General features: G+C 72.2%; 79 protein-coding genes. 32 read left to right on the forward strand and 47 right to left on the reverse strand.

Annotated elements, in window-relative coordinates:
• The 9 genes from VMF51_RS10685 to VMF51_RS10725 all read right to left on the reverse strand — a co-directional run.
• A partial coding sequence (locus tag VMF51_RS10685) for an aconitase family protein (RefSeq protein WP_325474409.1) occupies positions 1-832 on the reverse strand: 832 nt, incomplete at its 3' end.
• Positions 833-1,037: 205 nt separating this feature from the next.
• Positions 1,038-1,598 (reverse strand): hypothetical protein, encoded by a 561-nt coding sequence (locus VMF51_RS10690; RefSeq protein WP_325474410.1) that lies wholly within the window; start codon positions 1,596-1,598, stop codon positions 1,038-1,040.
• A 232-nt stretch (positions 1,599-1,830) separates the two neighbouring features.
• Entirely contained in the window at positions 1,831-3,555 is a 1,725-nt protein-coding gene (locus VMF51_RS10695) for a CocE/NonD family hydrolase (protein ID WP_325474411.1), read from the reverse strand.
• Complete coding sequence (locus tag VMF51_RS10700; RefSeq protein ID WP_325474412.1) at positions 3,548-4,486, reverse strand: MBL fold metallo-hydrolase; 939 nt, start codon at positions 4,484-4,486, stop codon at positions 3,548-3,550. The genes VMF51_RS10695 and VMF51_RS10700 overlap by 8 nt, the downstream gene beginning before the upstream one ends.
• Complete coding sequence (locus tag VMF51_RS10705; RefSeq protein WP_325474413.1) at positions 4,486-5,379, reverse strand: alpha/beta hydrolase; 894 nt, start codon at positions 5,377-5,379, stop codon at positions 4,486-4,488. The genes VMF51_RS10700 and VMF51_RS10705 overlap by 1 nt, the downstream gene beginning before the upstream one ends.
• Before the next feature lie 4 nt (positions 5,380-5,383).
• Positions 5,384-6,499 carry an FAD-dependent monooxygenase gene (locus VMF51_RS10710; protein WP_325474414.1) on the reverse strand — a complete coding sequence of 372 codons (1,116 nt, stop codon included), beginning with the start codon at positions 6,497-6,499 and terminating at the stop codon, positions 5,384-5,386.
• A 12-nt stretch (positions 6,500-6,511) separates the two neighbouring features.
• The gene (locus VMF51_RS10715) at positions 6,512-7,489 is read right to left on the reverse strand and encodes a phosphotriesterase (protein WP_325474415.1); all 978 of its coding nucleotides are present in this window, start codon (positions 7,487-7,489) and stop codon (positions 6,512-6,514) included.
• A gap of 2 nt (positions 7,490-7,491) precedes the next feature.
• Entirely contained in the window at positions 7,492-8,379 is an 888-nt protein-coding gene (locus VMF51_RS10720) for a hypothetical protein (protein ID WP_325474416.1), read from the reverse strand.
• 151 nt (positions 8,380-8,530) lie between these two features.
• On the reverse strand, positions 8,531-10,243 hold the full coding sequence (locus tag VMF51_RS10725) for an MFS transporter (RefSeq protein ID WP_325474417.1): 1,713 nt from the start codon (positions 10,241-10,243) through the stop codon (positions 8,531-8,533).
• 204 nt (positions 10,244-10,447) lie between these two features.
• On the opposite strand from VMF51_RS10725, the gene VMF51_RS10730 reads away from it, so the two are divergent.
• Entirely contained in the window at positions 10,448-11,056 is a 609-nt protein-coding gene (locus VMF51_RS10730) for a TetR/AcrR family transcriptional regulator (RefSeq protein ID WP_325474418.1), read from the forward strand.
• 6 nt (positions 11,057-11,062) lie between these two features.
• Here the strand turns inward: VMF51_RS10730 and VMF51_RS10735 are convergent, their stop codons facing one another.
• The 5 genes from VMF51_RS10735 to VMF51_RS10755 form a co-directional block, all read right to left on the reverse strand.
• The gene (locus VMF51_RS10735; RefSeq protein WP_325474419.1) at positions 11,063-11,989 is read right to left on the reverse strand and encodes a LysR family transcriptional regulator; all 927 of its coding nucleotides are present in this window, start codon (positions 11,987-11,989) and stop codon (positions 11,063-11,065) included.
• A 10-nt stretch (positions 11,990-11,999) separates the two neighbouring features.
• Positions 12,000-13,115 carry an FAD/NAD(P)-binding oxidoreductase gene (locus VMF51_RS10740; RefSeq protein WP_325474420.1) on the reverse strand — a complete coding sequence of 372 codons (1,116 nt, stop codon included), beginning with the start codon at positions 13,113-13,115 and terminating at the stop codon, positions 12,000-12,002.
• A complete protein-coding gene (locus tag VMF51_RS10745) occupies positions 13,112-13,300 on the reverse strand; it encodes a ferredoxin (RefSeq protein ID WP_325474421.1) in 189 nt (62 codons plus the stop codon). Before VMF51_RS10745 ends, VMF51_RS10740 begins: the two co-directional genes overlap by 4 nt.
• Positions 13,297-14,472 carry a cytochrome P450 gene (locus tag VMF51_RS10750; protein ID WP_325474422.1) on the reverse strand — a complete coding sequence of 392 codons (1,176 nt, stop codon included), beginning with the start codon at positions 14,470-14,472 and terminating at the stop codon, positions 13,297-13,299. The genes VMF51_RS10745 and VMF51_RS10750 overlap by 4 nt, the downstream gene beginning before the upstream one ends.
• Positions 14,473-14,572: 100 nt before the next feature.
• Positions 14,573-15,361: an IclR family transcriptional regulator gene (locus VMF51_RS10755; RefSeq protein ID WP_325474423.1), complete on the reverse strand. Its 789-nt coding sequence runs from the start codon at positions 15,359-15,361 to the stop codon at positions 14,573-14,575.
• A 68-nt stretch (positions 15,362-15,429) separates the two neighbouring features.
• Between VMF51_RS10755 and VMF51_RS10760 the strand changes: the two genes are divergently transcribed.
• The 5 genes from VMF51_RS10760 (at position 15,430) to VMF51_RS10780 (ending at position 21,014) form a co-directional block, all read left to right on the forward strand.
• A complete protein-coding gene (locus tag VMF51_RS10760; protein WP_325474424.1) occupies positions 15,430-16,602 on the forward strand; it encodes a cupin domain-containing protein in 1,173 nt (390 codons plus the stop codon).
• Positions 16,602-17,432, forward strand: a complete 831-nt coding sequence (locus tag VMF51_RS10765; RefSeq protein ID WP_325474425.1) for a fumarylacetoacetate hydrolase family protein — start codon at positions 16,602-16,604, stop codon at positions 17,430-17,432. Before VMF51_RS10760 ends, VMF51_RS10765 begins: the two co-directional genes overlap by 1 nt.
• Positions 17,432-18,061, forward strand: a complete 630-nt coding sequence (locus VMF51_RS10770) for a maleylpyruvate isomerase family mycothiol-dependent enzyme (RefSeq protein WP_325474426.1) — start codon at positions 17,432-17,434, stop codon at positions 18,059-18,061. Before VMF51_RS10765 ends, VMF51_RS10770 begins: the two co-directional genes overlap by 1 nt.
• Positions 18,058-19,344, forward strand: a complete 1,287-nt coding sequence (locus VMF51_RS10775; RefSeq protein ID WP_325474427.1) for an FAD-dependent monooxygenase — start codon at positions 18,058-18,060, stop codon at positions 19,342-19,344. Before VMF51_RS10770 ends, VMF51_RS10775 begins: the two co-directional genes overlap by 4 nt.
• A gap of 284 nt (positions 19,345-19,628) precedes the next feature.
• Positions 19,629-21,014 (forward strand): NAD-dependent succinate-semialdehyde dehydrogenase, encoded by a 1,386-nt coding sequence (locus tag VMF51_RS10780; protein ID WP_325474428.1) that lies wholly within the window; start codon positions 19,629-19,631, stop codon positions 21,012-21,014.
• A 90-nt stretch (positions 21,015-21,104) separates the two neighbouring features.
• Here VMF51_RS10780 and VMF51_RS10785 read toward each other — a convergent pair whose 3' ends face one another.
• The 7 genes from VMF51_RS10785 to VMF51_RS10815 are packed head-to-tail and all read right to left on the reverse strand — an operon-like array spanning position 21,105 to position 27,175.
• Positions 21,105-21,668 (reverse strand): NAD(P)H-dependent oxidoreductase, encoded by a 564-nt coding sequence (locus VMF51_RS10785; protein ID WP_325474429.1) that lies wholly within the window; start codon positions 21,666-21,668, stop codon positions 21,105-21,107.
• Positions 21,668-22,648, reverse strand: a complete 981-nt coding sequence (locus VMF51_RS10790) for a LysR family transcriptional regulator (RefSeq protein ID WP_325474430.1) — start codon at positions 22,646-22,648, stop codon at positions 21,668-21,670. The genes VMF51_RS10785 and VMF51_RS10790 overlap by 1 nt, the downstream gene beginning before the upstream one ends.
• A gap of 1 nt (position 22,649) precedes the next feature.
• Positions 22,650-23,477 carry a siderophore-interacting protein gene (locus VMF51_RS10795; protein ID WP_325474431.1) on the reverse strand — a complete coding sequence of 276 codons (828 nt, stop codon included), beginning with the start codon at positions 23,475-23,477 and terminating at the stop codon, positions 22,650-22,652.
• Positions 23,478-23,489: 12 nt separating this feature from the next.
• On the reverse strand, positions 23,490-24,266 hold the full coding sequence (locus tag VMF51_RS10800; protein ID WP_325474432.1) for an aldolase/citrate lyase family protein: 777 nt from the start codon (positions 24,264-24,266) through the stop codon (positions 23,490-23,492).
• 8 nt (positions 24,267-24,274) lie between these two features.
• On the reverse strand, positions 24,275-25,060 hold the full coding sequence (hpaH, locus tag VMF51_RS10805; RefSeq protein ID WP_325474433.1) for a 2-oxo-hept-4-ene-1,7-dioate hydratase: 786 nt from the start codon (positions 25,058-25,060) through the stop codon (positions 24,275-24,277).
• 1 nt (position 25,061) lies between these two features.
• Complete coding sequence (locus tag VMF51_RS10810) at positions 25,062-25,757, reverse strand: GntR family transcriptional regulator (RefSeq protein ID WP_325474434.1); 696 nt, start codon at positions 25,755-25,757, stop codon at positions 25,062-25,064.
• The gene (locus tag VMF51_RS10815) at positions 25,754-27,175 is read right to left on the reverse strand and encodes a fumarylacetoacetate hydrolase family protein (RefSeq protein ID WP_325474435.1); all 1,422 of its coding nucleotides are present in this window, start codon (positions 27,173-27,175) and stop codon (positions 25,754-25,756) included. The genes VMF51_RS10810 and VMF51_RS10815 overlap by 4 nt, the downstream gene beginning before the upstream one ends.
• 29 nt (positions 27,176-27,204) lie before the next feature.
• Between VMF51_RS10815 and VMF51_RS10820 the strand changes: the two genes are divergently transcribed.
• Positions 27,205-27,870 carry a GntR family transcriptional regulator gene (locus VMF51_RS10820; RefSeq protein ID WP_325474436.1) on the forward strand — a complete coding sequence of 222 codons (666 nt, stop codon included), beginning with the start codon at positions 27,205-27,207 and terminating at the stop codon, positions 27,868-27,870.
• On the opposite strand, the gene VMF51_RS10825 is transcribed toward VMF51_RS10820, so the two are convergent.
• Both VMF51_RS10825 and VMF51_RS10830 read right to left on the reverse strand, forming a co-directional pair.
• The gene (locus tag VMF51_RS10825) at positions 27,871-29,199 is read right to left on the reverse strand and encodes a DUF3500 domain-containing protein (RefSeq protein WP_325474437.1); all 1,329 of its coding nucleotides are present in this window, start codon (positions 29,197-29,199) and stop codon (positions 27,871-27,873) included.
• Between the two features lies 1 nt (position 29,200).
• Positions 29,201-30,250, reverse strand: coding sequence for an amidohydrolase family protein (locus VMF51_RS10830; RefSeq protein ID WP_325474438.1), 1,050 nt, complete (start codon positions 30,248-30,250; stop codon positions 29,201-29,203).
• Positions 30,251-30,466: 216 nt separating this feature from the next.
• On the opposite strand from VMF51_RS10830, the gene VMF51_RS10835 reads away from it, so the two are divergent.
• From VMF51_RS10835 to VMF51_RS10870, 8 genes are read left to right on the forward strand one after another with little or no spacing between them, the layout of a single operon-like run.
• Positions 30,467-31,198 carry a dienelactone hydrolase family protein gene (locus VMF51_RS10835; RefSeq protein ID WP_325474439.1) on the forward strand — a complete coding sequence of 244 codons (732 nt, stop codon included), beginning with the start codon at positions 30,467-30,469 and terminating at the stop codon, positions 31,196-31,198.
• Positions 31,199-31,255: 57 nt separating this feature from the next.
• Entirely contained in the window at positions 31,256-32,560 is a 1,305-nt protein-coding gene (locus VMF51_RS10840) for an FAD-dependent monooxygenase (protein ID WP_325474440.1), read from the forward strand.
• A gap of 9 nt (positions 32,561-32,569) precedes the next feature.
• Entirely contained in the window at positions 32,570-33,352 is a 783-nt protein-coding gene (locus VMF51_RS10845) for an SDR family oxidoreductase (RefSeq protein WP_325474441.1), read from the forward strand.
• Positions 33,349-33,861: a nuclear transport factor 2 family protein gene (locus tag VMF51_RS10850; protein WP_325474442.1), complete on the forward strand. Its 513-nt coding sequence runs from the start codon at positions 33,349-33,351 to the stop codon at positions 33,859-33,861. The genes VMF51_RS10845 and VMF51_RS10850 overlap by 4 nt, the downstream gene beginning before the upstream one ends.
• Positions 33,858-34,706, forward strand: a complete 849-nt coding sequence (locus tag VMF51_RS10855) for a fumarylacetoacetate hydrolase family protein (RefSeq protein WP_325474443.1) — start codon at positions 33,858-33,860, stop codon at positions 34,704-34,706. Before VMF51_RS10850 ends, VMF51_RS10855 begins: the two co-directional genes overlap by 4 nt.
• A gap of 3 nt (positions 34,707-34,709) precedes the next feature.
• On the forward strand, positions 34,710-35,111 hold the full coding sequence (locus tag VMF51_RS10860; protein ID WP_325474444.1) for a RidA family protein: 402 nt from the start codon (positions 34,710-34,712) through the stop codon (positions 35,109-35,111).
• A gap of 27 nt (positions 35,112-35,138) precedes the next feature.
• Positions 35,139-36,323 (forward strand): DUF3500 domain-containing protein, encoded by a 1,185-nt coding sequence (locus VMF51_RS10865; RefSeq protein ID WP_325474445.1) that lies wholly within the window; start codon positions 35,139-35,141, stop codon positions 36,321-36,323.
• A gap of 51 nt (positions 36,324-36,374) precedes the next feature.
• Complete coding sequence (locus VMF51_RS10870; protein WP_325474446.1) at positions 36,375-37,070, forward strand: GntR family transcriptional regulator; 696 nt, start codon at positions 36,375-36,377, stop codon at positions 37,068-37,070.
• A 158-nt stretch (positions 37,071-37,228) separates the two neighbouring features.
• On the opposite strand, the gene VMF51_RS10875 is transcribed toward VMF51_RS10870, so the two are convergent.
• From VMF51_RS10875 to VMF51_RS10905, 7 genes are all read right to left on the reverse strand, one after another.
• Positions 37,229-37,600 (reverse strand): hypothetical protein, encoded by a 372-nt coding sequence (locus tag VMF51_RS10875; RefSeq protein ID WP_325474447.1) that lies wholly within the window; start codon positions 37,598-37,600, stop codon positions 37,229-37,231.
• 65 nt (positions 37,601-37,665) lie between these two features.
• Positions 37,666-38,529 carry an ATP-binding cassette domain-containing protein gene (locus tag VMF51_RS10880; RefSeq protein ID WP_325474448.1) on the reverse strand — a complete coding sequence of 288 codons (864 nt, stop codon included), beginning with the start codon at positions 38,527-38,529 and terminating at the stop codon, positions 37,666-37,668.
• On the reverse strand, positions 38,526-40,340 hold the full coding sequence (locus tag VMF51_RS10885; protein WP_325474449.1) for a dipeptide/oligopeptide/nickel ABC transporter permease/ATP-binding protein: 1,815 nt from the start codon (positions 40,338-40,340) through the stop codon (positions 38,526-38,528). Before VMF51_RS10885 ends, VMF51_RS10880 begins: the two co-directional genes overlap by 4 nt.
• On the reverse strand, positions 40,337-41,281 hold the full coding sequence (locus VMF51_RS10890; protein WP_325474450.1) for an ABC transporter permease: 945 nt from the start codon (positions 41,279-41,281) through the stop codon (positions 40,337-40,339). Before VMF51_RS10890 ends, VMF51_RS10885 begins: the two co-directional genes overlap by 4 nt.
• Positions 41,282-41,343: 62 nt before the next feature.
• Complete coding sequence (locus VMF51_RS10895; protein ID WP_325474451.1) at positions 41,344-42,858, reverse strand: ABC transporter substrate-binding protein; 1,515 nt, start codon at positions 42,856-42,858, stop codon at positions 41,344-41,346.
• 422 nt (positions 42,859-43,280) lie between these two features.
• Positions 43,281-44,390 carry a class I SAM-dependent RNA methyltransferase gene (locus VMF51_RS10900; protein WP_325474452.1) on the reverse strand — a complete coding sequence of 370 codons (1,110 nt, stop codon included), beginning with the start codon at positions 44,388-44,390 and terminating at the stop codon, positions 43,281-43,283.
• Between the two features lie 55 nt (positions 44,391-44,445).
• Positions 44,446-46,500: an APC family permease gene (locus tag VMF51_RS10905; protein ID WP_325474453.1), complete on the reverse strand. Its 2,055-nt coding sequence runs from the start codon at positions 46,498-46,500 to the stop codon at positions 44,446-44,448.
• Between the two features lie 58 nt (positions 46,501-46,558).
• Between VMF51_RS10905 and VMF51_RS10910 the strand changes: the two genes are divergently transcribed.
• Both VMF51_RS10910 and VMF51_RS10915 read left to right on the forward strand, forming a co-directional pair.
• Entirely contained in the window at positions 46,559-47,221 is a 663-nt protein-coding gene (locus VMF51_RS10910; protein WP_325474454.1) for a TrkA family potassium uptake protein, read from the forward strand.
• Between the two features lie 10 nt (positions 47,222-47,231).
• Complete coding sequence (locus tag VMF51_RS10915; RefSeq protein ID WP_325474455.1) at positions 47,232-47,903, forward strand: TrkA family potassium uptake protein; 672 nt, start codon at positions 47,232-47,234, stop codon at positions 47,901-47,903.
• 98 nt (positions 47,904-48,001) lie between these two features.
• Here VMF51_RS10915 and VMF51_RS10920 read toward each other — a convergent pair whose 3' ends face one another.
• From VMF51_RS10920 to dut, 4 genes are read right to left on the reverse strand one after another with little or no spacing between them, the layout of a single operon-like run.
• Positions 48,002-48,745, reverse strand: coding sequence for a DUF3159 domain-containing protein (locus VMF51_RS10920; protein WP_325474456.1), 744 nt, complete (start codon positions 48,743-48,745; stop codon positions 48,002-48,004).
• Positions 48,742-49,104: an OB-fold nucleic acid binding domain-containing protein gene (locus VMF51_RS10925; RefSeq protein WP_325474457.1), complete on the reverse strand. Its 363-nt coding sequence runs from the start codon at positions 49,102-49,104 to the stop codon at positions 48,742-48,744. The genes VMF51_RS10920 and VMF51_RS10925 overlap by 4 nt, the downstream gene beginning before the upstream one ends.
• A 7-nt stretch (positions 49,105-49,111) precedes the next feature.
• Positions 49,112-49,768: a DUF3710 domain-containing protein gene (locus tag VMF51_RS10930; RefSeq protein ID WP_325474458.1), complete on the reverse strand. Its 657-nt coding sequence runs from the start codon at positions 49,766-49,768 to the stop codon at positions 49,112-49,114.
• A gap of 49 nt (positions 49,769-49,817) precedes the next feature.
• Positions 49,818-50,276, reverse strand: coding sequence for a dUTP diphosphatase (gene dut / locus VMF51_RS10935; protein ID WP_325474459.1), 459 nt, complete (start codon positions 50,274-50,276; stop codon positions 49,818-49,820).
• A gap of 38 nt (positions 50,277-50,314) precedes the next feature.
• Between dut and VMF51_RS10940 the strand changes: the two genes are divergently transcribed.
• Positions 50,315-50,791 (forward strand): DUF3093 domain-containing protein, encoded by a 477-nt coding sequence (locus tag VMF51_RS10940; protein ID WP_325474460.1) that lies wholly within the window; start codon positions 50,315-50,317, stop codon positions 50,789-50,791.
• 9 nt (positions 50,792-50,800) lie between these two features.
• Positions 50,801-51,097 carry a DUF4235 domain-containing protein gene (locus VMF51_RS10945; protein ID WP_325474461.1) on the forward strand — a complete coding sequence of 99 codons (297 nt, stop codon included), beginning with the start codon at positions 50,801-50,803 and terminating at the stop codon, positions 51,095-51,097.
• Positions 51,098-51,171: 74 nt separating this feature from the next.
• Here the strand turns inward: VMF51_RS10945 and VMF51_RS10950 are convergent, their stop codons facing one another.
• The 3 genes from VMF51_RS10950 to VMF51_RS10960 all read right to left on the reverse strand — a co-directional run bounded on the left by VMF51_RS10950 (position 51,172) and on the right by VMF51_RS10960 (position 53,548).
• Positions 51,172-51,462: a DUF4193 domain-containing protein gene (locus VMF51_RS10950; RefSeq protein WP_325474462.1), complete on the reverse strand. Its 291-nt coding sequence runs from the start codon at positions 51,460-51,462 to the stop codon at positions 51,172-51,174.
• Between the two features lie 152 nt (positions 51,463-51,614).
• Positions 51,615-52,460 carry an inositol monophosphatase family protein gene (locus VMF51_RS10955; RefSeq protein ID WP_325474463.1) on the reverse strand — a complete coding sequence of 282 codons (846 nt, stop codon included), beginning with the start codon at positions 52,458-52,460 and terminating at the stop codon, positions 51,615-51,617.
• A complete protein-coding gene (locus tag VMF51_RS10960; protein ID WP_325474464.1) occupies positions 52,457-53,548 on the reverse strand; it encodes a ferrochelatase in 1,092 nt (363 codons plus the stop codon). The genes VMF51_RS10955 and VMF51_RS10960 overlap by 4 nt, the downstream gene beginning before the upstream one ends.
• A 68-nt stretch (positions 53,549-53,616) precedes the next feature.
• On the opposite strand from VMF51_RS10960, the gene VMF51_RS10965 reads away from it, so the two are divergent.
• Genes VMF51_RS10965 through VMF51_RS10975 form a run of 3 tightly spaced genes read left to right on the forward strand, consistent with a single transcriptional unit; the run spans position 53,617 to position 56,576 of the window.
• A complete protein-coding gene (locus VMF51_RS10965) occupies positions 53,617-54,846 on the forward strand; it encodes an MFS transporter (RefSeq protein WP_325474465.1) in 1,230 nt (409 codons plus the stop codon).
• A gap of 40 nt (positions 54,847-54,886) precedes the next feature.
• Entirely contained in the window at positions 54,887-56,188 is a 1,302-nt protein-coding gene (locus tag VMF51_RS10970) for a D-arabinono-1,4-lactone oxidase (protein WP_325474466.1), read from the forward strand.
• A 7-nt stretch (positions 56,189-56,195) separates the two neighbouring features.
• Positions 56,196-56,576 carry a hypothetical protein gene (locus VMF51_RS10975; RefSeq protein WP_325474467.1) on the forward strand — a complete coding sequence of 127 codons (381 nt, stop codon included), beginning with the start codon at positions 56,196-56,198 and terminating at the stop codon, positions 56,574-56,576.
• Positions 56,577-56,598: 22 nt separating this feature from the next.
• On the opposite strand, the gene VMF51_RS10980 is transcribed toward VMF51_RS10975, so the two are convergent.
• Complete coding sequence (locus VMF51_RS10980) at positions 56,599-57,441, reverse strand: ABC transporter permease (protein WP_325474468.1); 843 nt, start codon at positions 57,439-57,441, stop codon at positions 56,599-56,601.
• Complete coding sequence (locus tag VMF51_RS10985) at positions 57,438-58,409, reverse strand: ATP-binding cassette domain-containing protein (RefSeq protein ID WP_325474469.1); 972 nt, start codon at positions 58,407-58,409, stop codon at positions 57,438-57,440. The genes VMF51_RS10980 and VMF51_RS10985 overlap by 4 nt, the downstream gene beginning before the upstream one ends.
• A 325-nt stretch (positions 58,410-58,734) precedes the next feature.
• Here VMF51_RS10985 and VMF51_RS10990 point away from each other — a divergent pair, with 325 nt between their 5' ends.
• Positions 58,735-59,265 (forward strand): SigE family RNA polymerase sigma factor, encoded by a 531-nt coding sequence (locus VMF51_RS10990; RefSeq protein ID WP_325474470.1) that lies wholly within the window; start codon positions 58,735-58,737, stop codon positions 59,263-59,265.
• Positions 59,266-59,270: 5 nt separating this feature from the next.
• Positions 59,271-60,374: a hypothetical protein gene (locus VMF51_RS10995; RefSeq protein WP_325474471.1), complete on the forward strand. Its 1,104-nt coding sequence runs from the start codon at positions 59,271-59,273 to the stop codon at positions 60,372-60,374.
• 4 nt (positions 60,375-60,378) lie between these two features.
• On the opposite strand, the gene VMF51_RS11000 is transcribed toward VMF51_RS10995, so the two are convergent.
• Entirely contained in the window at positions 60,379-60,996 is a 618-nt protein-coding gene (locus VMF51_RS11000) for a trimeric intracellular cation channel family protein (RefSeq protein ID WP_325474472.1), read from the reverse strand.
• Between the two features lie 87 nt (positions 60,997-61,083).
• Between VMF51_RS11000 and sepH the strand changes: the two genes are divergently transcribed.
• Genes sepH through VMF51_RS11015 form a run of 3 tightly spaced genes read left to right on the forward strand, consistent with a single transcriptional unit; the run spans position 61,084 to position 63,156 of the window.
• The gene (gene sepH / locus VMF51_RS11005) at positions 61,084-62,064 is read left to right on the forward strand and encodes a septation protein SepH (protein WP_325474473.1); all 981 of its coding nucleotides are present in this window, start codon (positions 61,084-61,086) and stop codon (positions 62,062-62,064) included.
• A gap of 23 nt (positions 62,065-62,087) precedes the next feature.
• Entirely contained in the window at positions 62,088-62,489 is a 402-nt protein-coding gene (locus VMF51_RS11010; protein WP_325474474.1) for a VOC family protein, read from the forward strand.
• Between the two features lie 13 nt (positions 62,490-62,502).
• Positions 62,503-63,156 carry a thymidine kinase gene (locus tag VMF51_RS11015; protein ID WP_325474475.1) on the forward strand — a complete coding sequence of 218 codons (654 nt, stop codon included), beginning with the start codon at positions 62,503-62,505 and terminating at the stop codon, positions 63,154-63,156.
• A 397-nt stretch (positions 63,157-63,553) separates the two neighbouring features.
• Here VMF51_RS11015 and VMF51_RS11020 read toward each other — a convergent pair whose 3' ends face one another.
• The 4 genes from VMF51_RS11020 to VMF51_RS11035 are packed head-to-tail and all read right to left on the reverse strand — an operon-like array spanning position 63,554 to position 70,234.
• Positions 63,554-64,672, reverse strand: coding sequence for an alkaline phosphatase family protein (locus tag VMF51_RS11020; protein WP_325474476.1), 1,119 nt, complete (start codon positions 64,670-64,672; stop codon positions 63,554-63,556).
• A gap of 8 nt (positions 64,673-64,680) precedes the next feature.
• Positions 64,681-65,265 (reverse strand): DUF5998 family protein, encoded by a 585-nt coding sequence (locus VMF51_RS11025; protein ID WP_325474477.1) that lies wholly within the window; start codon positions 65,263-65,265, stop codon positions 64,681-64,683.
• 25 nt (positions 65,266-65,290) lie between these two features.
• On the reverse strand, positions 65,291-67,987 hold the full coding sequence (locus VMF51_RS11030) for a GNAT family N-acetyltransferase (RefSeq protein ID WP_325474478.1): 2,697 nt from the start codon (positions 67,985-67,987) through the stop codon (positions 65,291-65,293).
• A gap of 36 nt (positions 67,988-68,023) precedes the next feature.
• Positions 68,024-70,234 (reverse strand): hypothetical protein, encoded by a 2,211-nt coding sequence (locus VMF51_RS11035; protein WP_325474479.1) that lies wholly within the window; start codon positions 70,232-70,234, stop codon positions 68,024-68,026.
• A 202-nt stretch (positions 70,235-70,436) separates the two neighbouring features.
• On the opposite strand from VMF51_RS11035, the gene VMF51_RS11040 reads away from it, so the two are divergent.
• The 4 genes from VMF51_RS11040 to VMF51_RS11055 are packed head-to-tail and all read left to right on the forward strand — an operon-like array spanning position 70,437 to position 75,899.
• Positions 70,437-72,911: a DNA topoisomerase IV subunit A gene (locus VMF51_RS11040; protein ID WP_325474480.1), complete on the forward strand. Its 2,475-nt coding sequence runs from the start codon at positions 70,437-70,439 to the stop codon at positions 72,909-72,911.
• A 5-nt stretch (positions 72,912-72,916) separates the two neighbouring features.
• Complete coding sequence (locus tag VMF51_RS11045; protein ID WP_325474481.1) at positions 72,917-73,615, forward strand: LppX_LprAFG lipoprotein; 699 nt, start codon at positions 72,917-72,919, stop codon at positions 73,613-73,615.
• Positions 73,612-75,387 (forward strand): MFS transporter, encoded by a 1,776-nt coding sequence (locus tag VMF51_RS11050; protein ID WP_325474482.1) that lies wholly within the window; start codon positions 73,612-73,614, stop codon positions 75,385-75,387. Before VMF51_RS11045 ends, VMF51_RS11050 begins: the two co-directional genes overlap by 4 nt.
• Before the next feature lie 20 nt (positions 75,388-75,407).
• The gene (locus VMF51_RS11055; RefSeq protein WP_325474483.1) at positions 75,408-75,899 is read left to right on the forward strand and encodes a carbonic anhydrase; all 492 of its coding nucleotides are present in this window, start codon (positions 75,408-75,410) and stop codon (positions 75,897-75,899) included.
• Here the strand turns inward: VMF51_RS11055 and VMF51_RS11060 are convergent, their stop codons facing one another.
• A complete protein-coding gene (locus VMF51_RS11060) occupies positions 75,900-77,888 on the reverse strand; it encodes a DNA topoisomerase IV subunit B (protein WP_325474486.1) in 1,989 nt (662 codons plus the stop codon).
• Positions 77,889-78,401: 513 nt separating this feature from the next.
• On the opposite strand from VMF51_RS11060, the gene VMF51_RS11065 reads away from it, so the two are divergent.
• The gene (locus VMF51_RS11065) at positions 78,402-78,653 is read left to right on the forward strand and encodes a DUF7455 domain-containing protein (protein WP_325474484.1); all 252 of its coding nucleotides are present in this window, start codon (positions 78,402-78,404) and stop codon (positions 78,651-78,653) included.
• Positions 78,654-78,723: 70 nt separating this feature from the next.
• Here the strand turns inward: VMF51_RS11065 and VMF51_RS11070 are convergent, their stop codons facing one another.
• Both VMF51_RS11070 and VMF51_RS11075 read right to left on the reverse strand, forming a co-directional pair.
• Positions 78,724-79,278 (reverse strand): hypothetical protein, encoded by a 555-nt coding sequence (locus tag VMF51_RS11070; RefSeq protein WP_325474485.1) that lies wholly within the window; start codon positions 79,276-79,278, stop codon positions 78,724-78,726.
• 113 nt (positions 79,279-79,391) lie between these two features.
• Entirely contained in the window at positions 79,392-80,864 is a 1,473-nt protein-coding gene (locus tag VMF51_RS11075) for an RNA polymerase sigma factor (RefSeq protein ID WP_414689459.1), read from the reverse strand.
• Positions 80,865-80,879: the final 15 nt, after the last annotated feature.

An 80,879-nucleotide genomic window follows, 5' to 3' on the forward strand; every position in this document is an offset into this window, starting at 1 on the left:
GCAGCTCGGTGATCATCAGCACCAGGTCGGTCGCGGTGGCCCCGTCGGGCATCTCACCGGTGAGTTTCATGCCGACCACCCGCGGGATCAGCATGCTGACCGGCTGGCCGAGCATGGCTGCCTCCGCCTCGATCCCGCCGACGCCCCAGCCGACGACGCCGATGCCGTTGACCATGGTGGTGTGCGAGTCGGTGCCCACGCAGGTGTCGGGGTAGGCCTGGAGCTCGCCGTCCACCTCACGGGTGAAGACGGTGCGCGCGAGGTGCTCGATGTTGACCTGGTGGACGATGCCGGTGCCCGGCGGGACGACCTTGAAGTCGTCGAAGGCGCCCTGGCCCCAGCGCAGGAACTGGTAGCGCTCGCGGTTGCGCTCGTACTCGATCTCGACGTTGCGCTCGAACGCCTCGGGCGTGCCGAACACGTCGGCCATCACCGAGTGGTCGATGACCATCTCGGCCGGCGCGAGCGGGTTGATCTTGGAGGGGTCGCCGCCCAGGTCGGCCATCGCCTCGCGCATGGTGGCGAGGTCGACGACGCAGGGGACGCCCGTGAAGTCCTGCATGATCACGCGCGCAGGCGTGAACTGGATCTCCTTGCTGGGGTCGGCGTCGGCGTCCCACCCGGCGATCGCCCGGATGTCGTCGGCCGTGATGTCCGCGCCGTCCTCGGTCCGCAGGAGGTTCTCCAGCAGCACCTTCAGCGAGAACGGCAGCGAGGCGACGTCGAGACCCTCCCCGGTGACCGCGTCGAGCCGGAAGATCTCGTAGGACTTGCCGTCCACGTCCAAGGTGCTCTTCGCACCGAAGCTGTCCTTGCTGGCCAAGGCCTTCATCTCCTCATCGGATCTGCTACATCGAATCTCAACGTCTGCGGGTCTCTCCCGCCATCTTGCCGTCGCCGGTCGTCGCGGAAAAAGGAAGGCAAACCTAACTCCGCGGGCCGACGGCCTCGGCAATATCTCTTGACATCAAGATACACGACGTCGAGCAGAAATGCCGACAGCCCCGGCGCGTGCCGGGGCTGTCGGGACGGTCCGGTCAGCAGACGGCCAGCACGGTGAACGAGCGATCGGTCAGGGCGCCGGCGCTGGAGAGGGTGATGACGTGCACGGCGTTGTCGTTGCCCGCACGGCCGGTCGCCTGGATCTCGCCGGTGAACAGGCCCCCGGCCCCCGGCGAGGAGAGCGACGGCGCGATCGCGCAGCCCCGGACGTTGCGGTTGAACGAGACCTCGTACTGACCGGCGGAGAGCCGGACCGAGGACGTGGCGCCCGTCGACTGCCCCGGCACCAGGGTGCCGGCGCTCTGGACGGTCGCCGCGAGGAGGTTGGCCGCCCGGTCGGCCGACGGGACCCGGCCCAACGTGGACTCACGGATGTCGGCGCCGGTGAGCGCGTTGGGGCCGACCTTGGCGGACGTGACGGCGTTCCGGCCGATGTCGACCGTCTTCACCGCCCCGGTCTTGAGCTGCGGCGAGCCGACGGAGTTGCGGGCGACGCCCGCGGCGACGGCGGTGCCGCCGCCCCCGACGACCATGACGATCGCGAGGGTCGAGGCGACGTTGGCGTAGGTGATCCGGGACTTCAGGGAGGTCTTCATGGCAATGCTCTTCTCGGGTGTCGGGGAGGGATCTCTCCCGGCAACGTAGGAAGACCACCCCGGCCCCGGCATGACCCCGACGGGCCATTGCCACCCCTCGCCACCCGCCGAGTCGGCAGTAGTTGCGCGTCGAGTCGGCAGTAGTTGCGGTCAGAGCTGACCGCAACTATTGCCGACTCGGCGGTTCTACGGGCCAGCCCCTGCCCCGTCGAGAGGCAGGGGCTGCGTCGTCTTAGCGGGCTGTCGTGAACGGCAGCACCAGCCGCGAGCGGTGCACCGTGTCGCGGTAGACCTTGTGGGTCACCGGGCGTCCCACCGGGAGGTGGAAGGCGTCCGGGGGCAGCAGGGCGTTGTGCTCGTCGGCCAGCGGCTCGGCGTTGGAGAGCTCGACGACGAGGCGGTGGCCCGGCAGGAAGGTGTTCGCGAACGGGTAGATCCGCAGCACGTACTCCTCGACGGTGCCCGGCTCGACCGGCACGGCCCGGGTGTGCGGGTGGACCGGGCTGCCGTACGTCGAGCGCTCCTCGTCGAGCTCGCGGTGCGAGGCCTTCAGGTACGCCGACGTGATGAGCTGCCGGCGGCCGCCTGGCGCCTCGTCCCAGAACCGCATGATGAGGTTCGTGTCGGGCTGGTCGATCTCGACGAACAGGTGCGCCTCGCCGGTGCCGATCATCTCGGTCGGCTCGGTGAACGCCTCGGTGCTCCAGGAGAGGATCTCGACCTCGTCGGTCACGGTGAGCGGCGCCTGGTAGAAGCCGTCGGGGGCGGCGTGCTCGGGGCCCATCGGCTCCGGCTCGGGAGACAGCTTCCGCCGCGGCCGCAGGTAGAGGTCGCGGTACTCGATCTCCTTCGGCGGCCAGGTGTCGGCGGTGACATAGGTCTTCGAGCCCTCGACGTGGACCTCGACGGCCGGCTCGTCCAGGACCCCGTTGTCGACGCCCTTGAGCCAGTACTCGTACCAGCGGAGCATCTTGTCGTGCTCCTCGATGAAGGGGCGCGACTGCATGGGCGGGTAGGGGCCGATCGAGAGCCGTTTGTGCTCGCCGCCGATGGCATGGAAGAGCTCGATGGTGCCGTCGAGGGTCCAGCCGCGGCCCTGGTCGATCTGGAGCCAGACCGGGATGTCGATCGCGGTGGCGAGGTTGACCGGGTTGCGCTCCTCGTACCAGTCGCCGTCGACCTCGTTCATCACGATGTCGAACCAGGCCTCGTGGTTCTTCGGGTAGTGCAGGACGTGGACCAGGTTGGGCCACGCGGCGATGTCCGGGTCGGCCAGCCGGGCGGCGACCCTGGCCCGGATCTCCTCGGGCGAGTACGTCTCCAGCATCCGCGACTTCACGCCGTCGGTGAACGCCCAGCCGGAGTCGCCGCCCCGTCCCTCGCGAGCCGCGCGCGGCATGAACCACATGACGCCGCCGTGGTAGGTCGTCTCGTAGAAGTCGTAGTGCCCGCCGGAGACGAAGATCGCCTTCAGGCTCGGAGGCCGCTCGGCGGCGGCAAGGATCTGCATGGAGCCGAAGTACGAGATGCCGATCATGCCGACGTTGCCGTCGCACCAGGGCTGCGCGGCGACCCACTCGATCAAGTCGTAGGCGTCCTGGCCCAGCGAGACGCCGCCGGCGTTGTAGTTGCCGATGTGCTCGCCCTCGGAGGCCCCGGAGCCGCGCAGGTCGCCGATCACGTGGACGTAGTCCTCGGCCACGACGCGGGCGATGTCGCCGGCCTCGATGCAGCCGTCCCACATGGGCGAGGGTCGGCGCTGCGGCGGGGTGGTGAGCGCGAGGGCCTGGAGCTCCTTGCCGTACGGGCTGAGCGCGACCAGGGCCGGGCGCGGTTTGGACTCGGTGCCCTCGTAGGCGTCGGCGGCCAGGGTGACGCCGTCGCGCATCGGGACCTGGAGGTCCTTGCGGACCGCGATCTTCTGCAGGCCGGCCTCGATCAGCTGGACGTCATCCATGGCGGTGCTCCTTGTCGGTGCGGGTGTAGCCGTGCAGCGTCGTGAAGAACGGCGACGGCTCGAGCGTGGGGTCGCCGGTGTAGCCGAGCTCCTCGGCGACGGCGGCGAAGGGCGAGTGCGGCGAGCCGCCGGCATCCGGTCCGGTGTGCCGCCACAGCCGGGCGGCTTCGGCGACCCGGGCCTCGATGTCGAGGCTCTCGGCGAGCGCCCGCTGCGCCTGGTCGCCGTCGAGGACCACACCGTCGGTCGCGCCGTCCGCGTGCCGGTAGGGATGGCCGAGGAACAGCCGGCGGGGTCGGACCTCGTCGCGCAGGTGGACCAGGCCGGCGCGGTAGCCGGCGGGGTCGGCGTACCCCGGGAACCCGTTGGCCGCCCCGTGGATCTGGCAGGCGTCGCCGACGAAGACGTCGTCCTGCCCGTCGAGCACGTAGGCGACCGATCCCGGGGTATGTCCCGGGATCGCGTGCACCGAGACGGTGACGTCGCCGCCGAGGGACAGCGTCTCCCCGCCGGTCAACGACACGGTCGGCTCCAGCTCGCCGGAGATCACGGCCTCGGTCGCCGCCGCGACCTTCGCGGCGCCGTCGGGGTCGCCGAGGTGGCAGCCGCGGCCGGCGACGTACTCGTCGACGTGCGCCTGCCGCGAGCGCAGCATCGGGGCGTCGGCCTCGTGGATCGCGATCTCGGCCCGGCGCCCGGTCAGCTCCCACAGCGCGTGCGCGCCGCCGACGTGGTCGATGTGGCCGTGGGTGAGCAGGATCCAGCGGACGTCCTCGATCCGCCGGCCCAGCCGGGCCAGGGCGGGGGCCATCCCCTCGGCGGGCGAGGTCGCGATCCCGGTGTCGACGATCGCCGGCTCCGGGGCGTCGACGAAGAAGCTGTAGAGGCCGAAGCGGCCCCACGGGGAGTAGAGCGGGTGGACCTCGACCATCAGGCCTCCCCCCGCAGGAACGCCGCGATCTCCTCGTAGACCCGGTGGTACTCCGGCAGCCAGCCGAAGTGCTGGACGAACCCGTGCCCCGCGCCGTCGTACCGGCTCACGGTGGTGGGTACGCCGGCCTCCGCGAGCCGTCGGCCGTACAGCTCACCCTCGTCGCGCAGCGGGTCCAGCTCGCCGGTGATCACCAGCGCCGCGGGCAGCCCGGTCAGGTCGGCGCGCCGGATCGGGGAGACCCGCGGGTCGGCCGGGTCGGCGCCGCTGCCGAGGTAGAAGGCGTTGAACGGCTTCAGGCCCGCCGTCTCGAGTCCGTAGCCCACCGCGTTCTCGCGCAGCGAGGGATACCGGTCCTCGTCGAAGTCCAGGTCGAGCGACGGGTAGAGCAGCACCTGGTGGGTGATGGCGTCGAGCCCGTCGTCGTGGGCCGTCGCGGCGACGGCGGCGGCGAACGTGCCGCCCGAGCTGTCGCCGACCAGGGCCAGCGGCTCGCCCTCGACCGCCACACGGCGTACGACGTCGTAGCAGTCCTCCAGGCCGGCGGGGAACGCGTGCTCCGGGGCCAGCCGGTAGCCGACCGAGACGACCCGGCGGCCGGTCTCGCTCGCCAGCGCTCGTGCCACGTGGTCGTGGGTGTCCAGGCTGCCGAGGAAGAAGGCGCCGCCGTGGAGGTAGATGATCACGCCCGGCTCCGGGTCGGCGCTGGGGAGGTAGACGCGCACGGGGACGTCGCCCACGGTGGCGTCCCCGACGGAGTGCAGCGGCAGGCGCTCGGCCGCGGGCGCGACCTGCGCCTGCTCCGCGGCACGCATGGCAGCGGGGTCGAGGGAGCCGGACGGCGGTGCCGGGAGGGTGCTGAGGATCCTCGCGATCTCGGGGTGCAGCGGCATGCGATCAGGCCTGCGTCGTCGCGGCGATGCCGCCGGGCTTCTGGCCCGGGAAGACGTCGTCGAGCTCGTCGTCGGTCCAGCCCTGGCGGGAGATCCGTTGCAGCTCGTCGGTCACCGGCTTGCGCGCGGCCTGGTAGGCGGCGAGCGCCTCGGCGACCGAGCCCGCCTCCACCAGCGCGTCGACGAGCGCAGCGGCGTCGAGGATCGCCGAGTTGGCGCCCTGCCCCTGGTGGTGGCACATCGCGTGGGCGGCGTCGCCGACGAGGACGACGGCTCCGGTGTGCCACTGCTCGACGGGGTCGATGTCGTACACCGCGCGCACGTTGACCTTCGCCAGGTCGAGGTTCTCGGTCATCCGCACGATCCGCTCGTCGAAGCCCTCGACGGTGCGCAGGATGTCCGCCTTGGTGACCTCCGGCGCCCAGGTGCCGTCGGTGCTCAGCGCGGTGATGTCGAAGGAGACCTGCCCGCGGTGGAGCAGCGGCAGCAGGTAGACCTTGGTGCCGCGGCCGATGTACATCCGCAGGTTGCCGTCGTCGACCATGCCGGCGGTCTCGGCGATGTCGATGACCACGCGGTAGGCGTGCTCGCCGGCGAAGACCGGGCCGGCCTGGCTGAACAGCTGCTCGCGCACGATCGACTTGATGCCGTCGGCGCCGATCACCAGGTCGGCCGTGGCGGTCTCGCCGTTGGCGAAGACCAGGGTCGCGGCGTCGCCCTCGTCGACGATCTTGTCGAGCTTGTGGCCCAGCTTGACCATCCCGTCGGGCAGCACACCGGTCAGTGCCTCGATGAAGTCGCCGCGGTGGATCAGGTGCGTCGTCTCGCCGTACGCCGCCTTCTCCGGCCACTCCTCCTGCGCGATCCGGTGGTCGTCGGCGGTCAGGATCTCGAAGGCGTCGCTGGCCGAGCTCACGGCCTTGATCTCCGCACCGATCCCCCAGCGCTCGAACTGCGCCATCGAGGACGGGCGCAGCCCGATGCCGGCGCCGACCTCGCGGATCTCGCTCGCCTGCTCGTAGACGGTCACCTCGGCGCCGTGGCTGCTCAGCGCCTTGGCCACGGCCGCGCCGGCGTAGCCCGCGCCGACGATCGCGATGGAGAGGTCCTTGATGTCCATGGGTCTCTGCTCTCAGTTCTGGATGGTCAGGAAGTCGGCGGGGAGCTCGACGAAGATCCGGGTGATGGTGGCCTGGTCGACCCCGGCCTCACGCAGGGCGGGGAGCAGGACCTCGAAGAGGTAGTTGACGGTGTGGCCCTTGACCCCGGGCCACCCCAGGGGGCTGCAGTTCGCGTCGGCCGAGGCGAGGACGCTGTCGACGAGCCCGTCGCGCAGGTAGCCGAGGAAGTGGTCGAGGCGCTCCTGGCGGGGCCGGCCCCAGAACGGCGGGTCGGGCAGCTCCAGGTCGTAGCCGAAGGTGTCGAACCCGATCCGGCCGCCCTGCTCGGCGATCCACCGGTCGCGGACCTTGCCCTGGCTGACGCCGTCGTCGGCGTGGCCGAACAGGACCCGGTCCAGCGGGAGGCCCTCCTCGCGGAAGATCTCGATCGCCGGCTCCACGTCCACCGCGAGGTGGGTGAAGATCGGGACGCCGGTGGCCAGCGCGGCCCGCGCGGCGGCGCGGTAGATGCGCAGGTCGAGCTCCTTCATCCGGAACCCGCGGCTGACCCCGACCTTGATGATCCCGGCCCGGGCGCCGGTGCGGCCGATGCCGACGGTGATCTCGTGGATGAACTGCTCGGTGAGGTAGTCGACGTCCGCGCGCTCGAAGAAGGCCAGCGCGGTGTCGCCGCCCACGAAGCCGGTCGAGGCGACGATGTTGACCCCGGTCTTCTCGGCGAGCGAATGGTAGTAGCTCACGTCGCGGCCGTTGCAGATGCCGGTGGCGTCCACGTACGTCGCCGCCCCGTATGGCCGGCAGTTCTCGTGGAAGCGCCGCAGCTTCGGGACGGTCTCCTCGTAGCGCTGCTCGGGGGTCTTCCACCACCGGGTGTCGAGCTCGGAGCCGGGCATGCCGTAGCCGATGTGCTCGTGGATCGCCACGAAGCCGGCCTCCTCGGGCGCGATCGGACCGAGGACGGTGTTGATGCGGGGGCTGGTCTGGGACATGCTCAGGCCTCCTTCACGGCGAGCAGGGTCGCGGGGTTGGCGACGAGCAGCTGGTCGCGCAGCGGCGCGGGGACCGCCTCGACGAGCTCGTCGTACGCCGCCGCGGGGACGTCGTGCCCGAAGGCGATGCCCGCACCGCCGGTGGCGACGAGCGTCCGCTCGGCGTGACCCGCCTCGGCGAGGGCGACCGCCACCGCGACGTCGGTGAGCACGACGAAGGCGCCGGCCGCGGCGACGTCGGCGGCCCTCTCCCCCGCGTTGGCGACCGCGACGCGGTCAGCGGGAAGACCCTCGTCGAGGGTCACCGCAAGCTCGGCCAGCGGGTCGCTGCCGGCCCGGAACGTCAGGGCGACCCCGGTCTGCCGGGCCGCGCGGGCGCACCCGCGCAACTGGCTCTCGTCGGTCGGGGTCATCGTCTCGGTGGTGACGGCGGTCGAGACCACGCCGGCGGCGCCGCGACGCTCGACGCGCGGGACGACCATGCCCTCGGTGACCTCGGCGGCGTACAGCTCGGCGAACTTCTCGGCCGGCCACGGCGTCGGCGGGTTGGTCTGCGGGGTGAGGAAGTAGCCGCCGAGCATGCTCTCCTCCATCTGGCCCGACGAGGCGACGATGTGCACGCCGGTGGCCCGGGACAGCGCCTCGTAGAGCGGGACGTCGCGGCCGGCGTACATGCCGCCGGCGTCCACGACGGTGCCGCCCCCGGCGGCCTTGAAGGCGATCAGCTTGTCGGCGACGGCGCGGAAGATCGCGGCCCGGTCGAGGTCGATGTCGTAGGCGTACTGCGCGCCCGGGAGCACCGAGAGGAGCGCCTCGTGGACGGCGACGATGCCGAGCTCGGCCGATGGAACTGGACCCAGCACGGTGTTGACGCTGGAGGTGGCGGTCATGGAATGCCTCGCGGTTCGGTGGGGTGGTGCGGCGCACCCTGTGGCGCCTGTCACGCTAGCCGTTTGATTTACACGGTGTCAAGTGTATTAACGCCGTGAAAATCGATGGAGCCGCACCCGCGTCGGCGGGTGCGGCTCCATCAGGGAATCGTCAGACCGGCTGGACGTCCTCCGCCACGCCGGCCACCTGGTGCACCCCGTCGGTGCCGAGGTCGGCGGCCTGCGCGGAGGCGCTCTTGGCGCCCGCCAGGCCGACCGCGGTGAGCACCGCCGACGCCAGGGCACAGATGCCCGCGACCGCGAAGCCGACGTTGAAGGCGTGCGAGAGCGAGTTGAACGCCAGGTCGTGCAGGGCGGCGGGCATGTCGACGAACGGCGCACCCGATCCCGGGTCGGTCAGCACCGGCACGGAGTTCACCGTGACCGCTCCGCCGTCCTGGGCGATGCCGTGCAGCGCACCCATCACCGCCTCGGTCGGCACCTGCGGATCGAGGGGCTGCCCGAGGACGGTGAAGCCCTCCTGCGCGGCCTCGCCGAGCGCGGCGTCCAGCCCGTCGTTCAGCCGGCCGTTCGCGATCGAGTTGTAGATCGCACCACCGAGGACCGGACCCATCGCGAAGCCGAAGTCGCGCAGCAGGTTGGTGGTCGCCGACGCCATGCCGGCGAGCCGCAGCGGGACGGAGTTGATCGCCACCGCCGTGATCGAGCCGACGGTCAGCGCGAAGCCGACGCCGTTGAGCACCATCGGAGGGATGAACTTGACGAACGCCCCGTCGTCCGGCGCCCCCTGCGCGTCGAGGAAGGAGTGCGCGTCGAAGCTCGACGCCCAGAGCGCGGCGGCACCGATGCAGACGAACCCGAGCGTCAGCACCCACTGCGGGCTGACCGAGTGGATCAGCCGGGCCACGAGCGGCACCAGGAGCAGTGCCGGGATCTGGATGACCAGGAACAGGATGCCGATGTAGACCGCACCGATGTGGATCACGGCGCCGAGGAACATCGTCATCGAGAAGCAGACGGCCAGGTAGGCGAACATGCCCAGGATCGCGACGATGCCGGTGATCGCGAACGCGCGGTTGGCGAACAGGTCGAGATGCACCAGCGGCGACGGGGTCTTCAGCTCGATCGCCACGAACGCGACCAGGAAGACCGCGGCGACGACGAAGCCGGTGACGATGCCGGTGCGGCCGAACCCGTCCTCGGAGCCCTGCGTGAGCGACCAGACGAGCGCGAGCAGGCCGATGATCAGGGTGAGCTGACCGGGGATGTCGAGCCGGCGGCCCTCGGGAGCGGAGGAGTTCCTGGCCCCCAGGGAGACCACCAGCGCCACGGCGGCCAGCGCGATCGGGATCCAGAAGGACGCCTTCCAGTGGCCGTTCTCGGCGAGCGTGCCGGCCGCGATCGGCGAGACCGCCGCGCCGATCGAGAGGAAGCCCGCCCACAGCGCGATCGAGCGCGCCCGCGCCTCCGCGCTCGGGGCGAGCGCGGCGATCATCGTCAGCGAGATCGGGTACAGCGCGCCGGCTCCGATGCCGGCGATCGCCTGGCCGACCCAGAGTGCGTGGACGTCGCCCGCGCCGAGGACGGTGATGAACTCGCCGAGCATCAGCACGCCGAGGCCGCCGAGCAGCAGCTGCTTGCGTCCGAAGATGTCGCCGAAGACGCCGAAGGTGAGCTCGAAGATCACCATCGCGGTGGCGAACGAGGCGCTCACCCAGGTGAGCTGGGCACCAGAGATGCCGAGATCCTGCTGGATCGTTCCCAAGACGGACGCGGGCAGCGAGTACGCCACCTGCGCCACGAAGACGCCGAGACATCCGGCGATCAGCGTCGGGACGTAGCCCCGGACCTGAGTGTCACTCATCGAGTGCTCCTTGCTTGTGAGTCCGGCCGTCGCGCCTGCCCCGAGAGCGGGTACAGCGATGGCATGCCGGTGGCGTGACGGTGGTCACGCGAACTGGCGTGAACCGTGTCACGTCGCTTTACGCTATGTCAAGGAATAATTCGGCATGTATTGCGATGAGCCGCGCTGCCTGCTCTCCGTACGCACCTGGACTAGGGTGCGCCCATGGCATCCCTGCGCGAGGCCCAGAAGCAGATGACCCGTCGGCTCCTGCTGGAGTCGGGTCTCGACCTGTTCCGCAGCAAGGGGTACGCCGCCACCACGGTCGACGACATCGCGAAGGCGGCAGGCACCACCCGGGTCACGTTCTACGCGTACTTCCCCTCGCGCGGCGACCTGATGCGGGCGCTCATCGACGAGCGTCTCAACGAGGTGCTGGACCGGGTCCGCTCCCCCGAGAACCGGTCCACCGCCGACGACCTGGTGGCGACGGTCGCGGACGGCAGCCGGGAGGCGATCGAGGCCTGGCTGCGTCGCGCGGCCGACACCTGGCCGGTGATCCATCCGATCATCCGCATCGCCCGCGATGCCGCGGCGGTCGAGCCGGAGCTGGCCAACCTGGTCGAGCGCTGGCTCGAGGAGCCGATCAGCGACATCGAGGACGGCCTCGAGAAGGCGGGGCGCTTCGAGCCGCACCAGCGCCACTTCCGCGGCGTGCTGGCGATGGCGCAGCTCGACTACGTCGCCCAGAACTGGGAGTCGTCGGACTGGAAGCTGGACCGGGAGCAGATGCTCGACGAGCTCGCCGGCGCGTGGACCCGGCTGCTCGGCTGAGCGCCCTCAGAGACTGGCCGCGGCCTCGAACAGCAGGCCGCGCAGCCACTCGATGAAGACCTGGTCGGACAGGTGCGGGTTCCACACCAGGTCGATCCCGACGCCCGGCAGCGGGAACGGGAACTCCTCGATCCGCAGGTCGGACGCCGGGCGCATCCCCGAGGCCACCCGGAGTCGCTGGAAGCCGACCACCCCGCTGGAGCGGGCCACGAGGTGGGCGACCATCAGGTTGTCCGAGACGAGCTGGCCGATCCGGTAGTCGACCCGGTGCTCGTCGAGAACCGAGTAGGGCACCACCCGGCGCTCGGCGTCGAAGACCACGTGCGGCAGGCCGGTGATCAGCTCCAGGGCGTCGGCCGAGCGGGGCGCGTCGGGCGAGGCGATCACCGCCCACCGGTCGTCGTACAGCCGCTCGCGCGGGTACGGCGAGGCGAACGCGTCCGAGAGCAGCACCACGTCGACGCCCTCGTCGGTGAAGGCGGCGTCGGTGGGCATCGTGATCGTCCGGATCCGCAAGGTGGCGTGCGGCGCCCGCTGCGCGACCAGGCGGGCGAGCGCCGGTCCGATCACGAACGCGGTCGGCGTCATCATCGCCACCGTGACGACCCGCTTGTCCCGGGCCGGGTCGAAGCCGGGGAAGTTCACCACCCGCGCGGTCTGCTGGAGCACGGCACGCAGCGGTCCGATCAGCTCGAGCGCGCGAGGCGTGAGCCGGACCCGCGACCCGTCGCGGACCACGATGTCGTCGCCGAGCAGTCGGCGCATCCGACCCAGGGCGTGGCTCATGGCCGGCTGGGTGAGGCCCACCCGCTCCGCGGCGCGGGTGACCGACCGCTCCTCCAGCAGCGCGAGAAGGGGCACCAGCAGGTTCAGGTTGACCGAGGCGAGCCGGTCCAGGCCCGAGCCGTCGGCGCCCTGCTCCTCGTCGCTCATCGCTGGCACCCTACGCCGCGAGCACCTTGCGCAGCCGCGGGATCGGGATCCGGTAGTTCAGCGCGACCGCCGCCTCCGGCCAGCGCAGCAGCGCGGCTCCCCCGGGCTCGCCGTCGACGTACTCCGGCTCCCCCGACGGCGGCAGCACGCCGATCGCCTTCAGGCTGATCCCGAACTGCTCGGTCCAGAAGTAGGACTGGAAGCTCAGCGTCGGCGCCTCTGCACCGCGGAGCAGCGCGGCCGCCGCCACCTTGCTCTGCGCGACGGCGCTGCTCCACAGCGGTACCCGGCGGCGACCGTACGGCGTCGGGAACGACGCGAGGTCACCCACCGCGGCGATCTCGGGTCGCACCAGCCCGCGGCCGTCGACGGGCACCACGCCGGCCCCGGTCAGGCCGGTGCCGGCCAGCCACTCGGTGTTCGGCACGTCGCCGACGGCCGAGACGACGAGCTCGGCCTCCAGCACGCTGCCGTCGTGCAGCACCACGCAGGTCGCGCCGTCCGCACGCTCCACGGTCGCACCCGGAGTCTCGACCACCGTCAGCCCGCGCTCGAGCGCCGCCTCGGTGAGGACGTCGGCGAGGCGGTCGCCGAGCTGGAGCACCAGCGGGCGTCCCTGCGCGACCATGGTGACCCGGCAGCCGGCGGCCAGGCAGCCCGAGGCGATCTCCATGCCGAGCGGACCGCCGCCGACCACCACCACCGACGGCCGCGACGCCAGCCGGTCGCGCAGCGCCAGCGCGTCGTCGAGACCGCGCAGCGTGTGCTCGTCGGGCAGGTCGGAGAGCCGTCGCGCCCGGGAGCCGGTCGCCACCACCAGCCGGTCGTAGGGCAGCTCCTCGCCGTCGTCCAGCCGGATCCGGGCGCGCTCCAGGTCGAGCCCGGTGGCGCGTACGCCGAGCAGCTCGATCGCGCCGTGGGTCGGCGCCGGCAGGTGGTGGGAGGAGAGATCGGCGTCGTCGAGCAGCAGCGCCTTGGACAGCGCCGGACGGCTGTACGCCGGGTGCCGCTCGTCGCCCACGATGGTCAGCTCGCCCTCGAACCCGGCGTCGCGGAGCGTGTGCGCCGCGGTCAGGCCGGCGATGCCGTTGCCCGCGATCACGATGCGCTGGAGCTGCGCGCTCATGCGATCCGCAACGCCGCGACCGGGCACACCCGGACCGCGGCGCCGGCCTCGGCGGCGTCGGCCTCGGTGACCTCTTCGCGGTCGAGCACCAGCTCGCCCTCGTCGTCGAGGTGCATCAGGGACGGCGCGGCCTCCCCGCACAGGCCGTGGCCCTCGCAACGGGGTCGGTCGAGGACGATCTTCATGCGGGGACCACTTCCAGGACGGGGAGCGAGTCGATGCTCCGGGTGACGTTGTGCGGGACGCGCGTCTCGGGGCCGACGACGAACCGCTCGACGCGGCGGGCCAGCGAGTCGATGACCGCGTGCGCCTCGAGCCGGGCGAGGCCCTGGCCGGCGCAGCCGTGGACGCCGTACCCGAGGGCGAGGTGGTCGACCGGGTTGCGCTCGACGGTGAACTCGTCGGGGTCGGCGTAGTGCCGCGGGTCGCGGTTGCCGGAGCCGAGGAGGACCGCGACGCGAGACTCCGCCGGGATCACCACGCCCTCGATCTCGGCGTCCCTCGTGGTCTCGCGTCCCCAGACGTTGAGCGGGGACCAGAACCGCAGGACCTCGTTGAACGCCGCGGGGACGAGCGAGAGGTCCTTGCGGACCAGCGCGAGCTGGTCGGGGTGGGCGGCGAAGAGGGCGATGATGTTGCCGATCGCGCTCACGGTGTTCTCCACCCCGGCGGCCAGGTACTGGTGGATGATCGGGCCGGCGGAGCCGGGTGGGATCGCGCCGCGCTCCTCGGCCTCGAAGATGCCGCGGCCGATCGAGCCCTCGGCGAGGTCGTCCTTGGCGACAGCCGCGCACCAGGCGTAGAGCTCGCCGGCGATCGGGAAGCTGTCGCTGGTGCGCTGGTTGAGCGGGCCGATGACCTGGTTGGCGGCCTTGCCCCAGGTGAGCATGTGGCCCCGGACCTTCCCGGTGAAGCCCACCAGGTCGGCGACGATCTCCAGCGGGAGCGCGCGGGCGAGCCCGTCGATCGCCTCGAAGGAGCCGGACTCGACCAGCTCGGCGACGAGGGCGTCCGCCTTCGCGTCGATCTGCGCCTTGAGCCCGCGCAGCGCGCGGGGCGAGAGGTTCTCGGTCAGCGCGGCGCGCAGTGCGGTGTGCGCGGGCGGGTCCGAGGCCAGCGAGGTGCCGGCCAGGGCCTCGTTCACCATTGGGTTGAACCCGATGCCGTGGGCGGAGGAGAAGGTCTCCCAGTCACCCAGCGCGCTGCGGACCGTGTCGTAGCGGGTGAGCGCGTAGACGCCGTTGGTCGGCAGGTGGACGACGGGCCCGAACTCGCGCAGCCGCGCGTAGGTCGGGTACGGGTCGAGGAGGACGTCGTCGGCGAAGAGATCGACGTCGGAGATCGGCGCAGTGGTCACGGCATCCAGTGAAGGTGACGGCCTTCACATGTGTCCAACAGATGTTCTGCATGGTCTGCATGCACCTGATGCATGGGGTGGGTCGCCCTGGCCGAGGCCGTCATCGCCCGCCTGGAGGACTGATGCCGGCCAGGTCGCGCTCCAACGCGGCGGCCGTCAGCTGCAAGGTGGCGAACAGCGCGGGCAGGCGCTCCCGGTCATAGCGCACCGACGGCATCGAGACCGAGACGCAGGCCATCGCCGTCCCGTCGCCGGAACGGACGGGGACGCCGACCGCGACCACGCCCTTCTCGGAGCGGCCCTGGTTGACCGCGAAGCCCTGCTTGCGGATCCGGGCCAGCTCGCTGCGCAGCCGGGGCAGGTCCGGCCGGTCCGCCTCCGCATCGCCCCCGGCACGATCGTCCGACGCGGCGTACAGGGCGGCGAGCTCGGACGGCGGAAGCTCGGCGAGGAGCAGCAGACCGCCGCTGGTGCGATGAGCGGGGAAGACCATCCCCTCGCGCGACGTCACCCGCAGCGCCTGCCCGGACTCGACGGAGGCGATGAAGCGGGCCTCGGCTCCGGTCCGGATCGTCACGTTGGCCGACTCCCCCACCGCCTCGACCAGGCGGCGCAGGTGCGGCAGCGCGGCGCTGCGCAGCCGAGCCGTGCGCGAGCGCGAGTGCTCGGCGAGCTGCAGCACCGGTCCGGCGTGGTAGCCGCGGCGATCGTCCTGGACGGCGAAATCGCGGTAGACGAGCATCTGCAGCAGCCGGTGGGCGGTCGAGCGCGCCACCCCGAGCCGCTCGGCGGCGTCCGCGACGGTCAGCGAGCCCTCGAGCTGCAGCATCGTCGCGAGCCGTAGCGCGTGGTCCACGCTGGCGATCGCATAGGTGGGCGCGGTCTTCATCCGAGCATCCTATTCTGCATTGCAGAATCTGATGTTCTGCCACGCGAAGTCCGCCCACGCTTGCGGGCATGACCTCGCTCGACACCAGCCCGATCGGGAGCCCGGTGCGCCTCACGGCCGTCGCCGCGCCCGACCAGCCCGACGTGACCCCCGCCCTCGAGGAGCTCTACCGCGGGTTCGAGGAGGAGCTCCTGGTCCCGCTGTGGACCGAGATCGGCGACCTGATGCCCGCGCACCCGCGCTCGCGCGCCGTCCCGCACCTGTGGAGGTGGGACAACCTCGTCGCGCTGGCTGATCGGGCCGGCCACATCGTGCCGGTGGGCCGCGGCGGCGAGCGCCGCGCGATCGCGTTGGCCAACCCGACCCTCGGTGGTCGTCCGTTCGCGACACCGACGCTGTGGGCCGCGATCCAGTACCTGATGCCCGGCGAGGACGCCCCGGAGCACCGGCACACCCAGCACGCCTTCCGCTTCGTCGTCGAGGGCTCCGGGGTGTGGACGGTCGTCGGCGGCAGCGGCGACACCCCGGTCGGCGACGCCGTGCCGATGCGCCGCGGCGACTTCCTGCCCCAGGCGGGCTGGAACTGGCACGCCCACCACAACGCGACCGCGGAGCCGATGGCCTGGATCGACGGTCTCGACATCCCGTTCCAGTACGCCGCCGAGGCGCAGTTCTTCGAGTTCGGCCGCGACGAGATCAGCCCGGCCGAGCGGACCAGTCCCGAGCGGTCCCGCTCGGAGCGGCTCTGGGGCCACCCCGGCCTGCGCCCGCTCTCGGTCGGCACCGTCGCCCCCGGCTCCCCGCTGCTCGCCTACAAGTGGGAGCACACCGACGCCGCCCTCGCCGACCAGCTCCAGCTGGAGAAGGAGGGGTACGGCGGCACGGTCGAGCCCGGTCACGCCGCGGTGCGGTTCAGCAGCCCGCACGACGGGAGCGACGTGCTGCCCACGATCCGCGCGGAGTTCCACCGGGTGGCCCGAGGCTCGGAGACCGCCCCGGTCCGCGAGACCGGCTCCAGCGTCTACCAGGTCTTCGACGGCTCCGGCACCGTCACCGTCGGCGACGCGTCGTGGTCGGTGAGCCGGGGCGACCTGTTCGTCGTCCCGTCCTGGCAGCCGTTCTCGGCCCGTTCCGAGGCCGGCGCCAGCGACTCCGACTCCGGTGCCCTCGACCTCTTCCGCTTCTCCGACGCGCCGATCTTCGAGGCGCTCCAGCTGCACCGACACCAGAAGGACTCCTGATGAGACTCGCCACCATCCGCACCCCCGACGGCACCCGTGCCGTCCGCCTCGAAGGCGAGACCCTCGTCGACCTCGGCGTGAGCGACCTGGGCGCGCTGCTCGCCACCCCCGGGTGGACGGCGACCGCGGCCGCGGCGACCGGGACGTCGTACCCGGTCGAGGGCGCGGACTTCGCCCCCGTGGTGCCGCAGCCGTCGAAGGTGGTCTGCGTCGGGCACAACTACTCCAACCACATCAAGGAGATGGGCCGGGACCTGCCGTCGTACCCGACGCTGTTCCCGAAGTTCGCCGACACCCTGATCGGCGCCCACGACGACATCGTCAAGCCCGCGGAGACCGACGCCCTCGACTGGGAGGTGGAGCTGGTCGTCGTCATCGGCGAGGAGGTCCGCCGCGCCGACGAGGAGCAGGCCGCGGCCGCGATCGCCGGCTTCACCGTGATGAACGACGTGTCCGTGCGCGACTGGCAGTTCCGCACCATCGAGTGGACCCAGGGCAAGATCTGGGACTCCTCCACGCCGGTCGGCCCGTACCTGGTCACCCCCGACGAGGTCGGCGGAGTCCGCCCGGCCCTCCGGGTCAGCACCACCGTCGACGGGACGGTCATGCAGTCCGACGACACCGGCACGCTGCTGTTCGACCCCGTCTTCCTCGTGCAGTACGTCTCCACCGTCATCACCCTGCGCCCCGGCGACCTGATCGCCACCGGAACGCCGGCCGGCGTGGGCCACGCACGCGACCCGAAGATCTACCTCGTCGGCGGCGAGCAGGTCGTCACCGAGGTCGAGGGCCTGGGCGCCTGCGTCAACCGCGTCGTCAAGGACGCGTGATGGCGCGGACCCTGAACGACGCCCGCCGCTGGGCCGAGGAGGGCACCAAGCTCTTCGGCGACGCGGTCGACCGCCTCACGCCTGCGGAGTACGACACCCCGAGCGCCCTGCCGGGCTGGTCGCGCAAGCACCTCGTCGCCCACGTCGCCGCCAACGCCGACGCCCTGGGCAACCTCGTGCACTGGGCCGCGACCGGCGAGGTCACGCCGATGTACGCCTCCCTGGCCGAGCGCTCCGCCGGCATCGAGCGCGGCGTCGCGATGCCGGCCGCCGAGCTGTCCGCGTGGTCGGCCCACGCGGCCGAGACCCTCGCGACCCAGCTGGGCTACCTCACCCGGGCCCAGTGGCAGGCCGAGGTGGTCACCGTACAGGGCCGGACCATCCCGGCGGCCGAGATCCCGTGGCTCCGCTCGAGGGAGGTGCTCGTGCACGCGGTCGACCTGGACCGAGGACTCGGCTTCGCCGACCTGCCCGAGGACTTCCTCCGGGCGCTGGTCGAGGACATCTGCCTCAAGCGCGGACTCGCGGCGGACGACCTGCCCACCGGACCGCTGCCCGAGGTGACCGCCTGGCTCGCGGGCCGGCCGCACGCCCTCGCGGACGCCCCCGAGATCGGGGCCTGGCTGTGAGCGCGGGGACGACCGCCGCGACGCCCGACGTGATCGTCGTCGGCGGCGGCATCGGCGGACTGGGGGCGGCGTACTCGCTGCGCCGCCAGGGGCTCGCCGTCCGGGTGCTGGAGCAGGCGCCGGCGTTCGGCGAGGTCGGCGCCGGCATCCAGCTGGCCCCGAACTGCACCCGGATCCTGGATGACTACGGCCTCCTGGGCGAGGCCAAGCGGCTCGGGGTGGTACCGGACGCGATGGTCATGCGCGACGCGGTCGACGGGGCCGAGCTGACCCGGCTGGACCTGCGCGACCTGGAGGAGCGCTACGGCTTCCCCTACCTCGTCATCCACCGCAGTGATCTGCACGGCCTGCTGCTGCGGGCCTGCGAGCGGGCGGGCGTCGAGCTGGTCACCTCCCAGCGGACGGTGGCCTACGCGAACACCCCCACCGGTGCCCGCGTCGAGCTGGCCGACGGCCACCTCGAGGAGGCGCGGGTCGTGATCGCGGCCGACGGCCTGCACTCGGTCGCCCGCACCCTGCTCGTCGACGACGACCCGGTGTCCTCGGCGTACGTCGCCTACCGCGGCACGGTGCCCGCCGACCAACCGGGCCGCGACGTGGACCTCAGCGAGGTCGCCGTCTACGTCGGCCCCGGCTGCCACTTCGTGCACTACGGCCTGCGCGGCGGCGAGCTGCTCAACCAGGTCGCGGTCTTCGAGTCGCCCAAGGCGCTGGCAGGCGAGGAGGACTGGGGCACCCCCGACGAGCTGGACGCGGCCTTCGCCGGCACGTGCGACTTCGTGCGCGAGGGTCTGCCCCACATGTGGCGCGACAAGTGGTGGCGGATGTACGACCGGGAACCGCTGGCCACCTGGACCCACGGCCGCATCGCGCTGCTCGGCGACTCCGCGCACCCACCACTGCAGTACATCGCCCAGGGCGCGATCATGGCGATCGAGGACGGCTGGGTGCTCGGCGAGCACGTCGCGCGCCAGCTGCGCGCGGGCACCGCTCCGGCGGAGGTCGACTGGCCGCTCGCGCTGGCGGCGTACGACGCCGTCCGGCCCGAGCACTGCCGGCGAGTCCTGACCACCTCCCGGGCGTGGGGCGAGCTGTGGCACCTCGACGGCCTGGCCCGGCAGCAGCGGAACGTGCTGCTGCGCGAGCGGGAGACCACCGACTACTCCTTCGTCGACTGGCTCTACGGGCCGACCGCGCTGGTGCCGTCCGAGGAGCCGGCGATGTTCAGTACGATCCCGCTCGCCTCGGCGCAGCTCAAGGAACTGGCTCCCGTCGCGGACTGACCCGGGCTCACGAACCCGGTACTCCAGTGGATTCGGACCTCGCACACCAGGCTCAGGCGACGAGGTCCGCGACGAGCACGATCGCGAGCGTCACGACGGACGGGGCGACGATGCCTCTCGATCGTCCACGACGAGATCGCGATCGCGCTCGACCTGTCAGTCGGACGTTGCCCGCTCCGACGCATGCCTGAGGGGCATGACACCCGGTCGCACCAGGCATTGGGCAGCGCGCCCGCGGACGGCCAGGATCGTGGGGTCACCGCTGCCGAACCTGGAAGGTTCCCATGACCGCCACCTTCGCCGTCGAGGACCCCGCGACCCTGGAGATCATCGACCACGTGCCCGACCTGGGCCCGGCCGACGCCCGGGCCGCGGTGGACCGGGCACATGCGGCCTTCGCCGACTGGTCGCGTACGGCGCCGCGGCACCGCTCCGACGTCCTGCGTCGCGCCAACGAGCTGATGCTCCGCGACCGCGACGAGCTCGCCGCGCTGATCGCCCGCGAGAACGGCAAGTCGCTCGCCGACGCCGCGGGCGAGGTGACGTACGCCGCCGAGTTCTTCCGCTGGTTCTCCGAGGAGGCCGTCCGGCCCGGCGGGGAGTACGGCGAGTCGCCGGCCGGCGGCACCCGCACGATCGTCACGCACCGGCCGGTCGGCGTCGCAGCCCTGGTGACGCCGTGGAACTTCCCCGCCGCGATGGCGACCCGCAAGATCGCTCCGGCCCTCGCCGCCGGCTGCACGGTCGTGCTGAAGCCGGCCGCCGAGACCCCGCTGACGGCCCTCGCCATCGCGCGGCTGCTCGCCGAGGCCGGCGTACCGGACGGTGCGGTCGAGCTCGTGACCACCACCGACGCGGCCGGCGTCGTCACCGCCTGGCTCGACGACCCGCGCGTCCGCAAGGTCTCGTTCACCGGCTCCACCGGCGTCGGGCGGCACCTGCTGCGCCAGGCGGCCGACCGGGTGGTCAACGCCTCGATGGAGCTCGGCGGCAACGCACCCGTCGTGATCACCGAGGACGCCGACCTCGACGCCGCGGTCACCGGCACGCTGACCGCGAAGTTCCGCAACGGCGGCCAGGCCTGCACCGCCGCGAACCGCATCTACGTGCATGCGGCGATCGCGGACGACTTCGTGGAACGGTTCGGCGCCGCGGTCGAGAAGCTCGTGGTGGGCCGGTCGGTCGACGGCGCCGAGATCGGCCCGCTGATCAGCTCCCGCGCGGTCGACCGCGTGACGGCCCTCGTCGACGAGGCGACGGACGCCGGCGCCCGCGTCACCCACCGGGCCCCGCTCCCGGACGCCCCCGGCCACTTCTTCCCCCCGACGGTCCTCGTCGACGTCGACCCGGCCTCCCCGATCCTGCAGGAGGAGGTCTTCGGCCCGGTCGCACCCGTGGTCGTCTGGGACGACGAGGAGGAGGTGCTCCGGCAGGTCAACGGGACGGAGTACGGCCTGGCGGCGTACGTCTTCGCCGGCGACCTGGGCCGCGCGCTGCGCCTGGGCGAGCGCGTCGACGCCGGCATGGTCGGCATCAACCGGGGCCTGGTCTCGGACCCGTCGGCGCCCTTCGGGGGCGTCAAGCAGTCGGGCCTCGGCCGCGAGGGCGCGCGCGCGGGCCTGCGCGAGTACCAGGAGACCCAGTACCTCAGCGTGGACTGGCCGGCCTGACCGCGTCCGTCACCGCCGAGCGCAGCCAGCGCTGGGCCGGATCGGCGTCGAGCCGGGCGTGCCAGGTCATCCGGATGACGGGGTCTGGCACTACTGCAACGGCAGAAGCCGCTGGCCCACCGTCTCCAGCTCGTCGAGCATCCTCTGAGCACCGACAACCTGGACGTCGCTCGGCACGAAGACTCCGTCCACCACCTGCCGCCCCACGACCGGCGCGACCAGGCCGTCGTGCACCGGGATCATCCGGAGCGCGAGCACCACCTGCTTCAGCTGCTGCACCGCGCGCAGGCCGCCCGAGACCCCGCCGTACGACGCGAAGCCGACCGGCTTGGACGCCCACTCGTTCAGCACGGCGTCGAGGGCGCTCTTCAGCGGGGCCGGGTAGCCGTGGTTGTACTCGGGCGTGACCAGGACGAAGGCCTGGCAGGCGGCGACGCGACGACTCCAGGATCGCGTGTGCTCGTGGACGTAGTCGCCGGTGCGGGGGTGGTGGGGCTCATCGGGGAACGGGGCGAGGTCGGCCAGGTCGATCAGGTCCACGTCGAACCCGCCCTGCGTGCGCGCCTGCTCGGCGACCCAGTGACCGACCTTGTCCCCGACGCGGGTCGGGCGGACGCTGGCGATGACCACGCCGAGCCGGAGCTTCTCGGACATCAGGTGCCTCCTTCGGCGAGGGCGTGGGGGTTCGGCCGGGCGTACTGGCGTCGGACGAAGTCCGAGAGTCGCCCGGCGAGCGATTGGAGCGCCGGCGCGGCGGCGCTGCGGGCGTGCCAGGCCACGTGCAGGTTCACCGCGAGCGTCGTGCCCCGGGTGTCGATCGCGAGCGGAACCAGGTCGAAGCGGGGGTCGTCGGAGACCACGCACACGCCACGGCCTGCGGCCGCCAGGGCCTGGGCGATGGTGCCGGTGGCCACCTCCTGCACCTCGCCGAGCGCCACGGCCTCGCGCTCGGCCGCGGCGGCGAGCGCCTGGCGCGAGGTGAAGGAGGAAGGCAGGCAGACCAGAGAGCGGCCCGCCAGCTCCGCCACCGTCACGGCCCGACGCGAGCTCCACGGGTCGTCGGCGCGGACGAAGGCCCAGACGGGGAGCTCGACCAGCGCGCGGACGGCGTACGGCGCCCGCGGCCGCTGCAGGCCGATGGCCAGATCGGCGCCGTTGTCGAGCATCTCCGTCGTCGTCAGCCCGTCCGCGGCCTGGACGTCCACCACCGGGTCGTCCGCGGAGGTCGTTGCCACGAACGGGGCCACCACGTCGGTCAGCGTGACGGTCGGGGCCGCGATGGTGACCTGCGCGAGCCGGCCGCCGGCGAGGAACCGTGCGGACTCGCGCAGCCCGTCGGCCGCGCGCAGCAGCCGACGGGCGACGGGCAGCAGCTCCCGACCGCTGCGGCTCAGGAGCAGCCTTCCCGCGCGCCGGTCGAAGAGCTCGACCCCCAGGTCGACCTCCAGCTGGCGCAGCTGGCGGGACAGGGCGGGTTGGGTGACGTGGACGGCCGCGGCCGCCGCGCTCACGGTGCCGGCGTCGGCGGTCGCGACGAAGTACTGCACCTGGCGCAGCTGGACGCTGCTGCCGGGGTGCAGGGTGACGAGAGGCTGCGCGGTCATGCCGGCCGGCACGAACGGCTTGGCCTCCATCTCAGTCCTCGCCGTGGTCGTGGTCGGAGTGGTTGGACTCGCCGAGGCGCCAGTAGCCGCGCGTCGTCACGCGCTCCCGCGGGTGGCCGACGTCGGCGAGCAGGTGCGTCCGGATCCGTCGTACGGCGACGGCCTCGCAGGCGACCCAGACGTGGGTGTCCGGCCAGAGCGTCTCGGCATGTAGCGCCTCGAGCAGGTGGGATCCCCACCGCGGCTGCTCCCCCGCGGGCGTACGCCGGTCGTGCCAGACGACCTCGACCCCGAGCGGCAGGTCGAGGTCGAGGTGCTCGCTCTCGTCCTCGACCTCCAGGTGCACCTGCGCTGACGCGGTCGCCGGTAGGGCGTCGACGAGGCAGCCGACCGCGGGGATCGCGCTGGCGTCACCGCCGATCCACCACCGGTTCGCCTGGGACGCCACGTCGAGTCCTTGGCTCGGCCCGCCGATCGCCACCCGGTCGCCGGGCACGACGCGCTCGGCCCACCGCGAGGCGGCACCGTCGCCGTGGAGGACCACCTGGACCTCGAGGGTCTGGGCCTCGGCGTCGTAGCGGCGCGGCGTGTAGGTGCGCATCGTCGGCCGCCCGTTCGGCCAGTCGACCATCCCGTCGGCGCCCACGATCGGCGTGGGCAGGTGTCCGTTGTCGTCGGGCAGGAACAGCTTGATGTGGGCCGTCGGCTGTGGCTCGCGGAATCCGGTGAGCGCCTCCCCGCCGAGGGTCACGGAGACGAGGCGCGGGGTCAGCCGGGCGACGTCACGCACCTCGAGCACGCGCGGCGGCGGGCGGCGGCGGCCCCCGCCGCGTCGGTCGGTGGACTGGTCGATCGTCATGCGGGGTCCTTCTCAGTAGCTGGGGCGGGAGGTGTCGCCGGGCCGGACGAAGCGGGCGGCCAGGGCCTCGGAGGAGCGGGCCAGGACGGCGACGTCGGCGCCGACCAGGAGGTACGACGCCCCGGCCTCGGCGTACGCGTCGGCTGCGTCGGGGTCGAAGGCGTTGACCCCGACAGGCTTGCCCGCGGCGAGCACGGCGTCGAAGGCCCGGCGTACGGCGGCGATGACCTCGGGGTGCGTCTGCTGGCCGATCAGGCCCATCGACGCGGCCAGGTCGGAAGGGCCGACGAAGACGCCGTCGACGCCGTCGACGGCCGCGATCTCGCCGGCGGCCGCGACGGCCTCGGCACTCTCGACCTGCACGAGGACGGAGACGTGCGCGACGGCGTCGCTGAGGTAGTCGTCGATCCGGTTCCAGCGGGCCGAGCGGGCCAGCGCGGACCCGACCCCACGTCGCCCGCGCGGCGGGTAGTGGGCGGCCTCGACGACGGCCCGCGCCTCGGCGGCGGAGGAGACCATCGGCACGAGGATCGTCCGCGCGCCCAGGTCGAGCACCTGCTTGACGACCACCGGGTCGCCGACCGGGACCCGCACGACGGGGTTCACGGGGTACGCCGCAACCGCCTGTAGCTGGCCGAGCACGGACTCCAGCCCGTTGGGGGCGTGCTCCATGTCGATGAGCAGCCAGTCCAGCCCGGCCCCGGCGCAGATCTCGGCGACCAGCGGACTCCCGCTGCACACCCACATCCCGGCGAGCGGGCGGTTCGTAGCGGCCAACGCGTCGCGCATGGTCGGCGTCATTCGAATCGGCATGTGATCGTCCCCATCGGTCCGTAGTCGCACAGCACGGTGTCGCCGCGCGAGACCCACATGGGCCGGGTGAACGACCCGGCCAGGATCAGCTCGCCGGCCTCGAGCCGGCCGCCGTGCTGGTGGAGCTTGTTCGCGAGCCAGGCCACCCCGCTCGCCGGGTGGTTGAGGACGGCGGCGGCGACGCCGCTCTCCTCGATCGTCTCGTTGCGGTAGAGCAGGGCGGAGATCCAGCGCAGGTCGACGTCCTCGGGGCGGGTCGGGTTGCCCCCGACGACGATCCCGCCGTACGCCGCGTTGTCGGCGATGGTGTCGACGATGGTGCGGCCCTCAAGCTCGAGGTGGGAGTTGAGGATCTCGAGCGCGGGCACGACGTACCGGGTCGCGGCGAGGACGTCGAAGAGGGTGCAGTGCGGGCCTTCGAGGGGCGCCTCGAGGAGGAACGCGAGCTCGACCTCGATGCGCACGTTGGAGAAGTGGTCGAACGGGATGACCGACCCGTTCTCCCAGACGGTGTCGTCGAGCATCACGCCGTAGTCGGGCTCGGTGATGCCCGTGGCGGCCTGCATGACCTTCGAGGTCAGCCCGATCTTGCGGCCCACCACTCGTCGGCCCGAGGCGACGGCCCGGTCGCGCCACAGCCCCTGGATGGCGTAGGAGTCCTCGACGGTGGCGTCGGGGAACCGTTGGGTGATGCGGGGTACGACGGCCCGCTGTCGGTGGGCCTCCAGCAGTTCCGCGGCGAGGTCGGCGATGGTCTGGTCGTCGAGCACGTCAGGCTCCTTCGGGCAGGGGTAGGTCGCACGGCCCGGCCTCGGGGTGGCGGACGGCGAGGTCGGCGGTCAGCGAGCCGCTGCGGTGGCGGCGGGCGGCCGCCTCGATCAGCTCGGGGGCGGCCCCCTCGGCGATCAGGTCGATGAGGGCGTCGTGCTCGGCCACGACCGCGGTCGCCCGGCCGGGCACGATGCCGGCGACGCTGTCGCGCTGATTCCCGAGGCGGAGCCACTCAGCCCGGACGATGTCCAGCAGCCGGGGGTTCGGGCACGGCGCGCACAGGACCCGGTGCAGCTCCTGGTTGACCGCCCGGAAGACCCGGGGGTCGAGGTCCGGCAGGCCACGTCGTACGACGTCGTTGAGCTCGCGGGCCCGCGCGATGTCCTCGGGCGTCAGGAAGGGCGCGGCCAGGGCCGTGGCCGCGCTCTCGACGATGCCGATCGTCTGCATCGTCGAGCGGTAGTGCGACCCGTCGACCTCGGCGACCCGGGCTCCGACGTGGCGCTCGAAGGTGACGAGTCCCTCCGCGGTGAGTGCCCGGACCGCCTCGCGGACGGGGACGACGCTCATGGCGAGCTCGGTCGCGATCGAGCTGAGCACCAGCCGGTAGCCGGGGCCGAAGGTGCCGTCCGCGATCCGCTCGCGGATCGAGCGGTAGGCGATCTGCGACTTGCTGGCCTCGGGTTCGGGACTCATCGGGCGGCCCGCCACTCGTCGTAGCGGGCGCGCCACGCGGCGTTCATCGGGAACAGCCCGTCCACCGGATGGCCGGCATGGACCTGCTCGGCGATCCAGGCGTCCTCGTCCTCCTGGGCGAGGGCGGCATCGGCCACCTCCTCGACCAGGCCAGGCGGGATGACGACCACGCCGTCGGCGTCCCCGACGATGACGTCGCCCGGCTGCACGGTCGCCCCTCCGCACGCGATCGTCAGGTCGTGGTCCCAGGGGACGTGCTTGCGACCGAGCACGGCCGGGTGGTGGCCCGCGCAGTGGACGGGGATGCCGACGGCCGCGACGGCCTCGGCGTCGCGCACCCCGCCGTCGGTGACGATGCCGGCGGCACCGCGCACGTGGGCGCGGATGGCCAGCACGTCGCCGAGCGTCGCCGACCCTGTCTCGCCCCGTGCCTCGATGACGATGACCTCGCCCTCGCCCACCGCGTCGAAGGTGCGCTTCTGCGCGTTGTAGCCGCCGCCGTGGCTCGCGAAGAGGTCCTCGCGGTTCGGTACGAAGCGCAGGGTGCGCGCCGTGCCGACGATCTTGGTGCTGCCGGCCAGGGGGCGCAGGCCGTCGATGGCGACGTTGTCGAGGCCGCGCTTGCGCAGCTGCGCCGACAGGCCGGCGGCCGGTGCCCGCATCAGCTTCTCCCGGAGCTCGGGACCCAGCGTCGGGCGCGCCGTCGGCTCGGGCACGGGGACCGCGCCGAGGGCCGGGTCCGCCGGGACCGTCCCGGCGACCACCGTGGTGTGGAGCCGTCCCGACGTCGGGGCACCCGGCACGGACGGAGCGTCGACCTCGACCTCGACGACATCTCCGGGCGCCAGGGTGGTCGAGCCCGCGGGCGTCCCCGTCAGGATCACGTCGCCGGGCTCGAGGGTGACGTGCTGGGACAGGTCGGCGACGATCTGATCGAGACCGAAGAGCAGACCGGCCGTGGTGTCGTCCTGGACCGCCGTGCCGTTGACCCAGGTGCGCACGCGCAAGGCGCTCGGATCGAGCGCGGTCGCGTCGAGGAGGCCGGGACCGAGCGGGGTGAAGCCGTCGCGGCCCTTCGACCGCAGCAGGGAGCCTCGGTCGGGGTCACGCCACTCGCGCACGCCCAGGTCGTTGGCCGCCGTGACCCACCGGACGTGCCGCCAGGCGTCCTCGCGAGCCACGCCGGAGGCCGTCGTACCGATGACCAGGGCGACCTCGCCCTCGCATCGCAGCTGCTCGGTCCCCGCCGGCCGCTCCACCGTGCCCCCGCTCGCCGCGAGGGAGCTCGCCGGCTTCAGGAAGTACGACGGGTGCCGCGGACGGGTGCCGCTCTCCTCCGCCCGGGAGGCGTAGCCGGCGTGGACCGCGATGATCTTTCCGGGACGGGACAGCCCGTCCGGCAGTTCGGACCCGGTCACCGGGCCCTCCTTTCCGTAGGATCCGGGACATGTCCACCAAGGCCGAGCAGTCGTTCCAGATCCTGAAGGAACGGATCATGAACGGCACCTACGGCCCCGGTCACCGTCTCGTGATCGACCAGCTGGTCCGGGAGACCGAGATCAGCTCGGTCCCGTGGCGGGAGTCCCTGCGCCGCCTCGAGGCGGAGGGATGGGTCGAGATCGTGCCCAACGTCGGCGCCCTCGTGCGCACCTTCGACACCAACGCCTGGCAGCAGGGCCTCAGCCTGCTGGCGCGCATCGGCGGCTACGCGACCGCTCTGTCGGCGCCCCACCTGACCGCCGAGGACCTCGAGACCGCCCGCGGCCTGAACCGCCGGATGGGCGAGTCGCTGAGCGCCTTCGACCCGGGTGGCTTCGGCCGCCTCAACCGTGAGTTCCACGAGCTTCTCGCCTCGCGCGCCGACGACGAGCGACTGGTCGCCATGGTGCGCAGCGAGTGGGCCCGCCTGGAGGTCATCCGCAAGTCGGCCTTCTGGTACGCCCCCGGCCGCGCCGAGGCCTCGCTCGCGGAGCACGACGACCTGCTCGACCTCATCGAGTCGGGCGCCGACGCCGCCGTGATCGAGGCCGCGGCCTGCCAGCACGAGCTCCGGACGGTCGACGCGGTGACGAGCTACGAGGCCGGGCTCCAGCCGGAGAACGGTCACGCCTGATCAGTCCTCGCGCTGCTGCCAGCGGGCGATGAGCGCCCGCCCGTAGTCGTTGCCGTTCGGGTGCCGCAGCGTGGTGTGCACGTGGAAGGGGGCCGGCAGCGTGTTGCTCAGCCAGACCCCCGCATGGTGGTCGAGCTCCGCGATCAGGACCGGCGAGTGCACCCGGAAGTAGCACGGCTGGGTGCCGTCGGTGGCGCCGTACCAGGAGAACCAGGTGTCGGCCAGGTGGGCGTCGTACTCCGCGAGCGCCAGGGCGCGCTGGTCCTCGACGAGCAGCAGCAGGGTGTCGGCGACGATCTCGCGCAGCAGCGCCTGCTGGGCCTCGTCGAGCTCCGTGGCCCGGATGCCCTCGTAGGGCACGACCCGGTTGTCGCGGAACGCGCCGGCGACGTGCCGCTCGTCGGCGGGGTGCAGGCGCCCTTCGGGCATCGCCGGGTCGAGGACCGACGCGTAGACCACTGCCTGCTCCCGCTGGCCCGGGGTCAGCGAGCTCGCGAGCTCGATGCCCAGCCGCTCGCGCTCGGCGAACAGCGGCGGGCGCGCGCCGTCCGAGAGCGCCGGCTCGCCGCCGACGAAGACCGGCGCGATCACGTGCCGGCCGCCGACCGAGACGAAGTTGACGACCACGTGGTGTCCGAACAGCTGCCAGCCCCACGGCTCGAGGGCGTCGGGCTCGCCGTACAGGGCGAACCAGTAGGAGCGGTCGTTCATGACCGTCGGCAGGTCGACGAGCTCGCCGAGGTAGCCGTTGAGGGCCATCGCCTCGACGACGCGCTCGTATCCCTCGGGGCTGAGTGACGCAGCCATCAACGCGTGCACCGCGTCCACCGTGGCGTCGGAGCACACCTCGAGCCGGAGGCCGACCCGGTAGACGACGAACTCCGGGTTGCTCCACGCCCGCCAGTGGGGCGAGTCGATCGGATGGCGCACGGCGTCGACCTCACCGGAGGTCAGCGTGGCGAGGACCTGCTGCGCCGCCGTCGCCGCCGACGCATCCGCGGACGGACGGTCCGGCAGGGCGTAGAGGTCCCCGACCACGGTGCCGTCGGTCGTGATCCCGACGTACGGCTCGCGGTAGAGCCCGTCCCAGTACTCCAGGAGCTCGCGCAGGAACGGCGCCTGGTAGCGGTCCCGCGCGAACTCCTCGTAGGTCATCCCCCGGACCTCGGCGAGCTTGGGGTCGTCCCGCTCGGGGACGAACTCCCGGAAGCTGGCGTCGGTCAGCTCGACCGCCTCGTCCCGCCCGGAGACCCGGGCGGTGGTGAAGAACCCATCGATGTCCTGGTCGTCCGACTCGTCGGCTCGCTGGCCGCTCTGCTGCTCGGTCATGTCAGATCGGCAGGTTGAACATGCGCTTGGCGTTGCCGGCGAAGATCAGCTCGCGCTCCTCGGCGGTGATGTCGAGGTCGTTCTTGATGAACTCGACGCCCTGGCTCATCCAGCTGCGGAAGACCGGGAACGAGGAGCCGAACATGTAGTGGTCGGCACCGTTGATCTTGATGGCCGCCTCCACCTGGTGCTTGCCCCACGAGTGCGGGTGGGTCATGTCGAAGAAGATGTTGTTCTCGAGGTAGCTCTTGATCTTCTCGCCGCCGGTCGGGTCCAGCCGGGCCAGCGACTCCTTCTTGTGGGGAGCGTGCGGGGTGAGCAGCGCGGTGTTGGCGAACCAGTTGCCGCCGAACATGGTGTGGATGAAGCGCAGGTTCGGGAACTCGTCGAACATGCCGCTGAACAGCTCGCGGCCGACCGCGATGCCCTGGTCGATGATCCGGCCGTACTCGCGGCGCAGGTTGGTGTAGTCGATGACCGACTTCCACTCCACCGGCAGTGGGGTGTGGTGGACGATGACCGGCACGTCGAGCTCGTTGAGCACCTTCAGGTACGGCTTGAAGACGTCGTCGTCGAGGTAGAGCTGGCCGTAGTGGCAGGCGATCTGGACGCCGACGGCACCGAGCTCCTCGATGCACCGCTTCAGCTCGTCGACGTTCTCCTGGCCTCCCCACGGCGGAACGCACGCGGTCGAGAAGAGGCGCCCGCCGGACCGCTTGACGATGTCGGCCGCGTTGTCGTTGACGGCCTTGCAGGTCTCCAGGTCCAGCCACTCCTGCCAGACCGGCACCCGCATCACGCCGTAGTCGACGCCGGCGTCGTCCATGGCCGCGAGCTTCGCCTCGGCGGAGTAGTCGCCATCGACGTAGTTCAGGTTCTGGAAGCCGGCGGGCTTCTCCAGGATCAGCTGCTTCTTGCCGTCGTCGGCGGTGCCGACCCGGGCGATCTCGCCGAACCCGCGTGGGGCGCTGTTGAGGAAGCCGTTGAGGATCTTCTGGTTGGTGAAGAGGTCCTCGGGCAGGTGGTGGATGTTGATGTCGACCACGGTCATGGGTGGGTCCTTGTCATCGGGGGCGCACGGGACTCTCGGTTCCGGCGACGGCGCGCGTCGCTCCGAGGGTGCAGCCTGGCACGGATCGTGTACGAAATGCGATATCGACCCTAGTGTGGGCCTCGGGCAACCACAAGCGATTTCTTGTTTGAAATCGTACACGATTTCCACTACGGTCATGCTCCCCGACCTCACCCCTGGCGCGAGGAGCCCCGCATGCCCGGACCGTCCACCACCGACGTCGAGTACGACGACGGCCGCACCCGCATGATCGGGTCGCTGACGGTGCCGTCCGCCGTCTCCTGTGCGACGGTGCTGCTTCTCCCCGACGCGTACGGCGTGGGCGAGCACGCCATCGGACTCGCCGGCCGGCTCGCCGAGCACGGTCACCCCGTGCTGGTCGCCGACCTCTGGGGCGAGCGGCGCCAGCCGGCCGACCAGGCGGAGTTCGGACCGATGATCGGCGCCATGGCGGCCGACCGCACCCAGTGGATCGGCCAGGTGGACGCCGCACACCGGGCGCTCCGCGCGCAGCCCGGCCTGGGGACCGCGCCGGTCGTCCTGCTCGGCTACTGCTTCGGCGGCTCGTCGGCCCTGGAGTACGTCCGCACCGGCGGCGACGTCGCGGGCGCGGTCAGCGTGCACGGCGGTCTCGACATCCTCGACCACGACTGGTCCGCCGCCTCGTCCTCGCCCGTGCTGCTGTGCACGGGCGAGGACGACCCCATGGCCACGCCGGAGATGCGCCACGACCTGACCTCCGCCATGGACGCGGCAGGCAACGACTGGCAGCTGCACGTCTACAGCGACACCGTGCACGCCTTCACCAGCCCGATGGCGAAGGACTCCCCTCGCCCCGACGTGGTCGCCTACAGCGCCCGCAGCACCACCCGCGCCTGGGCGTCGACCCTCGCCTTCCTGCGCGAGGTCGGCTCCCCGACCTCCTGACCCGCCCCCTCCGACCGCGACATCCGCGGCTCCCACCACGACACCCTTCGAGGATCCATGACCGACACCTCTCTCGACATCGCCGTCATCGGCGCCGGCCCGGCCGGCCTGCTGACGGCGCTCCGTCTCCACCAGCAGGGCTTCCGCCCGACCGTCTACGAGGTCGTCCCCGAGCTCAAGCCGCTCGGCGTGGGTGTCGACATCAAGACGGTCGGCACGGCCGAGATCGACGACCTCGGGCTGCTGGAGGAGTTCCGGGCGATCTCCGTCGACGCCGAGGACTCGATCTTCTACAACCACTTCGGGCAGGAGATCTACGCCGAGAAGTGCGGCGTGCACATGGGCTACCTGCACGAGCAGCGGTTCGTGCACCGCGGCACGCTGCAGATGCTCTTCTACCGCGTCGCCCTCGAGCGTCTCGGCGCGGCCGCGATCGTGCTGGGCGCCGGAGTGACGGCGTACTCCCAGGACGCCGACGGCGTCACGCTCGACCTCCGGCACACCGACGGCCGCACCGAGCAGGTGCGCCACGACGCCGTGATCGCCTGCGACGGCATCAAGTCCGTGATCCGCCGGCAGATGTTTCCCGAGATGGCCGAGCCACACTTCTCCGGCATCACGATGTGGCGCGGGACGACGCTGATGGAGCCCTACCGTGGCGGCCACACCATCCTGCACATCGGCGACCCGAACATCTCGACGATGATCGTCTACCCCATCGCCGACGACTTCGAGGGCACCGGCAGGACCCTGGTCAACTGGGTCGTCGAGACCCAGGGCGAGGAGACCATCGAGGACTGGAACCAGGTCGGCGACATCACCGAGGTGATCCCGCTCTTCGATACCGTGAAGCTGCCCTTCCTCGACGTGCAGCAGATGATGCGCGACGCGCGCGAGGTCTACCTCTTCCCCCTCATCCGGCACGAGCCGCTCGACGGCTGGGTCGACGGCCGCGTGGTCCTGCTCGGGGACGCCGCGCACGCCATGTTCCCCCGCGGCGGCAACGGCATCACCCAGGCCATGCTCGACGCCCGCGTCGTCGTCCAGAAGCTGCTCGAGCACCCGACGGACCCGCACGCCGGCTTCGTCGCCTACGACGAGGCGCGCCGCGAGGGCGTGAACCGGATCGTCATGAACATGCGCGGCGAGGGCTACGAGGTCATCCGTCGGATGGTCGCGGAGCGCACCGACGGCAAGCCGTTCACCGACATCGAGGACGTGCTGCCGCTCGCCGAGGCCGACGAGATCTTCAGCAAGTACCACGCTCTCGTGGGCTCGCCGCGGCCCGGCTTCGAGGCCGGCGAGGCGACGGGCTACCGGACCACCGACGCCCAGGTGTACGCCGTGCCGGCGGATCGGTAGCCCGGCGACATGGACCTCGGCATCCGCGGCCGTCGCGCCTTCGTCGCGGCGTCCTCCCAGGGGCTCGGCCTCGCGTGCGCGAGGTCGCTGGCCCGGGAGGGCGTCGCGGTGGTGATCAACGGCCGCGACGAGGCCAAGCTGGCGGCGACGGCCTCCGCCCTGCGCGCGGAGCTCCCCGACGCCTCGGTCGAGTACGTCGCCGCCGACCTGACGACGTCCGAGGGGCGCACGGCCATCACCGCCGCGGCGCCGGAGGTCGACATCCTCGTCACCAACAACGCGGGCCCCCGGCCGGGTGGCATCGAGGACTGGGACGAGGAGGCACTGGTCGGCGCGCTGCGCGCCAACATGGTCCCCGCGGTCCAGCTCGTCCGCGCCTATCTCCCCGGCATGCGGACCCGCGGGTTCGGCCGGATCGTCAACATCACCTCGGCGATGGTCAAGAGCCCGGCGTACGACATGGGCCTCTCGACCTCCGCACGTGCCGCACTGACCGCCATCAGCAAGGCGATCAGCAAGGACGTGGCCGCCCGCAACGTGACGATCAACAACCTGCTGCCGGAACGCATCGACACCCCGCGCCAGGAGTTCATGGTGCAGCGCCGCATGGCGCAGGAGGGGGTCGACCGCGACGAGGCACGCGCGCGGATCGCCTCGACGATCGCGGCCCGCCGGATGGGTCGACCCGAGGAGCTCGGCGACGCCTGCGCGTTCCTCTGCTCGGCCCAGGCCGGCTACATCTCCGGACAGAACCTCCAGCTCGACGGCGGATCCTACGAAGGACTGACATGACCACCCACTCCCCCGCGCCGCTCGTGGTGGCGGACGCCCCGACGCGGGCAGAGATCCTCGCCGTCGAGGAGCGCCGCTGCCGCGCCCTCGTCGACGTGGACCTCGCGACCCTTGAGGACCTGTACGACGAGTCGCTGGTGCACACCCACGCACCGGGCCTGACCCACGACAGGTCCCAGCTGCTGCACCACGTCGCCACCCGGCAGGCCTACCTCGGCATCGCCCGGGGCGAGCTCACCATCCGCGTGATCGGCGACGTCGCGATCATGACCGGCCGCATCCGCAACCGGCTGGACAGTCCCGACGGCACCGAACGGGTCCTCGGGGGCCAGGTGATCCAGGTGCTCCGCCGGTGCGACGACGGCGCCTGGCGCTTCGTCAGCTTCCAGATGACCCCCGACGGCACCCAGGCGTTCACCATGACCGACTCCGAGCGCGCGAGCGCCGAACGGGCCGAGCGCGCCGCCACCACCATCGACGTCTCCACCACGAAGGAAGTCCAGCCATGAAGCTCGCCCGTTTTCGCGTCGGCTCCGGCCCCGTCCGCCTCGGACGGGTCGACGGCGACCACGTCACCGACGTCTCCGCCGAGGTCGGCACCTCGCTGCGCGCGATCCTGCCGGACCTGCCCGCACTGCGAGAGCGCATCGAGGCGGCCGCCGGCGAGACGCTGCCACTCGCGGCCGTCACCCTGGAGGCCCCTGTCGACGAGCCACAGAAGTACCTCGGCATCGGCATGAACTACCGCGAGCACGCCGAAGAGGCGCGCCAGGCCGGGATCCCGATCCCCACCAGCCAGCTGTGGTTCAACAAGCAGGTCTCCTGCCTCAACGGCCCGTACGGCGACCTCGTCAAGCCCGACCTCTCCGACGCGCTCGACTACGAGATCGAGCTCGGGGTCGTGATCGGGCGACGGTGCAAGCACGTCTCCGTGGAGGACGCCCGCTCGGTGATCGCCGGCTACCTCGTCACCAACGACGTGTCCGTGCGCGACTGGCTGCAGAAGCGCTCCCCCACGTTCACCCTCGGGAAGTCGTTCGACACCCACGGCCCGATCGGCCCGTGGCTCACGACCGACGACGAGATCGCCGACCCGCTGGACCTGCAGATGACGCTCACGGTCAACGGGGAGGTCCGCCAGGACTGGCGGACCAACGACATGATCTACGACGTCTACGAGCAGATCGCCTACCTCTCCCAGGTCTTCACCCTGATGCCCGGCGACATCCTGGCCACCGGCACGCCCTCGGGCATCGGGGCGCCGACCGGCCGGTTCCTGAAGATCGGCGACGTGGTCCGCGCCGAGATCTCCGGCCTGGGCGCGATCGAGAACACCGTCGTCGCGGAGTCCTGAGCCGTGACCGAGCACTGGCGCCGGACCAGCATCGAGCTACCGGGGTTCGCCCACGCCAACCCCATCCCGGCGGCCAGCCGGATCGGGCCGTTCCTCGCCTCGGGGGCACTCACCGGGCGTGACCCGGTGACCCGGGAGATGCCGGCGACCCTGGAGGCGCAGCTGGCCAGCGTCTTCGGGCACGTGCGTGCGCTCCTCGAAACGGCCGGCGGTGGCGTCTCCGACATCCTGAAGCTGACCTTCCACCTGGTCGACCCGGCTGACCGCGAGGCACTCAACCGCGAGTGGCTGGCCATGTTCCCCGACCCGGCCGACCGCCCGGCCCGCCAGGTCGTCGCCGCCCGCCTCGACGGGACCGCCCTCGTGCACTGCGACCTGATCGCCGTGCTCCCCGCCCACGCCTGACCCGACGAACGAGCCCGAGGAAGACGCATGTCCGAGCTGCCCACGATGAGCTACGAAGCCCCCGCGACGATCAAGCGCATGATGTTCTCGACGTGGACGCTCCTGGACTCGCTGAGTCCCGACCTGCGGGCACAGATGCACCTGCCCGACATGGCCGACCCACGCCGCGTCGACTGGGACTTCATCCCGAAGCCGGACCGCACCGGCGTCCCGCTCACCAAGCTCGACCACCACCAGAAGGTGCTGGCCCACAGCCTGATCAAGGCCGGGCTGAGCATGCGCGGCTACAGCCAGGTGCTGGCGGTGATGGCCACGGAGAACATGCTGCGCGAGCTGGAGGTCATCGAGCGCGAGTTCGGCGTCCTGGCCGGCGACTTCCGGAGCCCCGACGCCTACTGGATCACGGTCTTCGGTCGCCCGGGCTTCGAGGACACCTGGGGCTGGCGGATCCTCGGCCACCACCTGTCGCTCAATTTCACCATCGTCGCCCAGCGCTACCTGACCGTCACGCCCTTCGCGATGGGCGCCATGCCCATCCCCGCCGGCGTCCTGGACCCGCTCGGCCAGCACGGCCGGATGGCGCTCGACCTCCTGCACTCCTTCTCCCCCGACCTGCGGGCCCAGGCCGTGGTCCACGACGTGGCCCCTGCCGACTTCGTGACCCGGCAGGTGCCGCGAGTGGGTGCCGAGGAGTGGTCGGACCCGGTCGACCTCGGCATCGTCGGCTACGAGATCACCGACGAGGACCGCCGGGCGGTCCGCTTCGTCAAGGACGCCCCGTCCGGGGTGACCGGCGCGGATCTCGACGGCGCCCAACTGGATGCCGTACGGGCTCTGCTGCTGCGGTACGTCGAGACCGGACCCGAGGAGATCACGGCGCAGTACCGCGAGGAGATCCTCCGCGAGGACCCGGCGCGGCTGCACTTCGCCTGGGCAGGCGGCACGGCGGCGGACACGGCGCACTACTACCGCATCTCGACGGCCAACCTGCTCGTCGAGGCGGACAATGCCGTCGCTGCCGGCCAGCACGTCCACACGGTCTGGCGCGACCTGAACAACGACCTGGGCCACGACCTGCTCCTCGACCACTACGAGAAGCACGGTCACCACGGCGAGCACCTCCGCCGCCGCCTGGTCTCCCACCGGCCCACCACCGACAGCCCGCTCCAGACCGCCGCCTGGTACCCGCGGCAGGCCTACCAACGGCCCTGAGTCCCATAGGCGCCCTAGATCCCACATGATCTGCGATAGGATCGGTCGCAAATGAGCACCAGCAAAGCCGACCGCGCCTACGAGATCCTCAAACAGCGGATCATGGACGGGACGTTCGGTCCCGGACACCGTCTCGTGATCGACCAGCTGGCTCGCGAGTTCGACATCAGCTCGGTGCCGTGGCGCGAGTCGCTGCGCCGGCTCGAGGCCGAGGGCTGGGTCACGATCACGCGCAACGTCGGGGCGCTCGTGACGACCTTCGACACCGACGCGTGGCAGCGCACGATCCGACTGCTCGCCGCCCTGGAGGGATTGGCCACGTCGCTGTCGGCGCCGCACCTCACCCCCGACGACATCGCCCAGGCCCGCGAGTTCAACGCGCGCGCCCGGCAGGCGCTCGCCGACTTCGACATGCAGAGCTTCGGCCAGGCCAACCGGCAGTTCCACCAGCTGGTGTGCTCGCGCTGCGGCGACGACCGGCTCATCGACCTGGTGCGCACCGAGTGGACCCGGCTGGACCTGATCCGGCGCTCGGCCTTCTACTACGCCCCCGGGCGAGCGCTGGCCTCGGTGACCGAGCACGATCACATCCTCGACCTGATCGAGCAGCGCGCCGACCCGGAGGAGATCGACGCCGCCGCCCGGCGCCACGAGCTCAACACGCTCGCGGCCGTGGTCGAGCACGACCGCCAGCAGGCGGCGTCGCTGCCGGGCGGCCGGCCGGCTAGTGGCGTGCGTGTGAAATAATTGGTTGGTTGGCGTCGCCAGGGTGCGTAGATCGCGAGGCGGCGGCACGACGGCATACCGGGCGTCTTCCGAGTGCTGCCAACGCAGCGAGGTGCGCGCCATGGCGGCGTCCAACCATCCAAGGATTTCGGGCGCGCGACACTAGCTGCCCGTCAGCGTCAGCCGCGAATCGTCGCAGCCTCGGCAGCTCGCGTTGCCGCGCCCGACGGTCGCCCAGCGGTCGCGGCGAGCCGTACGCCGGTCACGCCCGCCAGGGCGATGCCCGCGAGCGGGAACGCGGCTGCGAACACACACCACCAGGGCAAGGCGGCTCGCACGAACAGTGGGACCCATGGTGCCCAGAATGCGGCGGCGACCAGAACGGTCGCGAGGATGGCCAGCGGTTCAGGTAGCGGCCACCGGAATCCGGCGTCGTCGATGGCGCCGAGCACGGCGCCGGCCAGCCAGGTCCATGCGACGCCGCCGAGCGATCCTGCCAGCCCACCAAGGGCGACGAACCAGAACGGGCGCGGATCCTGCCGGGTGGACACAGCGTTCAGCGTAGTGACCGAGCGACCCCGACGCAGCGGCTTGCCCGAGCTTGCGACACCCGAACTCAGGCGGCGCCGACGCCGGCTCGGCGCCGGGCCTGGCGCGCGGCGCGGCGCTCGTCGCGACCCTGAGGATGGGACGCCGGACTGGCAGCGATCAGCGACCGCGTGTACTCGTGCAATGGCGCCTCGAAGAGCGCCTTGGTCTCGCCCTGCTCGACCAGCTCCCCCGCCCGGAGGACACCGACGCGGTGGGAGACGTGACGGACCACGCCGAGGTCGTGGGTGATGAACAGGTAGCTGACGCCCGTCTGCTCCTGGACGTCCATGAGCAGGTTGATGATCTGGCTCTGGGTCGAGAGGTCGAGCGCGCTGACCGCCTCGTCGCAGACGATGAGCCGCGGGTTCAGCACCAGCGCCCGGGCGATGGCCACGCGCTGCAGCTGGCCGCCCGACATCTCGCTCGGGTAGCGGGTCAGGTGGTCGGCGGTCAGGCCGACCTGCACGAACACCTCCTCCGCACGGGCGCGGCGCTCCGCGGCCGAGCCCAGGCCGTGGCGGCGCAGCGCGTCAGTGACGGCGCGACCCACGTGGTGCCGGGGGTTCAGCGAGGCACCCGGGTCCTGGTAGACGGCCTGGACGTCGCGCCGGTACGCCAGCGGCGTACGACGCCCCATGGTGGCCACGTCCTGGCCGTCGAACGTGATGGCCCCGCCGCCGATGTCGGCGAGCCGGAGGATGGCCCGGCCCGTCGTGCTCTTGCCCGAGCCCGACTCGCCGACGAGCCCGTAGGTCTCCCCCGCCCCGATGCGGAACGTCACGTCCCGGAGCACGGTCGTCAGGTGGCGCCGCCAGCTCGACGCGCCGCTGGTCTCGTAGCGAACGCAGAGGTCGCGGACGTCGAGGAGAGGGGTGGCCGTGTCGTTCACTTGCGGATCCAATCGCCGTCGACCGTGAGCTTGTCAGCGATCGTGGGGAGCCGGTCCAGCTCGGTCTCGGCCGTGGGGTGAGCGGCGAGCAGGGCCTCGGTGTAGGGGTGGGACGGGTCGTCGAACAGGGCGTTCACCTCGCTGACCTCGAGGAGCTCGCCGTGGTAGAGCACGGCGACCGTGTCGCACGTCTCCGCGGCCACCCCGAGGTCGTGGGTGATGTTGATGATCGCCATGTCGAAGCGCTCGCGCAGGTCCAGGACCAGGTCGAGCACCTGACTCTGGGTCGTCACGTCGAGGGCGGAGGTGGCCTCGTCGAGGATCAGCACCTCCGGCTCCCCGGCCAACGCGATCGCGATCGCCACCCGCTGGGCCATGCCACCGCTGAACTGGTGGGGGTACTGCCCCAGGCGCCGCGACGCGTCGTCGACGCCGACGAGCTCGAGCAGCTCCGCGGCGCGGGCCCGCGCCTGCTTCCTGGACAGCTCGTTGTTCGCGCGCAGGGCCTCGCACAACTGCTGCCCGATGGTGTGCACCGGCGACAGGTTGCCCTGGGGGTTCTGGAAGACCACACCGAGCTTGCGGCCGCGCAGCTTGGCGAACTCCCGCTCGGGCAGGCCGCGGAGCTGCTGCCCGTCGAGCCGGATGCTGCCCTCCTCGGCGTACACGTTGGGCGGCAGCATGCCGAGGATCGACTTGGCCAGCATCGACTTGCCCGACCCGGACTCGCCCAGCAGGCCGAGGACCTCGCCGCGCCGCACCTGCAGCGAGACGCGGTCGAGCAGCCGGGCCGTGCTCCCGTCGGGACGATCGGCGACGACGACGAGGTCGTCGACGGTGAGGACCGCCGCCCGGGCGTCGTCGGCCACCGCGGCCGGTGCCGGGGGCGGCACCGGAGCCGCCGAGCGGGCGCGCTTTCGCACCGGGCGGCGCCCCGAGAGCGCGTCGTTCAGGCCGTCGCCGAGCAGGTTGAGCACCAGCACGGTGATCAGGATCGCCAGGCCCGGCGGGAGCGCCATCCAGGGCCGGTCGGCCTGGTGCTCGGCGGCCACGCGCAGCATCCCGCCCCACGAGGGCTGGGACTCGGGCAGGCCGAGGCCGAGGAAGGACAGCGCCGCCTCCACCTTGATGGCGTTGCCGAGGAACACCGCGCCCTGCACGGCCAGCGGGCCGACCATGTTCGGCAGGATCTGGCGGAACAGGATGTCGCGCGTCGGCAGGCCGGTCACGTGGGCGGAGTCGACGTACAGCTTCTTGCGCTCGGTGAGCGTGACCGCGCGCACCATGCGCGCGAAGTTCATGCTGAAGATGATGCCGATGGCCAGGATCAGCACGAGCATCCCGCGGCCGAGGATGGCGATGACGACGAAGCCGATCATCAGGCCGGGCAGCGCGTCGGCGATGTCCATGCCGCGCGAGCCGATCCGGTCGTACCAGCCGCCCTTGTAGCCCAGGACGAGCCCGAGGGGTACGCCGATGAGCATCGCCACCAGGACCGAGCCGCCGGCGACCAGCAGCGCGGTGCGCGCGGCGTAGATGAGCTGGCTGAGCACGTCGCGACCGAGCTCGTCACTGCCGAGCGGGTGGTCCGCGGTCGGCCCCGACAGCGGGTGGTCGAAGTCGGTGGCCTCCGGCGCGTACGGCGCCAGCAACGGGGCCAGCACCGCGACGGCGACGATGCCGAGCAGCACCAGCGTGGAGACGAGGGTGACCGGCTGGCTGCGCAGGCGGCGCCAGAGCTGGCGCAGGCCGGCTGCCTGCCGGGTCGAGGAGGTATCCGCCGCGTTCGGGCCGATGGTGGACGTGGTCACGCGGGCCTCGCTTGGGGGTTGATCAGACCGTAGGAGATGTCGAGCACGAAGTTGATGGCGACGACGAGGGCGGCCGTGACCAGCACGACCCCCTGCACGACCGGGAAGTCCTGCCCGATGGTGCTGGTGAGCATCAGGTCCCCGAGCCCGGGGAAGGAGAAGACCTTCTCGGCGACGAAGCTGACGCCGATGAGGATGGCGAAGACGACGCCCGCCGAGGCGAGCACCGGCACCAGGGCGTTCTTGACGCCGTACCGGTAGAGGATGGTGCGGCGGCTCACCCCGGCGGCCGCCAGCGTGTCGATGAACGGCGAGGCCAGGGAGCGCACCATCGCGGCCCGGGTCTGCCGGGCGATGATCGCGCCGCCGGTCAGGCCGAGCGTGATCGACGGCAGGACCAGGCCGTGCAGCCAGCCCAGGAAGTCGGTGGACGGCGGCACCCAGCCCACGATCGGGAACCACCCCAGGTGGGCGGCGAAGACCGTCGTCAGGAGCAGGCCGAGCCAGAACTCCGGGATGGCGATCCCGAGCACGGTGCCGCCGGTCAGCAGCCGGTCGACCTTGGTCCCGGGGCGGGTGCCGGCGAGCACGCCGACACCCACCCCGAGCAGCAGGGCGACGAGCATGCCGCCGACGACCATCGACAGCGTCGCGGGCAGCCGCTGGCTGATCAGGTCGGTCACCGGCATGCCGCTGCGGTAGGCGGTGCCCAGGTCACCCTGGAGCAGCGCCGTGAACCACTCGCCCATCCGCTGCAGCGGCGGGGCGTCGAGCCCCAGCTGGGCCTCGACCTGCGCGATCGCCTCGGGCGTCGCGGAGGGACCGAGGACCGCGCCGGCGGGACTCCCGGGGACCAGGTAGGTCATCGAGAAGACCAGCACGGACACGACCAGCATCTGGGGCAACACGAAGGCCAGGCGGTAGAGCACCAGCTTCGCCATGTTCTATCCCTGTCTCTCTGCAACGAAGGGCGAGTGGGTGACGCGACGGATCACGCGGTGGATCAGGAGCCGGCCGGCGCCAGGTCCCGGTAGTTGATGTTCATCGGCTCGTACGGCTGGCTCGGCTCGGACGCGCCGGAGACCTCCGCGGTGTTCACGGCGACCAGCTCGTCACCCACGGTGTGTGCGCAGGTGAGCGCCTCGTCCGCGATCACCTTCACGACGTCCTGCCACAGCGCCTCGGCCTCGTCGGTCGCGCCGGCCGCGATCGCGGCGTCGGCGGCCGCCTTCAGCTCGTCGCTCTCCACGCCCGACGGGTTGCCCGGAGCGTCGGCCGCGAACCAGGCGGAGTACCAGTCGTACGGCGTCAGCTCGTCGTTGCTGCCGACGCCCAGGCCGTAGCGCGGGGAGAGCCACTCGGCGAAGAACTGCGGCGGCGGGGCGGTCTGGAGCTTGACCTCGATGCCCGCCTCGCTCATCTGCTCGGCGTACACGGAGAGCTGACGCTCGTTGAAGGTGGCCGCCATCATCTGCACCGAGACGTCCGGGTTGCCGGCCTCGGCGAGCAGCCGCTCCGCCTCCGCCAGATCGTGCTCGTAGCCGGTGACCTCCGGGTTGTGGCCGGGCTCGCCCTCGGCGAAGTGCTGGGTGGCGGAGCGTACGTCGCCCTCGAGCTTGGTCACGACCTCGGTGTCCATCGCGTGGCAGGCGGCGCGTCGGACGTTGACGTCCTCGAAGGCGCCGCCGGGGCCGCGGTCGAAGAACAGCGGGTTCAGGCGGATGGCGGGGTAGCGGATGATCTCGACCGACCCGATGCCCTCGAGGGTGCTCTCCTGGTCGAGCTCGGTGTCGGTGATGTCGATCTCGCCGTTGCTCATCGCCGCCGACGCCGCATTGTCCTCCTCGATGGCGAACAGCTGCACCTGGTCGTACGCCGGGACCTCGTCCCAGTAGTCCTCGAAGGCGGTGAAGTCCATCCGGGTGCCGGAGATCGAGGTCGCGGCGTCGTACTTCCAGGGGCCGGTGCCGACCGGAGTCGTGGCGATGCTGCCGTCCGCGATCGCCGCGGGGCTGGCCATGGCGCCGGCCCGGGTCGACAGCGTCGTCAGCAGCGACGGCGCCGGCGCCTTCAGGTTGATCTTCACGGTCCGCGCGTCGACCACCTCGACCGACTCGACGACCTGGAACGGACCGGCGTAGGGGCCGGGGGTGTCCTTGACCAGCTCAATGTTGGCCTTCACCGCCTCGGCGTCGAAGGGCGTGCCGTCATGAAAGGTGACGCCCTCCTGCAGGGTCAGCGTGATGTCGGAATCCGTCTGCTCCCAGGACTCGGCCAGCATCGGCTGGACCTCGTTGCCGGGGCCGAGCTGCGTGAGGTACTCGTACGGCACGCGCTGGTAGCCGGCCTCGATGTCCGCACCCGGTGCCCAGCTCTCCGGGAAGCCTCCCCAGCTGACGCGCAGGACCGAGGTGCCCTCCGCACCGTCTTCGTCGGACCCGCCGCCGCAGGCGGCGAGGGCCAGGGCGAGCGCCGTCGCAGGGACGGCGACCCGAGCCAGTCGAGCGAACTGCTTCATGTGATGACACTCCTTAGACGTCGCGTCGAGGCGACTGGATCGTGCTGCATCGGCACCGGCTCCCGCTGGCCTCTCGGTTGGCCTCGGATTCGCACGACCGGACGTCCTGTGATGCCCGGCACACGGTGGCGTGTGCGAAATCATATGCGATCCCAAGCAGGATGCAAGACCTTCGGCCAACTTGCGCAAGCACAGCCTTCGCTTCACGCAATTGTCGGGATCCTCCGGATCACACACGCGTTCCGCTCGCAGCGATCGACGCGGCCCCGCGACCCCTACGACCCGAGCCAGTCGCGCAGGCCAGCACACCGGCACGGCGACGGTCTCCTCGCCACCCGCCGAGTCGGCAGAAGTTGCGCGCCGAGTCGGCAGTAGTTGCTGCCGACTCGACGCGCAACTACTGCCGACTCGGCGTGATGGGATCAGTCGTCGGACCGAACCAGGTGCGCGACGCACTCGACGTGGTGCGTCATCGGAAAGAGGTCGAAGGCCCGCAGCGAGGCCAGCCGGTAGCCGTGCTCGGCGAAGACGGCCACGTCGCGGGCCATGGCGGCGGGGTCGCAGGCGACGTACGCCACGGCTCGGGGCCGGCGGGCCACGACCTGCTCGACGACCGGCCGGCGCGCGCCCTCGCGGGGCGGGTCGAGCACGACCAGGTCGAACGGCTCGTCGTACGCCGTCGCGAGGACCTCGCCGACGTCGCCGGCGCGCACCTCGGCGGTGGGGACGTTGCGCGTCGACAGCGCGGAGGCGCGCGGGTCGCCCTCGACCGCGACCACCCGGCCCGCGGGTCCGACGGCCTCGGCGAGGAAGCGGGCGAAGAGCCCGACGCCGGCGTACAGGTCGAGGCAGCGCTCCCCCGGCTGCGGGGCGAGTACGTCGAGCACCGCGGTGACGAGCGCGTCGGGAGCGCCCGGGTGCACCTGCCAGAAGCCGTCCTCGGCGACCTGGAAGGTGTGCCCATGGGCGGTGTGGTCGGACCCGGTCGGCGCCGCGATCAGGCAGTCGTCGACGGGCACCAGGCGGTGCGACCGGTGCTGGCGCATGGCCCGGCGACCGTCGGGGGTGGTGGCGTAGCGCTGGCGGGTGCGCCAGCGCAGGCCGTGGTCGTCGCCCGGCACCGCCTCGACCTCGACGTCGACCTCGAGGCGCGCGAGCCGGGAGAGCTGCTCGCGGACCACGTCAGCCTTCAGCGCCCGCTGGCGGGCCAGGTCGACGTGCTGGAAGTCGCAGCCACCGCAGCGGCCCGGGCCGGCGTACGGGCAGGGCGGCTCGACGCGGTCCGGCGACGCGCTCAGCACCTCGACCGCGTCGGCGCGCCAGAACCGGTCGCCGTCGGTGCCCTCGGTGATCTCCAGGACCACCCGCTCCCCCGGGATCGAGTGCCGGACGAACACCACCCGGGACTCGGGCTCCGGGAGGCGGACCACGCAGTGGCCGCCGTGCGCGACGGGGCCGACCTCGGCCTCGAAGCGCTCACCGACCCGGGACCGGCCACGGGGCTTGCGGGTGCGGTGCTGGCGCGGGCTCACCGGACCAGCCTGACAGGCGCCCGCGCCCCCGCCGAATCAGGCGAGGCCCCCCGCGTCAGCGTGGGACCTGGCCGCCGCCCCGGGAGTCGCGCTTGTCGACCCGGCCGCGGCGCAGGTCGCCGGGACGGACCCGGAAGTCGTCGCGCAGCTCGCGCTCCTGCGCGATCCGCGAGGACTGCAGCTGGTACGGCACCGAGATGACCATCACCCCGGGGGTGAACAGCAGCCGGCCCTTGAGCCGCAGCGCGGTCTGGTTGTGCAGGAGCTGCTCCCACCAGCGGCCGACGACGTACTCGGGGATGTAGACGGCGACCACCCCGCGCGGGTTGGCCCGGCGAATCTCGGTGGCGTACTCGACGATCGGCCGGACCAGCTCGCGGTACGGCGAGTGCAGGACCTTCAGCGGTACGCCGAGGTTCCGCTCGTCCCACTCCTCCAGCAGCTGGTTGGTCGCCTCCGGGTCGTCGGCGACGTAGACGCCCTCGAGGATGTTGGGGCGGGTGGCCTTGGCGAAGGCCAGCGCCCGCAGCGTCGGCTTGTGCAGCTTGGAGACGAGGACGATGGCGTGCACCCGCGTGGGCAGCACCTTGTCCTCCTCGTCGGCCGCGAGCTCGTCGCTCACCTGGTCGTAGTGCCTGCGGATGCCGCGCATCAGCACGAAGAAGCCGGCCATCGCGAGGATCGTGATCCAGGCACCCGCCAGGAACTTGGTGATCAGGATGATGACGAGCACCACGGCCGTCATGGCGAGGCCGACGGCGTTGATCATCCGCGAGCGGGTCATCCGGCGGCGTACGGCGGGGTCCTTCTCGGTGGCGAGGTGCCGCGTCCAGTGCCGGATCATGCCGAGCTGGCTGAGGTTGAAGGACACGAAGACGCCGACGATGTAGAGCTGGATCAGCTTCGTGGTCTCGGCGTCGAAGGCGATGATCAGCGCGATGGCCATCAGGGCCAGGAAGACGATGCCGTTGCTGTACGCCAGCCGGTCGCCGCGCGAGCCCAGCGCCCGGGGCGCGTAGCCGTCCTTGGCCAGGATCGAGCCCAGCACCGGGAAGCCGTTGAAGGCGGTGTTCGCGGCGAGGACCAGGATGACGCCGGTGACGGTGACGACCAGGTAGAAGCCGGGCGAGAAGTCGCTGAACACCGCCCGGGCGATCTGGGCGATCACCGCGTGCTGCTCGTAGTCGTCCCCGACCGGGGTGCCGTCGGCGTACGTCAGCCGGTCCAGGTCGTGCGGGTCGACGAACCTGATGCCCATCTGGCGGGCCAGCACGATGACGCTCATCATCATCGTGATCGCGATCATCGCGAGCAGGAGCAGCGTGGTCGCGGCGTTCTGGCTCTTCGGCCGCCGGAAGGCCGGCACCCCGTTGGAGATGGCCTCGACGCCGGTCAGCGCGGCGCAGCCCGACGAGAAGGCACGCGCGAGCAGCAGCATCAGTCCGAGCGTCGTCAGCGGCTGCTCGAGTCCCGGCTCGGGCGTGATCAGCAGGTCGGCGCTCTCGACGTCGGGCAGGTCGCCCAGCAGCATCCGCAGGAAGCCGTAGGCGCACATGCCGAGGATGGCGACCATGAACGCGTAGACCGGGACCGCGAAGAAGCTCCCCGACTCGCGGATCCCGCGGAGGTTCATCGCCATCAGGCCCAGCACCGCCACCGAGGCGGCGGTCGCCTCGTGGCCCTGGAGTGCGGGGATGGCGGAGGCGGCGTACTGCGCGCCCGAGGAGATCGAGACCGCCACGGTCAGCACGTAGTCGACCAGCAGCGCGCTCGCGACCGTGGTGCCGGCTGTCCGGCCGAGGTTGACCGTCGCGACCTCGTAGTCGCCGCCGCCGCTCGGGTAGGCGTGCACGGTCTGGCGGTACGACGCGATGACCACCGCCATCACGAGCGCGACGGCCAGTCCGATCTTCCAGGAGAAGGAGTACGCCGAGACCCCCGCGAGCGAGAGCATGATGAAGACCTCGTCGGGGGCGTACGCCACCGAGGAGAGCGCGTCGCTGGCGAAGACCGGCAGCGCGATGCGCTTCGGGAGCAGCGTCTCGCCCAGCTGGGAGCTGCGCAGCTTGCGCCCCAACAGGATCCGCTTGGAGACATCGCCGGCACCCACGAGCGCACACGCTACGGGACCGGAGGTGCTGAGGGTGCCGAAGGGATACGGTTCCTTCGTGCATGTCGTGATCATGGGTTGTGGCCGCGTCGGCTCGACGCTCGCGCGCAGCCTCGAGGACCGCAACCACACCGTGTCGGTCATCGACAGCGAGCCGGACGCGTTCCGGCGTCTCGGACCCGGTTTCAACGGCGACAAGGTCACCGGGATCGGGTTCGACCAGGAGGTCCTGGAGAAGGCCGGCATCAAGCGTGCCGACGCGTTCGCCGCGGTCTCCTCGGGCGACAACTCCAACATCATCGCGGCCCGCGTCGCCCGCGAGACCTTCGGGATCCAGCAGGTCGTGGCCCGCATCTACGACCCCGGTCGCGCCGAGGTCTACCAGCGGCTCGGCATCACGACCGTCGCGACCGTGAAGTGGACGGCCGACCAGGTGCTGCGCCGGCTGCTGCCGGTCGGTGCCGAGCCGGACTTCCGCGACCCGTCGGGCACCATCCGGCTCGACCAGGTCCCTGCGCCCACGACGTGGGTGGGCCAGCGGACCGTCATCTTCCAGGAGCAGTCCCAGAGCCGGATCGCCTGGATCGACCGGCTCGGGGAGGGCATGCTGCCCTCCCGCGATAGCGTCATCCAGGAGGGCGACCTCCTGCACCTGGTGATCCGCGAGGAGGGCGCCGCGCACGCCTACCGGGTGATCGAGCGCGGACCCGAGGAAAGCTGAGGCTGCTGCCATGCGAGTCGCCATCGCCGGAGCCGGCGCCGTCGGGCGTTCGATCGCCCGCGAGCTGATCCAGAACGGCCACCAGGTCCTGCTGATCGACAAGAACCCCGAGTCGATCAAGCCCGAGCGGGTCCCCGACGCGGAGTGGCTGCTCGCCGACTCCTGCGAGCTCTCCTCGCTGGAGGAGGCCCGCCTCGACAAGTGCGACGTCGTCATCGCCGCCACCGGCGACGACAAGGTCAACCTCGTCACCTCGCTGCTCGCCAAGACCGAGTTCGGGGTCCCCCGCACGGTCGGCCGGGTCAACCACCCGAACAACGAGTGGCTCTTCAGCGAGGCGTGGGGCGTCGACGTCAACGTCTCCACTCCGCGGATCATGTCGGCGCTCGTCGAGGAGGCGGTGACGGTCGGCGACCTGGTCCGGCTCTTCACCTTCCGCCAGGGCAACGCCAACCTCGTCGAGATGACCCTGCCCGCGGACTCGCCGTACGTCGGCAAGCCGGCCGGCCTGATCCCCCTGCCCGAGAACTGCGCCCTGGTCACGATCCTGCGCGACGGCCAGGTCTATGTCCCCGACCCGGAGCAGCCGGTCGAGTCCGGGGACGAGCTGCTGTTCGTCGTACCGGACGAGGGCGAGGACGCGCTCGAGCGGCTGCTCGCCCCGGGGACGCACGGGGGGTAGTCGCCGTACGGCCGCAATTGCGGCCGTTGGACACCCGTACGCCGCCCCGGCCTGTCCCACCACTGCAATTGCGGCCATTGGGCAGGCCGGGCGGGCCGTCAGTCCGCGGTCAGGCCGTGGTGCGGGTGGTCGTTCTCGATCGGGGTGGCGTCGCGGGCCAGCAGCCAGATCATCGCGCCCCAGGCGCCGATGCGGAGCGGCCAGCCGAGGCCGAGGCGCAGGATGCCGAGCAGCAGTACGGCCAGGTCGACGTCGATCACGTCGGTCCAGCCCAGCAGCCACACCGGCCCCTGCAGGAGTACGCCGATCGCGCCGGGCAGCAGGAACAGCCAGGTCAGCCGGGTGCACAGGTGCACGACCTGCCGGTCGGCGTGCCACGCCGTCGGGTCGCCGGTGACGCTGCCGAGCATGAACCCGACGAACGGCCAGCCGATCAGGCACGACGTCGCCATCACGATGGTGTAGCCGAGGCTGACCAGGATGCCGGGCAGGAAGAACGCCAGCGCCTGGTCGGACTCCGAGCCGCCCGCGCTGGCCGCGATCCGGACGAAGACCCAGCCGATGGCGATCGCGAAGAACGCGTTGAAGACGTACTGGACCGTGGTGCGCTGGGCCAGCCGCACGACCAGCGCCAGGGCGGCCGCGGCCACGCTGACGACGAGCGCGACCTGCAGGTCCTTGGTGACCAGCCACAGGATCGTGAACAGGATGCCGGGGATCCCGGCCTCGATCATCCCGCGCCGCCCGCCCAGGGCGGTCGCCATCTGGGCGCGCACGAGCGCCTCGACGGTCTCGACCGAGACCGCCGCGGGGCGCGTGGGGGCCGGCTGGTCGGCGCTCACGGCATCAGCTCGTAACGCGGGTTGTAGAGGATCCGTACGCCGTCGTGCTGGCCGATCCGGCCCTGGACCTGGATGGAGCGGCCGGGCGAGATGCCCGCGATCCGGCGGCGGCCCAGCCAGACCAGGGTGAGCACGCCCGAGCCGTCGAAGAGCTCCGCCTCCAGGGCGGGTACGCCGCCGCGCGGGCGCAGCGTGACCGTGCGCAGCGTGCCGCGCAGCACGACCCGCTCGCGGTCGGGAGCGTTCGCGATCGAGTCGTGGCCGGGGTCGGCGTACGTCTCGCGCAGGTCCCGGGCGTGCTGGTCGCTGGAGTTCGCCCACCGGCTGATGCTGCGACGCAGCCTGCTCTTCTCGGTCATGCGCGGATCACCCCGACGGCGGCTGGGTGCCGGGCTGGTCGACCTTGCGCGCGTTGGCGGGCAGGACGACGGGCAGTGGCTCGCCGACCGGCATGGCGCCGATCCCGCGCTGCACGGCGACCGAGCGGATCGTCTCGGCCCAGTCGGCGGGCAGCGCCTCCTCCATGGCCGGGCGACCCATCAGCGTCGCGCGGAGCAGCCAGCGCTCGCCGTTGACACCGATGATCCGCGACGGCTGGGCCGCCATCGTGCCGTCGGGGCGCTGCACCTGGAGCTCGCAGAGCAGCTCGGTGCCGAAGTCGCCCTCCCGCTCGGTGGCGATGCCGCCGCGACGGGCCATGTCGGCCGCGAGCTGCGGGCGCACCTCGGACCACAGGTCGCCGTTGCGCGGGGCGGCGAAGGCCCGCAGCTCGACCATGCCGTCGGTCCCGGCGAGCAGCACGGCCTGGACGGTGCCGGAGGACTCCTCGACCTGGAGCCGGAGCTCGCGGCCCTCCTGGGGGGCGACGAGCAGCGACCCGAGGTCGATCCGCTCGATCCCGTCGTCGGGCAGGTCGGCGGCGTCGTACGGACCGACGCGGGCCGGGTCGGCGGTGTCGCTGACCTCGGTGACGTCGGTCGACGCGTCGGCCGGGGTGGTGTCGGACTTGCGTCGGAACTTCACGTCGAGCTGCTCCTCGTGGCGGGACCCTGCGGGGGGACGTTCGGGCGGCTCATCGGGTGCCGAACCCCCCGGTAGAACCGTAGCCCCCGTCTCCACGGACCGACGCGGGGAGTTCGGCCACCTCGACGAAGCGGGCGCGCTCGAAGCGCTGGACCACGAGCTGGGCGATCCGGTCACCACGGCGCAGCTCGATCGACTCGGCCGGGTCCTGGTTGATCAGCAGCACCTTGATCTCGCCCCGGTAGCCCGCGTCGACGGTGCCGGGGGCGTTGACGATCGACAGGCCGTGCCGCGCCGCCAGGCCGGAGCGGGGGTGCACGAGCGCGACGTACCCCTCCGGGAGCGCGAGCGCGACCCCGGTCGGGACCAGCGCACGCTCCCCCGGAGCCAGCGTCACGTCGACCGTCGTCAGCAGGTCGGCACCCGCGTCACCGGGGTGGGCGTACGACGGCAGCGGGAGGTCGGGATCGAGTCGCTGGACCTGGACATCGAGATCTGGGTGGGCCACTCGCGGAGCGTACCGACCGAGATGGGAAACTCTTCCTCGTGCACGACTCCACTGCTCCCCGCTACGACGAGCGCCTCGGTGTCCCGCTGCGCTGGTGGGTGCAGGGCTTCATGTTCACCGCCAGCGTGTGGCTCGCCGTGCTGGCCGCGCTCCCCGGCCCCGCGGCCTGGACGGTCACCGCCGTCACCGGTCTCGTGGTGGCCGCGCTCTTCACCTTCTACGGCTCGGTGCGCGTCAGCGTCCACGACGGCGTGCTGCGGGCCGGACGCGCCAGGATCGAGGCCCACCACCTCGGTGCGGTCGACGTCCTCGACCCCGAGCAGGCACGCCGGGCCGCCGGCGTGGAGGCCGACGCCCGCGCCTACCTCCTGCTGCGGCCCTACCTCAAGCGCGCGGTCAGGGTCGCGATCACGGATCCGGCCGACCCGGCGCCGTACTGGCTGATCAGCACCCGGCGCCCCGACGAGCTGGCCCGGGCGCTGGCGGCCCTGCGTGAGGCGCCGACCGCTGGGTAATGTCCTCCTATGGCCAAGGACAAGGACAGCTCCAAGATCTGGTCGGTCTTCTCCCTCGTCTCGGCCGTCGCCGCCGCCGCGCTGGCGAAGAAGGCGGCCGACGCCACCTGGAAGGTGACGACCGGGAAGCAGCCCCCGGAGAACCCCGCCGACCCCGACGTCGACATCTGGGAGGCGGTCAGCTGGGCCGTCGTGAGCGGCATGCTGGTCGGTCTCGCCCGGATGCTCGCCCAGCGGCGGGCCGCGTCGTACTACACCCGCTCGACCGGCCACCTGCCCCCCGAGCTGCAGCGCGACGGCCAGTAGGGCCGCCGGGACGCCCCGGAGACGCCGAAGGCCGCGCCCCCGAGCGGGGGCGCGGCCTTCGTTCGCGTCGGCGCTCAGACGCAGTCGCGGCAGATCATCTTCTTCGGGTCGGCCAGCTGCGAGCGGTGGTGCACCAGGAAGCAGCTCATGCAGGTGAACTCGTCCTCCTGCTTCGGCTTCACCTCGACGGCGAGCTCCTCGTGGGACAGGTCGGCCCCGGGCAGCTCGAAGGACTCGGCGGCCTCGGTCTCGTCCTCGTCGACCTTGCCGGAGTTCTTGTCGTGACGTCGCGCCTTGAGCTCTTCGATGCTCTCCTCGGACTGGTCTTCCTCGTTCTTGCGCGGTGCGTCGTAGTCGGTCGCCATGCGTCACTCACTCCCCTCGTCCGTGCTGCCCCGTGGCCGGTCCCGCGAGCCGGGCGGCTCACCTCGTTCGGCGCCAGGATTGTGCACCATCGAACTCGTCGAGCGCACTCCGGGTCGGGCACTGCGCCGCTTCAACAACGTCCGCTCAGCGGCTATTCCACGCCTGCAGATGCGAATCCTGCGGACACTACGGCCGTGCGCAGCGCGTCGTACGACGCCGCCGGGGCGCAGACCAGGAGGTGCAGCCCGCCGGCGCCGACGAGCACCTCCCACCGTGCGCCGGCCGCCTCGGCGACCAGGGAACCGGCGGCGTGGTCCCACAGGTTGACGCCCTCCTCGACGTAGGCGTCGACCGTCCCCTCCGCCACCCCGCACAGGTCGAGCGCGCACGAGCCGAGCCGCCGGATGTCCCGGATCCGCGGGAGCAGGTCGAGCCACGCGGCGACCTGGCCCTTGCGGATCTCGCGGTCGTAGGAGAAGCCGGTGGCGACCAGCGTCTTGTCCAGGGGTACGGCGGAGCGCGCGCCGATCGGCTCGCCGTCCCGGCGGCCGACCGGGCGGCCGTCCTCGTCCACGTGCGCGACGTACTCGCTGCCGGTGGCGACGTTGAGCACCACCCCGGCGACGCTGCGCCAGCCGGTCGGCCCGTCGACCTGGGCGGCGATGGAGACGGCGTACTGCGGGATGCCGTAGAGGAAGTTGACGGTGCCGTCGATGGGGTCGATCACCCAGCGCACCCCGGACGTGCCGGCGACGTCGTCGCCCTCCTCGCCGAGGAAGGCGTCGTCGGGGCGGCGCTCGCGCAGGGTACGGCGGATCAGCTGCTCGCTGGCCCGGTCGGCCTCGGTGACGACGTCGACGTCGCTCGACTTCGTGGCGGCCACCGCGACCCCGCCGCGGGCGCGCTCGCGGACCAGGTCGGCCGCGAGCCGGGCCGCGTCCAGGGCCAGCGCGGCGAGCTCGGTGGGCTGCGGAGTGGTCGGGGACGGGGCGCTCATGCGCCGCACAGCGTCGGGCGGTCCTCGCGCGCGTTGGCGCAGCAGCCCACCGGGCACGCGTCCCACAGCGGCCCGGTCCGGCCGACGCTGGCGCGGGCCACCTCTTCGCCCCGTTCGACGGCGGCGCGCTCCAGGAGCAGGTCGCGGACCCCGGCGACGAAGCGCGGGTCGGTGCCGGCCGTCGCGGAGCGGCGGGCCGGGAGGCCGAGCCGCTCGGCGGTCGCGAGGGCCTCGGTGTCGAGGTCGTAGATGACCTCCATGTGGTCGGAGACGAAGCCGACGGGCACCATCACCACCGCGGGCGCACCCGCCGCGTGCAGCGCCTCGAGGTGGTCGTTGACGTCGGGTTCCAGCCACGGGACGTGCGGCGCGCCGGAGCGCGAGCAGTAGACGAGCTCATGCGGGTGCTCGCGCCCGGTCTCCTCCGCGACCCGGGCGACCACCGCCGCGGCGACGTCGAGGTGCTGGACGACGTACGCCCCGCCGCCCGCCTCCGGCGGGCCGGACGCGTCGTTCATCGACAGCGGGATCGAGTGGGTGACGAAGGCCAGGTGGGCGCCGTGCCGGACCTCCTCGGGCAGGTCGGCGAGCGCGGCGAGCACGCCGTCGACGACCGGCTCCACGAAGCCGGGGTGGTTGAAGTAGTGGCGCAGCTTGTCCAGCCGCGGGGCGCCCTGGACGCCCTGGACCGCGTCGTACAGGTTCTCGCGGTACTGCCGGCAGCTGGAGTACGACGAGTACGCGCTGGTCACGAAGCAGGCCGCGCGGGTGACCCCGTCCGCGGCCATCTGCGCGAGGGTGTCGGCCAGGTAGGGGTCCCAGTTGCGGTTGCCCCAGTAGACCGGCAGGTCGATGCCGGCCGCCGCGAGGTCGGTGCGCAGCCCGTCGAGGAACGCGCGGTTCTGGTCGTTGATCGGCGACTTCCCGCCGAACAGGAAGTAGTGCTCGCCGACCTGCTCGAGCCGCTCGCGCGGGATCCCCCGCCCCCGCGTGACGTTCTCCAGGAACGGTACGACGTCCTCCGGCGCCTCGGGGCCGCCGAAGGAGACGAGGAGCAGGGCGTCGTACGGCGAGGCGTCGGGAGGCATGTCGTCCATCGTAGGGAGCGGCCGTGAGTTGGCCGGTTGCGGATCCTCGCCCTACGTTGCGAGGTGCCATGGCCGTTCTCTCCTCCTACCGCCGGGTGCTCGCGAAGCCCGGGACCGCGCGGTTCAGCCTCGCCGCCCTCGTGGGCCGGCTCCCGATCTCGATGGTCGGGCTCGGCATCGTGCTGCTCGTCGAGGACGTCACCGGCTCCTACGGGATCGCCGGGACCGTGACCGCGGCGTACACCGTCGCCAACGCGGTGCTCGCCATCGGCCAGGGCCGGCTGCTGGACCGGCTCGGACAGGGCCGGGTGCTGGCCGTCGCGAGCGCGCTGTTCGCGGTCGCGATGGTGCTGCTGATCGTGGCGGTGCGCGCCGACTGGCCCGCGGCGGCGACGTACGTCTGCGCGGCCCTGGCCGGCGGGTCGCTCCCCCAGGTCGGCTCGTGCGTGCGCGCCCGCTGGTCCTACGTGCTGGACGACCCGCGGGACGTGCAGACCGCGTTCGCGCTCGAGAGCGTCGCCGACGAGACGGTCTTCATCCTCGGCCCGATCCTGGTCACGGTGCTGGCCACGGCCATCGACCCGGTGCTCGGGCTCGGCGTCGCCGTGGTCGCCTGCGTGGTCGGCAGTCTCGGACTCGCGAGCCAGCGCGAGACCGAGCCGCCCCGGCACGTGCACGACGCCGAGACCGGTCCCCGGCCACGGATGCCGTGGCGCACGGTGGTGCCGCTCGCCGTCGTCAGCCTCGGCCTGGGCGTGCTCTTCGGCGCCGCCGAGGTCACGACCGTCGCGTTCGCCGACGACCACGACGCCCCGTCCCTCGCCGGGCCGCTGCTCGCTCTCTGGGCGCTCGGCAGCCTCGTGGCCGGCGTCGTCACGGGCGCCGTGAACTGGCGCCGCGGACCGTCCTTCCGGGTCCGGGTCGGCGCGCTCGCCATGGCGGCCGCGATGGTGCCGCTGTTCCTCGTCGACTCCGTGCCCCTGCTCGGCGCACTCCTCCTGGTCGGCGGCCTCGCGATCGCCCCGACGCTGATCGCGACCATGTCGATGACCCAGCAGGTGGTGCCGCGCGCCCGGATGACCGAGGGGCTGGCGATCATGCAGACCGGCCTGGTGGCCGGTGTGGCCCCCGGCGCGGTGATGAGCGGGTTCGTGGTCGACCACGCCGGCGCGTCGCCGGCGTACCTGGTGAGCGCCGGGGCGGGGCTGCTCGCCGCACTCGCCGCCCTCACGCTGCCGCGCGAGGGTTCGGGCGGGTCGATCGAGCCGGTGCCGACGTCGACCGGACTCGCGTCGTAGAACGGACCCGGCCTCGTGGCGAGGGACTAGTCTCCGGCTCGTGGAGTGGAGCAACTGGTCCGGCCTCGAGACCGCACGTGCTGCCCGGACGGTGACGCCGGCGTCGACGGCCGAGGTCGTCGCGGAGGTCGAGCGAGCCCGCGAGGCGGGGACGACGGTCAAGATGGTCGGCACCGGCCACAGCTTCACCGCCATCTCGGCCCCCGAGCACACCATGCTGCGACCGGCCGGGATGGCCGGCATCGTCGAGGTCGACCGCGAGGCGATGACGGTGACGGCGCTCGCCGGCACCCAGCTGAAGGTCCTCAACGCGTCGCTGGAGCGGCTCGGGCTGAGCCTGCACAACATGGGCGACATCGCCGAGCAGACCCTCGCCGGGGCGACGTCGACCGGCACCCACGGCACCGGCGGCGTCGCGGCCGGCCTCGCCGCGCAGCTCGACGCCCTGGAGCTGGTCACGGGCACCGGTGAGGTGCTGCGGGCCAGCGAGACCGAGAACCCCGACGTGTTCGCCGCCGCGCGCGTCGGTCTCGGCGCGCTCGGCGTGCTCACCACCCTCACCTTCCGGGTCGAGCCGCTCTTCGTGCTCGAGGCCACCGAGCAGCCGATGTCGTGGGACGAGGCGCTCGGCTCCTTCGACCAGATGACGGCCGAGAGCCACCACGTCGACATGTACTGGTTCCCCCACACCGACCGGATGTCGGTCAAGCGCAACGAGCGGCTCGACGTAGGCGTCGACGAGGCGGAGCCGCTGTCGCCCGCCCGGGCGTGGTTCGACGACGACTTCCTGCAGAACCACGCCTTCGGGGCGCTGTGCCGGGTGCTCAACCGGGTGCCGGCCGCCATCCCGCGGGTGAACCGGGTCAACGCCCGGCTGATGGGTGCGCGCACCTACAGCGACGCCGCGCACCGGGTCTTCACCGCCCGCCGCGACGTCGTCTTCCGCGAGATGGAGTACGCCGTCCCGCGCGAGGCCGGTCTCGCGGCGCTCCGGGAGGCCCGCGCCGCGGTCGAGTCGAGCGGGCTGCGGATCAGCTTCCCGGTCGAGATCCGCACCGCGCCGGCCGACGACATCGCCCTGTCCACGGCGTCCGGCCGCGACTCGTTCTACCTGGCCTTCCACACGCACCGCGACGCCGACCACCGCGCCTACTTCGAGCTCCTCGAGCCGATCCTGCGCGCCCACGACGGCCGCCCGCACTGGGGCAAGGTGCACACCCGCACCGCGGCGGACCTGGCGCCGGCGTACCCCCGCTTCGAGGAGTTCCTGGCCCTCCGGGACCGTCTGGACCCGGACCGGGTCTTCGCCAACGACTACCTGCGCCGGGTCCTGGGCGCGTAGTGCGCTGATGTGGCGGGTCGCCGAGTGCGGGTGCGTCGCGGTCGTCGCGGCGGTGGCCGTGCTCGGGTTCACGACCGACAGCACCGGCCTGATCCTGCTCGCGGCGGTCCTGACGCTGCCGGCCGCCGGGATCGCCGTCCCGGCGTACTACGTCGCGTACGGCGTGCTCGCGCAGATCCCCGGAGCGAACCAGTCGCGCAGCTCCGGAACGGCGACGTGCGAGCCCGACGGGACCTGTGAGACCTCGTCGGGCGACGGTCTCGCGTCCTGGTTCGCGATCACGACCGACGTCGTGGGGATCCTGGCCCTGACGGGCGCCGCCGTGCTGAACGTCGTCCTGCTCCGGAAGCTGGTGGCCGCACGCACCTCCCGCCCGCCCGCCGGCTGACACCGGCGGGCGGGAACGGGGGTCAGCTCTTGGTGTTGTAGAGCCGCAGCGCGATCGGCGCGAACACCGCGGTGATGGCGGCGGAGAGCACCAGCACGATCAGGATGTCGCCGCTGTCCGGCGCGTCGTTCATCAGGCCGCGTGCCGCCTCGCAGAGCAGGGTGACGGGGTTGACGTCGACGAACGCCTGCAGCCAGTCCGGCATCGTCTCCGGCGGGGCGAAGACGGAGCTGATGAACGTCAGCGGGAACAGCACCATCATCGAGGTGCCCATCACGGCGTTCGGGCTGCGCACCTTGAGGCCGACGATCAGCCACAGCCAGCTCAGCGAGAAGCAGAACACCAGCAGCAGGAGCACGGCGAGCAGCACCCCGACGAAGCCGCCGGGCGCGCGGTAGCCGATCAGCACGCCGACGACCAGCACCATGAACGACGCCAGGCAGTAGCGCAGGGTGTCGCCCAGGAGGGCGCCGACGAGCAGCGAGGCGCGCCACACGGGGAGCGACCGGAACCGGTCGAAGACGCCCTTGTCGATGTCGGTGTTGATGGTCAGGCCGGTGTACATCGTGATGAAGACGACCGTCTGGGTGAGGATCCCGGGCAGGGCGTACTGCAGGTAGTCCCCGGTCGAGCCGGAGATCGCCCCGCCGAACACGTAGGTGAACATCAGCGTGAACAGGATCGGGAACATCGTCACGTCGAAGAGCTGCTCGGGGACGTGCTTGATCTTCAGCAGCGCCCGCCACCCGAAGGTGAACGAGGAGCTGAGGGCACCGGCGCTCGGCGGTCGATCGGCGGCGCCGAGCGCGGCGATGACGTTCGCGTCGAGGGCCCGGGTCGGCTCTCGGGTGGCCTCGGTGGTCATGCGGGGACCTCCTGGTCCTGGGTCTCGGTCTCGTCGGCCGGTCGGCCCGTCAGGGCCAGGAACACCTCGTCGAGGCTGGGCTGGCCGAGGCTGTACTCGCTGATGCTCAGGCCCCGCTCCCCCACGCGGTGCAGCGCACCCGCGACGGCCGTCGGGTCGTCGACGCGGAGGCTCACGGCGGCGGGGTCGGACTCCAGCACCGGCTCGGTGGCCAGCGACTCGCCCAGCAGCCGGGCCACCTCCTCGCGGTCGGCCGGGTCGGCGACCCGGACGTGGACCGCACCGGAGCCCACGGACGCCTTCAGCTCGCCGCTGGTGCCCTCGGCGATGACGCGGCCGTGGTCGATCACGGCGATCCGGTCGGCGAGCTGGTCGGCCTCCTCGAGGTACTGCGTGGTCAGCAGGATCGTCGTCCCCGCACCCACGAGGCCGCGCACGATCTCCCACACCTGGTTGCGGCTGCGCGGGTCCAGGCCGGTGGTCGGCTCGTCGAGGAACATCAGGTCGGGGCGCACGACGATCGACCCGGCGATGTCGATGCGCCGGCGCATGCCGCCGGAGTAGGCCTTGACCTGCTTCTTCGCCGACTCGGCCAGGTCGAAGGCCTCCAGCAGCTGCATCGCCCGGTCGCGGGCGGCGTTCCGGGCGTAGCCGTAGAGCCGGGCCAGCAGCGTGAGGTTCTCCAGGCCGGTCAGGTCCTCGTCGAGCGAGGCGAACTGGCCGGTCATCGCGACCCGCGCGCGCACCTCGGCCGCCTCGCGGACCACGTCGTACCCCAGCACCGTCGCCGTGCCTCCGTCGGGCTCGAGCAGGGTGGCCAGCATCTTGATGGTCGTCGTCTTGCCGGCGCCGTTGGGGCCGAGCACGCCGTAGACCCCGCCGGCCCGGATGGCCAGGTCGACGCCGTCCACCGCCCGGTTGTCGCCGAAGGTCTTGACCAGGCCGTGGGTTTCGATCGCTAGGTCCATGCCGCTCATGCTGGCACCACCCACCGACAGTTCGCACTGCAGTTCTTGCTCATGTCCATGGCGGGCAGACCCGGGGAGCCGGCCGGAATCATCGGCGCCGCCGGATCTCCTCCGTGCGCCGCGTCGTCTGGGTGCATGTTCTCCTCCTCGCATCCGGGGCCCGGTCACGGACCTCTCACCCAGACGTCGAACGGGAAGCGCCGGAATCGACACCGCGACGAGGAGAATCTCGTCCACCGGGATCATCGACCCACCGAACCTTCTCCGCGCCCCGCCTCGTCTGGATGGCGACGGGGCAGGGAGTCCCGCGACGAGGGGAGACACGATGCCGGCACGGGACCGGGACGCCTTCGCGGAGTTCGTGGCGGCGCGCAGCAGCGCGCTGCACCGCGCGGCGTACCTCATGGTCGGCGACGCCGGCCTCGCCCAGGACCTGGTCCAGGAGGCGCTGACGAAGACGTACGTCGCGTGGCCACGGCTGCGCGATCCCGCCAACGCGGAGGCCTACACCCGCAGGGCGATCACGACGACGGCGATCAGCTGGTTCCGCCGGCGCAGCTGGTCGGAGCGGCCGACCGACCGGCTGCCGGAGACCGCGAGTGCTGCTCCCGCGGATGCCGTCGACGAGCGTGCCTGGCTCTGGCAGGCGCTCCTCGAGCTGCCGGTCCGGCAGCGGGCGGCCGTGGTCCTGCGCTACTACGAGGACCTCACCGAGGCCCAGACCGCCGCGGCGATGGGCTGCGCGGTCGGGACCGTCAAGAGCCAGGTCTCCGCCGCGCTCCGCAAGCTCCGCGAGCGGCTCGGCGACGACGCGGCCCTGCTGCCCCTCGACGACCTCCTCACGACCGGACGGTGACGACGATGACCGAGAAGCTGAAGAACCTGTTGCACGACCAGGCCACGACGGTCGACTTCGCCGTCCCGGACCTCGATGCGATCACTACCACCGGCGACCGGCGGATCCGGCGCCGGCGGGGTGCCGGCCTCGTCGGCGGCCTCGCCGCCCTCGCGGTGGTCGGTGGGGTGGCGGTCGTCGCCCTCGGCGGCGGCGAGGGCACGCCCCGGGTCGCGGACGAGCCGTTTCCGACGACGACACTCAGCTGGGCCGACGGGAGCACCCTCCACGCGGGTGGGCTGACGCGCGACGTCGGCCACGAGGTGGCGGCGTACGTCGTCACCCGCCACGGCTACGTGTTCGCGGACGACGACGGCACGGTCCGCTCCCTCGTCGCCGGTCGCGTGGCTGAGGTGGGCGCGGTGACGAGCAGGGGGCCGCGCCTCGTCGGCGACACGGACGGCGCACTGGTGGGCTGGGTCGACCCGTCGGGCGAGGCACCCGCCTTCGTCGTCCTCGACACCTCCACCGGCCGCGTCACCACGCTCGAGACCGAGACCACGGCCGGCATGGGCTCGCTGGCGGACGAGGAGGACCCGGCGTACTTCTACGCGATCGACGGGTCGACGGCGTACCTGCGCGACCACCGCGGGGCGGTGGGCGTCGACGTCGCCAGCGGTGAGGTCGTCTGGCGCGACCGCACGGCCCGCAACGGGTTCGACGTCCTCGCCGCCGAGGACGGCCTCGTCGCCCTGAACGCGGGCGACGGCGGGACGAGGATCGAGGGCGGCGCCGAGCCGGTGACGCTGCCCCAGGTGTACGGGTCGGTCGGCACGTTCTCGGCCTCCGGGCGGTGGCTCAGCCTGGACGCCGACGAGCCCGAGGTGTACGACGCCCACACGGGCCAGCGGGTCCGGATCGACATCGGCTCGCGCGTCTTCGGCACCGGGTACGCCTGGGTCGACGACACGACCCTCGTCGTCCTCGCCGCGCAGACCGAGGCCGGCCCGGTCGAGCTGCTGAGCTGCACGGTCCCGGAGGGCTCGTGCACGCAGGCGGCCCGGTTCGGGGACTTCGACGAGTTCGCCAAGACCGTCGTGATCGCCTTCGGCGAGGGCTTCGGGTACTGAGCGCTCACACGCTGGCGGGTCCCCGGGGCACCGGGGCCTGCCAGTGCCGCCAGATCGCGAGCAGCCGCCAGACCAGGCAGACGGCCGCACCGGCCACGGTCACCAGCAGCTCCGGGAGGTCGGCTCGGGTGCCCAGCACGGCCACCACCGCGCCCGCGAGCGCCGGGATCGCGTAGAGCTCACCCCGGAAGATCACCGGCACCCGGCCCGCCAGCACGTCGCGGAGCATGCCGCCGCCGATGCCGGTCACCATCCCCATCAGCGCGGCCGGCACCGGCCCGAGCCCGTAGTCGAGCGCCTTGACGGCGCCCGCCACGCAGAACAGCGCCAGCCCGAACGCGTCGAAGACGTTCACGGTGCGCTCCAGGCGACCGACGGCGGGGTGGAAGCGGAAGGTGAACAGGCCCGCCACGACCGGCATCAGCAGGTAGCGCCAGTCCGCGAGCGCCGCCGGCGGGGCGGCGTCGATGAGCACGTCGCGCAGGAAGCCGCCGCCGAGACCCGTCGTACCGGCCAGGACGAGGACGCCGAAGACGTCGAGATCCTTGCGGACCGCCACCAGCGCCCCGGAGATCGCGAACACGAAGATGCCGACGAGGTCGAGCACGACGAGGGTCGGCACGCTGCGAGGTTACCGGCTCCGCGCGCCCCGCTGGCGTAGGCTCGGGCAAACCGAAGACAGCGTCGACAGGCAGGAGCGGGCCACCCCATGGCGCACCTCACCCTCGCGGGCGTCAGCGAGGACGGGAGACGCCTGCTGCTCATCAGCGACACCGGCGACGAGTACACCCTCGACGTCGACGCCCACCTCCGGTCCGCCCTACGGGGCGGCCCCGGCAGCACCGCACGATCCGGCCAGTTGGAGACACACATGGACAGCACGATCCGCCCCCGGGACATCCAGGCCCGGATCCGGGCCGGCGAGTCCCCCGAGGCCGTCGCCGAGGCGGCCCAGACCACGGTCGAGAAGATCATGCCCTTCGCCGGGCCGGTGCTCGCCGAGCGCCAGCACGTCGCCGAGCGCGCCCAGCGCTCCTCGGTACGCCGCTCGGGCGAGTCCTCGGGCTCGGCCCGCACCCTCGGCGACGCCGTCGCCGCCCAGCTCCGGCCGCTCAACGTCCGCTCCGAGGCCCTCGAGTGGGACGCCTGGCGACGCGAGGACGGCCGGTGGACCCTGGCGGCCGAGTACGACACGAGCGCCCGCTCCGGCACCGCCCACTTCACCTTCGACGCGCCGGGCAACTACGTCCTGCTCGACGACGAGGACGCCCGCTGGCTGGTCGGCGACCTGATCGCCACCGTCACCACCGAGGTCCCGGCGCCGCGCGACGACCTGGAGCGCGCCCGCCAGCGTCGCCAGGCCGCGCCCGCTCCCGAGGAGCTGCCGCTGGGCGACGACGCCATCGGCCTCGTCCGCGACGAGCCGCCGCTGGAGCAGCCGCTCGAGGCGTTCCTCGACGAGCAGCCCGGCCTCGACGAGTCCGAGGTGGCGGCCGAGGCGGCCGACGCCGCCGCCCAGGACCCGGACCCCGAGCCGGAGCCTGCCGCGACGCCCGAGCCCGTGACGGAGCCCGAGCCGGCCGCCGAGCAGGAGGAGCCGCCGGCGCGCCGTCCCGTGCGCAAGAGCCGCGGCCGGGCGTCGGTCCCGAGCTGGGACGAGATCATGTTCGGCGGCGGCAAGCAGGACTGACGCGTCGGGCAGACTGCGTGTCCATGAGGACCGACCGCGCCACCGTCGCCCTGCCCACCGAGGACCGCCGACGCGCCCACGTGTTCTTCACCGCCCTCGGCTTCGAGACGCCCGGCGACCTCGCCGACGACGGCGTACCCGAGCCGCTCCAGGTCGCCGTGAACGACGGCCTGCGCGTGATGCTGATCCCCACCGGCGGCTTCGGCTGGGTCACGGCCGGTCGTACGACGGCTGACCGCGGCACCGCCGAGTGCCTGATCTCCCTGACCGCCGACACGCCCGCCGAGGTCGACGACCTGCTGTCGCGGGTCGCGGCCGCCGGCGGCGAGGTGGCGAGCCCGCCGCAGCAGCAGCCGTGGGGTTATACCGGCACGTTCGCCGACGCCGACGGCCACCTGTGGGAGGTCTGCGTCCCTCCGGCGTGAAAGGATCCCCCGCGTGGCGGAACTGCACTTCTTCACGGGCACCATGGACTCGGGCAAGAGCACCCTGGCGCTCCAGACCAACCACAACCACGCCGCCCGCGGCCGGGCGGGCCGGATCTTCTCCACCCACGATCGCGGCGGCGTCGCCACGCTCTCCAGCCGCCTCGGGCTGACCCACGAGGCCATCGAGGTCACGTCCGACTTCGACTTCTGGACCTACGTCGTGAAGACCCTGACCCAGGGCGGCCGGATCGACTACCTGATCTGCGACGAGGCCCAGTTCTACTCCCGCGACCAGGTCGACCAGCTCGCCAAGGTCGTCGACGAGCTGCAGATCGACGTCTTCGCCTTCGGCATCCTCACCGACTTCCGCACCGCCCTGTTCGAGGGCAGCCAGCGCCTCGTCGAGCTCGCCGACCGGATGAACGTCCTCCAGGTCGAGGCCCTGTGCTGGTGCGGCAAGCGCGCCACCCACAACGCCCGCACCGAGGACGGCATCATGGTGGTCGAGGGCGAGGTCATCGTCGTCGGCGACGTCGACGACCAGGCCGGCCCACCCGCCGAGGTCGCCTACGAGGTGCTCTGCCGCCAGCACCACCGCCGCCGCCTCACCGCCGCCCGCGCCAAGGCCGTCTCCCTGGCTCCCGAGCCACTGCCGTTCGGCTGAGGCCGGCGGCTGCAGGCTCATCACGGGATGCAGACCAGTTGTCACTTCCCACGGTGGGTACGCCGTGGGAAGCGCAGGCTCGTCTGCATCCCATGATGAAGCCGCAAACTCCCGGTGCGTCCCACCCCTCACCAACCCCTGCCCGGCGGATTCGCGCGGCGGGGTCCGACGGCGACGCCGGAGGCGGAGCCGGGAGGCCCCCGGTGGTCGGTGGCTGGGACTGGCCCCCCTGGAGCGAGGAACGAGCGGAAGGGGTGGTTCCCGGCCACCGGGGGCCTCCCGGCGCAGCCGGAGGAGCGTCGGCGGCGGACCCCGCCCCCGTGCGGCGGACAGCCCTCCGCGGGAGCGGAACCCGCGGAGCGGAACCCCGCGGAGCGGAACCCCGCGGAGCGGATCCCTACCCCACCAGGATCGGGATCAGCATCTCCTCGCGCGTGAGCGACCCGTGTAGCCCGACCAACGTGGTCTCGTAGCCGAAGTCGGTGGAGGAGAAGATCGCGTGGTCGCCGCGCGAGGCCACCATCACGTCGCCGAGCCGCGGCAGCACCGACGGCTGCACCGCACCGAACCAGCCGCGCGCGATCGCCTCGTCGCGCGTCAGCACCTCGGCCCGGTCCCCGAGCACATCGGTCCAGGTCGCGACGACGTCGGCGACGGCGCCGCGGTGGCAGTAGAGGTGGCGGAACCTCGCCTCGCCCCCGAACAGCAGCAGCCCGTCGCGCAGCTCCAGCTGCTCGTCGACGTCGACGCGGTGCTCGGGCGGGCAGTCGACCATGCCGTGGTCGGCGATGACGACCAGCCGGGTCGAGGCGGGCAGCGCCTCGCGCAGCTGCTCGACCTCGGAGTCGATGCTGGAGAGCTGCTGCAGCCACTGGCTGGAGGCGACGCCGTACCGGTGGCCGGTCCAGTCGAGGTCGCCGTCGTACAGGTAGGTCAGCGAGGGGCGGTACGCCGACGCGGCCACGGCCGCCGCGATCCGCTCCCCCACCTTGTCGGCGCCGACGTAGTCGACACCCCGGGCGGAGGCCACGGTCAGGCCGCTGCTCTCGAACTCGCGCTTGTTGACGACGCTCACCGACACCCCGGCCTGGCGCAGCGTCGCGAACGCGGTCGGGTGCGGCTGCCACTCGAGCGGGTCGACGTCCTTGCTCCAGAAGAGCGCGTTGAGCAGCTTCTCCGTGCCGGGGACCCGCGAGGTGAAGCCGACGAGCCCGTGCGCCCCGGGCACCAGCCCGGTGCCGAGGGACGTCAGACTGGTCGCGGTCGTCGACGGCACCCCGGCGGTGCCGGTCTCGGCGCCCTCGGCCAGCGCGGAGAGGTACGGCGCGGCATGCGCGTGTCGCTGCAGCAGGGTCGCGCCGAGCCCGTCGACGAGGAAGACGACGTACGACGGCGCGTCGGGCAGCACCAGCCCGCGCGGGCCGTCCGGCATCGGGACCCCGAGAGCGGCGCCCACGGCGGGCACCACGTCACCGAGTGAGCGCTCGCCGTAGACGGGCTGCAGGAACTCGGTCACGCCGGGTCTCAGCCGCCGTGCGTGCGCGCGGAGAGCGACTCGGCGAAGGCCAGCAGCCCGGCGACCGCGTCGGCCCCGTCCGCGGCGGCGGAGACCCGCAGCGAGAAGTCGTCGGACGCGAGCACCCCGGTGTAGCCGTGGTCGGCGTCGCACTCGGGGTCGCTGCAGCCGGCGGGCTCCAGGTCGACCCGGCTGACCCCGCCCCACCCGATCGTCATCACGGCCTCGGCGGGGAACGACGGGCCGGAGGCGGGGTTGGCGATCATCCGGGTCACGACCACCGACTTCACGGTGTCGAGGCGGATGGCCTCGGTCGAGGTCGAGGTGTACGGCTCGGGCAGCAGGTCGTCGCCGGCGTGCTCGTCGGTGTGGGCGAGCACCAGCCGGGTCGGGGTCAGCACCACGACGCTGAGGTGCCGGCGGACCTCGTCGCGCTCGAAGGTCGGCTCGTGGTGGACGTAGAACGAGACGACCGCCTCCCCCGCGACCGCCGCCCCCACACCGTCGGCCACCACCTCGGGGTAGTACCCGGTGCGGTGGATGGCCTCGCGGAGCTCGAGGGCGTGATCACGATCGTCGGTCCTGCTGCGCATGGTGGAAGTGTGTCACCACGGTGTCTCAGCTGGGGAGCGTGTCCCCAGGCAGGGACGGCAACCGGCGTACGAACCAGTCCGAACGGGGGTCGGTGACCGGCTCGACGCGGGCCGATGCGGTGAGCACCGTGGCGCCGGCGGCGCCGGCCAGGACCAGGGACAGCTCGAGCGAGCGCACCTGCGGGAGGTCGTTCTGCAGCTGCGCCACGCGGCGGATCAGCCGCTCGATCTCGGCGACGTCGACGACCTCGCTGCCGCGGTAGCCGAACAGCATCGGCGAGGACTTGATCTCGCGCACCATCGCCGCCGCGTCGCGGCGGGTCAGCGGCGGGATCCGGTAGGCGCGGTCGCTGAGCAGCTCGGTCAGCGGACCGGAGATCCCGAACGACACGACCGGCCCGAAGAGGGGGTCCTCGATGCTGCGGATGGAGATCGGGACGCCCGGCCGGGCGTTCTTCTGCACGACGAAGCCGGCCTTCTCGGGATCGCCCACGATCTCGTTCAGTGCGTTCCAGGCGCTGCGCATCTCGGCGGGACCCTCGATGTTGCGCCACACGTGCGCCAGGTCGGGGCGCTCGCGCAGGTGGTCGGCAGTGGCCTTCAGGACCACGTCCCAGCCGTCCGCCTCCCCGGCCGCCACGGCCTCGTCGTACGACGCGACCGGGCGCGCCGGCCTCAGGTCGACGCCGTACGCCGCCAGGAGCGCGGCGAGGGTGGTCGGGTCGAGCTCGGTCCCCTCGGGGTTGGCGGAGAGGGCCTCGTTGATCAGCTTCTTGGCGGCCCGCTGGTCGACGTCGTCCGGTCCGTCGGCGTCACCGTCCGGTGTGCGCAGCCAGACCGCGTAGTCGACGACGTGGGCCAGCGCGCGGACCGCCGCCTCGACGGCGGGGTACGACGGCACCGAGCCGCGACCGGCCGTGGAGCCGGCGACGTCCGGGACCCGGAGCAGCTCGGGCACGCCCTCGGCGCCGAGGAACGAGGAGACCAGCGGCTTGTCGGACTGCTCGCCGACGGCCGCGAGCACGTTGGCGATGTCCTCGCCGGAGACGTTGAGCGGCGGGATGTAGACCGCGACCACGGCGTCGACCTCGGGGTCGTCGATCGCGGAGTCGAGGGCGTCCTCGAAGTCCTCCGCGGACGGCTCGGTGTGCAGCGCGATCGACTTGTTGACGACCAGGCCCACGCTCGCCGCGGCGTCGGCGGCCAGCAGCCCGAGCGCGTCGGAGTTGCCGACGATCGCGACCCGGCGCCCCCGCGGCAGCGGCTGGTGCGCGAGCAGCTGGGCGACGTCGAACATCTCCTCCAGCGACTCGGTCTGGATCACGCCGGCCTGGCGGAACATCGCGTCGACGGCCTGCGGCGGGGCGCCGATGCGGCGTACGGCGTGGCCCATCGGCACGCCCTGCGTGGTGCGACCGGACCGGACCGCGATGACCGGCTTGCGCTGGGAGACCCGGCGGGCGATGCGGGAGAACTTGCGGGGGTTACCGATCGACTCCAGGTAGAGCAGCACGACCTCGGTGGAGTCGTCCTCCTCCCAGTACTGCAGCAGGTCGTTGCCGGAGACGTCGGCGCGGTTCCCGGCGCTGACGAAGGTGGACAGGCCCAGACCCCGGTTGTTGACCTTCTCCAGGATCGCCGAGCCGAGCGCACCGGACTGGCAGAAGAACCCGGCCCGGCCCCGCGGCGGCATCAGCGGGGCGAGCGAGGCGTTGATCTTGACACCGGGGTCGGTGTTGATGACGCCGAGCGCGTTGGGGCCGATCAGCCGCAGCCCGTACGAGCGGGACAGGCCCACGAGCCGGCGCTGGCGCTGCCGGCCCTCCTCGCCGGTCTCGGCGAAGCCGGAGGAGATGACGACCAGGCCGTGCACGCCCTTGGCGGCGCAGTCGAGGACGACGTCCTGGACGGCGTCCGCGGGGACCGCGACGATCGCCACGTCGACGTCGTCGGGGATCTCGTTGACCGACTTGAACGCCGGCAGCCCCGACACGGCGGCGGCCGACGGGTTGACGGCGTACACCCGTCCGGTGAAGTCGCCGGTGACGAGGTTGCGCACCAGCGCCTGGCCGATGGTGTCCTGGCGCCGGCTGGCGCCGATGACCGCGACGGAACGCGGGTTGAAGAACCGGTGGATCGACGCGGCCTCGGCGCGGTGCTCGCGGTTGAACATCAACCCGATCGCCGTGTCGGTGGAGTCGATGGGGAACTCCAGGATGAGGACGCCGTCCTCGTACTCGCTCGCGACCCGGTAGCCGGCGTCGCGGAAGGTCTGGATCATCCGGGTGTTGTCGGGCAGCACCTCGGCGACGAACCGCTCGAGGCCCCGCTCACGGGCGGCCTGGGCGAGGTGCTCGAGGAGGAGCTGGGCGATCCCGCGGCCCTGGTGCTGGTCCTCGACGAGGAACGCCACCTCCGCGTCGCCCGGCCGGATCACGTCGTACCGCCCGACCGCGATCATCCGGCCCTGCAGGGTCAGCACGAACGCGACCCGGTCGACGTGGTCGACCTGGGTGAAGCGGGCGACGTCGCGGTCGGAGAGCCGCGGCATCGGCGAGAAGAACCGGTAGTACTTCGACTCGTCGGAGACCCGGGCGTAGAACTCGACCAGGAGCTCGGCGTCCTCGGGACCGATCGGGCGGATGTGCGCGGTCCGTCCGTCGCGGAGCAGGACGTCGGCCTCCCAGTGGGCCGGGGCGGCGGGAACGTCCTGCTGGGTCACGGTGCGAAATCTACCTGCCCGGTCCGCCCCGCCAGGTCAGGCGGTGAAGGTGTACGCCGGGGAGGAGCCGGACCCGCGCTCGTCCAGCACCACGCGACCTCCGACCCGGACGACCAGCCGCCACGAGACGTCGGGGTCGCCGCAGTCGTCGAACTCGACGACGTGGACGCGATAGGTCCCCGGCGGCGAGTCGCCCTCCGGCCAGAAGATGTTCTCGGTCGGGCGGACCATCACCTCCTCGCAGCCGGCGTTGGCGTCGACGTCGAGCTCGCCGCCGGAGTCGGAGGTGCGTTCGGAGTAGTAGATCTCCTCCCCCCACGGGTCCACGACGTGCAGGTCGAGGTCGGCCGTGCTGTTCCAGATCAACGTGGCCTGGACGTCGCCGGTTCCGGTCTCCGGCTGCTCGTTGCACCGTGCGGGGTAGTACCAGGGCGTGTGCCACTGGTGCTTGAAGGTGAGCGCGTCGGGGCGCCAGCTCGCCGACCAGCTGAAGTTGCCCGCCCAGGCCTTGGCCTCCAGCGCGAGGCCCGCCTCGAGCCGGGTCTCGAAGCTGACACAGCCCGCGGGCCGGCTCGGCGACGACGTGCCGACGACCTTCAGCTCGGCGACGACGGGGTTGAAGTAGCCGCTCACGCCCGCCACCGCGCCGACGTCCCTCGACACGGCGCCCGGTCCGACCGTGAGCGTGCCCCCGAGCTTGGCCGTGATCGCGACGCTCTGCCCGACGATGGACGGCTGCCCGACCCGGCCCGAGCGGATCGGGCCGCTGGCGAAGGACGCGCCCAGGCCGAGCTGGCCGCGCGCCCAGAACCCGTTGGTCACCGTCGCCTCGACGTCGTGCAGCTCGACGGCGCCGGTGACCCCGATCTCGACGGTGGGATCGAGCACCAGCCCGATCGGCACCGGGTAGACCGCCAGCTGGCGCGTCACCTTCTTCAGGGGCAGCGCGCAGGACAGCGTCCCGCTCGTCTCCAGGTCGAGCCGGAACCCCGTCTCGACGGCGACCCGCAGGTCGAACGTGGCGGCGTACGGGATGCCCCACTTCTCCTTGATCCCGGAGTGCCAGTGCCCGCTCGGGCGCAGGATCGGACGCAGGTCGGCGAGCTGGTGACCGGCGGAGACGTTGAGGCACGACGTGCGCGGTGCCGCGGCCCGGGCGAGCTTGCCGCCCGCCGCGGGTGCCCGGGCCGCCTGCTCGCGGTCGTACGCCGCCACCCGCGCCCGGGCCTCGGCCCGGTTCGTCACCGGTGTGAGCTCGATGGGGTTCGCCGCGATCGCCTGCCGGAGGTCGAGGCTCGCGAAGACGTCCGCCAGCCCGCCGGCGCGCAGGGTGACGACCCGGCCGTCGGGCGAGACGCCTGCCACCGTCCCGACGTACCCGCCCGGAACAGCCGGGGAGATCGGCAGCACCATGCCCGCCCCCAGCGCGGGCGTCGCCCGTCCCGCGGCGAGGTGGACCCGCACGGTCGTGCCGCTGACCGACACGGTGTCGCGGTCCCTCGCGTCCACCACCGTCGCGCCCGGGGCGAGCGAGAACGGCGGCACCTTCCCGTCGGCCGACGGGACGCCCACGGTCACCGCGCCACGCCGCCAGCCGTGCTTCGCGCTCCGGACGAAGACCGCGTAGCTGTAGACCGCCCCGGGGGTCACCTTCGCGTCCGTCGCCGCACCCCGCCGAGCGCGGACCGCCGCGCCCTGACGGCGTCCGGCAGGTGCCCGCTCCCCGGCGGCACGGCGGACGACGACCCGCGCCCGCTTCGGGGCCTGCCACCGCAGCCGCACCGAGCGGGGACCCGACGCCGCCGCGGCGACCTTCAGCGTGCGGAGCCGGGCGAGGCGGACCCGCACCACCGGCGCGCGCCCGGCGCTGGAGACGCGGACGGTGCGCGGCGGGCGCACCGCGCGGTACGTGCGCCCGCCCACGACGACGTCGTCGACCCGGACCCGGTAGCGCCCGGGACGCAGAGCGGGTCGGGCCGTCCGGCTCCGTCCTCGGGCCGGCTTGCCCACCACGACCTTGCTGCGCCCGATCAGGCGGACGCTCGCCGGAACCCCGGCCGGCGTACGGATCTGCACCTTCACCCGGACGGCGCGTCCGCCCGCACGAGCGGCGGACGCGTCCGCCGAAGCCGCCGCCCCGGGCGTCGCGGAACCGTCCTCCGGCGCCGCCGGTGCCCGACCCGGTGCCGCGAGCGTGAGGCCGACTCCCAGGACGAGAGCGAGCAGGAGGCGGAGCATGACGATCACGGGCTCTCCAGTGGTCGGCGGCCCGAGCGCGGCGGTCGAGGTGGTGAGGAACGCGCGTCACGGTAGTTCGCGCAGGCGCCGCCCGTCCGAGAACGCCGATGCCGGCGCCAGCCGCCTAGACCGCCGCCCGGAGACGGCCCCGCCGTCGCGGTCTCGGCGTGCCCCTGCGGATGTGTCGGCGCCGGCAGGGACAATGGCGCCCATGGCACGGCGTACGACGACCCCCGATCTCCCGGATGACTTCGAGGAGCACATCCTCGACACCGACATCAAGCAGGAGATGGAGTCCTCCTTCCTCGAGTACGCCTACTCCGTCATCTACTCGCGGGCGCTCCCGGACGCCCGCGACGGGCTGAAGCCGGTGCAGCGGCGGATCCTCTACACGATGAACGACATGCGGCTCCTCCCCGACCGCGGTCACGTCAAGAGCGCCCGCGTCGTCGGCGAGGTCATGGGTCGGCTGCACCCCCACGGCGACGGCGCGATCTACGACGCGATGGTCCGGATGGCGCAGCCGTGGTCGATGCGGCTGCCCTTCATCGACGGCCACGGCAACTTCGGCTCGCCCGACGACTCCCCCGCCGCGATGCGCTACACCGAGGCCCGGATGGCGCCCGCCGCGGTGGCGATGACCGCCTCCATCGACGAGGACACCGTCGACTTCAAGCCCAACTACGACAGCCGCGAGTTCGAGCCGACCGTGCTCCCCGCGGCGATCCCCAACCTGGTCGTCAACGGCACCACCGGGATCGCGGTCGGCATGGCGACCAACATGGCGCCGCACAACCTCGTCGAGGTGGTGCAGGCGCTGCGCCACCTGATCACCCACCCGCAGGCCACCATCGACGACCTGATGCGGTTCGTCCCGGGTCCCGACCTGCCCACCGGCGGCAAGATCGTCGGCCTCGACGGCATCCGCGACGCCTATCTGTCCGGCCGCGGCAGCTTCAAGATGCGGGCCACGGCGCGGGTCGAGGCGATCGGCCGCCGCAAGGGCATCGTCGTCACCGAGATGCCGTACGGCGTCGGCACCGAGAAGGTCATCGAGCGGATCAAGGTGCTGGTCCAGGGCAAGAAGCTGCAGGGCATCTCCGACATCAAGGACCTCACCGACCGCGAGAACGGCCTGCGGCTGGTCATCGAGGTGAAGAACGGCTTCCACCCCGAGGCCCTGCTCGAGCAGCTGTACCGGCAGACGCCGCTGGAGGACTCCTTCGGCATCAACAACGTCGCCCTCGTCGACGGCCAGCCCCGCACGCTCGGACTCAAGGAGCTGCTCCGGGTGTTCCTCGACCACCGCTTCGAGGTCGTCGGCCGCCGCTCGCAGTTCCGCCGCAACAAGAAGGCCGAGCGCCTCCACCTCGTCGACGGCCTGCTGATCGCGCTGCTCGACATCGACGAGGTCATCCAGGTCATCCGCTCCAGCGACGACGCCGGCGCGGCCCGGGAGCGGCTGATGTCCGTCTTCGACCTCTCCCAGCTCCAGGCCGACTACATCCTGGAGATGCAGCTGCGCCGGCTCACCCGGTTCAGCCGGATCGAGCTGGAGAAGGAGCAGGAGCAGCTGCGCCGCGAGATCGAGGAGCTCGACGCGATCCTCGGCGACGAGAAGCTGCGCTGGAAGGTCGTCTCCGACGAGCTCGCCGAGGTCGCGAAGACCTACGGCACCCCGCGGCGCACCGTGCTGCTGGAGTCGGCAGGCGTCGCGGTGACGGCCTCCGCCGTACCCCTCGAGGTCGCGGACGACCCGTGCTTCGCCTTCCTCTCCTCCACCGGGCTGCTGGCCCGGACCTCCACCGACGAGCCGATCGGCACCGGCGAGGGCCGCACCAACCACGACGTCGTGACATCCGTCGTGCGGACCACGGTCCGCGGCGAGATCGGCGTGCTGACGTCCCGCGGCCGCCTGCTGCGGCTCGGAGTCCTGGACCTGCCGGCGCTCCCGGCGTCCGCGAACGACCCCAACCTGCAGGGCGGGCTCCCACTCACCGAGATGCTCCAGCTGGCCAACGGCGAGCGCGCCCTGGCGCTCTGCACGCTCGCCACCGACGGACCGGGACTGGCGCTCGGCACCCGCGCCGGCGTGGTCAAGCGGGTGAACCCCGAGGTCCTCGGTCGCGACGAGTGGGACGTGATCCGGCTCGACGACGGCGACGAGGTGGTCGGCGCGGTCCAGCTCGCCACCGGGTCCGAGACCCTGTGCTTCATCACCTCCGACGCCCAGCTGCTGCACTTCGGCGCCGACGCGGTCCGCCCCCAGGGCCGCTCGGGCGGCGGCATCGCCGGCGTACGCCTCGCGCTCGGGCAGTACGTCGTTTCCTTCGGCGCGTTCGACGCCGACGCCCCGGGAGGCGCGGTGGTCGTGACGGCCTCCGGCGCGTCGACGGCCCTGCCGGGGACCGAGGCGGGGGCGGTCAAGGTCGCGCCGTTCAGCGAGTACCCCGGCAAGGGCCGGGCCACGGGCGGCGTGCGCTGCCACCGCTTCCTCAAGGGCGAGGACGTCCTGGTCTTCGCCTGGGCGGGGCCGGCCCCGGCCCGGGCGGCCGCCGCCAGCGGCGCGCCGGTCGACCTGCCGGACGCCACCGGCCGGCGCGACGGCTCGGGCGTTCCCGGGAGCCAGCCCATCGCGGCGTGCGCGGGTCCGGTCGCGGCCCGGGTCCCGGTCGTGGAAGGCTGAGCGCCGTGAATCGCACCCTCGCCGCGACCGGCGCTGCCCTCCTGGCCCTCTCGCTCGTCGCCTGCTCCGACGACGAGCCCGCCGCTGGCGACGACAGCACCCCCACCGAGGTGCTCGAGCTCGCCAAGACGACGCTCGACGAGACCAGCGGCGTCGAGATCACCCTCGAGGCCGACAACCTGTCCTCCAGCGTCACCGGCATCCGCAAGGCCACCGGTGTCGGCGTCCACCCGCCCGCCTTCGAGGGCAGCTTCGACCTCAGCGTCAACGGCATCCCGGCCACCGCCGAGGTGATCGCGGTCGACGGCAAGGTCTACGCCAAGAACAGCCTGCTGCTGCCGCAGTGGACGATCATCGACCCCGCCCAGTACGGCGCTCCCGACCCGAACCTGCTGATGGGCTCCGACGCCGGGTTCTCGACGCTGCTGTCCGAGACCACCGACGTCGAACGGGGCGACCAGGTCCGCGGCGGGCAGGACAACCGGGAGATCCTCACGTCCTACACCGGCACGGTGCCCGGCGACGTGGTCGCCAACATCGTCCCCGAGGCCTCGGGCGACTTCGACGCGTCGTACACCATCAGCGACGACGGCGAGCTCCGCGAGGCCGTCCTCACCGGGGTCTTCTACGAGGGCGACGACGAGATGACCTACACGATGACGTTCTCCGACTACGGCACCGAGCAGGACATCACCGCGCCGTGACCACCCGGCCGGCCGCTCCCGGTGAGGCCCGCTCACCCCGGGCCCTGCTGGGTCTCGCCGCCGTCGCGGTGGCGTTCGCGGCCGCGGACACGTACGTCGTCGTCCTGGCCCTGCCGGACCTGATGGCCAGTGCCGGCATCCCGATCGACGAGCTGCAGCGCGCGGCCCCGATCATCTCCGGGTTCCTGCTCGGGTACGTCGCGATGCTGCCGCTGATCGGACGGATCGCCGACCTGCGCGGCCGGCTCCCGGTGCTGACCGCGGCGCTGGTCGTCTTCGCGTTCGGGTCGCTGGTCACTGCGCTGGCCTACGACATGCCGAGCATGGTCGCCGGCCGGTTCCTGCAGGGACTCGGCGGTGGAGGCCTGGTGCCCGCGACTCTCGCGCTGGTCGCCGACCTCTATCCGCGCGAGCGCCGCGGCGTCCCGCTCGGCCTGGTCTCGGCCGTCCAGGAGATCGGCAGCGTCCTCGGCCCGCTCTTCGGCGCCGTCGTCCTCGCGGTCGCCGACTGGCGCGCGATCTTCGCGATCAACCTCGCGGTCGGGCTGCTGCTCGCCGCCGCGATCCGCATGCTGGCCGGATCCGACCCGGCCCGGCCGGCGCGCCGGATCCCGGACCCGGTCGGCGTCGTACTCCTGCTCGTGCTGCTGGGGGCCGGGGCGACGGTCTTCTGGAGTCCGCCGCGGCTGATGGCCGACCTCACCTGGGGCGAGCTGCTCACCCCGGTGGTCGGCAGCGGCCGTTGGCTGACTCCGCTGGGGCTCGCCACGATCGCCGCCGCGGTCCTGCTCGTGATCCGCTGCGCGACCGCGGCCCGGCCGCTGGTCGACCTGCGCTCCTGGGCGCGCAGCACCCGGGAGGCCGACCTGCTCGGCGCGCTCCTGCTGGCCGCCTCGCTGGGCGGCGTCATCCTGGCCTTCGCGACGGCCGACCCCGAGGTCCAGGCGTTCTCCGAGCAGGGACTCTGGTACCTCCTCGGCGCCGCCGTCGCCACCGTGGCTCTCGTCCTCCACCTGCGCCGCACCACGACCCCGCTGGTGCCCCACGGCGCGCTGCGCGCCCGGCCGGCGTGGGGCGCGGTCGTGGTCAGCTTCTTCGTCGGCGCGGCGCTGATCGCCGCCCTCGTCGCCGTGCCCCTCTTCGCCCGCTCCACGTCGTACCGCGACAGCCAGCTGATGGCGGCGCTGGTCCTGGTCCGCTTCCTCGTCGCGCTGCCCGTCGGTGCCGTCGTCGGCGGCTACCTCACCCGCCGGCACTCGGCCGGCGTCGTGACCGCCGTGGGCATGGCGCTCGCGGCCGTCGGCTTCGCCCTGATGTCCCAGTGGGATTCCGACGCGCTGGAGGGCTGGACCTGCAACGTGGCGCTGCTGGTCGGCGGCTTCGGCTTCGGGCTGGCGCTCGCACCGGTCAACGCGGCGGTCCTCGCGAGCACCGACGACGACGTCCACGGGCTGGCCAGCGCCCTCGTGGTCGTCGCCCGGATGGTCGGCATGCTGGTCGGCATCTCCGCGCTCACCGCCATCGGCCTGCGCCGCTACTACGCCGCCCAGGACAAGCTGCGCACCGTCGCCGAGATCTGCGGCCCCGAGGCCACCAAGGTGTGCAAGGCCTACCGCACCCAGCAGCTGGACGCGGCGATCACCCAGGAGCAGACGGTCTTCCTCGGCGCCGCCGTGTCGGCCGCCCTCGCCGCCGTCCTGGCCCTCGTGCTGTTCCGCGGCGCGGCCACCCGGGCCGTCTCGGCAGGGGACCTGCTGCGCACCGCCGGATGAGCCTCCGCTAGGTTCCGAACGTGGCCTTCGACGACCTTCTCGCTGCCAACCGGACCTTTGCCGCCGACTTCAAGTACGGCGGCTTCGACGGCGTCGCCCGCGCGGGTGTCGCCATCGTGACCTGCATGGACTCCCGGATCGACCCTCTCGGCATGCTCGGGCTGCAGCCCGGCGACGCCAAGATCTTCCGCAACCCGGGTGGCCGGGTGACCGAGGCCGCCCTCGAGGCGATCGTCCTCGGCGTCCACCTGCTCAACGTGCAGCGCGTCCTGGTGGTCCCCCACACCCGCTGCGCGGTCGCCAGCAACTCCGAGGAGACGCTGCGCGAGCGGGTCTCGGAGTCCGCCGGCGTGGACGCCTCCTGGCACCGCTTCCACGTGGTCGACGACCAGCGGCGCGCCCTGGAGATGGACGTCCGCAAGGTCACCAGCCACCCGCTGGTGCCCGACGCCGTCGAGGTCGGCGGCTTCCTGTACGACGTCGACAGCGGTCTGCTCGACCAGCTGGTCTGATCAGGCGTCCAGCGTCTCGACGTCCACCTCGTAGGCGCCCTGCACGATGAACTCCTTACGGGGGGCGACGTCGGAGCCCATCAGCAGCTCGAAGACCTTGGTGGCGCTCTCGGCGTCGTCGACGGTGATCCGCCGCAGCGTGCGGTGCCGCGGGTCCATCGTGGTCTCCGCCAGCTGGTCGGCGTCCATCTCCCCGAGGCCCTTGTAGCGCTGGACCGGGTCCTTCCAGCGGACGTTCTTCTTCTTCAGCTCCGCCAGCTTCCGCTGCAGCTCGGCATCGGAGTAGGTGTAGACGTACTTGTCCATGCCCTTCTTCGGGTTGGCCAGCTCGATGCGGTGCAGCGGCGGGACCGCCGAGTAGACCCGGCCCTCGGCGACCAGCTCGGGCATGTACTTGAAGAACAGGGTCGCCAGCAGGCAGCGGATGTGCGCGCCGTCGGAGTCGGCGTCGGCCATGAAGATGATCCGGCCGTAGCGGCGGGCCTCGAGGTCGAAGGTGCGGCCCGAGCCGGCGCCGACGACCTGGATGATCGAGGCGCACTCGGCGTTCTTCAGCATGTCCCCGACCGAGGCCTTCTGGACGTTGAGGATCTTGCCGCGGATCGGCAGCAGCGCCTGGAACTCCGAGTTGCGCGCGACCTTGGCCGTACCGAGCGCCGAGTCACCCTCGACGATGAAGAGCTCGGTGCGGTCGTTGTCGTTGTTGCGGCAGTCGGCCAGCTTGGAGGGCAGCGCCGACGACTCCAGGGCGTTCTTGCGCCGCTGGGTCTCCTTGTGCTGGCGGGCCGCGATCCGGGTCTTGGCCGCGCCGGCGACCTTCTCCATCAGCAGCTTGGCCTGGGCCTTCTCGGCGCGCTTGCTGCTGGTCAGGAACTCGCTGAAGTGCTTCGCGACGATCTTGCGCACCTCGGAGCGGACCGCGGGGGTGCCGAGGATCTCCTTGGTCTGACCCTCGAACTGGGGCTCGGCGAGCCGGACCGTCACGACGCCGGTGAGCCCCTCCAGGATGTCCTCGCGCACGACGTCGGCGTCGGCCGCCCTCAGCGCCTTGGCCGCCCGCATCGCGTCGTTGAACGGCTTGACCAGCGCGGCCTCGAAGCCGGCCACGTGGGTGCCGCCCTTCGGGGTCGCGATCACGTTCACGAACGAGCGCAGCTCGGTGTCGTACCCGGTCCCCCAGCGCACGGCGATGTCGACGCCGAGCTCGCGGTCCACGTCCTGCGGCGTCATGTGCCCGAGCTCGTCGAGCATCGGGACGGTCTCGGTGAACGAGCCCGTCCCCTGAATGCGCAGGACCTCGGTCACCGGTTCGTCACGGGCCAGGAACTCGGTGAACTCCGCGATCCCGCCGTCGTGGCGGAACTTCTCCTCCACGGGGGTGTCGCCGCGCAGGTCGCGGATCACCAGCTCCAGGCCCGGGACGATGAACGACGTCTGCCGCGCCCGGCCGAGCAACCCCTCGAACTCGAAGGTGGCGTCCTTGGTGAAGATCTGACGGTCCGGCCAGAACCGGATCCGGGTGCCGCTGCGACCCTTGGCGACCCGGCCGCCCTTGCGGGTCAGGCCGGACCTCGCCTCGAACCCGGCCGTCGGCCCGTCGGCGTCGAAGACACCCGGCGTACCGCGGCGGAACGAGAGGCCCTGGCTCGACGGAGCACGCTCGACATCGATGTCCATCCGGCTGGACAGCGCGTTGACGACCGAGAGGCCGACGCCGTGCAGGCCGCCGGTGGCGACGTACGACCCACCGCCGAACTTGCCGCCGGCGTGCAGCTTGGTGGCGACCACCTCGACGCCCGGCAGACCGGTCTTGGGCTCCTTGTCGGTCGGGATGCCGCGCCCGTCGTCGTGGACCTCGGCCGAGCCGTCGGGGTGCAGGGTGACCTCCACCGAACTGGCCGCCCCGGCCAGCGCCTCGTCCACGCCGTTGTCGATGATCTCCCACAGGCAGTGCATCAGGCCGCGGGTGTCGGTCGAGCCGATGTACATGCCGGGGCGCTTGCGCACCGCCTCCAGTCCCTCCAGGACGAGGAGATGCGCGGCGTTGTAGGTGTTGTCGGCGATGACGGGGCTCCTGGCGTGAAACAGCGGAAATCCGAGCGGTGGAACTGCTCCGAATCTACCTGCGACACGCCGATGCTCAGCGCAGGCACGCCTTGCTCACTCGGGGAGTACGACAGGTCTACGGTGGGCACCACTTCATCAGGACCATCCAGCAGCACCGCTCCACCAGCTCGACGCACCACCGGGTGGGCGACGTCACGATGTGGATACGAACGGACTCGGGTTCGCGGAAATCACCTCTGGACGGCACCCGTCCGCGCCACACTGTCGAAGACAGCGCTCCACCGCCCCCGAGGGTGACCTCCAGCTCCGGCCATCGTTTGTCCAGGGCATGGAAAGAACCGGACGAGGCAACCCTGTCCATGATGGGATTGACGTGTCAGGCACCACGCGGCACCGGGAATCTTGTGACCCACCGCTACGTTGAGCAAGACACCGATGATCAGAGAAGAGGCCGATGTGACCACTGCAGTTGCCCCCAGCGCGCCGATGACCGCAGCGGACCGCTGCGACCGGTGCGGCGCCCAGGCCTACCTGCGCGTGGAGCTCCAGTCCGGTGGCGAGCTCCTGTTCTGCGCCCACCACGCCCGCGAGCACGGCGACAAGCTCAAGGAGATCGCCGCCAACGTGGTCGACGAGACCCACAAGCTCGGCGGTACGCCGGCCATCGCTCCCGACGACGAGCGCTGACCCGGCAGACGACGACTTCTCGACGGCCCCGGACCCCGGTCCGGGGCCGTCGTCATTTCCTCACCGCGGCTCAGCCACTGCGCAGCCACGGGGTGAACCGCCGCGGGCCGCGGTACCAGTCGGTGACCGGGTGCGACCCGTCGTACTCGTCGACCATCCGGACGGCGACCCGCACCCGGGCGGGATCGCGCAGGCAGGTGCGCGCGACCCGGACCCGGGCGAAGTCCCGGGCCGGCCGGAGGCGCACCGAGTGGGCGCACGTCAGCGGCTCGCCCACCAGCCGCCAGCGGCGGACCCGCATCAGCTGGTAGTCGGTCCCTTCCTGCAGGCCGGTCGTGACGGCGAGCTCGGGTCCCCGGCGGGCGCGGTTCGCGTCCAGGAAGACGGTCAGGCCCGCGGGACCGGCCTCGGACTCGGCCCTCAGGTCGGTGAAGCCGACGGTGACGGTCACCCGGGCCGGTCCGTGGGCGACGCGGACCTCGCGGATGTCGGTCAGGGACGCCTGGGCGTCGGCCGGGTCGGGGAAGCTGGCCCGCTCGGCGGAGGCGGGCGCTGCCACGGCGAGGCAGGACAGGACGGTCGCGGCGACGACGGTCGCGCGACCCCGTGCGATGTGGGGGGTCATGCCCTCCAGGGTCACCCCGCGGCGGCGCGGTGGCAACGACGGGCGGGAACGACGAGGGGCGCGGCATCTCCCGATGCCGCGCCCCTCGCGTGGTTCCAGCCGTCGTCCTGCGGTCAGTCCAGGTAGTCGCGCAGGACCTGCGAGCGCGACGGGTGCCGCAGCTTCGACATGGTCTTGGACTCGATCTGGCGGATCCGCTCGCGGGTCACGCCGTACACCTTGCCGATCTCGTCGAGCGTCTTCGGCTGACCGTCGGTCAGTCCGAAGCGCATGCTGACGACGCCCGCCTCACGCTCGGAGAGCGTGTCGAGGACGGCGTGCAGCTGCTCCTGCAGCAGGGTGAAGGAGACCGCGTCGGCCGGGACGATCGCCTCGGAGTCCTCGATCAGGTCGCCGAACTCCGAGTCGCCGTCCTCGCCGAGGGGCGTGTGCAGCGAGATGGGCTCGCGGCCGTACTTCTGGACCTCGATGACCTTCTCGGGGGTCATGTCGAGCTCCTTGGCGAGCTCCTCCGGGGTGGGCTCGCGGCCCAGGTCCTGGAGCATCTGGCGCTGCACGCGGGCCAGCTTGTTGATGACCTCGACCATGTGCACCGGGATGCGGATCGTCCGCGCCTGGTCGGCCATCGCGCGCGTGATCGCCTGCCGGATCCACCAGGTGGCGTACGTGGAGAACTTGTAGCCCTTGGTGTAGTCGAACTTCTCCACCGCCCTGATCAGCCCGAGGTTGCCCTCCTGGATCAGGTCGAGGAACAGCATCCCCCGGCCGGTATACCGCTTGGCCAGGCTCACGACCAGCCGCAGGTTGGCCTCGAGCAGGTGGTTCTTGGCCCGGCGGCCGTCCTCGGCGATCCACTCGAGGTCGATGCGCTGGTCCGGGGTCATCCCCTGGATCTCGGCGAGCTTCTCCTCGGCGAACAGGCCGGCCTCGATCCGTTTGGCCAGCTCGACCTCCTGCTCGGCGTTGAGCAGCGGTACCTTGCCGATCTGCTTGAGGTAGTCCTTGACCGGGTCCGCCGTCGCGCCCGCGACCGCCACCTGGGCGGCGGGCAGGTCGTCGTCGTCGTCGCGGAAGACCAGGTCCTCGTCCTCCGCGTCGTCTCCGGCGGCCTTGCCCTCGGCCTGGCCCGCGGCCTTGCCGGCGGTGGCCGTCGCGGCCGGGTCCGCGTCCTCGGGCAGGTCCGCTTCGGCGTCCTCGGGCAGATCGGCTTCCGCCAGTTCTGCGTCCGGTACCTCGACCTCGACGATCTCCAGATCGACCTCCACGACGAGCGCCTCGTCGTCGAGGTCGTCGAAGTCCTCGAGGTCGACCGCCCCGTCGAGGTCGTCCCCATCGAGGTCGGCGTCGCCGTCCAGGCCGCCAGCGCCCGCTAGGCCGCCGGCTGACGGATCCTGGGCCGGCACGGCGGCCAGCTCCTCGCGGGCCTTGGCCGCGCGGCCGTTGCCTGCTGCGTTCGCCGTGACCGGCGCCTGCGCGGTCTCCGACACGCCGTCCGATGCCGGCACTCGCGAATCCCGGGCCGCGGAACTAGACGGCCGGGAGCGCTTGCGCGCCGCGGAGTTGGGAGCGCTCACTACCACGGTCACCTCTTCCTTCGCTGG

Origin of the sequence: Nocardioides sp. (assembly GCF_035503875.1) — a bacterium.
In the GTDB taxonomy this organism is placed as follows: domain Bacteria; phylum Actinomycetota; class Actinomycetes; order Propionibacteriales; family Nocardioidaceae; genus Nocardioides.

Bases quoted from the DNA above. Each gene is read 5' to 3' on its own strand.
- VMF51_RS10690 (WP_325474410.1), bottom strand. From the start codon at position 1,598: ATGAAGACCTCCCTGAAGTCCCGGATCACCTACGCCAACGTCGCCTCG.
- VMF51_RS10695 (WP_325474411.1), bottom strand. From the start codon at position 3,555: ATGGATGACGTCCAGCTGATCGAGGCCGGCCTGCAGAAGATCGCGGTC.
- VMF51_RS10700 (WP_325474412.1), bottom strand. From the start codon at position 4,486: ATGGTCGAGGTCCACCCGCTCTACTCCCCGTGGGGCCGCTTCGGCCTC.
- VMF51_RS10705 (WP_325474413.1), bottom strand. From the start codon at position 5,379: ATGCCGCTGCACCCCGAGATCGCGAGGATCCTCAGCACCCTCCCGGCA.
- VMF51_RS10710 (WP_325474414.1), bottom strand. From the start codon at position 6,499: ATGGACATCAAGGACCTCTCCATCGCGATCGTCGGCGCGGGCTACGCC.
- VMF51_RS10715 (WP_325474415.1), bottom strand. From the start codon at position 7,489: ATGTCCCAGACCAGCCCCCGCATCAACACCGTCCTCGGTCCGATCGCG.
- VMF51_RS10720 (WP_325474416.1), bottom strand. From the start codon at position 8,379: ATGACCGCCACCTCCAGCGTCAACACCGTGCTGGGTCCAGTTCCATCG.
- VMF51_RS10725 (WP_325474417.1), bottom strand. From the start codon at position 10,243: ATGAGTGACACTCAGGTCCGGGGCTACGTCCCGACGCTGATCGCCGGA.
- VMF51_RS10730 (WP_325474418.1), top strand. From the start codon at position 10,448: ATGGCATCCCTGCGCGAGGCCCAGAAGCAGATGACCCGTCGGCTCCTG.
- VMF51_RS10735 (WP_325474419.1), bottom strand. From the start codon at position 11,989: ATGAGCGACGAGGAGCAGGGCGCCGACGGCTCGGGCCTGGACCGGCTC.
- VMF51_RS10740 (WP_325474420.1), bottom strand. From the start codon at position 13,115: ATGAGCGCGCAGCTCCAGCGCATCGTGATCGCGGGCAACGGCATCGCC.
- VMF51_RS10745 (WP_325474421.1), bottom strand. From the start codon at position 13,300: ATGAAGATCGTCCTCGACCGACCCCGTTGCGAGGGCCACGGCCTGTGC.
- VMF51_RS10755 (WP_325474423.1), bottom strand. From the start codon at position 15,361: ATGAAGACCGCGCCCACCTATGCGATCGCCAGCGTGGACCACGCGCTA.
- VMF51_RS10760 (WP_325474424.1), top strand. From the start codon at position 15,430: ATGACCTCGCTCGACACCAGCCCGATCGGGAGCCCGGTGCGCCTCACG.
- VMF51_RS10765 (WP_325474425.1), top strand. From the start codon at position 16,602: ATGAGACTCGCCACCATCCGCACCCCCGACGGCACCCGTGCCGTCCGC.
- VMF51_RS10770 (WP_325474426.1), top strand. From the start codon at position 17,432: ATGGCGCGGACCCTGAACGACGCCCGCCGCTGGGCCGAGGAGGGCACC.
- VMF51_RS10780 (WP_325474428.1), top strand. From the start codon at position 19,629: ATGACCGCCACCTTCGCCGTCGAGGACCCCGCGACCCTGGAGATCATC.
- VMF51_RS10785 (WP_325474429.1), bottom strand. From the start codon at position 21,668: ATGTCCGAGAAGCTCCGGCTCGGCGTGGTCATCGCCAGCGTCCGCCCG.
- VMF51_RS10790 (WP_325474430.1), bottom strand. From the start codon at position 22,648: ATGGAGGCCAAGCCGTTCGTGCCGGCCGGCATGACCGCGCAGCCTCTC.
- VMF51_RS10795 (WP_325474431.1), bottom strand. From the start codon at position 23,477: ATGACGATCGACCAGTCCACCGACCGACGCGGCGGGGGCCGCCGCCGC.
- VMF51_RS10800 (WP_325474432.1), bottom strand. From the start codon at position 24,266: ATGCGCGACGCGTTGGCCGCTACGAACCGCCCGCTCGCCGGGATGTGG.
- VMF51_RS10810 (WP_325474434.1), bottom strand. From the start codon at position 25,757: ATGAGTCCCGAACCCGAGGCCAGCAAGTCGCAGATCGCCTACCGCTCG.
- VMF51_RS10820 (WP_325474436.1), top strand. From the start codon at position 27,205: ATGTCCACCAAGGCCGAGCAGTCGTTCCAGATCCTGAAGGAACGGATC.
- VMF51_RS10825 (WP_325474437.1), bottom strand. From the start codon at position 29,199: ATGACCGAGCAGCAGAGCGGCCAGCGAGCCGACGAGTCGGACGACCAG.
- VMF51_RS10830 (WP_325474438.1), bottom strand. From the start codon at position 30,250: ATGACCGTGGTCGACATCAACATCCACCACCTGCCCGAGGACCTCTTC.
- VMF51_RS10835 (WP_325474439.1), top strand. From the start codon at position 30,467: ATGCCCGGACCGTCCACCACCGACGTCGAGTACGACGACGGCCGCACC.
- VMF51_RS10840 (WP_325474440.1), top strand. From the start codon at position 31,256: ATGACCGACACCTCTCTCGACATCGCCGTCATCGGCGCCGGCCCGGCC.
- VMF51_RS10845 (WP_325474441.1), top strand. From the start codon at position 32,570: ATGGACCTCGGCATCCGCGGCCGTCGCGCCTTCGTCGCGGCGTCCTCC.
- VMF51_RS10850 (WP_325474442.1), top strand. From the start codon at position 33,349: ATGACCACCCACTCCCCCGCGCCGCTCGTGGTGGCGGACGCCCCGACG.
- VMF51_RS10855 (WP_325474443.1), top strand. From the start codon at position 33,858: ATGAAGCTCGCCCGTTTTCGCGTCGGCTCCGGCCCCGTCCGCCTCGGA.
- VMF51_RS10865 (WP_325474445.1), top strand. From the start codon at position 35,139: ATGTCCGAGCTGCCCACGATGAGCTACGAAGCCCCCGCGACGATCAAG.
- VMF51_RS10870 (WP_325474446.1), top strand. From the start codon at position 36,375: ATGAGCACCAGCAAAGCCGACCGCGCCTACGAGATCCTCAAACAGCGG.
- VMF51_RS10890 (WP_325474450.1), bottom strand. From the start codon at position 41,281: ATGGCGAAGCTGGTGCTCTACCGCCTGGCCTTCGTGTTGCCCCAGATG.
- VMF51_RS10895 (WP_325474451.1), bottom strand. From the start codon at position 42,858: ATGAAGCAGTTCGCTCGACTGGCTCGGGTCGCCGTCCCTGCGACGGCG.
- VMF51_RS10915 (WP_325474455.1), top strand. From the start codon at position 47,232: ATGCGAGTCGCCATCGCCGGAGCCGGCGCCGTCGGGCGTTCGATCGCC.
- VMF51_RS10925 (WP_325474457.1), bottom strand. From the start codon at position 49,104: ATGACCGAGAAGAGCAGGCTGCGTCGCAGCATCAGCCGGTGGGCGAAC.
- VMF51_RS10945 (WP_325474461.1), top strand. From the start codon at position 50,801: ATGGCCAAGGACAAGGACAGCTCCAAGATCTGGTCGGTCTTCTCCCTC.
- VMF51_RS10950 (WP_325474462.1), bottom strand. From the start codon at position 51,462: ATGGCGACCGACTACGACGCACCGCGCAAGAACGAGGAAGACCAGTCC.
- VMF51_RS10955 (WP_325474463.1), bottom strand. From the start codon at position 52,460: ATGAGCGCCCCGTCCCCGACCACTCCGCAGCCCACCGAGCTCGCCGCG.
- VMF51_RS10960 (WP_325474464.1), bottom strand. From the start codon at position 53,548: ATGCCTCCCGACGCCTCGCCGTACGACGCCCTGCTCCTCGTCTCCTTC.
- VMF51_RS10965 (WP_325474465.1), top strand. From the start codon at position 53,617: ATGGCCGTTCTCTCCTCCTACCGCCGGGTGCTCGCGAAGCCCGGGACC.
- VMF51_RS10975 (WP_325474467.1), top strand. From the start codon at position 56,196: ATGTGGCGGGTCGCCGAGTGCGGGTGCGTCGCGGTCGTCGCGGCGGTG.
- VMF51_RS10980 (WP_325474468.1), bottom strand. From the start codon at position 57,441: ATGACCACCGAGGCCACCCGAGAGCCGACCCGGGCCCTCGACGCGAAC.
- VMF51_RS10985 (WP_325474469.1), bottom strand. From the start codon at position 58,409: ATGGACCTAGCGATCGAAACCCACGGCCTGGTCAAGACCTTCGGCGAC.
- VMF51_RS10990 (WP_325474470.1), top strand. From the start codon at position 58,735: ATGCCGGCACGGGACCGGGACGCCTTCGCGGAGTTCGTGGCGGCGCGC.
- VMF51_RS10995 (WP_325474471.1), top strand. From the start codon at position 59,271: ATGACCGAGAAGCTGAAGAACCTGTTGCACGACCAGGCCACGACGGTC.
- sepH (WP_325474473.1), top strand. From the start codon at position 61,084: ATGGCGCACCTCACCCTCGCGGGCGTCAGCGAGGACGGGAGACGCCTG.
- VMF51_RS11010 (WP_325474474.1), top strand. From the start codon at position 62,088: ATGAGGACCGACCGCGCCACCGTCGCCCTGCCCACCGAGGACCGCCGA.
- VMF51_RS11025 (WP_325474477.1), bottom strand. From the start codon at position 65,265: ATGCGCAGCAGGACCGACGATCGTGATCACGCCCTCGAGCTCCGCGAG.
- VMF51_RS11040 (WP_325474480.1), top strand. From the start codon at position 70,437: ATGGCACGGCGTACGACGACCCCCGATCTCCCGGATGACTTCGAGGAG.
- VMF51_RS11060 (WP_325474486.1), bottom strand. From the start codon at position 77,888: ATGTACATCGGCTCGACCGACACCCGCGGCCTGATGCACTGCCTGTGG.
- VMF51_RS11065 (WP_325474484.1), top strand. From the start codon at position 78,402: ATGATCAGAGAAGAGGCCGATGTGACCACTGCAGTTGCCCCCAGCGCG.
- VMF51_RS11070 (WP_325474485.1), bottom strand. From the start codon at position 79,278: ATGACCCCCCACATCGCACGGGGTCGCGCGACCGTCGTCGCCGCGACC.